Raw genomic sequence first — 114,490 nt, forward strand, 5'->3', positions numbered from 1 at the left:
AAGTCGCTCAAGGCGCTGGCCACGGAGCTTATCGAACGCAACGCAGGCATTTCGTGGTGGGGCAACATCCGCTTCGAAAAAACCTTCAGCCCCAAATTGTGCGAACTACTGGCCGACAGCGGCTGCATCGCCGTATCAGGCGGCTTGGAAGTCGCGTCCGACCGCTTGCTGAACCTGATGAAGAAAGGCGTGTCGGTCGATCAGGTGGCCCGCGTCACGCGCGCGTTTTCAGACGCCGGCATCCTGGTGCATGCGTATCTGATGTACGGCTTTCCGACGCAGACGGTGCAAGACACCGTGGACGCGCTGGAATACGTGCGCCAACTGTTTGCCAACGACTGCATCCAAAGCGGGTTCTTCCATCGCTTTGCCTGTACGGTGCATTCGCCGGTGGGCAAGAACCCCGAGGAATACGGGGTGACGCTGCAACCGCTGCCGCCCGTCACCTTCGCCAAGAACGACATCGGTTTTCATGACCCCACGGGCGTGGACCACGATGCGCTGGGCCGCGCACTGAAAAAAGCCATCTACAACTACATGCACGGCATTGGCCTGGACGAAGACGTGCGGACCTGGTTTCCGTTCAAGGTGCCGAAAACCACCGTGTCGAAAAACCGGATTGCGCGGGCGCTCAGCCAGCAGGGCTAAGGCGGGGGCCACCTCGATTTGCGCGAGGCCCCCACCGCGCTGTACCATACGATCCATATACAAACCATATATGGATCATTCTTTATGGGCCTCGTCAAAATCTCTGAGCAGATGCATGAGAATCTGCGCGTCGCCAGCGGCGCCCTCAGCCGCTCGATCAATTCCCAAGCCGAACACTGGATGCGCATCGGCATGCTGTCCGAGCTCTATCCCGAACTGCGCCACGCGGACATCTGCCAGTTGCTGATCCGCATTGAACAGGGCGAAGGCTTCACCATTGCCTCCCTGTCCCGGCGGCTGCCGGACGCGGCCCAGGAGGTCGCGTAAATGGCACGCAAGGTATCCATCAAGTCCGCCGCTGATATCGACATGGCCCGCAAGGCCGGCGCCATGGCGGCCGAAGTGCTGCACATGATCGGCGAACACGTGCGCCCCGGCGTTACCACCGACGAGCTTGACCGCATCTGCAACCAGTACATCGTCAACGTGCTGAAAGCCATTCCGGCCAACGTTGGGTATCACGGCTTTCCCAAGACCATCTGCGCGTCGGTCAACCATGTGATCTGCCACGGCATTCCGTCAGCCAAGGTGCTGAAAAACGGCGACATCCTGAACATCGACGTGGCCGTCATCAAGGACGGCTGGTTTGGCGACACCAGCCGCATGTACTACGTGGGCCAACCCAGCCCGTTGGCGCGCCGCCTGGTCAACATCACCTATGAAGCCACGCGCGCCGGCATCATGGCCGTGAAGCCCGGCGCCACGCTGGGCGACATCGGCCACGCCATCCAGACCGTGGCGCACCGCGAACACTTTTCCATCGTGCGCGAATACTGCGGCCACGGCATCGGCCAGATCTACCACGACGAACCGCAGGTGCTGCACTACGGCCGGCCCGGTGAAGGGCTGGTGTTGCAGCCCGGCATGATGTTCACCATCGAACCCATGATCAACGCGGGCAAGCCGGCCACCAAGCAGTTGCCCGACGGCTGGACCGTGGTCACCAAAGACCGTTCGCTGTCGGCGCAATGGGAACACATGGTGGTGGTGACCGACACCGGCTACGAGGTGCTGACGCCCTGGCCGGACGGCTACGGCGACTACCCGCCGATTCCCTGACGCGCCTTTCCTGAACCCAGCCTTTCTGAACCCCGCCTTTCCTGACCGCACCGGTCCATGGCAAGGACCGGAGTGCAAGCTGCCAAGGGCACGATCATGATCGTGCCCTTGCCGTTTTCGGCGCAGCATCTGTTCCCCCATGCCCACCCTGCCCCTTGCGTTTCGTCGCCTGGCCGCGTCCAACCTGGCCGCCCAATTTTCCGAACAGATGGCGCTGGCGGCCGCGCCGCTGGTCGCCGTGCTGGCGCTGGGCGCCACCGCCGCGCAGACCGGTACGCTGCAAGCCGCGCAAACCTTGCCCTTTCTGTTGCTGTCGATGCCGGCCGGCGTGCTGGCCGACCGCATGTCGCGCAAAGCACTGATGACGGCGGCCGAATGCGTGCGCGCCGCCAGCCTGCTGGGGCTGTTGGCCTTGCTATGGACGGGTGAACTGAACCTGGCCTGGCTGGCCGCGCTGGGCTTTCTGGGCGCGGTGGGCACCGTGGCTTACAACGTATCCGCGCCCGCATTGCTGCCCCGGCTGGTGCCCGCCAGCGAATTGGCCAGCGCCAACCGCTGGCTGGAACTGGCGCGCAGCAGCGCGTTCGCGGCGGGCCCGGCGGCGGGCGGCGCGCTGGTCGGCTGGATGGGCGCGCCCACCGCCTATGTGCTGGCCACCACCTTGTCTTTGCTGGCGGCGGCGCTGCTGGCGGGCTTGCCTCGGGATGGATCGGCGGGTAACGGGAACCTGGCCAACGCCCCGCGCCGCCATCCCTTGGCCGAACTGCGCGAAGGCGCCGCGTTCGTCGCCACGCACCCGCTGCTGCGTCCCGTGCTGATCACGGCGGTGTTCTTCAATACCGCCTGGTTTGTGCTGCAAGCGGTGTACGTGGTCTATGCCATTGAGCGCCTGGGCTTGAACGCCACGGGCGTGGGCATCACCTTGGGCGTGTACGGCGGCGGCATGCTGGCGGGCGCCTTGGCCGCGCCATGGCTGGCGCGTCGCCTGTCCTTCGGCGCGATGATCGCGGCCGGACCGCTATCGGCCTTGGCGGCAAGCGGCCTGTTGCTGCTTACCTTGGCGTATCCGTCGGGCGTGGTGGCCGCGGCGGGCTTTTTCCTGTTTGGGGCGGGCCCCATCCTGTGGACCATTACCACCACCACCTTGCGCCAGGCCGTCACGCCCAACGCGCTGCTGGGCCGCGTATCGGCCGTGATCCTGACAGCGACCTATGGCGCGCGACCCGTGGGCGCGCTGATGGGCGCGGCGCTGGCCGCCCGCATCGGGCTGGACGCCTGCCTCTGGGTGTCGACAGCGGGCTTTCTGGTGCAGTTCGTGGTGCTGTTCACGTCGCCCGTTGCGCGCTTGCAGAGCCAACCGCGCACCGTGGAAGCCTGAGGCGGGGGTCGAAGTCCGCCAGCAATCTGTTGTGCCCGCGCGCGCGTGGCTCTGTATCTGGCGGCCCTGGACGCCGGCCGCTAGACTTCCGGCGATATCCCTCTGATATGACTTCCTGCCGTCCCACCCACCGCCTAGTTGGCCACCGAAAAATGCTGAAAATCCTGGGTAAAGCCTCGTCCATCAATGTGCGCAAAGTGCTCTGGACCTGCGCGGAATTGAACCTGCCGTTTACCCGCGAAGACTGGGGCTCGGGCTTTCAGCCCACCAGCGACCCGCGCTTTCTGGCGCTGAACCCGAACGCCATGGTGCCCGTCATCCAGGACGGAGACTTCGTGCTGTGGGAGTCGAACAGCATCATCCGCTACCTGGCCGCGCAGTACGGCGGGCAGGCGCTCTATCCGGCTGAACCGACATTACGGGCGCGCGTGGATCAATGGATGGATTGGCAGGCCACCGACCTGAACCGGTCCTGGAGCTACGCCTTCATGGCGCTTGCCCGGCAATCGCCCGCGCACCAGGACGCGGCCAGTATCGCGGCGTCGTGCCAGGCTTGGGCCTTGTACATGGGCATTTTGGAACAACGGCTGGCGCAAACCGGCGCGTATGTGGCGGGCGACGCCTTCAGCTTGGCGGACATCCCCATCGGCCTATCGGTCAATCGTTGGTTCGCCACGCCCTTCGGCCCTGCCCATGAACAACCCGCCCTGCCCGCCGTCAGCGCCTACTACGACCGGCTTGCCGCCCGCGAGGGCTACCGGCTGTACGGGCGCAACGGCAGGGTTTGACGGGCGGGGTTGGCTGACGGGTCCGCTGACCGATCGGCCAGCCTGCCGTGTTACTTCACCACGCCGCAGATCAGGCGTCCGCCTCCACCGCCCAGCGGTTCGGGCTTGTCGCTGTAGTTGTCGCCGCCCACGTGCACCATCATTGCGTGCCCTTTCACGTCGGCCAGCTTCAGATGCGGGGCCACTACGGCTTTCTTGGCCGTGCCGTCGGCCGCCACCACGATAAGCGGCAGGTCGCCCTGGTGCCCATCCTTGGCCATCGGCCCCTTGTGGGCCTTGGTGCCCTTCGGGTCCAGATGCCCGCCCGCGGCGCCGCCAGGCGCCATCTTGCCGTTCACCATGCCCGGCATGCAGGAACCCTTTTCGTGGACGTGAAAGCCGTGCTCGCCCGGCTTCAAGTCAGTCAGGTTGGGCGTGATCTCCAGCCCACCCTTGGTGTCCTTCAGCGAAATCGTGCCGGCGCTCTTGCCCAGGCCGTCGGCGGTCAGGAATGACATCGAGACGTCTTCGGCCAGCACCGCGCCAGACGCGCCCGCCATCGTCAGCGCCGCGACAAGCATCGAGATTTTCTTCATGAAGTGCCTCCTGGAATCATGCACGCAAGGTGCGGATGCCCGGCCAGCGCGAACCTTGCCGCCTGGCCCAGGGCGCAGAAAACAATAGCACCGGGGCAAGTCGGCGCACCAGCATTCTTCCTTCCTGATACAAGCGATCAGGCTTCTTAACGATTCACCAGCAGCACCAGCGCGTGCAGCGCAACACCGATCAACCCGCCGACCAGCGTGCCGTTAAAGCGGATGTATTGCAGGTCGCGCCCCACGCTAAGTTCCAGTTCGTCGACCAGATGGCGTTCGTCCCAGTTCTTCACCGTGCGCGAAATGTGTTCGGTCACGCCGATGCGCAGCCGGCCCGTCAGGCGGCGCGCGCTGCCCATCACGTGGCTGTTGATGGCGTCGCGCAGGCTTGGGTCTTCGCCCAGCTTGCGGCCCAGCGCCAGCATGGCGCGTTCCAGATGGCCGGCCAGCGCCGAGTTTTCGTCAGACAGGTCGCGCCGCAAGGCGGCGTGGATGTCGTCCCACAGGCCTTGCACGTATTCCTGCACCTTGGGGTGGTCAATGGCGCGCTGCTTCAGGGCTTCAACCTGAGCCGACAAGGCCGGGTCGGTCTTCAGGCGTTCGATGTAATTCAGCACCCAGGCTTCGTAGTCGCGCCGCACGGGGTGGTCGGGTTCGGACAGCACGTCGCGCAGCTCGTCCATCAAGGCCATGGCCAGGCGGTCGGCCAGGTTGTCGGCAATGCCGTCCACCGACTTCACCACGTCCACCGCCGCGATGATGCGCGGCCATTCCTTGCGGGCAAACTTCACCAGCAGCGTGGACGCGCGCTCCTTCACATCGTCTTCGCCCAGGTAGCCGCCCAGGCGTTCCATGGCCGCATCCAGCAATTCCTGGTGGCGCCCGTCGCGCGTCAACAGGCCCAGCACTTCGCCGACGGTGCCCGCCGCGTCCCAGCCGCGCAGGTTCTTCACCACGAATTCCTGGATCACGCCGCGCACCGCGTGCTCGTCCAGCATGTCCAGCGTTTGCAGCGCCACGCGGCGCGCGCCGTCGCTCAAGGCATGCGCCTGCTTGGGCCGCACCAGCCAACGCGACAGCCGCGTGGCGGGGTCGAACACGCGCAGCTTTTCCATCAGCGTGTCCGGGTCCAGGAAGTGGTCGCGCACGAACACGGCCAGGTTGTCGCCGATGCGGTCTTTGTTGCTGGGGATGATGGCGGTGTGCGGAATCGGCAGCCCCATCGGACGGCGAAACAGCGCCACCACCGCGAACCAGTCCGCCAGCGCGCCCACCGTGGCCGCTTCGCAAAACGCCCGCACCCAGGCCCACGCCCCCTGCCCGCCCATGACGTGGCTGGTGATGAAGCCGCAGACCATGGCCACCAGCAGCGCCAGCGCGGCGATTTTCATACGCCGCAACTGCGTGCGGCGCGCGTCGGAGGCCAAGGTGGAATGCGTGGCGAACGCGGCGGTGGCCCGTCCGGGCTGGGGCGGCGAGTCGGGAGTCTTGGACGTGTAGGCGGGTTCGGGCTTATCAGGCATGGCGGTGTCGGCGTGGCAAGCGAGGCGTCAGCATAACAACTGCGCTACTCGCCCAGGAACTCCGACACGGCCTCCAGCCCTTCGATGTGGTCCGCCACCACCTTGGCGATAAACGCGATGGGCACGGACAGCAGCGTGCCCCAGATGCCCCACAGCCAGGTGAACAAGAGCAGCATCATGAACACCGCCACCGAGTTCATCTTGGCGATGCGGCCCGACATCCAGGTGGTGACCAGCACGCCGATCAGCAAGGCAATGGCCACGGAACTGCCGGCCACCTGTAGCGCCGGCCCGATTTCGCCGAATTGAATCAGCGCCGCGATCCCCGTGCCCACCGCCGTCATCAGCGGGCCGAAGTACGGAATGATGTGCAAGGCGCCTGCCACCACCGCCCAGGTGGCGGCGTTTTCCAGGCCCAACAGGCGAAACGCCCCCCACGACAGCACGCCCAGCGCCACGTTCGTGACCAGCATCATCGCCATGTACATGTGGATCGAATTGTTGATCTGGTCCAGCATGTGCACGCTGATTTTTTTCTGCGACAAGGTTGTGCCCGCCACCTTGACGAACTTGCGCTTGAACGCGTTGCCCGACAGCAGCAGGAAGAACACGAGGAATACGCTCATGGTCGCCTGGCCCAGAAAGGTGGCCAGCCCCTTGGAGCCCCACAGCAGGAATTCGCTGAAGCCCGCGTCCGACTTGGCCACCACCACCTGGCGACCGGGCTGCACGCCGCCGGTATCCTGCAGCACGCTGGCCGCGCCCTTGATGCGTTCAATGAAGGAACCATCGCCGCTGGCAAAGCCGTTCAGCGTGCGCGAGATCTTGCCGGAAATCTCGGGCAGCGCCTCGATGATGGAGCTGACCTGGCTTTGCGTGGCATACACCAGGCCCGCCAGCCCGAAGAAAATCACGGCCATCAGAATGATGATGCCGACCGGACGCGGCAGGCGCACCCGTTCCATCAGGGCCACGGCGGGGTCCAGCGCATACGCGACCACAATCGCCATGACTACGGGCACGATGAATTCCTGCGCCATCTTCAGGGAAAACAGCACGGCAAGCACGGTCAGCGTGGTCAGACAGGCGCCGCGCGCCCAGACGTGCGTGACGTTGGGCGCCGGCTCGGGAATGATGCCGGCGTCCTGCACGGTGGCTTTTTCATCCGAGGCGCGATCGTCCGGCCCGGACTTTTCCGCCGCTCGCTCTTCGGGTGACATGGTTTCCGGCGCCGCTTTTTCCGGCGTGATCTTTCCCGGCGTCACCTTCCCCGGCGTCGCGCTTTCCATCCCGTCCCCTCGCATTTCGTCTTGGTGAACGCGGACAGCAAGTATCGTGCCTGGGGACGTTCGGTTTGTTTTTCAGCGCCGTTTTTCAGCGCCGCTTTCCAGCGCGTTCAGCCCTTCACCGCCAGCAGGCCCGCCTGCCCTTCGTGATCGCGCTGTGCGCGCTCCAGGATGAATTCGATCAGCATGGAAATTGCGCGCGGATGGTGCCGGTTGGGCATGTACAGCATGTACATGCCACGCCCAAAAATGCTCAGCCGCCATTGCGTCAGCGCGGCCAGCAGCTCGCCGCGCGCGATGTCGTCGTGCACCACGTAGTCCGGCACCACGCCCACCCCCAAGCCAGCGCGGATGGCGTCGCGCAGAAAGGCGTAGTTGCGTGAAATGACCGTGGGTTCCAGTACGACGTGCTGGCGCGGCTGGCCGCCGTAATAGGCCGACAGCCGCAACGGCCGGCCAATGACTGCCGCGCTGATGACGGGCGCCTGGGCCAGGTCATCGGGCCGCTGCGGCAGGCCCCGGGCCTCGGCATAGGCTTTGGACGCGCACGCCACGTAACGCACCAGCCCCAGTTCGCGCGCCACCAGGTTCTGCGGCGGCTCGGACATGATGCGTACCGCGATATCGACCTCGTCGCGCAGCAGATCGTCGACGCTGTTCTCGAACAGCACGTCCAGGACGATATCCGGATACGCCAGCTTGAACTCCAGCAGCCAGGGCGTCATCACAAACTGCCCATAGCCGCTGGGCACGCTCAGCCGCACCTTGCCTTGCGGCGTCTTGCCCAGGGTGTCGACCGCCTCGCGCGCGGCGACCAGTTCGTCCTGGATGCTGCGGCCATGCTGATACAGCTTCAGCCCGATCTCGGTGGCTTCCACATGGCGCGTCGTGCGCCGCACCAGCTGCATGCCCACTGAACGCTCCAACTGATTCAGGTGGTAGCTGACGTTGGCGCGGGTCATCTTCAGCCGGCGCGCGGCTTCGCTCAAGTTGCCGGCGTCCAGGATATCGACCAGCAAGGTCAGGGATTTGGTGTCCATGGCGTCTCCTTGGGCCGGATTGTCAAATTTTTTTATCCGTCGTGTCAATTCCTGATGTCATTGTCAAGACATCTTTACTGGGAAAGAATAAAGAACTAAGCGATAGACGCAAAACAAGACAAGCCACGGGATGGGTCACAAGACCCGCCATCCTTCGGCTTGCCAGGCGCCGCAACGACGGCCGCCCCAACGGAGACAAGGACCCATGACGGACAGCAGCACTGCCGGCGCCGCCCACGCGCGCCGCGACGAAGACATCCTGGTCATTACCCTGGACCACCCTCCGGTCAACGCGCTAAGCGCGGACGTGCGGCGCGACTTGGCCGACGCCATCCAGGCCGCGCAAACCGACCCCAACGTACGCGCCATTCTGCTGGTGGGCGCGGGCAAGAACTTCATCGCCGGCGCCGACATCCGCGAATTCGGCAAGCCGCCCAAGCCCCCCGCCCTACCCGACGTCTGCAATCAGATTGAAGCCAGCACCAAGCCGGTGGTGGCCGCGCTGCATGGCGCGGCGCTGGGCGGCGGGCTGGAAGTGGCCTTGGCCGCGCACTATCGCGTAGCGCTTGCCAGCGCCAAGCTGGGCTTGCCCGAAGTAAACCTGGGCCTGCTGCCGGGCGCGGGCGGCACGCAACGCACGCCGCGTTTGATTGGCGCTGCCGCCGCGCTGGACCTGATGCTGTCGGGCAAGCACCTGTCGGCCGACGCCGCATTGCGCGCCGGGCTGGTAGACACGCTGGCTGAAGGCAACGACCCGCTGGCGGCGGGGCTGGCCTACACACGCCAACTCTTGGCGCAAGGCGCGGGCCCCCGCCGCAGCCGTGACGCCACCGCCGCGCTGGCCGACAAGGCCGCCGCCTTGGCCGAAGCCGCTGCGGCCGGCGAACGCATCGCCAAGACGCTGCGCGGGCTGTATTCGCCCGCGAAGATCGTTGAAGCCGTGCGTGCCGCCATCGAACAACCTTTTGACGAAGGCCTGCGCACCGAACGCGCGCTGTTCCTGCAATGCCTGGACAGCCCCCAGCGCGCCGGCCTGGTGCACGCCTTTTTTGCCGAGCGTGAAACCACCAAGGTCCCTGAACTGAAAGAAGGCAAGGCGCGCGCCCTGAACAAGATCGGCGTGGTGGGCGGCGGCACGATGGGCGCGGGCATCGCGGTGTCGGTGCTGGACGCCGGCTTGCCGGTGGTGATGGTTGAGCAGGACGACGCCGCGCTGGAACGTGGCCGCGCGCGCGTCGCGCAGGTGTACGACCTGCTGCTCAAGAAAGGCCGCATCACGCAAGAGGAACGCGACGCCCGCTTGGCGCGCCTGACGGGCGCCACCACCTACGACGCCCTGAATGACGCCGACCTGATCATCGAGGCCGTGTTCGAGGACATGGACGTGAAGCTGGCCGTGTTTGCCGAACTGGACCGCGTGGCCAAGCCCGGCGCGGTGCTGGCCACCAACACGTCTTACCTGGACGTAAACCGCGTCGCCACCGCCACGCGAAATCCCGGCAACGTGCTGGGCCTGCATTTCTTTTCACCCGCCAACATCATGAAGCTGCTGGAGATCGTGGTGGGCGAGCACACCGCGCCCGACACGGTGGCCACCGGCTTTGAACTGGCACGCAAACTGCGCAAGACGCCCGTGCGCGCGGGCGTGTGCGACGGCTTTATCGGCAACCGCATCCTGGCCGTGCACCGGCAGGCGGCGGACATGATGACGGAAGACGGCGCGTCCCCCTACGACATCGACGCCGCCGTGCGTGAGTTCGGCTACCCCATGGGCCCCTACCAGATGGCCGACCTGGCCGGTGGCGACATCGGCTGGGCCACCCGCAAGCGCCGCGCCGCTACCCGCGACCCCGCCTTGCGCTATGTGCAGATTCCCGACCGCCTGTGCGAACGCGGCTGGTTCGGCCAGAAGACGGGCCGTGGCTTTTACCTGTACCCCGATGGCGCGCGCGTGGGCACGCCGGATCCGGAAGTGCTGGCCATCATCGACGACGAACGCCGCCGCGCAGGCGTCACGCCGCGCCCGTTCACGCACGAAGACATCCAGCGCCGCTACCTGGCCGCCATGATCAACGAAGCCGCCAACGTGCTGGACCAGGGCATTGCGCTGCGCCCGTCCGACGTGGACGTGGTGTTCCTGTCCGGCTACGGCTTTCCGCGCCACCACGGCGGCCCGATGCACTACGCCGACAGCGTGGGCCTGGACCGCGTGCTGGCCGACATCCGCGCGTATGCGAAGGAAGACCCGGCGTTCTGGAAGCCGTCGCCGCTATTGGTGCGTTTGGCGGAATCCGGCCGCAACTTCGCCAGCCTGAATCAGGCTGCCTGAACGCAGGTTTTTTAGCCGCCCGCCGCCTGAACACCGCCCGCCTGAATACAGAACCCACTTTCGACTGGAACCCTTATGCGCGAAGCCGTCATCGTCTCTACCGCCCGCACCCCCATCACCAAGGCGGGGCGCGGTGAATTCAACCAGATCGCCGGCCCCACGCTGGCGGCGCACGCCGTGCGCGCCGCCGTTGACCGCGCGGGCATCGACCCCGCGCTGATCGAAGACGCCTTCATCGGCTGCGGCTACCCCGAAGGCGCCACGGGCCGCAACATCGGCCGGCAAGCCGTCATCCGCGCCGGCCTGCCGGTCAGCGTGGGCGGCGCCACCATCAACCGCTACTGCGCGTCGGGCCTGCAAGCCATTGCGTCGGCCGCCGGCCGCATCGTGATGGACGGCGCCCCGGCCGTGATCGCGGGTGGCGTGGAACTGGTGTCGCAGATCCGCACGCGCGACGACGGCGTCAGCGGCATGGACCCGTGGATACTGGCGAACAAGCCCGAACTCTATTTGCCCATGATCGAAACCGCCGACATCGTGGCCGCCCGCTACGGCATCAGCCGCGAAGCCCAGGACCGCTTCGCCGCGCAAAGCCAGGCGCGCACCGAAGCCGCCCAGGCCGCCGGCCGCTACCGCGAAGAGATCATCCCCGTCACCACCACCATGTCCGTCACCGACCGCGCCACGGGCGTCGTCAGCGAACGCGAAGTCACCATCGACAAAGACACCTGCAACCGCCCCGGCACCACCTATGAAGCGCTGGCTGGCCTTGCGCCCGTGCGCGGCGAAGGCCAGTTCGTCACGGCCGGCAATGCCTCGCAACTGTCCGACGGCGCGGCCGCCTTGGTGCTGATGGAAGCCGGCGACGCCGAGCGCGCGGGCATCCGCCCGCTGGGCGCGTTCCGGGGCTTGGCCATTGCCGGCTGCGAGCCCGACGAAATGGGCATCGGCCCCGTCTACGCCGTGCCCAAGTTGCTGGCGCGCCATGGCTTGAAGGTCGATGACATCGACCTTTGGGAACTGAACGAGGCGTTTGCGTCGCAAGCGCTGTATTGCCAGGAAAAGCTGGGCATCCCCATGGACCGCCTGAACGTGGACGGCGGCTCCATTGCGTTGGGCCACCCGTTTGGCGTGACCGGCGCGCGGCTGGCCGGCCATGTGCTGATCGAGGGCCGCCGTCGTGGCGCCCGCTATGCCGTCGTCACGATGTGCATCGGCGGCGGCATGGGCGCGGCCGGCCTGTTTGAAATCTATGCTTGAGATGCACTAAGGACCGACATGGACTTGGAATTCACCCCCGAAGAAAACGCCTTCCGCGACGACGTGCGCGCCTTCCTGGCGGCCAAGCTGCCCCGGCGCCTTTCCGACAAGGTTGGGCTGGGCAAGCTGCTTACCAAAGACGACATGGTCGAATGGCACGCCATCCTGAACCAGCAAGGCTGGCTGGCCAGCCACTGGCCCGTGGAATACGGCGGCACCGGCTGGAGCGCCACGCAAAAATTCATCTTCGATAACGAATGCGCGCTGGCCGCCGCGCCCCGCATCGTGCCCTTCGGCCTGAGCATGCTGGGGCCGGTGCTGATCAAGTACGGCAACGAAGCGCAGCGCCAGTACTGGCTGCCGCGCATTCTGGACGGCAGCGACTGGTGGTGCCAGGGCTATTCCGAACCCGGCGCGGGCTCCGACCTGGCTTCCGTCAAGACCACCGCCGTGCGCGACGGCGACCACTACATCGTCAACGGGCAAAAAACCTGGACCACGCTGGGCCAGTACGCCAACATGATTTTCTGCCTGGTGCGCACCTCGCAGGAAGGTCGGCGCCAGGAGGGCATCAGCTTCCTGCTCATCGACATGAACAGCCCGGGCATCGAAGTGCGCCCCATCATCACGCTGGACGGTGAACACGAAGTCAACGAAGTGTTCTTTTCCGACGTGCGCGTGCCCGTCGAGAACCTGGTGGGCGAAGAAAACCGGGGCTGGACCTGCGCCAAGTACCTGCTGACCTACGAGCGCACCAACATTGCCGGCGTGGGCCAATCCACCGCCGCGCTGGAACGTCTGAAGGCCGTGGCCGCCAAGCGGAAAAAGAACGGCCGCCCCCTGGCCGAAGACCCCGACTTTGCCGCCCGCCTGGCGCGCGTGGAAATCGAACTGGCCAATATGCGCACCACCAACCTGCGCGTGGTCGCGGCGGTGGCGGGCGGCGGCGCACCCGGCGCCGAAAGCTCGATGCTGAAGATACGCGGCACGCAGATCCGCCAGGAAATCACGGCCTTGAACCGCCGCGCCATGGGTCCGTACGCGCGCCCCTTCGTGCCCGAAGCGCTGCACGACGGCTACGACGCCGACCCTATCGGCCCCGAGGGCGCCGACAGCGCGGCGGCGCAGTACTTCAACAACCGCAAGCTGTCGATCTTCGGCGGCTCCAATGAAATTCAGAAAAACATCATCTCGAAGATGATCTTGGGACTGTAAGGGCCGGCCATGAACTTTGAACACACCGAAGACCGGCGCATGCTGTCCGACATGCTGCGCCGCTTTGTTAGCGAGCAGTACGACTTCGCCACCCGCGAACGCCACGCGCAATCGGCCCAGGGCTACAGCGTGGAATTCTGGCGCCGCTATGCGGAACTGGGCGCCATCGGCGCCTTGTTCTCCGAGGCCGATGGCGGCCTGGGCGGCGCGGGCTTTGATATCTCGGTCGTCTTCGAGGCGCTGGGACGCGGCCTGGTCGTGGAACCTTTTTTGGACGCCTTGATGGTGGGCAGCGCCATCGCCGCCGCCGGCACGCCCGCGCAACGCGAAGCCGTGGACGGCCTGATCGCGGGCACCATCACGGCCGCGCTGGCCCAGGGCGAGCCCGATTCCGGCTATGAGCTGGCGCGGGTCAGCACGCGCGCCGAACCGTCGGGCGACGGCTGGGTGCTCAACGGCGCCAAGGCCGTGGTCACGGCGGGCGAACACGCGGACCTGTTCCTGGTGTCGGCGCGCACTTCCGGTGCGGAAGATGACGAAGCCGGCATCAGCCTGTTCCTGGTCAGCGCCGGCACGCCGGGCCTGGCGGTGCGCGGCTACGGGCTGATCGACGGTGGACGCGCCGCCGAAGTCACGCTGACCGACGTCAAGCTGGGCCCCGAGGCCTTGCTGGGCGAGGCCGGTGCGGGCTACCCGCTGCTGGAACGCGCCACCGGGCGCGGCATTCTGGCGCTGTGCGCCGAAGCCGTGGGCGCGATGGACTGCGCCCGCGACGCCACGTTGGAATACCTGCGCACGCGCCGCCAGTTCGGCACCCCCATCGGCAGCTTCCAGGCCTTGCAGCACCGCATGGCGGATGTGCTGCTGGAAATTGAACAAGCGCGCTCGGCCGTCATCAACGCCGCCGCCGCGCTGGACAACCCCGACCGCGTCACCCGCGAACGCGCCCTGTCCGCCGCCAAGTTCACCATCGGCCGCATCGGCACGCTGGTGGCCGAGGAAAGCATCCAGTTGCACGGCGGCATCGGCATGACCTGGGAACTGCCGCTGGCGCACTACGCCAAGCGCCTGGTCATGATCGACCATCAATTGGGCGACGAAGACCATCACCTGCGCCGCTACATCGCGCTGGCGCAGGCGTGAACGGAGGCCAGCCCGACATGACGCAGGCCCACGCTGCTCTGCCACCGCTGTTGCCACCGATCTCGCCCCCGTTCTCGGCGCCGTTTCCCGTGCGCAGCGCCGCCGACGTGCAACGGCTGCAAGCGCGCCCGCTGGCGGAAACGTTGACGGTGCAGAGCACCTACGAGATCTTCCGCAACTCGGCCGCGGCCTTTGGCGACAAGACCGCGCTGACCTTCCTGCGCTCGGCGGACCCCGATGACGAGGCCATCCGCTGGAGCTATCGCGAGCTGCTGGCCGGCATCCACCAGACGGCCAACCTGCTGCACGACCTGGGCGTGCGCGCGGGCGACGCCGTGGCCGTGATGCTGCCCGGTTGCCTGGAATACCACCTGGCGCTGTGGGGCGGCGAGGCGGCCGGCATTGTCCAACCGCTGAACCCGCTGCTGACGGAAGACAAGCTGGCCTCGCTGATGACCACCGCGCGCGCCAAGGTGCTGATCGCCTACGGCGCGGATGCCGATTGCGAAATGTGGTCCAAGGCGCTGCGCCTGCGCGAGCGCGTGCCGACCCTGCAAACTTTGCTGCGCGTGGCGCCGCACACCGAGCCACTGTCAGACCGCCCCGCGCTGCCCGACTACGCGCTGGACTTCAACGCCAACCGCTCGGCGCAACCGGCCGACCGCCTGCTCAGCGAACGGGTCATCCGCGCCAGCGACGTGGCGGCCTACTTCCACACGGGCGGCACCACGGGCGCGCCCAAGCTGGCCATCCACACCCACGCCAACCAGGTCTTCACCGCCTGGGCGGCCGTGCAGTTGCAGAACGCGGGGCCGACGGATGTGGTCATCAACGGCTATCCGCTATTCCACGTGGCGGGCGTGTTGCCGGCCTCGCTGGCGGCCTTGTCGGCCGGCGTGGAAACCGTCATCCCCACCCCCATGCTGCTGCGCAACCGCGACGTGCTGCGCAACTACTGGCGCTTGGTGGAAAAGCATCGCGCGACCTCGCTGCAAGGCGTGCCGACCATACTCGCGGCCCTGGCCGACGTACCGCTGGCAGGCGCCGATATCTCGTCGTTACGCTACTGCCGCACCGGCGCCGCGCCGCTGCCGGCTGAACTGGCCGCGCGCTTCAAGCGGCTGTTCGGCCTGCAAGTGAACGAAAGCCTGGGCATGACGGAAATGGCCGGCATCTCGTCCATCACGCCCCCGGGCTCGGTGTTTCCCGTCAACTGCGTGGGCTACCCACTGCCCTATGTGCAGGTGCGCATCGTTGGCCTGGACATTCCCGCCGGGCAAGCCGCGCAGGACTTGCCCCCGGGCACGCCCGGCATGGTGCTGTTCAAGGCGCCCAACGTGATCCCCGGTTTTCTGGACCCCGCCGACACCGCCCGCGCCTTCACCGAAGACGGCTGGCTGATCAGTGGCGACGTGGGCTTCATGGATGCCGAAGGCCGGCTGCACCTGCAAGGCCGCGCCAAGGATTTGATTATCCGCAGCGGCCACAACATCGACCCCAAGACCATCGAAGACGCGCTGGCCACGCATCCCGCTGTGCATCTGTGCGCCGCCGTCGGCGCGCCGGACGCCTATGCCGGCGAACTGCCGGTGGCCTTCGTCACGCTGATGGAAGGCGCGCAGGCCACCGAAGCGGAACTCGTTGCCTACGCGGCCGCGCACGTGGATGAAGGCCCGGCGCGGCCCAAGCGCGTCATCGTGCTGGAGGCCATGCCCATGACCAACGTGGGCAAGATCTACAAACCTGATTTGCGCCACCTGGCCACTGCCGTATCGGTAGAGGCGGTGGTGGCGCGCACCCTGCAAAAAGCCGGGCTGGCGGAAGACAGCAAGATCTTCCGCGTGCTGGCCGATGCGCAACCGGATGTCGCTGTTGAAGCGGCACCCGGCGTATCCGCGCCGCTGAAGGAGCAGTTGCGCGAAGCGTTGGCGCGCTTGCCGGTCAAAGTCGTGTTGCGCGACTGAACCGGGGCGGTCCGACCAACACAACTCATCACCACACACCACACACCACAACAAACCACAACACACCACTGGAGACAACCCATGCTGAAGATGCCCATGCGCCGCGCCTGCCTGGCCGCCTTGTTGCTTGCCACCACCAGCGCCGCCTTGCCGCTGGCCGCCAGCGCGCAAACCGACTTTCCCACCAAGCCCATCACGCTGATCGTGCCCTTCCCGGCCGGCGGCTCCACCGACCGCCACCTGCGCATCGTGGCGCAGGACGCCTCCAAATACCTGGGTCAGCAGGTCATCGTGGAAAACCGGCCCGGCGCGGGCGGCACCCTGGGCACGGCCACCATGGCGCGCACCGCCAAGCCGGACGGCTACACGATCAGCCTGTACACGCTGGCCATGCTGCGCATGCCATACATGCAGAAAAGCAGCTGGGATCCCATCAACGACTTCAGCTTCATCATCGGGCTGTCGGGCTACACCTTCGGCTTCACCGTGCGCTCGGATTCGCCGTACAAGACCTTCAACGAATACATCGAGGCCGCGCGCAAGGCGCCGGGCACCATCGACTACGGCTCCACGGGCGTGGGCTCTTCGCCGCACCTGCTGATTGAAGAAATCGCCATCAACGCCAAGGTCAAGCTGAACCACGTGCCGTTCAAGGGCAACGCCGACATGCAGCAGGCGCTGCTGGGCGGCCACGTCATGGCGCAAAGCGACGCCACCGGCTGGGACCAGTTCGTGGACTCCGGCAAGATGCGGCTCTTGGTCACCTTCGGCGAAAAGCGCACCACGCGCTGGCCCGACGTGCCCACCGCGCAGGAGCTCGGCTACAAAGTCGTGTCGACCTCGCCGTACGGTCTGGCCGGCCCCAAGGGCATGGACCCGGCCGTCGTGAAAACGCTGCATGACGCCTTCAAGAAAGCGCTGTTCGACAAGGCCAGCATGGACGTCATGAAGCAACTGAACCAGGAACCCGCGTACCGCAACAGCGCGGATTACAAGGCCTGGGCCCAGGCGACGTATGTGAAGGAAAAGGACCTGATCGAATATCTGGGGTTGATGGCGAAGGATTGATCCGTGGGCTCAGGCGCCCGCTGCCTCCTGGATGACCTGGAAGCAGCGTTCCCGCGTGATGCGCGTGGCCGGGCTGATGCTGCGGCCACGCAAAGTCACAAACGCGAAGTGCGCCTGGATCTCGAAATCAGGCGGCGGCGGCAAGGCAATCAGCCGCCCCGATTCCACGAGCGGATGCGCCGACGCCAGCACCCCAAGAAATACCGCGTCCGACTGTTCGACGATGTCGAACAGAAAGGAAATGTCCTCGCATTCCATGTGCAGTTCAAAACCGCCCGACCCGGCGGCGCCCGCCAGCCGCCGCCGGGTTTCGGGGCTTAACCCTGTCGAAACGACGGGATAGCGCAAGACATCCGTCAACGCCACGGCCCGCATGCCCGCCAGCGCATGGCCCGGCCGGCAGACAAAACCTGACGCCAGCGCGGGCATCGGCGCGACATCCAGGTCTTCTTCGTTGTCGAGTGTGCGGATGTGCACGATCAGCGCATCCAGCACCCGTTCGCGCAAGCTGACCAGCAGCGAATCGCTTGGCCCGCGCGACAGCTTGACGCGCAGTTTCGGGTACTGAGCCAGCAGATGCTGCATCAACGGCACGCTCAACAAGGCGCTGGGCGCCGCCCCCAATCCCAGTCGGATGGCGCCGGTTTCGCCTTGCGCCAGCATTTCTGCTTCCCGGCGGATTTCCTCTACCTCGGCCAGTACGCGCCGCGCTCGCTGCCCGACCAAGCGGCCCAGCGGCGTCGGCTCGTTGCGCTTGCCGATGCGGTCCACGAGCGGACCGAGCTCCCCTTCCAGCAGTTGGATGCTGCGGCTGAATGCGGGCTGCGACAGGTGCAGCGCCTCGGCCGCCCGCGTGAACGAACCCGTCTCCAGAAGCGCCACCAGATGAGCAAGCTGAGCAAGGTTCATGTTCGCGGCCCCCTGGGTTCTAGGTGAATGGATGGCATGGCGGCCCTGTCTCCAACCATGCACAAAACGCATTGTAATCAGCCAATCAATCGATTGGACAGATGAAACACCGGCTTCTAGCATTCCATCCAGCACTTGGATCCATCACAAAGGGAATGCCATGAAAAAGAATCTGATGATCGCCACGGCCGTGTTGTTGACCGGAATGGGCCTCGGCGCCCACGCGCAGGCGCAGGACTATCCCGCCAGGCCCGTCTCGCTACTGGTGCCCTACCCGGCGGGCGCTGCCAGCGACATCACTGCCCGCGCCGTGCAGGGGCCGATGTCGCAGGCGCTGGGCATGCAGGTGGTGGTGGAAAACCTGGGCGGCGCCAATGGCGCGCTGGGCGCCAACCGCGTGCTGAATGCCAAGGCCGACGGCTACACCGTGTTCCAGGGCTCGCCCAACGAATTGATCCTGGCGGGGCTGACCAACAAATCCGTCACCTACAAGCCGGACGACTTCCAGTTCGTGGCGCCCGTGGCCACCTCGCCCTACGTGGTGGTGACGCGCGCGGGCCTGGGCGCGGCCAATGTCGACGAGCTGGTCGCCTTGGCACGCCGCAGCAGCGTGCCCTTGACCTACGGGTCGGGCGGCGCGGGGTCGATGATCCACCTGATCACCGCCGCGCTGGCGGCCCGCACCGGCGTCACGCTGACGCACATTCCGTATCGCGGCGGCGCGCCGTTGATTACCGACATGGCCGGCGGCCAGATCGATTTCGCCATCATGCCGTACCAGGCGAACTACGAAGACCTGCGCCGGGAGGGCCGGCTGAACATCATCGGCACCTTGAACCGGGAACGCCTGCCCGCATTGCCCGACGTGCCCAGCGTGCAGGAAAGCGCCACGCTGAAGGACTTCAACTACACCATCTGGACCGCCTATCTGGTGAAGAAAGGCACGCCGGCCGCCGTGGTCCAGAAGCTGCACGCCGCCGTCGAGGCCGCGTTGCGCGATCCTGCCACTCGCAAGACGCTGGAGGCGCAAGGCAAGATCCTGTTCGCTCCTCAGACGCTGGCGGCAAGCGACGCCTTCTACGCCGAACAGACGGCCGGCCTGGCCGACCTGGTGCAACGCAGCGGCTTTCATGGCGACTGACTGGCCCACTTGCCGCTCGCCCGCGCTGCCTTCCCTTTCTTCCGGACTATCCCATGACCCATTCCCTTGAACCCGTGCTGGACCATCTGGCATCCCGCCAGCCGCAGATCGAAGCGTGGCTAAATACCTTCCTGCGCATTCCCAGTGTCAGCGCCGATCCCGCCTACGCCGGTTCCATGGACGATGCCCGGCGCTTCCTGTGCGAACGGCTGCGGGCCGAGGGCTTGCAGCAGGTACAACTGCTGGACGGGGGAGGCGAACCTGCCGTGTATGGCGAATGGATGGGCGCGCCAGGCCGACCGACGCTGCTGATCTATGGCCATTACGACGTCCAGCCCGCCGACCCCGTCGAACTGTGGCGCACCCCGCCCTTCGAGCCTACGCAAGTCGGCGACCGCCTTTATGCGCGCGGCGCGTCCGACGTCAAGGGATCGACCACCGTCGCGCTTGAAGTCGTGTTTGCCTACCTGGCCACGCTGCGCGCCTGCCCGGTCAACATCAAGGTGTTAATTGAAGGCGAAGAGGAAACGGGCAGCCCGACCTTGCGCCCGCTGATCGAACGCTACCGCGACCTGCTGTCCGCGGACGCCGTGCTGTCGGCCGATGGAGGCCGCGCCAGCGCCACCACACCCACGATCAACACCGGGGCGCGCGGCCATGCCGCTTTGGAGGTCAAGCTACGCACCGCGTCCAAAGACCTGCACTCTGGGCGATATGGCGGCGGCGTCAGGAATGCCCTGCACGAGATGGCGGCCCTGCTGGCAACCCTGCACGGCGAAGACGGCGCTGTCACCGTAGCCGGTTTCCATACCGGCGCCGAGGCGCCGACACCGCGTCAGCGCCAGGACACCGCCGCTTTCCCCTACGACGAAGCCGCCTTCTTCACGGAGGTGGGCGGCGTGTCGCACGGTGAGCCGGGCTACACGCCCCGCGAACGGATCACCCTGCGCCCGGCGCTGGACGTGAACGGCATGTGGGGCGGCTACAGCGGCGCGGGCACGAAGACCATCATCCCCTGCGAAGCCCAGGCCAAGCTGACGGTGCGCATCGTGGAAGGCCAGGATCCCGCGCAGGTCATCCAGGCCGTGCTCGCGCATCTGCAAGCCCACTGTCCGCCCGGCTGCGGACTGGACGTCGTGGCAATGAACGCGGGGTCGCCCGCGGCGACGCTGGCGGCCGAACACCCCCTGGTCATGGCGGCGCAAGCCGTCTTGCAAACGCCCGCGGGCCCGACACCGATACATGTGCGGCTGGGCGCCAGCGTTCCCATCACGTCCGTCTTCAAAGAGACGCTTGGCATCGATACCTTGATGTTCGGCTTCAACCTGCCCGACGAAGATGTGCACGCGCCCAATGAGTTCTTCCGGCTGTCGTCGATCCGCCAAGGGGTTGCGGCCTGGACACGGATACTGGACGAATTGGGTCGCTTCGAGCCGGCCGCGTTCCACGCGCGCTGACCGCCCGAGAGCGCTGCCCGGACTTGCATGGCATTTTTGTATGCAAAAAATGTCTGCCTTTCCTGTCCGGCTTTTTGATAGACTGGCTGCCCGATTGTTTTCCCCTCCGGCCGCCGCAGCCGCGCCCCATGACTCAGGAAGTTCCGCTAGACCCCAGCGCCGACGATATTGCCAAGGAAGTGGCCGCCGCCATCGTGGCGCACAAGCTTCCCCCCGGCACCCGGCTGCGCGAAGAGGCGCTGGCGCGGGTCTACAAGGTCAGCCGCACCAAGATCCGCGCGGCGTTGCTGATGCTGTCCAAGGACAAGCTGATCAACATCGTTCCCGACAAGGGCGCGTTTGTCAGCAAGCCGGACGCCAACGAGGCGCGCGAAGTCTACGCCGTGCGCCGCATCCTGGAAGCCGCGCTGGCCAAGGAGTTCGTGGCGCGCGCCACCGCCGCCGACTACCGCCGTATTGACGCCCACCTGGCCGAGGAACGGCTGGCGCTGGAAGCCGGCGACGTGCAAAAGCGCAACCATCTGCTGGGACACTTCCACATTCTGCTGGCCGAAGCCGTAGGCAATTCGGTGCTGACGGGCATGCTGCGCGAACTGTCCGCGCGCAGCGCCGTGATCACCGTGCTGTACCAAAGCTCGCATGACGCCAGTTGCTCGTCGCAAGAGCACCACGCGTTCATCGAGGCCGCGCGCGCGGGGGACACCGAACGCGCCTGCGCGCTGATGGACGAACACCTGGAACACGTGCAGACCGCGCTGAATTTCACCGACGATAGCGCGGGCGGCGGGGACTTGGTCACGGCGCTGCTTAGCTGAGCTGGCTGAGCCAACGACCCGGCAGTGGCCAAGCGCCCCGGCCCGCGTTCGTCTTAGCCCGCGTTCGTCTTAGCCCGCATTCGCCTCACCCCCCTTCGTCCCCCCCAGCATTTGCTCCATGCGCTGCTGCAACCACAGCTCGGTCGCGCTTAACGACGCGCCTTGCAGCCACAACGTGCGCACCGACAACATGGGCAAGGACAGACCCGTGCACGGCACCCGCGTCAGCGTTCGGCGAAAACTCTCGTATTCGGCGATGTTCAGCGGCAGGATCGCCCAGCCCAGTTCGTCCGCCGCCATGCCGGCAATGCTGTAGAAGCTGTCCGTGCGCCACACCGTGGGGCTCAGCACCACCTCTTCCACGCCTTCCATCTGCATGACCAGTTGCCGGTAGCGCGCCAGGTCGCTGCGCGTGACGTCGGCCAGGGCCGCCAACGGATGCCCCGACGCCACGAACACCGCCTGCGCCACGTTGCCCAGGTAACGGTGCGCGAAGGCGCTGCCGGGGTCGCCCCGGTCAAAGTGGAACGCGATGCTGGCGCGACCCTGCTGCACGTAGTCGGCCACCTCGGTCGCGGTGCCGTTCAACTGCGTCAGTTCCAGGGCGGGAAAGCGATCGGCCACTTCCACCATCAAGGCGCCGAGCACCTGATACGGCAGCGCCTCGTCTAGCGCGATCGACAGCCGCGCGTCCTGCCCCGCCGCGAAAGACAGCGCCCGCTGGTCCAGCCCGCCGGCCTGGCGCAGCAGTTCACGCGCCTCTTGCAGCATCACTTCGCCGGCGGGCGTCAGCGTGGCGTTGCGCCGGGAACGGTCGAACAATTCCACACCCAGGTCGGCTTCCAGCAAGCCCACGGACGTGCTGACAGCGGACTGCGCACGGCCCAGCGCGCGTGCCGCGGCAGAAAACGAACCGGCATCCGCAGCCGCAACGAAATGCCGAAGTTGATCCAAGGTCCATTGCATGACGGCCTCCTTAATTCATCTATTTTATAGATGGAATCAAACTTTTTACGGCAAATAAATAGATTGATAATGCCGGCCTTGCACTCGAAGCGCCGCACAGCTTGCGCGGCCGGGTGTGGATTCAAACAGGAGTAGAACTATGCAGCGGACTCATTCGAACGCTGTCGCCACGGCCGACCCGCGCCGTTGGCTGGTGCTGGGCATTGTGTCCATCGCCTTGTTGTTGATCGTGGTGGACATGACGGTGCTGTACACCGCCCTGCCCCGGCTCACGCACGAGCTGGGCGTTACCGCATCTGAAAAATTGTGGATCGTGAACGTGTACGGCTTGGTCGTATCGGGCCTGTTGCTGGGCATGGGCACGCTGGGCGACCGGCTGGGCCACAAACGCCTGTTCATGATGGGGCTGGTCGTCTTCGGCGTGGCCTCGCTGGCCGCCGCCTATTCGCCGGGTGCGGCGTCCTTGATCGCGGCCCGTGTGCTGCTGGCGGTGGGCGCGGCCATGATGATGCCGGCCACCCTGTCCATCATCCGCCTGACGTTCGCCCAGGAACGCGAGCGTGCCGTGGCCATCGGCATCTGGGCGTCGGTGGCGTCCGGCGGCGCGGCGCTGGGGCCGGTGGTGGGCGGCGTGCTGCTGGAGCATTTCTGGTGGGGCTCGGTGTTCCTGATCAACGTGCCCATCGTGCTGCTTGCGCTGCCGCTGGCCTGGCATTGCATCCCCGCCAGCCGCCCCGCCGCCGCCCGCCCCGCCGCCGCCCGCCCCTGGGACCTGTTGGGCTCCCTGCAAGTCATGGCGGGTTTGATCCTGTGCGCCTATGCATTGAAAGAACTGGGCCGCGCCACCACCTCGTGGCTGCATGCCGCACTGGCTTGCACGGCCGGGGTCACCATCTTGGCCTTGTTCGTGCGCCGCCAGCGTCGCCGCCCGTATCCGCTGATCGACTTCGCCATCTTCCGCAACGCCACCTTCAGTTCGGGCGTAGCCGCCGCGCTGTTCGCGGGCGCCGCGCTGCTGGGGCTGGAACTGGTCTTCAGCCAGCGCCTGCAATTGGTGCTGGGCATGTCGCCGATCCAGGCAGCGCTCTTCATCCTGCCGCTGCCGCTTGCCGCCTTCGTGGCGGGGCCGCTGGCGGGCTGGCTCTTGGCCTATATGCGTGGGCCGCGCCTGATGTTCCTGGCCCTGGCCGTGTCGGCCGCGGGCATGGGCGCTTACCTGCTGTGCTATGACGGCGCCATCCTGCCGCAAATGGTCAGCCTGAGCGTGCTCGGCCTGGGCATCGGCGCGACCATGACGGCGGCGTCCAGCTCCATCATGCAAAGCGCCACGCCGGAACGCGCCGGCATGGCGGCGTCGATTGAAGAGGTGTCCTACGAATTGGGCGGCGCGCTGGGCGTGACCTTGATGGGGTCCATCCTGTCGGGCGTTTATGCCAACACGCTGGACGTGCCCCCTGCCCTGGCGGCGGCGCCCGCGCTGGGTGACAGCTTGCGTGACAGCCTGGACGAGGCGCTGATCGTGGCGGAAGGCCTGCCGACAGACCTCGCGGCCACCTTGACGCACTTGGCCAAGACCGCGTTCGACACCGGCTATGCCGCCGTGATCGCCACCGCCACCGTCATGCTGCTGGCCACCGCCGCGTTCGTGCTGCTGAACCGCACGCGCCGGCAGCCGGCCCCGGGCTGAGCGCAGGTCCCCGCCCGCGACTGTCAGCGAATCCGAAAGGCGTGGTCCATGTCGGCGATCAGGTCTTCTTCGTGCTCCAGCCCGATCGAAAGCCGGATCAGCCCTTCCGACACGCCCGCCGCCTCGCGTTCCTCGGCCGGTACGCCGGAATGCGTCGTGGACGCCGGGTGGCACACCAGCGATTCCGTGCCGCCCAGGCTGACCGCCGACTTGAACAGATGCAGCGCATTGATAAAGCGGAACGCCCGCTCGCGGCCCCCATCAAGCACGAAGGCGAAGGTTGAGCCGGGGCCGGTGCACTGGCGCTTGTAGACCTCTTGGTAGGCGCGGTCAGAGATCATTTCCGGATGAAAGATGGCGACCTTCTCGTAAGGATTGCCGGCCAGCCATTGCGCCACCTTGGTGGCCGTGCGCGCCGCCTGCTTCATGCGCAGCACCACCGTTTCCATCGAGCGCGTGATCATCCAGCACGAATGCGGGTCCAGTTGCGAGCCGAACGCGCTGCGGATGGCGCGCACCTTCTTGATCAGGTCCTTGCTGCCCGTGACGGCGCCCGCCACCAGGTCGCTGTGGCCGCCCACGTATTTCGTCAGCGAATACACGCACAGGTCCACGCCATGGTCGGCCGGCTTTTGAAAAATGGGCCCCAGCAGCGTGTTGTCGCACACCGACACCGGGCGATAGCCGTGGCGCGTTTCAAAGGCATCCAGCTCGTTCTTCATGCCTTCGAAGTCGATCAGCGCGTTGGTGGGGTTGGCCGGCGTTTCCACGTAGAGCACGCGCACGGGCCCCTTGGTCGCCGCTTCCTCCAGCGCCGCGCGCATGGCCTTGGGCGACAGGCCGTCGCGGATGGCATGCGAGCCGATGCCCCATTCCGGAAACACCTTGGCGATCAGCGTCTCGGTGCCACCGTACAAGGGCAGCGATTGCACCAACTGGTCGCCGGGGCGCAAGAACGCCATCAGCACGGCGCTGATGGCGGCCATGCCGCTGGCCGTGACCGCCGCCGCCTCGGACCCATCCAGCAAGGCCAGCCGGTCTTCCACGATTTCCAGGTTGGGATGATTGAAGCGGCTGTAGACCAGCCCGGCCGATTCGCCCTGTGGCAAGGGCTTGCGGCCCGAGACCACATCAAAGAAGGCCGCGCCGTCCTCGGCGGACCGGAACGCGAAGGTGGACGTCAGAAAGACGGGCGGCTTGACCGCGCCTTCGGACAGAAAGGGGTCATAGCCATAGGACATCATCTGCGTTTCCGCATGTAGCGGGCGTCCAAAAATATCCTTCTTGTGATAAGTCGAATACGTCATGGTGTGCCTCTTACTCTGGGATTCCAGCCGACCGGGCAGGCGCGTGTCGCATGTTGCGACGATAACGCCTATTCGTCCGCTTGCATCTGGCCGGGCACGACGCGATTGCGGCCGTTGCGCTTGGCCTGGTAGAGACCGCGGTCCGCCGTGAGGATCAGGTCGGTGCAGGGCTGGTCATTCGTGGGAATGGCCGTGGCCGTGCCGATGCTGACCGTCAGCCAGGGCCCTGACCCCGTATCCTTTTGCGGAATCTGCATGGCCTCGACCGCGCGGCGCAGTTTTTCGGCTGCCAGCCGCGCGCTGCCACCGGGCGTGCCGGGCAGCACCAGTGCAAACTCTTCCCCGCCAAAGCGGGCCGCCAGGTCGGTGGAGCGGTCGCAACTGGCGAAGATGGTGTTGGCCACGCGCTTGAGCGCTTCGTCGCCTGCTATGTGCCCATAGGTATCGTTGTAGGCCTTGAAGTGGTCCACATCGATCATCAACATGCTGATCTCGCGGCCATCGCGGCGGGCGCGCAGCCATTCGGCGTTGAGGTATTCGTCGAAATAGCGGCGGTTGCCCAGGCCCGTCAAGCCGTCGGAATTGGTCAGCCGGCGCAATTCCATATTGCTTTCCAGCAGTTGCTGCTGGCTTTGGCGCAGCGCCTGGTAGGCCTCGTCGCGCTGCACCAGCGCCAGGTACGAGCGCGAGTGGTAGCGGATGCGCGCCACCAGTTCGATGGAATCGGGCAGCTTCACCAGATAATCGTTGGCGCCCGAGGAAAACGCCGCGCTCTTGATGGCGGCGTCTTCCTTGGTGGACAGCACGATGATGGGAATGTCGCGCGTGACCGGGTGGTTGCGGTATTCCTTCACCAGGCTCAAGCCGTCCACGCCCGGCAACACCAGGTCTTGCAGGATGACCGTGGGCCGCGTCTGAATAGCCACCGTCAGCGCCTTGTAGGGGTCCGAGCAATAGTGGAAATCGATATTGCCCTCGACGACCAGCGCCCGCCGGATCGCTTCGGCCACCATGACCTGATCGTCAACCAGCAGCACCATGGCCGCGTGCGCGCTCAAATCCGCCGAGCCTGCGCTGTCTATGGGAGGGTGCATCGCTATTCCTTGATGTCTGGCAATGTTGGGCGCTCAGGCCAAGGCCTGGATCACGCGCGGCGCGATCTGGTCCAACGGTTTGATTTCCACCGCCGCCTGCAAGGCGGCCGCCGCCTTGGGCATGCCGTACACGGCACTGGTGGCCTGGTCTTGCGCAATGGTCAGGCAGCCGCGTTCACGCATGGCCTTCAGGCCGCGCGCGCCGTCCTGGCCCATGCCGGTGAGCAGAACGCCCACGGCGGTGCCGCGCCAGTGCTGCGCCACGCTATGAAAAAACACGTCGATGGACGGCCGGTACAGGCTTTCCTTGGGGTCCGGGGTGTAGCGCAGGGTGCCGTCGGCCAGCAGGTGCAGATGGTCGTCGGTGCCCGCCAGCAGGATCTGGCCCGGCAAGGGCCGTTCACCTTCGCGCACCAGCCGCACGGGCAACAGCACCTGGTCGTTCAACCAGTCGGCCATGCCCGCCGCAAACGACGCATCCACATGCTGCACCAGCACGATGCCGGCGGGGAAACTCAGCGGCAGATCGCGCAGCAGTTGGGCCAGCGTGGCCGGCCCACCCGCCGACGCGCCGATGACCAGCAGCCGTTGCGCATCCGCGCGCGCGGCCGCGTGGGGCACCGGGGTCAAGTTGGGCCGGCTGCCGTAGCGGCCGATCAACCAGCCGATGTTGCGGATCTTGCGCAGCAAAGGCGCAGCGGCGCTGCGCAGGTCGCCCCCGCCGACCACGGGCGTATCCACCGCGTCCAGCGCGCCGTGGCCCATGGCGTCGAACACGCGCGCGGTGTGGCGGGCCACGTCCACGGTGACCACCACAATGGCGCACGGCGACTCGGCCATGATGCGCCGCGTGGCCTCCACCCCGTCCATCACGGGCATGATCAGGTCCATCAGCACCACGTCGGGCCGGTCGCGCGCGCACTGCGCCACGGCCTCTTCGCCGTTGGACGCCACCCACGCCACTTCCAGCCCCGGTTCCAGCGCGATGGCGCGCCGCAGGGTTTCAACCGCTATTTGCAGATCGTTGACGATGCCGATTCTCACGTCAGTGCCTTCCCGATCAGGTCTTCGACGGCGTCCAGCAACGCGTCGTCATGGAAACTTCCCTTGGCCAGATAGTAGTCAGCGCCGGCATCCAGCCCGCGCCGCCGGTCTTCTTCGCGGTCTTTGTACGACACCACCATCACCGGCACGCCTTGCAGCCTGGCGTCGGCCTTGATGCGCGACACCAGTTCGATGCCGTCCATGCGCGGCATGTCCACATCGGTCACGACCAAATCAAAATCTTCGCTGCGCAGCATGTTCCAGCCATCCATGCCGTCGACCGCCACGGCCACGTCAAAGCCCCGGTTCACCAGCAGCTTGCGTTCCAGTTCGCGCACGGTCAGGGAATCGTCCACCACCAGCACGCGCTTGCGGCGGCGCGTCTGCGCGACCTGGCCCGCGCCGTCCACTCGCGTCAGGCGGCCGGCTTCGATCAGCTTTTGCACCGACAGCAGCATGTCTTCCACGTCCAGAATCAACAGCGGTGTGCCGTCGTCCATCAAGGCGCCCGCCATCACGTCCTGCACCTTGCCCAGCCGGGGGTCCAGCGGCTGCACCACCAGCGTACGCTCGCCCACGTAGCGGTCGACCGCAATGCCGTAGCGCTTGTCGTGATCGCCCACCACCACGACCGCTACGGATTCCGCCGCGGGCGCGGGCTCGCCGCCCCGCAGGATCTGCCGCGCAGACACCAAACCCACCTGCCGGTCCATGAACCGGAAGTGTTGATGGCCTTCCAACTGTTCGATGTCTTCCCTGCGCACCTGCAAGGCATGGCTGACGTAGGCCAGCGGAAACGCATAAATGGCGCCCTGTACCTCGACCAGCAGGCTGCGCACCACCGACAGCGACAAGGGCATTTCCAGCATGAAGCGCGTGCCCTGCCCGCTGGTCTGATGAATGCGCACCGCGCCGCGCAACTGGCGCACCATCGTCTGCACCACGTCCAGGCCCACGCCGCGCCCCGATATCTCGGTCACTTCGCCGCGCGTGCTGAAGCCGGACAAGAACAGGAATTCCAGCAGTTCGGCTTCGCTGAGGCGCGCCGCGGTGTCGGCCGTGGTGAGCTTACGCTGCACGACTTCCACGCGCAGCCGGTCCAACGAAATGCCCGCGCCGTCGTCGCTCAGTTCCACCACCAGCATGCCGGCCGAGTGCCGCGCCGACAGCTTGATCAGGCCTTCCGGCGGCTTGCCGGCGTCCAGGCGGTCCATCGGCATTTCAATGCCGTGATCCACCGCGTTGCGCAGCAAGTGCATCAACGGCGCGTCCAGCTTTTCAAGAATGTCGCGGTCCACCTGCGTGGTGTCGCCCTCGATCTCCAGCCGTACCTGTTTGCCCAGCGAGCGGCCCAGGTCGCGCACCATGCGCGGCATGCCACCCACGCCATCGCCAAAGGGCCGCATGCGGCAAGCCAGCGCGGTGTCGTACAGGCGTTGGGCCAGATGGCTCATGCGCCAGCCGAATTCATCGACTTCGTTGGTGCGCTGGGCCAGTTCCTGCTGGCATTGCTCAACGATGCGCTGGGCGTCGTCCAGCGCCGCCTGCGCGCGCGCGTCCACATGCTGGCCCGCCAGCGCGCCGCGCACGCCATCCAGTGCCTGCGCCGCACCCGCCTGCAAGCGCCGCAGGCGCAGCATAGAGGCGCCGAACGGGCCGACCCAGTGCGACTCCACCAGCGTCTCGCTGGACAGGCCCAGCAATTTGTTCAGCGTGTCGGCGGTGACGCGCAACACGCGCTCGCCTTCGAAAATGCCCTGATCGGAACTGCGGCGTGTCGCCGGCTGGGCGGGGGGCACTGTCGGCGGTGGCGGTGGCGGTGGCGTCACTGCCAAGCTCGGGCCCGGGGTCGGGCTGGCAGTCGGGAGTGCACTCGAGCCCCCAGTGGGCGCCGCGGTCGTTGTCGCAGTCCGGCCCGGTTGCTGGACACGGGCCGAGGCCGGCAGATCGTCGAAGCGCTGGATCGGCGGCAAAAAATCCGACGGCCTGGGCGCACGGGTCGGCGCGGGCGGGACAGCCGGCGCGTTGCTCAGGCGCACCACCAGCTCATCGATCTCGCCACCCAGTTCCGCGCCAGGCGTGGCCACCCGTTGCAGCAGGTCGGTGCCCAGCAGCAAGGCGTCGATATCATCCGCCTGCAAGCGCAGCCGCCCTTCCTGCGCGGCCACCAGGCAGTCTTCCATGGCGTGCGCAATCCGCACGGCGGGGTGCAGGTCCACGATGCGGGCGGCGCCCTTGAGCGAATGCGCCGCGCGCATGCAGGCTTCAAGCTGGGCCGCCGACGTCGGGTCGTGTTCCAGCGCCAGCAGGCCGTTGTTCAGTACCTGCACCTGGGTGCGGGTCTCTAGCTGGAACAGCTCAAGCAAGGAGGCGTCGCGCATCTCGTCCGGGTTCACGCCAGGCTCCGTTCCAAAGCTTGCATCAACAGGGCTTCATCCAGCACGCCCACGCTGCGGCCGCCGCACTGGGCCACGCCGCGCGAATACTTCAGGCTGGCGCCTTCCACGGTTGACGGCAGCGGTTCCAGTTGGTCCAGGTTGAGGGCATGGATGCCTTCAACCTCGTCCACCGGCAGCACCACGGCCCGGCCCGCGCCGCCGAATATCAGCATGCGGGCGGCGCCGGGACGCTCGCGCGTGTCATCGCCCGCCGCGTCCAGCCCCAACAGGCGCGCCAAGGACACGCACACGGTCAAGGTGCCGCGCACATTGGTCACGCCCAGCACCGCCGGGTCGCGGCGATGCGGCAGCGTCAGGATCTGGCGTGTGGCGGCCACCTCGTCCAAGGCCCGCGTCGGCAGCGACAGCCATTCCGCGCCCACGCGAAACACCAGCAACGAAGATAAGCGAACGTCTTGCCGTGGCGGCTCAATATCGCTGTCCGACGAATCGAGTTGTGGCGGCAGACGGTCCAGAATGCGTTTAGCGGCCGCCGCATAGACCGGGCAGTTGCGGCAATGCACATGCGTGGGCAACTGGTCGCAGCTTTTGTCGCCACGGATACCGATGCGGTTCCAGCAGTCGTCAATGTCGGACAGGCGCGCAAGGGACTCAATCACGTCGGGCCTCCTGTCGCGCCGCGCGCGCCTGCAAGCGGCGCGCGCCTTCGATGTCACCTGACGATGCGATCAAGGCGGCCAGGTGCAGCAGCGCTTCGCGGTGGGTCGGGTCCAGGTACAGCGCCTTGCGGTAAGCCGCCTGCGCCTGATGCGAGTCGCCCGCGGCGTCTTGCAGCAAGCCCAGCAGATGCAGCGCATCGGCGCTGACGCCGTGCAGGTCTATGTGCGCGCGGCATTGCGCCAGGGCGTCTTGCACGCGACCGCGATCCGCCATCTGCGCGATCTGGCGCAGCGATGCCGTGGCGCTGGTGTTGCCCATGGCCGTGCTGGTGTTGTCGTTTGCCGCGCTGAGGTCGCCATTGCCAGGCGCCGGGGCGATTGACGCATGCGCCAGGGGCAGGCGCGCGGCCGGCGCCTGCGCCACGGGCCGCCGGGGCGGCGCCCAGGCATGCACGATGGGGGTGACTGCGGTGGCACCCAATCCCCCCGCCGTGCCCATGGCCCGCGTCGCGGGCTCGGGCGGCGCGGGCAAGGCCTGCGCACGGAAGGCAAACGCCCGCGCCAACGGCAGCGCGGGCAGTCGGCGTTGCGTCAACAGGCTGGTTTCCGCCGGTCCGACAAAAATCACGCCGTCATTGCGCGTGAAGCGCCGCAGCACCTGCACGGCACGTTCCTGGGTCGGCCCGTCGAAGTAGATCAGCAAGTTGCGGCAGAACACGAAGTCATACGGGGCCACGCCCGCCAGCAGGTTGCCGTCGAACAGGTTGCCGTGTTGAAAGCGGACCCGCTCGCGGACCTGCGCATTCAGTTGATGGCCGTCGGCCGTTTCAACAAAGTGGCGGTCGCGATACGCCAGGTCGTCGCCACGGAATGCGTTGCGGCCATACATGGCGCGCTGCGCGAACTGCACCATGCGTTCGCTGATGTCCACGGCGTCCACCTGAAAGCGCGCGGCGGGCACGCCCGCATCCAGCAAGGCCATGGCAATGGAATACGGTTCTTCGCCGCTGGCGCACGGCACGCTTAATATCCGCAGCACCCGGCTTTCCGGCACGCCGACCGCGAACAAGCGTGCACGCGCCAGGCCGGCCATGGCGATTTGCGATTCCGGATACCGGAAGAACCAGGTCTCGGGCACGATCACGGCTTCGATCAGTTGCTGCATTTCGCCCGGAACCGTGTGCAGTTGGCGCAGAAACTCGTGTTCGTCCGCCACGCCCACCGCGTTCATGCGGTGGCGCACGGCGCGCTCGACCGCGGCCTTGCCGATGGAGCCGCTGTCCAGCCCCATCTTGCGCTTGAGCAAGGCGCTGAATTCGTCGACGAGCATCATTGCCGGGCCTCGCCATCGAGGTCGGGCGGGTACAGCATGGCGCGCACGGCAGGCGCCAGCAGGTCGTTCACCCGCACGGCCTGGACCATGCCGTGCGCATCACTCAGTACGGGGCCCAGGTAGCGGGCGTTGGGGTTGTCCAGGCCTGAAGGCTGGAACGCGGCCGGGTCGTAATGCAGTGTCTCGGTGGCGTGTTCCAGGATGAGTCCCAGCACATGCTCAGCCGCGCCGGGGTCAGACGCAGTTGCAGCCGCAGCGGCAGTGTCAGCAGCAGCAGCCGGCCGGTAATGCACCAGCGCCAGGCGAGTGCTCGTGACGCGGGCGGCGGTGCCCTTCCCCGCCAGCGCGCTCATGTCGATCACCGGTACCGGCGTGCCGCGCCTGTCCAGCATGCCCGCCACCCAGGATGGCGCGCCGGGCACCTGTTTCAGCGTACGCAAGCCCAGCACTTCGATCACCTCGCCCGCGTCCAGCGCATAGCGGTCGCCGCCGATGCGAAACAGCAGATACAGCCGCCGCGCGGCCGGACCCGCGGCGCCGGGCTGGATGGATGGAGCAAGTTCCGCCATGACGGGATTCAGATCTTGAAGCGCGACACGCCGCTGCGCAGGTCGTTGGCCACCACCGTCAGCTCTTCAATCGCCAGGCTGGACTGGCGCAGGGATTCCACGGTTTGCTGGGCGGCGTCGCTCAATTGCTGCAAGGCCTGGTTGATCTGCTCGGCGCCCGTTGCCTGCGCCTGCATGCCTTCGTTGACCATCTGCACGCGCGGCGCCAGCGTCTGCACCTGCTGGATGATCTGCGACAACTGGTCGCCCACCTGCTGCATGTCGGCCATGCCCCGGCGCACCTCCTCCGAGAACTTGTCCATGCCCATCACACCCGCCGACACCGACGACTGGATCTCGCGCACCATCTGTTCGATGTCGTAGGTGGCCACGGCGGTCTGATCGGCCAGGCGGCGGATCTCGGTCGCCACCACCACGAAGCCCCGGCCGTACTCGCCGGCCTTCTCGGCTTCGATGGCGGCGTTGAGCGACAAGAGGTTGGTCTGATCCGCTACTTTAGTGATTGTGGTAACCACCTGAGTGATATTACCGGCCTTCTCGTTCAGGATGGCCAGCTTGGCGTTCACCGAGCCCGCCGCGCCCACCACGTTGCGCATCGTGTCTTCCATGCGAGCCAGCCCGACCTGCCCGCTGCCGGCCAGCGACGCGGTCTGCTCGGCGGCGCTGGACACTTCGGTCATGGTGCGCACCAGCTCGCGGGATGTCGCGGAAATTTCACGCGAGGTGGCGCCGATTTCGGTGGTGGTGGCCGCCACCTCGGACGCGGTGGCTTGTTGTTGCTTGGACGTGGCCGCAATCTCGGTCACCGACGTCGCCACCTGCACGGCCGAACGCTGGGTCTTGCCGACCAACCCGGTCAGTTCGTCCACCATGCCGTTGAAGCCGGTTTCAATGGCGTTGAATTCGTCTTTGCGCGCCAACTCCAGGCGGCGCGTCAGGTCGCCGCTGCCGGTAGATTCCAGGGTCTTGACGATATCGCGCATGGGGTTGCCGATGGCGCGCATCAGCAGAAAGCCGCATACGATCGCCGCCGCGATTGCCAGGCACAGCGACAACAACATGCCGTATTCGGCGGCATCCACAGCCTTCTTGATGCTGACGGCGGCCTCGTCGGCCTGCTTCTTGTTTTCCACCACCATCTTCGCCAGGATGTCGCGCCCCTGGTAGAAGGCGGGCCGCAATTCGTTCTTGACGCGGTTCTTCGCCCCGACCGTGTCACCCGCCACCGCGCCCCCCAGGATATCGGCACGAATGCGCTTGTAGTCCTGCAAGGCCTTCTCGAAATCGGCGAACATCGCGCGATCGTCCTCGCGCGAAATCGTGCGGCGGTAGAAGTCGATGTGCTCTTCCAATTGCTGGTCGCTCTTGGGCAGCGCCTCCAGCACGGTGCGGCGCTCTGCATCGGAATCGCTGTTGAAAGCGTCCTGCACCACCACGAACCCGGCAAACCACGACGCGCGTATCGACGTGCTGTAGTAGATGCCCGGCACGGCGTCCGTGTTGATCATCACCACTTCGTCGTCAATGTGCAGCAGGCGTCGGTAATCAACCACCACCATCAACGTCATGATGGCCAGGATGACCATGAAGCTGGCCAGGATGCGTTGGCGCAGAGTCAGATTCTTCATTCAGGTAGACCTTTGGGGAGTTCAACACGACAGCGCCCGACCCACCCATTACCGGATGTGGGGAAATGCAGTGATTATTGCAAAGGCGGGTTCGGCGAGCCATGAAAAACTAGGGAAATCCCCGTAAATTTGGGGATACCCGTCAGAAAAACGCAAAGCCCGCTTACAGGATCTTGTGTTTTTCCGTGACAGTGCGTACCGCGAGCGCGCTCAGGCCGCTTGCCACAGCGACGCGGGCGGGTGCGCATCTACCCAGTCGCACGCCTGGTCATAGGCTTGCGCCAGCCGCAAAATATCCAGGTCGCCTTGCGGCGGGCCAATCAACTGCATGCCCATCGGCAGGCCCTGCGGGCTGAAGCCCACCGGCACGCTGATTACCGGGCAGCCTGCCAGCGTCCACGGCGTCACGGTCTCCATCCAGCGGTGATAGGTATCCATGGGGCGCCCGGCAATGTGCTTGGGCCAGTCCAGCGTGGCGTCAAAGGGAAACACCTGCGCCGACGGCACCGCCAGGAAATCAACGTCTTCAAACATGCCCAGCACCGTCTGGTACCAGGCGCTACGTTCCTGCGTGGCCTGATAGACGTCGTGCGCGGTCATGCCGTCCAGGCCTTCCACTTCCCAGATCAGCGCGGGCTTGAGCAGCTTGCGCGTTTGCGGGTCTTGAACCAGCGCATGGAATTGGCCGCCCACCATCAGGTGGCGATGCGTCAACCACATGCGCCACAGCCGGTCGCCCGCGAACGGCACCTGGTAATCAACGACGTCGCAGCCCACGGTATCCAGTGTGGCCAAGCCTTGGGCGCACACGTCCAGAATGCCCGGTTCCAAGGGCAGGTAACCGCCCCAGTCGCCCAGCCAGCCGATGCGCTTGCCGCGCGGGTCCGCGTCTGATGTGGCGTCCAATGCGGTGGCGAACTGCGCGGGGTCGTCGCGCAGCGACAAGGGCGAACGCTTGTCGTGCCCCGCCATCACCGACAGCAGCAGCGCCACGTCGCGCGGCGTGCGCCCCATCGGCCCTTCATACGACAGTTGCTTCAGGAACACTTCGGGCGACGGCCCGAACGGCACCCGCCCCGCCGACGGCCGCATGCCATACACGTTGCAGAACGCCGCCGGGTTGCGCAGCGAGCCGCCAAAATCGCTGCCGTCAGCCACGGGCAGCATGCGCGCGGCCAGCGCCGCCGCCGCGCCGCCGCTGCTGCCGCCCGCCGTCTTGGACGGATCGTAGGGGTTGCCCGTCGTGCCGTAGACCTGGTTGTAGGTATGCGAGCCCAAGCCGAATTCCGGCACGTTGGAGCGGCCGATGAAGATGGCGCCCGACGCCCGCATGCGCTCGACGATGATCGAATCATGCTGCGTGACCTGGTCCTTGTAGACCAGCGAGCCCCTCGACGTGACCATGCCGCGCACGGCCGTCAGGTCCTTGGGCGCCTGCGGCATGCCATGCATCCAGCCCAGCCATTGGCCCGCATCCAGTTGCGCGTCGCGCTCGGCGGCTTCGCGCAGCAGCGCGTCGGTATCGCGGCGGGCGACGATGGCGTTGATCTTCGGGTTGACATTGTCGATATGCGCCAGATACGCGCGCATGACCTCCACGCAGGACAGTTCGCGGCGCCGGATCGCATCCGACAAGGCATGCGCCGGCATGGCGACGATGGGGTTCAGGCTGGCGGCGTCGGTCGGCGTGGCGAGGGGCATGCGTAGGTCTCCGGTATGTCTTGGTCGTTGTCAGGCTGGCGCGCTGGCCAGTTCACCCAGACGACATACTACGCAAGCTGGGCGGCCCTCGGCCAGCATCGCGTGGCGCAACCGGCTTCGGCCGACGACACCAGGCGCCCGTCCGGCAAGCACCTGCCCTTAAGGAAACAAATGCTGCGCCAGGTGGTCGATGAACACGCGCAGCTTGGGCGACGCGTGACGGCTTGCGGGCCATAGCGCCCACATCGTGCCGCCGCCGCGCGTGCGGTCTTCCATGACCAGTTGCAATTGCCCCGCCGCCAGCTCGCGGCGGATGGTGAAGTCCGGCAGGCAGACAATGCCCTGCCCGCCCACGGCCAGCGCAATCCGCGTTTCCACGCTGTTGCACACCAGCGTCAAGGGCAGTTCGGGCGCCTGGGCGTCCGGCCCCAGCTTGAACGGCCATTTTTCCAAACGGCCCGTGGCGGGGTAACGGTAATGCAGGCAGGCATGGCGCATCAGGTCGGCCGCGCGCTTGGGCGTGCCGTGCTGGCGCAGATAGTCGGGCGACGCGGCCAGCACCCAGCGAAACGACCCCAGGCGGCGGCGCTTCAAGCCGGAGTCGTCCATGTCGCCCGTGCGGATCACGGCGTCATAGCCTTCGCCAATGACATCCACCATCCGGTCGGTGAAATCCAGGTCCAGTTCCACGGCGGGGTACTGCCGCATGAAGCTGGCGATGCTGGCGTCGTGCAAACCGCTATAGCGCGGCAGGCTCACGCGCAGCCTGCCCTGCGGCGCGTCGGACGCCGCCGACAATTCCAGTTCAGCCGCTTCGACCTCGCACAAGATGCGGCGGCAGCGATCCAGGAATTTTTCGCCTTCCGGCGTCAGCGCAAGCTGGCGCGTGCTGCGATGAAACAGCCGCACCTTCAAGCGCGCTTCCATCCGCGCAATGCTCTTGCCCACCGCCGACGGCGACACACCCAGCACGCGCCCCGCCTCGGCAAAGCTGCCCGCTTGTGCCACCAGCACAAACACCCCTATGCCGCTCAGGCTATCCATCCACCACGCTCCAATGCGGACATTGATGTCCGGAATGACAGGAATCCTAGCCTATTTTTCTTTTATTCCGGGGCTCATAAGCTGGCCATCCCTTTTGTATTCCCTGATGTGCGTCATGCCTACCCCCGACCTTTCCACCCCCTTTCCAGCCCCCTGCCACCGTTGGCTGCAACTGCTGTCGGCCTGCCTGACCGCGCTGTTGATCCCGCTGTGCTTCACCGGCCCCGCCGTGGTGCTGCCGTCCATCAGCCACGACCTGGGCGGCACGCCCGTGCAACTGAATTGGATCTTGAACGGCTACATCCTGGCCTACGGCAGCGTGATCATGGTGGCGGGCAGCCTGACCGATCTGGTGGGGCCTCGGCGGGTATGGCTGCTGGGCCTGGCGGTTTTTTGCGTCACGACCTTCGCCATTGCGTTCGTCCCCACGACCGGCTGGATCAACTTTATGCGCCTGATGCAGGGCGTGGGCGGCGCGGCCGCGTTTGCCGCGGCGATGTCGTCGCTGGCGCCGCTCTTTCACGGGGTGGCGCGCACCCGCGCGTTCAGCCTGTTGGGCACCACCTTCGGCATCGGCTTGTCGTTCGGGCCGCTGGCTTCCGGCTGGATGGTGCAGGTGGCCGGCTGGCAGTGGGTGTTTCTGTCCACGGGTGTAGTGGGCCTGCTGGGCGCCGTCATGGTGGCCATCAGCGTGCGCCCCACGGCAAGCGTGGCGCAAGGCCGGCTGGACTGGCCGGGCGCCTTCAGCTTTACCGGCGCGCTGGGGCTGTTCACCTACGGCATCTTGCTGGCTCCCGAGGCGGGCTGGGCGGACGCGCACGTCGTCGGCGCGCTGCTGGCATCCGTGCTGCTGGCCGTGGCCTTCGTGCGTATTGAACGCCGCGTCGCCCGCCCCATGCTGGACCTGAGCCTGTTTCGCAGCCCGCGCTTTGTGGGCGTGCAGGTCCTGGCGGCGTCGCCGGCGTTTCTGTTCATCGCGCTTATCGCCCTGCTGCCCGGCCGCTTCATCGGCATCGACGGCTACAGCGCACTCGAAGCCGGGCAACTGATGATCGGCCTGGCCGCGCCCTTGCTGGTGGTGCCGTTCCTGGCCGCGCTGCTGACGCGCTGGTTCCGCCCCGGCCTGCTGTCGGCCCTCGGCCTGATCGCGGTGGCGGCGGGCTTGATCTGGCTGGCGGACGTGATGGCCGCGGGCGCGGCGGGCCTGTGGATGCCCATGCTGTTGATCGGCTGCGGCATCGGCCTGCCCTGGGGCTTGATGGACGCCATGGCGGTCAGTGTGGTCGACGCGCGCAACGTCGGCATGGCGACCGGCATCTTCAACACGGTGCGCGTGTCGGCCGACGGCGTCGCCATCGCGGTGCTTAGCGCGCTGCTGGCCCTGCTGATCCAGACGCAGTTGTCGGCCACCCTGCCCGACGCGCAGTCCGGCACCCTGAACGCGCAAGCCCTGGTGATGGCCGCCAACCGCGCGGCGCTGGGCCAATTGGACGAAGCCGCGGCGCAGCTACCGCATGCCACGGCCCAGGCCATGCCGCTGTTGCATGACGCCTACGACACCGCCTTTCGTCATGTGCTGCATGCCCTGGCCGGCATCGCCGTGCTGACCGCGCTTTGCATCACCCTGCTGCTGGGTCGGCGCGAAACGGTCGCGGCGCGGCTCAGTCCACCCGCCACCAGCTAGGCAGCAACCCGCGCACCTTGGCGCGCCGGTAGCGGTCGTCAATCAAGTGCACCGTGCCCACATCGCTTTCGGTACGGATCACGCGGCCCGCCGCCTGCACCACCTTTTGCATGCCCGGGTACAGATAGGTGTAGTCATAGCCGTTTTCCTCGCCGTAGCGCAGCTCCATCGCGCGCTTCATGTTTTCGTTCACGGCATTCACCTGCGGCAGGCCCAGCGTGGCGATGAAGGCGCCGATCAGGCGCTTGCCGGGCAGGTCCACCCCTTCCGAGAACGCGCCGCCCAGCACCGCGAAGCCCACGCCCTGGCCGGCTTCGGTAAAGCGCGCCAGGAACGCCGCCCGGCCCGCTTCGTCCATACCGGGCGTTTGCAGCCAGATGGGCACGGCCGGATGGCGTGCGCGCATCAGGTCCGACACCTGCCGCAGGTAGTCAAAGCTGCTGAGAAAGCCCAGGTAATTGCCCGGGCGTTCCGCGTACTGCGTGGCGATCAGGTCAACAATGGGCGCCAGCGAACGCTCGCGGTCGCGATAGCGGGTGGACACATTGCCCACCACGCGCACCGCCAATTGCTCGGCCTGAAACGGCGCGGCCACGTCTATCCAAGGTGTTTCGTTGGGCAGCCCCAAGGTGTCGCGATAAAACTGCTGGGGGCTCAAGGTGCCCGAGAACAGCACGGTGGCGTGCGCCGCCGCATAGCGCGCCGCCAGGTACGACGCGGGGATCACATTGCGCACGCACAAGGTGGACGGCCGGGTCTTGGCGCTGGCCACGCCCACGTCCGACAGCGTCACATCAAACAAGGCATGCGAGCCGAACTGCTCGGCCAGGCGCATGAATTGCAGCGCCTGGAAGTAGAACGTCAGCACCGGGTCGTCTTGCGGCAAGGGAGATTCAGCCATGTACTCCATGATGGCGCCCACCGCTTTCTGCACGGCCGCCAACACACCCGGCGCCACCGCGTCATACGCTTGATAGCGTTCTGCCTGCTTCTTGTTCAGCGCATTCCAAGAGCGCTGCAAGCCGTCCAGCGGCTTCTTCAAGGCTTTCGGCGCGGCATAGCGCGCCGCCGACAACGAGGCCTGATCCAGTTCCCCCGTGTACATGCGGCGCGCGCGGTCAACCAGGTTGTGCGCCTCGTCCACCAGCACCGCCACCTTCCATTGGTAGGCCTGCGTCATGGCGTACAGCATGGCCGACGAGTCGTAGTAATAGTTGTAGTCGCCCACCACCACGTCGCTCCAGCGGATCAGCTCTTGCGACAGGTAGTACGGGCAGATGCTGTGTTCACGAGCCACGGCGCGCACCGTGGGCGCGTCCAGCCGTACATGCTGTACCGCTGCCTGACGCGCTTGGGGCAAGCGGTCGTAAAAGCCCTGCGCCAAGGGGCAGGAATCCCCGTGGCAGGCCAGGTCCGGATGCTCGCAGGTTTTGTCTCGCGCCTGCAAGTCCAGCACGCGCAAGCCGGGCGCGGCGGGCTGCGCGTTGACCGTGTCCAGCGCTTCAACCGCCAGCGCCCTGCCCGAGCCCTTGGCCGCCAGGAAGAAGATTTTGTCCAAACCCGTACCTGGGCTGGCCTTGAGCATGGGGAAGATCGTACCCAGCGTCTTGCCGATACCGGTGGGCGCCTGCGCCATCAGGCAGCGCCCATCACGCGCCGTGCGGTACACAGCCACGGCCAGATCGCGCTGCCCGGCACGGAATTCGCCATGCGGAAAGCCCAGCTTTTCCAGCGCCGCATCGCGCGTCTGGCGATGCGCGAGTTCGGTCTTGGCCCATGCCAGGAAGCGGTCGCACTGTTCCTGGAAGAACGTTTGCAGCGCCGCGGCCTCGTGCGTTTCCACAAGTACCGTTTCTTCCTCGGTGACCACGTTGAAATACACCAGCGCCACGCGCACCTGTTCCAGCCCGCGCGCCTGGCAAAGCAGATGGCCGTAGACCCGCGCCTGCGCCCAATGCACCACGCGATGGTTCTCTCGCACGCTGTCCAACTGGCCGCGATACGTCTTGATCTCTTCAAGCTGATTGGCCACGGGGTCATAGCCATCTGCACGCCCCCGCACCAGCAGGCCTTCATGCTGGCCGGACAAGGACACCTCGGTCTCGTAGTCAGGCCCGCGCCGCCCGGTCACGACCGCGTGCCCCGCCATGCCTTCGACTCCGCTGGGCGCGGGCGTGAAGCGCAAGTCCAGGTCGCCGGCCCGCGCCGTGAATTCGCACAGCGCGCGCACCGCCACGGCATAGCTCATGCCACGCCCTCCTGCCACGTAACGTGGCAAACGCGCACCGGCATGCCGTGCGCCACGCAGTACTGGAGCCATCGGATCTGGTTGTCTTGCAGCTTGTCGCCGGGACCTTTCACTTCGATGAGTTCATAGCGGCGCTCGGCCGGCCAGAAGCGGATCAGGTCCGGCAGCCCCGAACGATTGGTTTTCACGTCGCGCAGCAGGCGGGTAAAGAGCAGCTTCAAGTGCGCGGCGGGCAGGCAGTCCAGCGCCTGAATCAGCAAGGTTTCGGACAAGGCGCCCCAGAACACAAACGGCGACTGCACGCCCGCCTTGTCGGCGTAGCGTTGCAGGATCAGGTCGCGATAAGCCGGAGTGTCCAACTGCGCCAGGCAATCGGCGAACAGCGCCTGGCGTCGTTCGTGAAAATCCGGCGCGTCCAGGTCGGCCGGGCCACGCTGGAACGGGTGAAAGAACGCACCCGGCAAGGGCGCGAACACGGCCGGCCAGCACAGCAGGCCGAACAGGGAATTCAGCAGCGCGTTCTCCACGTAATGCACGGGCGCATCGTCTTGATGCAGGTGGTCGCGTGTGGCGAACTCAACAGAAGCCGGGGTGGCCGGTCGTGGCAGCGTGAGGTCGGTGCGCGGCAAGGCGTGGGCGGGCGCGCGGGCGGGCCGGCCCTGCCCCAGCGCGCGATACAAGCGCGGCAACATGCGGGCCACGCGCTGGCTTTCCTCTTCGCTTTCGGGCGCGTCGCGCGCTTGCAGCGCCAGGGCCAACGCCTCGTCATACCGCTCCATGCGCTCGTGCACGCGAATGCGACGATGGCGCGCGCCGGGGTAAGCACAGTGTTCATAGGCGGCTTGCGCCGCTGCCCAATCATGCGCGCGTTCACACGCCTGCCCGATCCGCAGCAGCACCTTGGCGCGGCGCTTTTCCAGCCAGGCGTTCCGGCTGACGCAGCCTTGCACCGTCGCCAGCAAGGCGGCAATGTCCGCGCCGTCATCCAGCGCCGTGCGGCACGCATGCAGCACCAGGTAGGCATCCACGTCCGCCCGCGTCTGGAAGGCGCGTGACGAGGTGTCGAATGGCACGGTCTCGTACTGGAACACACCCAGATCGGCCAACACGAATTCCGACCAGTCCTGATGCAGGTTGCCGAAGAACATCAGCCGGAAGCGTTCGCAAAGATCGCCGACCATGACGCGCCAGATGGGTTCTTGCGCACCCGGAAACCATTCGGCGTATGGCCGGGGGGTGTCGTGCGCGATGCGCAGCGCGTCCAGCAGGTCGGCTTTGCGGGCGGAGGGTTTAAGGGGCAGTTCCAACGGCAGGCCAGAATCCGAGCCAAATTGCGGGCGAGATTGCGGACCAGATTCGGGACCGGACGCCGCGCCAGCAAACAACCTGCAAAGCTCCGGCTTGGTATGCAGGCCGAACAGTTCGTCCAGCGACATCGGCGCCACCGCGTCCAGCCAACCCAGCGCCGCAAGCGGCGCGGCCGCATCCACTGCGCTGCCGATTTCCTCATAGACCAGCCGGCTGGCCCGAAACCACGGCCCCCGACGCATCAGCATGCGCACCATCAAGGCCTGCGAGGCTTGCGGCAAAGCCTGAAAGTCAGCCAGGAAACGGTGCTCAGCGGCGTCCAGCAGGTCGGCATAACGTTCGCCGACCCACGCCAAGGCGCGCTGGAAATTGTGCAAGTAGTAGTAGCGGTGCGGGGGAAACATCGGCCGGGCCGGATAGCTGGTTTTTTATCCAGTAATCATAGCAGGCGGCCCGGCGCTTCAGCGTGCGATTTTGCTCAGGGAACAACTCACGTACGCGACCACCACCACACCCCCCATGCCATCGCAGCCGGAAGGCCGAACAGCGCTATATGAATAGGCAGTTCCTCGGCCAGCGTGTAGCCGTGCGACATGCCGGTGCGCAGGTTCCACACGGATACGGCCAGCCAGGCGACGGTGAATACGCCCGCCGCCACGGTGCGATGCGCGGCGGGTGTCAGCCGAATCAGCAGCGCGGCCAATACCAGCCCCACCGCGATGAAGATCAAGGTACGCAAGATGGCCTCACTGGGTGGTGTGGCCGCCGTTGATGAGAAGGTCAGTTCGGCAAAGGGTCAGGGGCGGCGCTTGGACAGCAGATTACGCTTGGCGCGCGCCGTTATCAATCGCCGCCCCCGAAAACCCCGAACTACCGCGCCGGCTGCGCCGCCGCGCCCACGTCCTTGCGGACCTTGGCCACATCGGACGCGCTGACCGCCGCGGCCTTGTTGCCCCAGCTCGACCGCACGAAGGTCACCACATCGGCGACTTCCTTGTCGGTCATGCGCCAGTCAAAGCCAGGCATGGCGTAGGCGGTGGGGGCCGCCGTCGTGCCCGGCATCTGCGCACCCTTGAGCACGATGTGGATCAGCGACGTCGGGTCCGCCGAATTCACCGTCGAGCTCAGCGCCAACTGCGGGAACGTTTCCGTGTAGCCCTTGCCGGTGCTGCGATGGCAGGCCGCGCAGTTGTTCAGGAAGGCCATGGCGCCGTCGCCCTTGTCCTTGCCCGTACGCAGCGCCTGCGCCACGGTTTCGTCGTAGGCCAAGGGCTTGCTGGCGGCGTCCTTGTTCACCGGCGGCAAGCTCTTCAGATACACGGCGATGGCGTTCAGGTCGTCGTCCGTCAGATGCTGCGTGCTGTCTTGCACCACCTGTGCCATGCCGCCAAATGCGGCCGAATGACCGTTGCGGCCCGACTTCAGGAAGACGGCAATGTCTTCCTTGGTCCAGCTACCCAGGCCGTCCACGACGTCGCCGCGCAGGTTCTTGGCCAGCCAGCCTTCCACCACGCCACCCGACAGGAAGGCCGAGCCGTCCGCGTCGCTCAAGGCCTTTTCCTGCAAGGCGAAACCGCGCGGGGTGTGGCAGGTGCTGCAATGCCCCAGCCCTTCAACCAGGTATTGGCCACGCAGCAGCGCCGCGCGGTCCGCGCCCTTCAGGTCGCTGGCCGCGGGGCCGTTGACGACGTCGGGTGCGAACATCCAGCGCCACACGGTCAGCGGCCAGCGCATCGACATGGGCCACGAAATATCCGTGTCCTTGTTTTCCTGCTTGACCGGTTCGACACCGTGCATGAAGTAGGCGTACAGCGCCTTCACGTCTTCGGGCGTGACCTTGGCGTACGCGGTGTAAGGCATGGCCGGATACAGCGAATGGCCGTCCTTGGCCTTGCCGTGGCGCACGGCCTGGTCGAAGTCCTCGTACGTGTAGTTGCCGATGCCGGTTTCTTTATCGGGCGTGATGTTGGTCGAATAAATCGTGCCCAGCGGCGATTCGATGCCCAATCCACCGGCAAAGGGCTTGCCGCCCCCGGCCGTGTGGCAGGCAATGCAATCACCGGCGCGCGACAGGTATTCGCCCTGCTTGATCATCTGGGCGTCGTTCGACGCGGGCGTGCCGTCCGCCGCGAAAGCGGTGCTGGCGACCAGGGCCGAGAACGCCGCAACAATGGTTTGCTTCAACATTGTTCCGTCTCCTTACGCCTGGACCAGCGGGCCGGGGTTCTTCAGGTACTGATCGCGGATCGCCTGCGCGGCCCAATAGGCCAAGGCGCCCACCAACCCGGTCGGGTTGTAGCCCATGTTCTGCGGGAACACGCAGGCGCCCATCACGAACACGTTCGGCACGTCCCAGCTTTGCAGGTACTTGTTGACCACGCTTTCCTTGGGGTTCGAGCCCATGATCGCGCCGCCCGTGTTGTGCGTGCTTTGGTAGACGCGCGTGTCATAGCGCGCGCCCTTCTTGCGTACCCCGACGAAGTACTTTTCGGGGTTCATGGCCTTGGCCACGGTTTCCATGCGCTTGCCCATGTAGCCCAGCATGTCGAACTCGTTGTCGTGCCAGTCGAACGTCATGCGCAACAGCGGCTGGCCGAAGGCGTCCTTGTAGGTCGGGTCCAACGACAGGTAAGCGTCGCGGTACGACATCACCGAGCCCGAAATGCCGATCGTCATGTAGCGCTGGTAGGCGTCTTGCACACCGGCCTTCCAGGCCGTGCCCCACGACGGCGTGCCCGGCGGGGTCGGCGTCTGCTTGATCGGTCGACCGCCAGTGCGCACGTGGCGGATGCTGGCCCCGCCCACGAAACCCAAGGGGCCGTGGTCGAACTGGTCGCCATTCAAATCGTCCATGCCCACGCCGCCCGCGCCCGTGCCCATGAAGGGGTTCAGTTGCGTGCCCTTGGGCAACAGCACGTTGACGCCGCCGTTCATCTGGTAGGCGTAGTTCTTGCCGACCACGCCCTCGTTGGTCTTCGGGTCATACGGCTTGCCGATGCCCGACAGCAGCAGCAGGCGCACGTTGTGCATCTGATACGCCGACAGGATCACCAGGTCGGCCGGCTGGTCAATCTCTTGACCCTGGGCGTCGATGTACGTCACGCCGATGGCCTTCTTGCCGGTCGAATCCAGGTTGACCTTGATCACTTGCGCATGCGTGCGCAGTTCGAAGTTGGTCTTCTTCAGCAGCACCGGCAGAATCGTCGTCTGCGGCGAAGCCTTGGAATACATGTAGCAGCCGTAGTTTTCGCAGAAGCCGCAAAAATTACAGGGTCCCAGGCGCACGCCATAGGGGTTGGTGTACGGGCCGGACGCGTTGGCGGCGGGCGTCGGATAGGGGTTGAAGCCCACCTCGCGCGCGGCCTTTTCGAACAACTGCGCGCCATAGGTGGTGGCCAGCGGCGCCAGCGGGAATTCCTTGCTGCGCTTGCCTTCCAGCGGGTTGCCGCCTTCCACGATCTTGCCGTTCAGGTTGCCGGCCTTGCCCGACGTGCCGCACACGTATTCGAACTTGGAGAAGTACGGTTCCAGTTCGTCGTAGGTGACGCCGAAGTCCTGGATGGTCATGCCTTCCGGGATGAAGCTCTTGCCGTAGCGCGTTTCGTAGCGCGTGCGCAGTTCCAGTTCTTCGGGCAGCACGCGGTAATGCATGCCGTTCCAGTGAAAGCCCGCGCCGCCTACGCCCGTGCCCAGCAGGAACGAACCGTTCTGCCGATACGGCACGGCCACGTCATCCACGCCATGGCGGATGGTCACGGTTTCCTTGGACAGGTCCTGGAACAGCTTGCCGCGCACCGAATACGCCAGCTCGTCGATCACCTTGGGGTATTCGGCGTCCTTGGGGGTGTCTTGCATGCCGCCGCGTTCCAGCGCCAGCACGTGCAAGCCCGCTTCGGTCAGCTCTTGGCCCAGGATCGCGCCGGTCCAGCCGAACCCGACCAGTACCGCATCAACTTTGTCTTTCTTGATTGCCATGATTGATTAACCCTTTTCCCCAGAGATCGACACGGGGCCATAGGGGTACTTGACGTTGGGCTGATCGACCCAGTCCATGTAGTCGGCGCGCGCGCCCGGAAAGCCCACCATCTTCCAGCCCACCATGTTCTTGTTGCCGCCGTACATCGGGTCGGCAAAGAAGCCTTCTTTGGTGTTGGCCAGCAGGAAGCTGAAGAAGGTGGATGCCGGAACGGCTTCCAGCTTGATCTTGTTGCCTTGCAGGTCTTTCAAGATCTGTTCCTGCAAGGGCTTGTCCAGTTCGGCGTAGACCTTGCCGTGCGTTTTCACGCACCAGGCGTTGCAGGCTTCAATGCCGTGGCGATAGACCTCGCGCGGGTTTTGGTTCAGCTGATAACCCAGTTCAGGCACCTGGTCGGTGTGGAACGGGCCTTGCATGTACCAGAGCTTGCCATGGCCAAATGGCGTTTCCATCTGACGGTCGATGAATTCCGGCACACCCGCTTCGATCGCGCCCGGACCATATTGGTCGGCGGGGATCAGGTGATCCACTGCGGCAACGATGAAGTCCCATTCGGGCTTGGTGAAATAGGTGGGTTCGTAGGGCTTGGCGGCCGCTGCGGTCTTGTCGTCCGCGGCGTTGGTACAGCCAGTGGTCAGCGCGCCAACCGCCAATGTCGACGCGGGCACGATCGCCAGCGCCTGAAGAAACCGACGACGCGGCTTTGCATCATCTGTCATAGACATCTCCGTGAATATTCCAAGTTGTCCTAGCGCGCTACCGAACATGAACCCTGGAAACACGAACTGCCGAGCTAGTGACAACACGCTCTGTACTTCAGAAAAAGTTGAACCTGCTCTTCAATGGGGACGTAAGAGAAGGTGCTGGCATTATGCGCTTATTCATGCATCTGATCTGCTTGTGGGACCAGATCAGATTGAATTTATTGACATGGAAAAGTGTTTTGCTTTAAGGACAAAGTAAGAAGCCCGCAAAAGCGGGCTTTTCTGACAGTTGGGTGAATGAATTCTGTATATTTCGCGGATGGAACACCACGGATGGCAGGCATGAACGACAAGACGAAGATCTGGAAAAGTTCGACGACAACACGCAGTTGGAGTTCCACCACGAACTTGACGCCCGAGCAGCAAGAGAACATCGAAGAACTGCTGGGCGGGAAGCTGGGCAGCGTCAGCGTGCAAGAAAAATGGAGCTACGCCGGCACGGAAAACGGCGAAGCGTTCAAGGTCGATATCGACAACGGCGCGGTCACCGTCAACGGCCGCCACTACGACAGCCTGGACGACGTACCGCGCGCGGAACGCGAACGCATCGAGTCGCTGCGCGACGGCGAAGGCATGAAGGGCCTGTGGGACATGCTGAAAAACGCCGGCGTGCAGATCGAAGACCTGCCCGGTGATCACGTTGCGCGCACTGGCAAACCTGTGTTCACGATTGAGACGGACGGTGATGGCGCGGGTGCGATAGCGGCAACGTCTGCGCCGGTGGCTGACGCGCCGGACGCCGCTGAAGCCGGCAGGCCCCCAAGCACTGCCGCCGCGCAGGGCGCGAGCATCGATATGGACCCCGCCGCGTCCCCCGGCGCCGTGCCCAAAAGCGGCGGCCTGCGGCGCGCGCTTTTAATCGGCATAGCCGTGGGCTTGGCGCTTTGGGTGGCGCGGGCGTTGAATGTGTTTTAGGGCGATTGCCGTCGTGCGACACGACACGAGTGCTTTACGTCCGCCAATGCATCACGCACGAACTATTTGATCAGGCGCATGCCGGTGGCTTTTGCCGCCTTCACGTCAAACGTCGCCGTGTATTCACACAGCGCCTCGTGTCCGGTGCGCTCGATCAGACAATCGGCAAAATCCGCTGTGGAGGCTGCGTACAAACGCACTGCCTTCCATACCGTCTCGCCCGCCTCGACATGAATTTCCTTCGTGCGAAGCAGGGTTTCGATGACCTCCGCAATGGAAGAGCGCGGCGCATCGTAGGCCCGACCAAGCACCCATACCGTTTCGACCAGAGCCACCAAGGTGACGAAACCGGGTTGCTCGGCAGTCAAAGATTCGATCAGGGCATTTGCTTTCCGCGTCTGCATCGGATCATCCTGCGCGAAGTAGCGCACCAGCACATTGGTATCCAGGCCGATCATCGCGCTGACTTGCCCTGCTCGGCGATCGCGTCGTTCATCTCTTCAATCGTGACGGGTTTGCGTGGTTTCGCGATGATGCCTTTGAGCGCCGTAACCGAGTAGGTTGCGGGCACCATTTCGTAACGGCCGCTTGCCTCGTTTAGAACAAACTCGATTCGGTCGCCAGTCGACAAGCCCAGACGATTCCGTACATCGACCGGAATGGTGATCTGGCCCTTGGAAGTCACGGTGGCGGAAGTCATTGGCTAGCTCCTTGGAAGTGTGCCTTACCATAATGTAAGGAATGCGCTTGCGCAAGGCCGCGCCATCGATTGCAGCAACCCCACTGCGCCCCGTCACCCGCGCCGCGCGTAGCACCCCAAGAACATCTCCACCGCCGAATCCGCCACGCGCTTGCGCTCTGCTGCGCTCAATGGCGCTTGCCCCAGCGTGACCTGCGGCCAGAAGGCAAAGCTCTTGACCAGCCCCTGCAACTGGTGGCCGGCGAACTCAGGGTCCACATCCACCAGACGCCCGTCCTGGATGGCCGCGCGTATCCAGGCCGTTTCGCCGCCCTCTTTTTCGCCCATGCGGCACACGATGGCCTGGGCGCGTTCGGGGGAATGGATGATTTCGGCCATGGCCACGCGCGCCAGGTCGATGAAGTTGGAGTCCGCCAGCAGGTCCAGCTTTTGCATCAGCAACTGCCGCAACTGCTGATCCAGCGCCACGTCGGCCCGATACGACAGCGCAACGCTGGCCGCGCTGCTGGCCCATAGCTCTTCAAGAATCAACGAGAACAGCGTTTCCTTGCTGGGGAAATGGTTGTAGACCGTGCGCTTGGAGACCCCCGCCGCGGCGGCGATGCGGTCCATGCTGGTGGCCTCAAACCCGGCTGACCGAAACTCTTCCACCGCCGCGCGCACGATGGCCTGGCGTTTGCGGTCGGTCAGGCGGAGCGGGGGATTGGGCATGAAGCGGGCTCGTTGTCAGGTGGGTGGCGCACGCGGGCGAGGTGTGCGCGTCGATGTGCGCGGCTGAAGTATGTGGCTGAAGCATGTGGCTGAAACTCGCCCCATTGGCGACGCGAAATTTTACACCGGCCAGTGTACTTTTCAGAAAATCAAAACTACACTGCGCAGTGTAGTTTTTGCGCGGTGCATGTTGTATCAGCCGCAACGCCCTCGCCCCTTCCCCTGCCTGGAACCCTTACCGTGACCGCCCTCACCTCTTGCCCGTCCGCCCAACCCAGCTACCCGCAGTCGCCCCAACATCGTGAAGGCCGTTTCCACAACCCGCTGCCGCGCCCCTCGCTGGGCTTCTGGCAAGGCGTGAAGCTCATGTGGACCTTCTTCTTCGCCAAGCCCCGTGGCACGGTCCCCGCGCAAACGATTCCGGTGCGCCCCCTCACCTTGGCCGACCTGCAAGCCGCACCCGACCGCAGCCTGTACCGCCTGGGCCATTCGACCATCCTGATGAAACTGCGCGGCCGCTACTGGCTGACCGACCCGGTATTTTCCAAGCGCGCCTCGCCCGTGCAATGGGCCGGCCCCGCGCGCTTTCACGCGCCCCCCATTTCCATCGAAGACCTGCCGCCCATTGCCGGCGTGATCCTGTCGCACAACCACTACGACCACCTGGACCGCGCCGCCATCGACAAGCTGGCCGCCAAGACCGCCCGCTTCATCACCCCCTTGGGCGTGGGCGACCAGCTCATCGCCTGGGGCGTCGACCCCGCCCGCGTCGAACAACTGGACTGGTGGCAATCCACCGACGTCGACGGCCTGCGTCTGACCGCCACGCCGGCACAGCACTTCTCGGGACGCGGCCTGACCGACACGGACCGCAGCCTGTGGGCCTCGTGGGTCATCCAGGACGCCGACCTGCGCGTCTTCTTCAGCGGCGACAGCGGTTACTTCGACGGTTTCAAAGCCATCGGCGACGCCTACGGCCCCTTCGACCTGACGCTGATGGAAACCGGCGCCTACGACAAGCGCTGGGCCTTCGTGCACATGCAGCCCGAAGAAACCCTGCAAGCCCACCTGGACCTGCGCGGCCGCTGGCTGCTGCCAATTCATAACGGCACCTTCGATCTGGCGCTGCATGCGTGGGAAGACCCGTTTGAACGGATCGCGGCGCTGGCATCGTCCAAAGGGGTCGCGCTGACAACGCCTGTGATGGGGGAACGGGTGGGGATGGAAGCACCTGGGGCAGGTTCCCCGTGGTGGCGAATCGGCAACGCCGCCGCTTGAGCGCTCCAGTACAATCCCGCGTTTGGCGACGTTGTGATCGCCCACCCTCTGGACCGAAGCATGTTGCGACTGACCGAAATCAAGCTGCCGTTGAACCACACGCCCGAAGAATTGCCCGCCGCGATTCTTAAGAAACTGGGCATTCCAGCCAGCGACCTGCACGGCTTCACCATCTTTCTGCGCAGCTACGATGCGCGCAAAAAGCACAATATCCTGCTGACCTACACGCTGGATATCGACGTGGAAAACGAAGCGGCGCTGCTTGCCCGTTTTCATGACGACCGTCACGTGAAGCCCACGCCCGACACCGAATACAAGTTCGTCGCCCAGGCGCCCGCCACGTTGGCCAAGCGCCCCATCGTGATCGGCACCGGCCCCTGTGGCCTGTTCGCGGGCCTGGTGCTGGCGCAGATGGGCTTCAAGCCCATCATCCTGGAACGCGGCAAGGCCGTGCGTGAACGCACCAAGGACACCTGGGGCCTGTGGCGCAAGCGCATCCTGAACCCCGAGTCGAATGTGCAGTTTGGCGAAGGCGGCGCGGGCACGTTCTCGGACGGCAAGCTGTACAGCCAGATCAAAGACCCCAAGCACTATGGCGAAAAGGTCCTGAAGGAATTTGTGCTGGCCGGCGCGCCGGAAGAAATTCTGTACGTCAGCAAGCCGCACATCGGCACGTTCCGCCTGGTGGGCATGGTCGAAGTCATGCGCGACACCATCACCAAGCTGGGCGGCGAAGTGCGCTTTTCCAGCAAGGTGGAAACGCTGCAACGCGAAAACGGCCAGGTCACCGGCGTCACGCTGGCCAGTGGTGAACACATCGAAGCCGATCACGTGGTGCTGGCCATCGGCCACAGCGCGCGCGATACCTTCCAGATGCTGCATGAGCAGGGCGTGTTCATGGAAGCCAAGCCGTTTTCGATCGGCTTCCGGATCGAGCACCCGCAGTCGCTGATCGACAAGGCGCGCTTCGGCCCCAGTGCCGGACACCCCATCCTGGGCGCGGCCGACTACAAGCTGGTGCACCACGCCAGCAATGGGCGTTCGGTGTACAGCTTCTGCATGTGCCCGGGCGGCACCGTCGTGGCCGCCACGTCGGAACCCAACCGCGTCGTCACCAACGGCATGAGCCAGTATTCCCGCAACGAACGCAATGCCAACGCAGGCATTGTGGTGGGAATTTCGCCCGAGCAAGACTACCCGGAACACGTGCTGGCCGGCGTGGACTTCCAGCGCAAATGGGAATCGCAGGCCTTCGTGCTGGGCGGTGAAACGTACAGCGCGCCCGGCCAGTTGGTGGGCGACTTCATCGCGGGCAAGGCGTCGACGGAATTCGGTTCCGTGCTGCCGTCCTACACGCCGGGCGTGCACTTGACCGACCTGGCGACCGCGCTGCCCGACTTCGCCATCACCGCCATTCGCGAAGCGCTGCCCGCCTTCGACAAGACCATCAAGGGCTTCGGCATGCACGACGCCGTACTGACCGGCGTGGAAACGCGCACGTCGTCGCCGGTGCGAATCAAGCGCGATAACGACACGCTGCAAAGCATCAACACCCAAGGGCTGTTCCCGGCGGGCGAAGGCGCGGGGTACGCGGGCGGGATCCTGTCGGCGGGCGTGGATGGGATCAAGATTGCTGAAGCGGTGGCGTTGAGCATCATGGGCCGCCAGGGGTAAGCAACCCCCACCGGCGGCTAAGGGTCAAGCCGGCCAAGGCGGGCCGCTACGACTTGTCCGCCTTGGCCAGTTGCGCCCGGTATTCGGGCACAGTGACGCCGCCTACCCCCCAGTTCTCCAGCTCCACCTCGTCAATCACCACGAAGGTTGACGCATGCGGCTTGCCCAGCACCTCGAACAGCAGGTCACTGACGCCTTTGATCAGCGCCCGCTTTTGTTCGGGCGTCGTTGCCGCGGCACCGGGCGCTGTGCCCTCGCGGGTAACTTTGATATTCACGTAGGGCATGGTTGTTCTCCTTTGAACCAAACGTTGCCACGGATTGGGGGTTGGCCCTCAGGCGCCCGCCACCTGTCCACCATCAACATGCAGGATCTCGCCGGTCACAAAGCCGGCGTCCTCCAGATACAGTACCGCCTGCGCCACGTCGGCGACGTCACCCAAACGCTTCATGGGATGCAATCCCGCCAAAGCCTGATGCGTGTCGGGCGCATGCATGGGCGTCCTGATGATGCCCGGCGACACCGCGTTGACGCGAATATTCCGGGTGGCGTATTCAATGGCCAGGCTGCGCGTGGCGGCGGCCAGGCCACCCTTGGTCAAGGACGCCAGCACGGACGGCACGTTGGAATTCGCGTGGTCGACCAGCGTCGTGGTGATCTGCACGATGTGGCCCCCGCCCTGCTTCAGCATCGCCTCCACGGCATGTTGCGTCGTGTAGAAGAAGCCGGCCAGGTTCGTGGCAAGCATGTCGCGGTATTGCTGTTCGGTATAGGCGGTAAAGGCGTTGGCGATGAAAATGCCGGCGTTGTTCACCAGCGTGTCCACCCTGCCGAAGCGGTCCAAAGCCTGTTCCACGACAGCCTTGCCCGTGGCGGGGTCGCCGATATCCCCGGCGATGGTCAGGTAGTTGGGATCGTCCGACGGCTTGATTGACCGCGACGTTCCCACGACCCGATAGCCACGATCCAAAAATGCCTGGGCAATACCCGCGCCCAGCCCTTGCGATGCGCCCGTGACGATGGCGACTTTCCGTTCATTGCTCATGATGTTTCCTTCACAGATGGAGTTGATGTGAGAGGAACATTAGGCGTATTGGCGCTGATCGAAAATCCGCTATTCTTGCCCAATGGCTGATAAAAAACGCACAGAGCCCGACTGGCAGGACATCCGCGTGTTCCTCGCGCTAGGTCGCTACGGCAGTCTCTCGGCCGCCGCGCGGGCGCTATCAACCAACCATTCGACGATATCGCGGCGCCTTCAGTCGCTGGAAGCCACCCTGGGCGAGAAACTGGTCGAACGCCGGCCCGAAGGCTACGTCTTGACCCCCGCCGGCAGCCGCGCGCTGGCGGCGGCAAGCGACATGGAAGCCGCGGTTCACACCCTGGGACGCGCCGGTGCGGACAACGCGTTGCGCGGCCTGGTCCGGGTCAACGCGCCGCCCGCGCTATCGCAGGGGTTTCTTGTCAGCCGGCTAGCCAAGCTGGGGCTGCGGCATTCCGGCATCGATATTGAGCTGGCCACCGACTTGCGCTCGGTAAGCCTTGAACGGCATGTCACCGATATCGCGGTACGGCTGGGACGCCCCCAGGATGGTGACTTCATTGCGAAGCCGCTGGGGCACATCGCGTATGGCTTTTACGGCGATGCGGCGTGTTGCGAACGGATCGCAAGCGGCGCCGAACCGGTGTTTGTCGGCTTTGACGAGGCCAACGCCTATCTGCCCGAAGCCGCCTGGCTGGCACGGCATTTCCCTCGGGCACGTCTGGCTTTTCGGGCCAATAACCAGGCGGCGCAAGCCTTGGCGGCGCAGTCTGGCGTGGGCATTGCCCTGCTGCCGCACTACCTTGGACGCACGACGCCAGGGCTGCAAGCCTGCACGCTGGATGATGCGCCGCCACCGCGCGAAATCGTGTTGCTGACGCGCAGGCAAGGCCGTAAAGATCCGCCCATCCGCACGGTTGTTGATTATCTGGTTGAAGTCTTCGACAACGAGCGCGCCGTGTTCAACGCCTGACCCCGCCAACAAGGTGGCGCTGGCAATTCGCCCCTGAAATTGCGTCACTACAAATCAGCAATTTTCCCGTCTGCCTTGATTGAAGAAATCAATCAAACCCCACTCTTGAAACCTGCCAACCCGCTACCACTTTTGCGCTATGGCGAGGCAGCGCAGCACAGGTTTCCCCAGCCGCAATGCCCGACGCCGTCTGAACCAGACCTTATCGGGAGACGAACATGGCAACGTATCCATTTTTCGATAGCGGCATCAGTTCCGCCTTGGACACCCTGCAGCAACTGGACAAAATCCTGCGAGGCTCGACCGCGCCTTCCAATCTGCGGTCCACCGCGCGCGGGGATTTTCCGCCCGTGAACGTGGGCGTGTGCACCGATTCCATTGAAGTCGTGGCGTTCGTGCCGGGCGTGGACCCGGAAGCGCTTGAGGTCACCATGGAAAAAGGCCTGCTGAGCATTTCGGGCGAACGGCGCGAGGAAGAACCATCCGGGCAAACCACCTTGTACGCGCGTGAACGCGCGCGCGGCCGGTTCAGCCGGGTGGTGGAACTGCCCAGCGACGCCGACCCGGAAAACATCCAGGCGCGCTACACCGACGGCTGCCTTTGCATCTCGATCGGCAAACGCGAATCCGCCAAGCCGCGCCTGATCTCCATCCAATGAACGCACGCTGACGACACAGGAGGACCATCATGGAAGCACGCAACCAACTGGCCGCCACGCGCGGCTCGGAATCCTTGGCCAAGGTCTCGAACGACACCAGCCGCCCCGCCACCCTGCCCGCCGTGGACATCTACGAGAACGCCACCGGCATCACGCTCCTGGCCGACCTGCCCGGCGTGTCCAAGGACAGGCTGTCGATCAAGGTGCAGTCCAATGAATTGTTGATCGAAGGCGAAGCCGCGGTGCAGGTGCCGGCCGAAGTGCGGCTGGTACACAACGAACTGCGCGAACCGCTGTTCCGCCGCAGCTTCACCCTGGGCCACGACCTGGACAAGGACAACATCACCGCCAACTTGAAGCACGGGGTGCTGACGTTGCAGATTCCGCGCCTGCGCGAAGCGCAGCCGCGCAAAATCTCGGTCAACGTGACGTGATTCCCTGGCGTGACACCTTGCGCCCGGCGCAAGCCGGGCGCGTCGCGACGTATCAAGACGGTTGATAACGCGCTGCCGCGCTGGCCATCTTGATATCGCCCAGCAGCGCCTGGCGCGCTCCGTCCAACGCATCCCAACGCGACGCCTCATGCAGCGGCGGAATCGTCACCGTCTCGCGACGGTCAAAACCCACCAACGCCGCATCCACCAGTTCGCCCACTTCCATCACTTCCGGCAGCACGTTGATATCGATACCCGCGCGTTGCCAGATCTCGGTGCGCGTGGCGGCGGGCAGCACGGCTTGCACATAGACGCCGGCGGGCGACAGTTCTTCGTGCAAGGCTTGCGACAGGAACAACATATAGGCCTTGGTTGCGCCGTAGACCGCCATGCCGAACTGCGGCATGAAACTCACGACCGAACCGACGTTCACGATAGCGCCTGTGCCGGCTTGCACCAGGCGCGGCGCAATCGTGCTGGCAAGTCGCGTTGGGGCGGTGGTGTTGAGCGCCACCAGTTGCGCAACCGCGCTGGGCGTCTGCGCAACAAAGTTGCCCGTCTGCGCGGCGCCTGCGTTGTTGATCAGAATCTGGATGCGGGCATCATCCCGCAGCCTCGCCTCGACTTGTTCGATGTCGTCTTCGCGCGTCAGGTCCGCGGCCAACGCGTCGACGGCAACGCCATGGTCTTGCCGCAAGCGCGCGGCAAGGTCTGCAAGACGGGCAATGTCACGCGCGACCAGAACCAGATCATGGCCACGCCGCGCAAAGCGTTCGGCGTACGTGGCACCAATGCCGGAGGATGCGCCGGTAATCAAAACAGTGGGGGAAGTCATCTTGCGATTCTCTTTGTAGATAGAAACGGAACCCGCCGCGATACGCAGCCGATCAACGGGCGTCAGCCAACGCCGGGTAATCGATGTAGCCTTGCGCGCCGCCGCCATACAGCGTGGCCGGGTCCAACTGCGCCAGCGGCGCGCCCGTCTTCAGGCGCTGCACCAGATCCGGGTTGGCGATGAACGGACGCCCAAACGCAAACAGATCGGCACGGCCTTGCGCAAGCTGGGTGGCGGCCAGGTCCAGGCCATAGCCGTTGTTCGCGATATAGGTGTTCGTAAAGCGCCGGCGCAGCGAACCGTAGTCAAACGGCGCCACGTCGCGCGGGCCGCCCGTGGCGCCTTCCACCACATGCAGATAGACCACGCCCAGCGCATTCAGTTGGTCGGCAATGTAGTCGTACTGCGCCTGCGGGTCGCTGCACGAGATGCCATTGGCGGGCGATACCGGCGAGATCCGCACGCCTGTGCGGTCAGCGCCAACCTCTGCGGCCACCGCCTGGACGACTTCAAGCAACAGCCGGGCACGGTTCTGCACCGAGCCGCCGTAAGCATCGTCGCGGTGGTTGGCGCCGTCCTTGGCGAACTGTTCAAGCAGATAGCCGTTGGCGCCGTGAACTTCCACGCCGTCAAAGCCCGCCGCGATGGCGTTGGCCGCCGCCTGGCGAAAATCGTTGATGATGCCGGGCAGCTCGTCCAACGCCAGCGCGCGCGGGGCGGACACCGGTTCAAAGCCATTGTTCACAAACGTCTTGGTCTCGGCGCGGATGGCGGACGGCGCCACGGGCTCGGCTCCGTTCTCTTGCAAGTCCACGTGCGACACGCGGCCCACATGCCACAACTGCAGAAAGATCTTGCCGCCCTTGGCGTGGACAGCCTGCGTCACCTGGCGCCAGCCCTCAATCTGCGCAGGCGTGTAGATCCCCGGCGTGTCCTGGTAGCCCTGCCCCTGCCGGGAGATCTGCGTTGCCTCGGCAATCAACAACCCTGCCGACGCACGCTGGCTGTAGTAGGTCGCGGCAAACTGGCTGGGTACGAAGCCCGCTTCCGCGCGGTTGCGCGTCAGCGGCGCCATCACGATGCGGTTGGAAAGCGTCAGAGGGCCCAGTTGATAGGGCTGGAACAAAGCGTTGTCGGTCATGTTGAGGTCCGTCGAAGAGGGTTGGGCGCCGGGGCCGAAGGCAGGTTCTGGTGCCGACGGCGCCAGCGCTGGATGCGCCAATGCCAGCAATGATGATGATCAACATCTAAATCGTCAAGCACTTTAATGATGATCGACATCAATGTATATTCAGCACCTGCACACAGCATTAACTAGCGGCACGCGATGACGGCCACGATATGAAGGACAGCAAATGAGAGTCACCAAGGCGCAGGCGCAGGCCAACCGGGCGCATATCGTCGAGACCGCATCGGCCCTGTTCCGAGAGCACGGCTACGACGGCGTGGGTGTGGCTGAATTAATGGCGGCCGCCGGTTTCACCCACGGCGGCTTCTACAAACACTTCCGGTCCAAGGCCGACCTGATGGCGGAGACCGCCGCGTCGGGGCTGTCGCAATCCCTGGCCATGACGGGCGACATGGACCTGGCCAAGTTCATCAGCGTCTACGTATCACGCGCGCACCGCGACGGGCGCAGCGCGGGCTGCACCATGGCCGCCCTGTGCGGCGACGCCGCGCGCCAATCAGACGACGTCAAGGCCACCTTTGCGGCGGGCATCGAAGACATGCTGGCCGTGCTGGGCCGGGACGACGCCACGCCGCAGGACGCTGACCCGAAGCTCGCCCGCGCCAAACGCATCGACTTGCTTGCCCATGTGATTGGAGCCGTCGCCTTGTCGCGCGCCTGCCCTGACGATTCCCCGCTGGCCGACGAAATCCTGGAGGCCTGCCGCAGTGAATTGATTGCATCCCTGGCGCCGAAAGCCGGCGCTCATAGCGCAACCAGATCCAATTCACGTCCAGAAACGCCGCCAGCTTGCGCAGCTTTTCATAGTCGATTTCTCCGCCCTTCGTCCATTTATGCACGCCCGGGCGCGAAACATTGAGCGCGGTCGCCACAGCCTGCAGCGACAGCTTCTTGTGCTCAAGCAGCTCTTTCAGTCGGAACGCGAAGCTGTCTTCCTTCATGAACCACCCCCCACGCCATCGCAGGTGTGACAAAAACCAGTCGTTACAAACGCGCCGCTTTCCGATCGATGCTTGTGCATGGGCAGAGTTCTACCTAAAGTTCCGGTCATTTACTTGTTAAGTAATAGTTAATGTAAACCGTTGGTTTACAGACAACAAGCTACCGTGCGCAACGACGCATCGGAGGAGACAACGTGAAAACATCCGCGCCACGCCGCGACGGGTTCCTGACCCTTTGCACGCTTACCGCCGTGCTGCTTACCGTCATCGCCATGGTTCTGTGGCCCGCCGAAGCGGCAGCCACCGCCACCGTACTGTTCGACTGGACCACACGCTCGTTCGGTTCCCTGATCCAGATATTCGTCTTCGGCTGTGTCATCGCCTGCATCGGGCTGGCGTTCAGCAAGTACGGCAACGTGCGCTTGGGTGAAGGCGAACCCGAATACTCAACGCTGTCGTGGATCTTCATGTTCATCTGCGCCGGCATGGGGTCGTCAACCCTGTATTGGGGCGTGATGGAATGGGCCTACTACTACCAGTCGCCGGGCCTGAACGTGGCCGCCGGCTCGCGCGAGGCGCTGGAATACAGCATCAGCTATTCCTTCTTCCACTGGGGCCTGAGCGCCTGGGCGGTGTACGCCCTGCCCTCGCTGGCCATGGCCTACCACTTCCATGTACGCAAGAACACGGGCTTGAACCTGGCGTCCATCATCCAGGCCATTACGGGGTTTCGCGCAACGGGTCCCGTCGGCCGCGCGGTGGACCTGATCTTCCTGCTGACGATGTTCGGCGCGCTGACGGTGTCCATCGCACTGACCGCATCGACCTTCACGCGCGGCCTGTCCAGCCTGCTTGGCACACCCGATACCTTCAGCATGCAGGTCATCGTGATCGTCGGCGTGTCGGCCCTGTTCTCGGCCAGCGCCTACATCGGCATCGCCAGCGGCATGAAACGGCTTAGCCATATGGTCTGCTGGGGCGCGCTGCTGCTGGCCGCCGCTGTGTTGCTGGTGGGGCCAACCCAGTTTTCCGGCAACAACATCGTCAACGGCCTGGGCTTGATGCTGCAGAACTACATCCGCATGAGCCTCTTCACCGACCCCGCTGGCGATGGCGCCTTCAACCGTGGCTGGACGGTGTTCTATTGGCTGTGGTGGGTGTCGTATTCGCCGGGCGTGGCGATGTTCGTGGCCCGCGTATCCAAGGGCCGCAAAATCAAGGAAGTGATCTACGCGCTCTTGCTGGGCGGCAGCGCCGGATGCTGGTTCTTTTTCGGCGCGCTGGAAAGCTATTCCATGCACCAGTTCATGTCGGGCGCTATCGACGTGCCCCGCATCCTGAAGGAGCACGGTGGCGAAACCGCGGTGGAAATGCTGTTGAGCGCGCTGCCGGCCGGCTGGCTATTCCTGGCCCTGTACCTGGCAATCATGATCGTCTTCCTGGCGGCCCACGTGGATGCCGTGGCCTACGCCGTGGCCGCCACCACCACCCGCAACCTGTCCGAAGGCGAAGACCCCACGCCCACCAGCCGCGTCTTCTGGTGCATTGCGCTGACGCTGGTGCCGCTAGCGATGCTGTTCACCAAGGCATCGCTGGAAACCATGAAGACCGCCGTGGTGCTGACGGCCATCCCCTTCCTGTTCATCCTTGCCATCAAGCTGTTCGGCCTGTTCCGCTGGCTGATACAGGACTACGGCGACACCCCCGCGCACCTGATCGAATCGCCCAGCCAAGCTGTTTTTATTCCCAGGAGATCATCATGAACCTCATCGCCAAGCTTCCCGCCAACTTCTGCGCCGACGAAGAAAACGCCTGGACCTTGCCCGCCTCGTACTACACGAAGGACGCCGTCTTCGACTACGAAAAGGAAAAAGTATTCGCCAACGCCTGGATCTGCGTGGCCCACCGTAGTGAACTGGCCGCGCCCAACGACTACGTAACGCGCGAAATCATCGGCGAAAGCATCATCGTGCTGCGCGACCGCGAAGGCATCCTGCGGGCGTTCTACAACGTCTGCCCGCACCGGGGCCACCAACTGATGCAAGGCAGCGGCCGCGCCAAGAACGTCATCACCTGTCCGTATCACGCCTGGACCTTCAAGCTGGATGGCGAGCTGGCCCTGGCCCGCAACTGCGACAACGTGCCCAACTTCAACCCCGACAAGGCCAGCCTGGTCCCCGTGCGGGTCGAGGAAGCCGCCGGCTTCATCTTCATCAACATGAACCCCGACGCCGGCACTGTCGAAGAGCAACTCCCCGGGCTCGAAGCCCGCCTGCGCGCCGCCTGCCCGGTAGTGGACGACCTGCACCTGGCCGCGCGCTTCGTCACCAACACGCCCGCCAACTGGAAGTCCATCGTCGACAACTACCTGGAGTGCTACCACTGCGGCCCCGTGCACCCCAGCTTCGCGGACTCCGTCCAGGTCGACAAATACCAGCACACGATGCACGGCAACTGGACGCTGCAATTCGGCCTGGCCAAGTCGTCGGAAAAATCCTTCAAGGTGGATCCCTCGGTAAAGGACCCCAGCTTTGCCGGTTTCTGGGCTTGGCCATGCACCATGTTCAACGTGCCGCCGGGCGCCGACTTCATGACCGTCATCTACGAATTCCCCGCCAGCGCGGGCGTCACGCTCCAGCACTACGAGATCTACTTTCTGAACAAGGATCTGACTGAAGAACAGCAGAAGCTGGTTGAGTGGTACCGCGACGTGTTCCGCCCCGAAGACCTGCGCCTGGTGGAAAGCGTGCAAAAGGGATTGCGGTCCAGGGGCTACCGTGGGCAGGGCCGCATCATGGTCGACCGCCAGCGCAGCGGCATCAGCGAACACGGCATCGTGCATTTTCATCGCAAGCTGGCCACGGAATACGAGGGAACCTCATCTGCCAACACTTCCCTGCCCTTGTTCCAGCGCACCCCCGCCTGAGCATGAGCACCCAATCGACCTTGCGGGTGCGGGTTGCGCGCATCGAGCACGTGACCCCGCTGATCAAGCGCTACACCCTGGAAGCCCTGGATGGCGGCGCGTTGCCGCCCTTCACGGGCGGCAGCCACATCATCGTGCAACTGCGCGACGGTAGTCGTCATTACAACAACGCCTACTCACTGATGAGCTCGCCCAACGCGCTGGGCAACTACCAGATCGGCGTGCGCCGCGAAACGCCGTCCAAGGGCGGGTCTGCCCTCCTGCATGACAAGGTGGCCGAGGGTGATGCACTCAGCATCACCCCCCCGAACAACTTGTTCGCTTTGGACCAAGCCGCCCGCCACCACGTCCTGATCGCGGGCGGCATCGGCATCACGCCCTTCATGTCGCAATTGCATGACTTGCACCAACGCGGCAGCTCGTACGAACTGCACTACGCCTTCCGCGCTGACAAACACGGCGCCTTTCGGGATGAGCTGGCCGGGCTTTGCGGGGATCGCGTCCGTTTCTATGTCGACAGCAAAGGCCAGCGGCTGAACTTGGCGGGCCTGTTGGGCGGCATGGAACGCGGCGCACACGCCTACGTATGCGGCCCCGGACCACTGATCGATGCCGTGCGCGGTGCCGCGCAAGCCGTCGGCGTCGAGTCGGCGCGCGTGCACGTCGAGCAGTTCGCCGCGCCCAAGCAAACAGGCGGCGCTTTCACCGTGGTGCTGGCGAAATCCGGCAAGACGGTAGAAGTGGCCGCCGGCGAATCGATCCTGAACGCCATCGAACGCGACAGCACCGTGCCGGTGGAATGCCTGTGCCGCGAAGGCGTATGCGGCACTTGCGAGACCCGCATACTGGAAGGCGAAGCCGAACACGCTGATCAGTATCTCAGCCATGCCGAAAAGGCGGCGCAGAAGACGATGCTGATTTGTGTGTCACGAGCCAAAGGCGGAAGGATTGTGCTTGATTTGTAAGGCAGCGCTGCCACGACGACCAGCCACCGGGCAGCACCTTTCCTTCGTCGCGATGCTGCGAAGGCTGGATGCCCCTGCCCTTTACCTCCGCAAAGAATCCCAAGCGATTACGGATTTGTTTCTTAATGGAGCGAGAAAAAGGTAAGAACGTAAGACCGACGAAGCCCTAGGGGGATCTGGACCCTGGGGGCTTAGTCGGCGGCCTGCGGGATGCTCAGCTCCCCGATAAAACTGCGATATGCAGTATTGGTCGACAACAAAACTTCGTGCGTGCCCGAATGCACAGCGCTTACCGAAGCCAAAAAGAAAACGCGCGAAGAAGGCTTGATCAAAGACACGTCATGAGTGACGAAGACGCATGAGCAATGTGCCGTGACTGTTTCGATAGCGGCTAGCACACGTTCACGATTCACTCTATCCAATGCTGCGGTCGGCTCATCCAGCAGTAACAGGCCAGGCCTCCTCAACAAAGCACGCGCTACCGAAATGCGCTGTCTTTCACCTCCGGACAACCTGCCCCCACGCTCGCCCACCGTCGGTTCTCCCTCGGCACGGTGACGGTCTATTACCTCATCCAATCCGAGAGCCGAAATGACTCTTGTCACTTCTGAGCTCTGCCCGTCAAAGCCAAACGCAATATTCTCAAAAATTGTCCAGTCAAAAAGCAGGCAATCCTGCTGAACAACTGCAACGCCCTCCCTAATCGTTTGCAAATTGCTCGCAGACACTCTTTCACCGTTAATCAAGTAATCCCCGCTCGCGGGCAGCACCATGCAGGAGAGAAGATTGATTAGAGTCGATTTACCGACACCAGACGGTCCGACTATGAAAACCGTCTCTCCCGGTCTAATTTCGATATTCAGCCGAGAAAGCACCGACCTCCCATTGATCTCAACCTGAACATCAGATAGCTGAACCGTGTAAGGAACGACCTTTTCCTTGGGGATATCCGCCTTGATCGCTGGCGTTTCTATCGCAAATAGATCGGCTAGTAAGCGTGCCTCTCCCAATGAAGCATGAACATCGCGATAAACGCGGGCGAACGTTTCGACCGGCTGCAGCAATCGAATAATATAAGCATTGAGCAAAACTAGTTCACCAATGCTCAGCCCCCCTTCTCCAGCACTGACGGCTCCTCTCCAAAGCACACCTAGTACGACCGCGCCGAACACCAGTGCTTGCATGCACCCGTAGTAAACACGCTGCCTGAACGTGATCGCCCATGCTTTGTCATTGGTTTTCAACTTGTCGTTAAGCACACGTGAGAAAGCCGAGTGCATATTGGATTGCTGGACAAGTGCCGCATTTGAGACGCTATCCAGCGCAAAACTCCACGCCTCCACGCCACGTTCCATAGCTTCTTCTGTCGTGGCACGTATCTTTTCGGCGGATATATTCGCTATAGCCCCGTAAAAAATGAGAGCAAAGAACAAAATCACAGCAATCCAAAAGTCAATCATGAACGCTATCACTGAAGCAGCGATCACTAGTTCACAAAGCGTCGGAATCAGAAAAAAAGTCAGGTTCGAAGTGATGTCTCGGACGGTGTCCAAGCCGCGTTCGACAACTCTTCCGATCTCGTAGGTCGAATGGTCTTTGAGACGATAAAAAGGTAGCGAAACTGCATGTTCAAAAACCTGGGTGGTTAGCTGTCGCTGCAATCTCAAGTTCAAAGGGCCGAATGTCAGCCATTGGATTTGCTCCAAGATTCCGACGACCATGAAGCCCAGACCGAAAGCAATAACGTAGTTCACTCCCTTTCCGATGCTTTCTCCGCTTGCAATCTCGTCAACGCCTTTAGCAAAAAATATAGGGAAAATTGCAGACCCGATGGCAGTCGCAGCGACGGACAAGAGCACTAGGATCAGTAGATAGCGCTGCTTTCGGCTCCTTATCATGATTGATAGGATGGATTTATTGATTTTGGAAAAGCCCATCACCTCTCCTTTCTTGCGCTAGAGAGCGTTGAAACCTACCACACTTGGCGCCCGAACCGCCCAAACAAAAACCTCGCCTCAAAATTTCTTAATAGTTCGACCTAAATTTCGTGATTTTTAGGATATTGATTTATTAAAAATAAGCATAGGTTTCAGGTACTGAAATTTGGTGCACTCGTTTATTTTCTTCGTCCAATAGACTGACTTCCTTGCCACTCTCTGGGGTCATTTGAGATACGCTTGCAGGTCGCTTCCCCCCTAGCTCACCATGACCGACACCCTTCAAGACCTTAGCCAGCAACAACGCGAATTTGCCCGAGCCCGCCATTGGGAGCAGTTCCATTCGCCCAAGAACCTGGCGTCCGCGCTGATCGTGGAAGCGGGCGAACTGCTTGAACACTTCCAGTGGCTGACCGAAGAGCAAAGCCGCGCGCTGCCCCCAGAGAAACTCGAAGCCGTGGGCAGCGAGATCGCGGATGTGCTGCTTTACCTGATCCAACTCAGCAACGTGCTTGGCATCGACCCCGTGAAAGCCGCGCAGGCAAAGATTCCGCTGAACGCGCAGAAGTACCCCGCCGACCGCGCGCGGGGTAGCAGCAAGAAATACGATGAGCTTTAATCCTTCACGAGTGTGACGCCTGACTTGTGCCCCCCTCAGCGCATCCCTCCCGCCCCCAGGATTACCTCGCCCGTCACCCACCCCGCCTCGTCGGACGCCAGGAACGCGACGATCGACGCAATATCCTCAACCTTTCCGACGCGGCCCAGCGGCGTCTGGCCTACATTCCACGATTCAAAGTCCGAGCCCATCACGCCAGCTGCATGAGTACCTTCGGTTTCGATCAGGCCGGGGTTGACCGCGTTGACGCGGATGCCTCGGGGGCCGAGTTCGCGTGCGAGCACGCCGGTAATGGCGTCAATGGCTCCCTTGGTGCCGGTGTAGATGGCGCTCTCGGCGGGCAGCACGCTCGTCACGTTGGAACTGATGTTGATGATGCTGCCGCCCTGGCCCAGATGCCGCGCGGCGGCGCCGGCAACCAGCAGCGTACCCAGCACGTTGATATCGAACTGCTGTCGGTACAGGGCTTCGGTGGTGTCTTCGATCTTGGCGAACTGGTAGATGCCCGCGTTGTTCACCACGATGTCCAGCCGCCCGAAGTGCTCGATGGCCGACCCGACCAGCGCCTCGACGTCCGCCTGCTTGGTGACATCCGCTGCCACCGCCACCGCCGTCCCGCCAGCGGCTTCGATGTCGGCCACCACCTTGTCGGCACCGCTTCGGCTTGAAGCGTAATTGACGATGACCTCCGCGCCATCGGCCGCGAGCCGACGCGCGATGCCCGCGCCAATGCCCTTCGATGCGCCCGTTATCAGGGCGACTTTGTCTTTCAACTTGCTCATGTCTTGCGATTCCAGAATCGGCTGGGCCGGGATGGTCCAGCTCGGCGAAGCCGTCATGGTGATCGGAATAGAATTGTTTGCGAACTGCCATTTCTGTATATTTGCCGTTCAGTTTTGAACGGGAATCACAGCATGGAATGGAGCGACGTCCGGATCTTCCTGGCGGTGGCCCGTGGCCAATCCTTTGGCGAAGCCGCACGGCGCCTGGGCGTGAGCCATCCCACCGTGGGCCGCCGTATCAAGGCGCTGGAAGACGAAGCCGAACAACCCCTCTTTCGCAGAACGAAAGACGGGCTGGTGCTGACGGACGCGGGGGACGCCGTGATGGCGTTGGCGGAATCCATGGAGAATTCCGCGCTGTCTATGGAAAGACGGCTGGCGGGCAACCACGAACGCCTGGAAGGCATTTTGCGGATATCGTCGGCCGAGTGGTTTGCGGGCTATGTGCTGGCGCCTGTCCTGGCCGAACTGACCCGCCGCCATCCCGCCGTCGTGGCCGAGGTGATCGCCAGCTACCGGTTGCTTGATCTATCACGCCGAGAAGCCGACGTGGCCTTTCGTATCGTGCCCTTTACCGAACCAGACATCGTTCAACGCCGCCTGATGACGGTTTCGTACGGGCTATATGGTTCGGCAGACACCGCATCCGCCATGCAGCACGATCCGTCTTCAGTGGGACTGATTCTGATGAACACGGCACAGTCCCACTTTCCGGATGTCGCATGGCTGCTGGATAGGTTTCCGCAGTCTTCCCGCGTTTTCACCAGCACAAGCCGGGCTGTTCAAGCGCAAATGTGCGCACGCGGCATGGGTATCGCCGTGCTGCCCAGACCGCTTGGCGATGCCGTGCCTGGCTTGCAGCGCATCGACATGCCGGACAAGCCGCCAAGCAGGGATATATGGGTGGGCTACCACCACGATCTGCGGCATATGGATCGCTTGCGAGCGATGCTGGATATCGCGGATGCGCTGCTGTCGGATGCCGCAACTGACGTACAACGCGCGCAGCCTTAACAGAACGCTATCTTTCGGACCCAGACGTTCGACCGCGACCTGACCTCTGACAAGGAGCCGCACTTCCATCGCGGCAACTTCTGCAGCGTGATCCGTTGCTCACACTGGCACGGTTGAGCGAATTTACGTCGTTCTTCCGTTTGATCAACGGGCCGGGCTGGCATCGTCAAGCAAAGCCAGCGCGGGCCGAACCAAACCGCGCAGCAACTCCGGTTCCGGTCGCGAACGCGCCAGCACGCGCAGGCCCATCAGCAAGCCGAGCAGCATGCGCGCAAGATCCTCTGCCGGCTGCGTGGCGTTGATGGTGCCGGCCGCTTGCCCCGCCTGCACGCAGCGCAGGAAGAAGGCTTCCATATCCCGCAGCACAAGGGCCAGCGCCTGCTGGAACTCGGCATCGTGCGGAGACAGCTCCAGCGCCGAATTCACGATCATGCAACCCTTGCGCTGTTCGTCCGCCAGCGATAGTTCAATGATCTCGTCAAAGAACGCGCCGATGGCCTCGCGAGGCGTCAATTGCGACTCAAAGCGCCTGACCCGTTCGCAAAAGCCACGCTCGACGTAATGCGCAAGCGCCCGCTGGTACAAGCTGCGCTTGTCTCCAAAGGTGTTGTACAGGCTGGGGCCAACGATCCCCATCGCAGCGGTCAGGTCGCGAACCGACGTGGCTTCATAGCCGCGCGACCAGAAGCATTCGATGGCGGCGTCAAGCGCCGCCGCTTCGTCAAACTGCCTGGGGCGCGCCATGTGGGCTCCTAAGCGACTGCGTGGCGCAGCCAGCCGGTGAACGCAACGCCATCATAGTGCGCGGTGGTCCTTGACTGCGTCTTCCAGCGCCGGCTTGAGCGTCAGAAACCGCGCATCAACGGCGGCGGGATCCTGCCGGTTCAGCGCGATCATCTGCGCGCGTGTCTCGCCGCCTCGGATGACCTCGAAAGCGTCCGTCTCGATTCCCTGGACGATGGCCTCGGCCACCGCGGAAGCAGGCTCCCGCGAAAACCCCAGTTCCGGGCCGGCGCGGTTGGATTGCATCATGGGCGTATCGGTCCCGCCCGGATAGGCCGTCAACACATGGATGCCTTCGCCTTTAAGCTCGCGCCGAAGCGACTCGCCGAAATGCGCCAAGCCCGCTTTCACGGCTGCGTAGGTCGTGTAGAACGGCGCCCCCACCAGCGCGATGCCAGAGGTCACGTTCACCACCATGGCATCACCGCTGGCCCGCAAGGCCGGGATCGCGGCGCGGGTCAGCAAGATCGGCGCAAGCAGGTCCACGGTCACCATCTGCTCGATGTCGGCCTCTGCCGTACTTTCCAAACGGCCAGCGCGCACGCCGCCCGCGTTGTTGATCAGGATGTCGAGCCCGCCCAAGGCCGCAACGGCCTTGTCGAGCGTAGCGATGCGTCCTTCGGTTGTTCCTACGTCGGCGCAAACCCCCGTGGCTGAATCCAGACCGCGCAGCGCATCATCCAGCACGCTTTGCCGCCGCCCCGTGATGACCACCCTGGCGCCGCGCGCCGTCAGCGCATGGGCCAGCGCAAGGCCGATGCCGCTTGATCCGCCTGTGATCAGAGCCCGTTTGTTCTTCAGATCCATCTCAGGCTCCTTGTGACGACGCCGGGGGAAAGTTCGACGGGAACAACGCCCGCTTGGTTTCGTCGTCGTTGACCGTTTTCCACTGGTGGCTTTTGCTAAGCGCCCGGGCGGGCGCAACGGCTGGGCGCGCATCCACACTGGCGAACCAGCGCTTCAGTTCCGGAAACGGTGCCAGCGGGTCTTCGGCGCCCTTAAAGACACGGGAGGCCCGGTCCAGCCAGCCCCACGCCGAAATATCCGCGATGGTGAAGCTGTTGCCCACGATGAACTCGCGCCCCTTCATGTGCTCGTCCAGCACCTGGTAGTGCCGCTCGGCCTCGCGGCGGTAACGGTTGACGGCATAGTCCAGGCCATCGGGCGCTGCGAACTGAAAGTGCACCGCCTGGCCAGAGAACGGGCCCAGGCCCGATGCAATGAACAACAGCCATGACAGCAACTCCGGCCGATCCTCCGGCGTGCCTGTCAGTTTGCCGGTCTTGTCGGCCAGATAGATCAGGATGGCCGTCGAGTCGAACACGCGCGCTTCCTTGCCGCCAGGGCCGTCGGTATCAACGATGGCCGGCACCTTGCCGTTCGGATTGATGGCCCGAAAGTCTGGCGTGTGCTGCTGGCCTTTGCTGGTGTCGACCGGCACGGCTTCGTACTCCAGCCCGGTCTCTTCCAGGAAAAGCGCGATCTTTGCGGGGTTAGGCGTCGGATGAAAGTAAAAACGGATCATGGCGGGTTCCTCGCTACGGTGGTGGTCGATGGGACTGCGGCTTTGCGCTTGGGACGGGCGGCCAGAAGCACGCCGCCGACCACGGCAAGAAGGGCAACGCCCTCTTCCCACGACGGCAGCTCACCCAGGACGGGAATGGCGGTCAGCGCGGCAACCGCCGGGATCAAGGCGATGATGGCAGTGGCGGCCGACGGCCCCAGCAGCGCAACGGATCTGTTGAAGGACACGATGGCCACGCCGCTCATCAAGACGCCCTGATAGAACGCCTGCAAACCGATTTCGCCGGGCGACGCCAAGGCAAGGCGGCTGAGCCCGGCAAACAGGTAGACCGGCAGGAACAGCACGGCCGACCAGAAGCAAATCAACGCCGCTGCCTGCACCGGCGTCAACGCGCTGCGCCGAAACAGCAGCGTATAAACGGCCCACATCGCGGCGGCAGTGATCAGCGCCAAGATACCCACCGGGTTCGCAACACCGTGCGCAGAGGCTCCGCCCACGATCATGCAGATCAGCCCGATAACGATGGCCAGATAGCCGAGCGACCGCCCCCTGCCTGGTTTTTCTTTCAGGAAGACCCACGCAAACAGGCCAACGAAAACCGGCATCAATGTCGGCGCCACTGCCGCTGCCCGCCCGGCGGACGTGAGCTGCAAGCCCAGAGCGACCGCCAGCACGAAGGGCATGCCCCACAGGCAGGCATACAGCAGTCCTTCACTCCATTGCTTGGCAGACATGCGCCTGGAACCCCGCAGCAATACGGGAAAGAGAATGAGGGCGCCGATACCGAATCGCAGCGCGGTGACATCCCACAAGCGCAATTCGCGCGTCACGCTAAAGCGCGTCACGACGAACCAGCCGGCGAAGATCAGAACGCTAAGGGCCGCCCAGCAGAGACCTTGGAGGGTTTTGCGAGAGGGTTGCTGGGGGTGGGACGTGGCAGCGGGTCCGATGGCGGCATCCTGGATGGGGTCGGCAAGTTGCGTCATGCGGTGGCCTCCCCCGGGTGCAGGCTGGTTGACGAAGCACTTGCGTTGCAGGTGCCGTGCAATGTCTGGCGATTTTATATCGACTGCTATAAAATATGCCAGCATTGATTTTCCCAGCGCGCCGATGAACGGCTAATGCGATGCTGCCCCATCAACAAAAGCAGACAGATCACGATTGAAGCGCTGCGTCTCTTCGATAAAGGGCGAGTGCCCCGCTTCTGGGTAGAACTTGCCGATGGCATCGGCGTTCAAAGCCTTGGCCCGATTGAAGGACGGTTCGGCTTGAACCAACGCATCACGCGCACCGTAAATCAACAACAGCGGCTTGTGCATGGCCCCCAAGCCCTTCGGCGCATTCAGCGACATACCATGCACGGCGTTCTGCATGTTCTGTGACGCCATGGCCGCATTCGCCAGCAAACGCTGGAACGTCTGCGCGTCCGGCTGCGTGGCAAAGCACAGCGCCACGAACTCACGCTCGGCATCAAGATGCGTCTTGAGATCCGGCGATGCCATTCCGTTGTAAACCTGCGGATGCGACACGATTTGTTCCGATTTCAGCTCAATGACACCGCCCACGTACACAGCGCCTGCGATTTTCTCGTCACCATAGGCAGCGAGATAGTTCGTGGCCACAGCAGCGCCCAGCGACCATCCCACCAAGACAGGCTGCCGGGCTCCTGACCCAGCAATCACCGCTGCCAGATCATCCGCCCAACGCCCGCCATCACGGTAGGCATCGGCGCGCTCCGGTTGACCGGACATACCATGCCCGCGCATATCAAAGGTAATCAGCCGATAGCGCTGCAACTCAGGGCTGTTGATCTGCTTGTCCCAGCTCAGGTGGCTGCCAAGCAAGCCGTGAATGAAGATGATGGGCTGCCCGTTCGGGTCACCGGCTTCTTGCACCGCGATGCGCACCCCATCAGGCGCCGTCACGGTGTACGGTTCCACGGCAGCCTGCGCTAGCGCGGATGCAGCCATCAAGGCCACGGCGGCCAAGCCCTTGCGCCATGTGCTGAAGAGGTTGAAAGACATCATGTTGAAGCTCCTTCGAATGGAAAGAGCCCAGGCTAAAGCCTGACATTAGTGTCACAGTCAAGCGCGGATGATAAGGTTCGATCCATGAACGAGACTGAGTCCACCACCCTGCTGAGGATCGGCGCCTTGGCGCAAGCAACCGGCGTCAGCGTACGTTCGATTCGTCACTACGATCAGCACGGTCTGCTTGCATCAACGCGGGCTGAGAATGGCTACCGTGCCTTCGAGGCGGTGGCCGTCACACAGGTCAAACAGATCCAGCGTTTGATCGCCACCGGCTTCAGCTTGGAAGAAATCCGCAGCTTTCCGGATTGCATGTTGCTGATCGAAGGGGCGAAGGCATGCGCGGATATGACGGATGCGAAGCGTAAGCGGCTAGCGATACTGGAGAAACAGATTGAGGCGCTGGAAAAGCAGCGCCAGCAATTAAGGTCGATGTTGATTGAAGGCGGCGGGAAGGATTGAACCGCCGCGGATTTTGCGGAGGCCTGCACCTACCCAGTTCTTTCAGCTATTGCCTGGAACAATAAGCACGCCCAACCGCCCCGCAAGATCCAACAACGCGTCGTACGCCCCGACATCGTCCACCAAGCTGCGCGACTCACCATCCGGGCGCAGTGTTCCGTCGGCGATTCGATCCCCGAACAGGACCACGGCCCGAGCGGAGTCATCTTGTCGAGAAATCCAAGATAAGCCCTGCACCCGTGGATGCTTCTCATGAAGCTTTTTCCCCCATTGGCGGGTGGCCGGGTACTGGTCTTTTTCCGTATCGATAAGCTGCCTACGGTGCTGTCGAGGTGACCTTCCACCGACATCGACACCAAATCAGCAGGACGGCTACGGCGGTTAGCCATGTGCGACCTCCTGCACCTCATCGCGAGCGGCCTCGATCACCTGATCCGGCAAAGCAGCCAGCAAGTCCTGCGGCCGCTTACCTGATAGGAAGCTATTGGCGGACAGGAACCAATAGGCCATGCCCCAAGCATCCTTGTGCCCGTCAAATTCCTTAATGATCCCGGCCAGCGCTTTCAACGGACGGAAGCTGGCCTCCCGATCCAGACCATAGGCTGGGAAGTAGTCAACGCCGTTGTGATGAATGGCAAATATCTGCCCCTGCTTCTTCCACTTGTTTGGCTGCGCGCTAGGGTTGACGGTGCTCAGGCCTGCCAACTGGGCCACTTCGGCTGCTGTGAGCCAGTCTCCACTTTCAAGAACTGCCATGCGAGCCCGAGCCAGCATCATCGCTTCCTTGAGAAGCTGGGGCGACGCGGGCTTGCGGGGCACCAGGGCATCAACCAAGCGCTCGACAAGCTCCCGATCCTGCCGCTTAAGGAAAAGCTCAAGCATCGATTCCGCGACGCTGGACATGTTCTGGGCAACAGTCGAAAGCGAGGCGTTATCGACATGTTCGAATGCAAGCACCACCACCTGATTGGCGTGGGATTTTCGGAGGTAGTCCTGTGCTTGCTTCGGGGTACCCACAAGGGTGGAGACCCCAGGATGGTCTTGTACGACGCTCATGGCTGAGCTCCGTCAGAGTTATAACAATTACGCCACCATAACATATCTTCTATAACTTAAATGGCGAAGAAAACCTTCAGTTTCTGGCTGTCATAGTCGTATGAGAGAAAATCAAGGACACCGCTGCAGGGCACGCCAAACCGCTTGGCAAGCGGTTTGCATACCCCGGTGAAGTTCATTCATCGGCGTCTTGCGCGATGGCGGTCGGCGCATCGGCGCCCGGATGGCGGGCCAGTTCGATGAAGGCCCGCACGTAGTCAATGGCGCTGTCCGCCTCGCGCGCGCCAAGAAAGATCTGCTTGGCGATGCCGCGCGCGCCCAGCCGCACCGGCACCACGTCCATCCGGGCCGCGTATTCCTCGACCAGCCAGCGCGGCAGAGCGGCCACACCGCGTCCGCTAGCCACCATCTGCACCATGATGTCGGTGGTTTCGATGGCTTTATGGCGCTTGGGCGTGACGCCGGCCGGCAGCAGGAACTGGTTGTAGATGTCCAGCCGCTCGATGTCCACGGGGTAGCTGATCAACACTTCCTGCGTCAGCTGCTGCGGCTTCACGTACGCAGCCGTTGCCAGGGGGTGGCCCTTGGGCACGACCAGCACCTGCTCGTAGTCGAACACGGGCTCGAACTTCAGGCCTGGCTTGAACAGCGGGTCGGGCGTCACCAGCAGGTCGATCTCGTAGCCGAACAGCGCGCCGATCCCGCCGAACTGGAACTTCTGCTTGACGTCCACATCCACGTCGGGCCAGGCCGCCAGATACGGTGAAACCACCTTCAGCAACCACTGATAGCAAGGGTGGCATTCCATGCCGATGCGCAGCGCGCCGCGTTCGCCCTGCGCGAATTGGCCCAGGCGCTCTTCGGCCAGGTCTAGTTGCGGCAGCACGCGGTTCGCCACCGCCAGCAGGTATTGGCCGGCCTGCGTCAAGCGCAGGCTTCGACCTTCGCGCAGCCAGACGTCGGTGCCCAACTGCGCCTCCAGCTTCTTCATGCTGTGGCTCAAGGCCGACTGGGTCAGGTTCAACACGCCCGCGGCGGCCGTCAACGACCCTTGCTTTTCGACCTGCTGGACGATGCTGAGGTGGATGCGCTCAAGCATTCAGATGATTCCTGCTCATGGATTAGTGAATTAAAACCATTTTACTTCATCGGTACCCTCCTCTAGCATGCGGTTCCAGCTTGATGCTGCAACTGCACAAAGACAGATGCGGCGCCGGGTAGATCCATTCATGTGAAGCAAAGATGACACGTCCACTCCGTCTAGTCGCAGTTTCCGGCGGACTGCAACGCCCCTCCAAGTCAGCGGCCCTGGCAGAACACCTGCTGGATCTGATCGCCGACCATATTCCGTGCGAACAGCACCTGGTTGAACTGGGTGAGCTGGCCCCGCAACTGGCCGGCGCCGTCTGGCGCTCGCAATTGCCCGACACGGTGGAGCGCGAGCTTGGCGCGGTCGAACAAGCGGACATCCTGGTGGTGACAACCCCGGTCTATCGAGGCTCGTACACCGGGCTGTTCAAGCACTTCTTCGACTTCATTCATCAGGACGCCCTGATCGACAAGCCCGTCTTGTTGGCGGCCACCGGCGGCAGCGAACGCCATGCCCTGATGATCGACCACCAGTTGCGGCCGCTGTTCAGCTTCTTCCAGGCACGCACCTTGCCGCTGGGCGTCTACGCCACCGACAAGGATTTTGCCGACTACCGCGTGCAGGACATGGCCTTGATCGAACGGGCCCGACTGGCGGTACAGCGCGCGTTGCCCTTGATCGAATTGATGCGCCATCCACGCACCGCCGCCGTAGAAGAAGCGGTAGCAGCCTGACGCAAAGCCAATTCAACCGCCGCCCGCAGCGGCGATAACGTCCGTCGCCATGCAGCCGCCGGACTCCGTATTTCTTTCGCCAAAATCAGCACACGCCAACACCATGAGCAACGCCTTCACATTCAACATCAAGAGCATTCCTTTTGATGAAAATTACCAGCCCTCCGACAGCACGCGCATCACGACCAACTTCGCCAATCTGGCACGGGGCGCGAGTCGCCAGCAGAATCTGCGCAACACGCTGAAGATGATCGACCGGCGTTTCAATAGCCTGGCGCATTGGGACAACCCCAGGGGGGATCGCTACACGGTCGAACTCGACATCATCTCCGTTGAAATGAACATCGCCGCCAACGGCGGCAGTGATGCGTTTCCGCTGATTGAAATCTTGAAGACCAATATCGTTGACCGCCACAACAACGAACGCATCCAAGGGATCGTCGGGAACAACTTCTCTTCGTACGTGCGCGACTACGACTTCAGCGTGCTTTTGCAAGAGCACAACAAGAACAAATCCAGCTTTAGCTCGCCTGACGGTTTCGGCGACTTGCACGGCAAGCTGTTCAAGCACTTTGTCAGTTCCAGCGCTTACAAAGAGCAGTTCAGCAAGCCGCCTGTCATCTGCATCAGCGCCTCAAGCAGCAAGACGTACCTGCGCACGGAAAATCAGCACCCCATTCTGGGCATTGAATATCAGCAAAACGAATTCTCGCCGACGGACCAGTACTTCGAAAAAATGGGCTTGCAGGTCCGCTACTTCATGCCCCCGGGCAGCGCTGCACCGCTGGCCTTTTACTTTCAGGGCGACCTGCTTGGCCACTACACGAACCTTGAGCTGATCAGCATCATCAGCACGATGGAAACGTTCCAGAAAATCTACCGTCCCGAGATCTACAACGCCAATTCCGCCGCGGGGAAGGTCTATCAACCGAGCCTGAAGAATCAGGATTACTCGCTGACGCAGATTGTCTATGACCGCGATGAGCGCAGCCAGCTTGCCGTGAAGCAGGGAAAGTTCACGGAAGAGCACTTCATCAAACCCTACAAGCACGTGCTGGAAAGCTGGGCCGCCAACTACGCGCACTAATCATTCAAAAAACAGACGAGACCCTGATCATGAAAAAACTACTGCCCACCTCCACCGCCGGCAGCCTGCCCAAGCCTTCGTGGCTTGCACAGCCTGAAAAACTCTGGTCGCCCTGGAAACTGCAAGACGACGAGCTGATCGAGGGCAAACAAGACGCCTTGCGCCTGGCGCTGCAAGAACAACAGCACGCGGGCATTGATATCGTCAGCGACGGCGAGCAAACCCGTCAGCACTTTGTCACGACGTTCATCGAGCATCTGGACGGCGTCGATTTCGAAAAGCGCGAGACCGTCCGGATTCGTGATCGCTATGACGCGAGCGTGCCGACCGTCGTGGGCGCCGTCAGCCGTCAAAAGCCGGTGTTCGTTGAAGACGCCAAGTTCCTGCGTCAGCAAACCAAGCAACCCATCAAGTGGGCGCTGCCAGGCCCCATGACGATGATCGACACCCTGTACGACGCCCACTACAAGAGCCGCGAAAAGCTGGCATGGGAATTCGCCAAGATCCTGAACCAGGAAGCCCGCGAATTGGAAGCCGCAGGCGTGGACATCATCCAATTCGATGAGCCGGCATTCAACGTGTTCTTCGACGAAGTAAACGACTGGGGCATTGCCACCCTGGAGCGCGCCATCGAAGGCCTGAAGTGCGAAACCGCCGTGCACATCTGCTACGGCTACGGCATCAAGGCCAATACCGACTGGAAGAAGACGCTGGGGTCCGAGTGGCGTCAGTACGAGGAATCGTTCCCCAAGCTGCAGAAGTCCAATATCGACATCATCTCGCTGGAATGCCACAACTCGCACGTGCCGATCGATCTGCTCGAACTGGTTCGCGGCAAGAAGGTGATGGTCGGCGCCATTGACGTGGCAAGCGACAAGGTTGAAACGCCCGAAGAAGTGGCCAATACGCTGAGAAAGGCGCTGAAGTTTGTGGATGCCGACAAGCTGTATCCGTGCACGAACTGCGGCATGGCGCCGTTGTCGCGGGCTATTGCGAAGGGCAAGCTGCTAGCTTTGAGCGAAGGCGCGGAAATCGTTCGCAAGGAACTGTTGGGCTGATGCACCATGGAGTCAGACTGCAATTTTTCACCATGGAGTCAGACTGCATTTTTGCGCTGGCATCGGCGAAATTGCAGTCTGACTCCTTATTTCCGGACTCCTTATTTATCTACTGTTCCTTCAGCCCCAACGACTTGATCAAGGGGGCGAACAGTTTCTTCTCGTCCTGCACGCGCGCGGTGTAGTCGGCCACGCTCAGCGGTAGCGCCTCGGCGCCGGCGTCCAGGAACCGCGCCTTGATCTCCGGCCGTGCCAGCACCTTATTGATTTCGCCGTTCATGCGATTGACCACATCATCCCGGGTGCTGGCGGCGGCATATACGCCGAACAGGCTGTCCGCGAAAACGCCGTCAATGCCGGCCTCAGAAAAGGTTCGGATGTCGGGCGCTACAGCAGCCCGTTGCCGGCTCGCCACCGCCAGCACCTTCAGCTTGCCCGCTTGCACCATGGGAAAGACCGTGGCCGGTCCAAACGCAAAGTCGATCTGGCCCGCGGCCAGGTCTTGTATCGCCGGCGCCACGCCGCGATATGGCGCATGGGTGGCCTGCATGCCGGTAGCCTGCTTGAGCAGCTCGCCAGCCAGATGCGGCGTCGTGCCATTGCCGGCCGAACCGTAGTTGAGCGGATTGGGCTGCTTGCGCGCGTATTCGACGAACGCTTCAAGCGTATCGACGCCCAGCGAGGACCGGACGAACAAGAACAACTGGCTGTTGGCCAACAAGGCGACCGGCCGCAAGTCCCGCTGCGGATCGAACGGCATGCTGGTGAACATCAGCGGGTTGACCGATTCGGTCGTCGATGGATTGAGCAAGAAGGTATGGTTGTCTCCGCCATTGCGCGCGACTTCGGCGCCCGCAACGTTGCCGCCCGCGCCGCCCCGATTCTCCACGATAACGGTCTGCTTCAAGGCCTCGGCCAAATGCGGCTGCACCGTGCGCGTCAGCACGTCGACCAGCCCGCCAGGGGCCAACCCCACGACCAGACGCACCGGCTTGGTGGGCCAGGCCTGAGGCGCCGTTTGCGCCAGGCTGCCCGTCGCCCAGCCAGTCAGCGCCAGCATCATCACGGCCAGGCAATGTCTACGCAACAGCATCCGATTCTCCTTCTGGGCCGCCACCGCGCGATCCTGCGTACGGTGCGTCAGGTGCCGCACCCCGGTGAACCGCCTTGATGCCTCATCACGGCGCTGCCCTGCATCTGGCGCTTATTCTTCACAAAAGTTTAAGCATAAAGAATCCCGGATAACCCTAGTTTGCTGGGGAGGAGCGAGTGCTGCTTGGCCAGATTGCTTTGGTTCGGACAAAAAAAAGAGGCAATGCATCCCGCCTCAATCTACTAAAGAACTGGTGTTCGACGTCGATACATAAGATGTGCCCCCCCGTTTCCACTCACCAACGGCGCACTACCTTGCTTTTTTATATATATTCTGGGCCACGAGACAATTAAATCTTCCCCATCTTAGGAGAGACTGTGACATTGATCCCTGCAAGCGAATCCAAAGACCTGCACGAAGTCGCCAAGGAGTTAGTTCAACAATTGATCTCGAAGGAAAGGAAGCTTGCTGAGACTATCGAGTCGCTAGATCGCGATATTGATCACGTTAAATCCTTGACCCGCCTGAGCGAAGATCAGGAACGCTCGAAAGCACTTGCGAAGCACCTTGCTCAACTTACGCGCACAGAACAGCTGCGGACCGAAGTTCGCGAATCGGGCGGATTACTACGCAGACCATTCAAAACTATAAAATACTGGCAGGCGCACAAAGACGCCCGATCCGCCTACGCCAGCGCAGAGGCAGACTTTGATACACCGAACAAAAAGGCGGCGCGAGACGCACGTATTGCCGAACACAATCGTCAAGTTGAAGCCGAACAGAACCGAGCACAGGGATTGAAGCAACAAAGAGCACTGCGAGATGCAGCGCATTTGGCCATCGCGCAGTTCCGCACCACGGCGGCAGACGCGATGCGCGCCGCAGGCGGTAGAGGTTGGCTAGCCAAGGACTTTCCGCAGCAGTTCCGACAATTGGGCAGCTTCGTAGAGGGCAACGATATTGCTGGGGCGAACGAGTGTCTGGCGTCTCTGAAATTTCAACGCCGTCCGGTCGATTCTCTCTATGAAAATTGGAAACGCGAGGCCGAGACAGTGCGAATCAGGGCGTACGAACAGTACGCAGGCATGGCGGCCACGGGCTCCTACACCGAGATCGCTCGGCATTCCATTGAACTCGCTGCGCCTCTACTACGAAAGCAGGCACGTGACACTCTGAGCCGTTTCGAACACCCCGCAGATCAATGGCAGGCAATTTCTTCACTTCTTGCAGATCCCCGACGGTTTAAGACCGATGCCCTTTGGGCAATCTATTGGGCCATGTACCAGTGTGGCCAGTGGGTTGCCCAAGCGGCGTCCGAGTCCGACCCTCACGAGGATGTGTTCACCGGAAAAATGACGGCTCAAATAGATCGGTGGCTTGCGGGTTGGGCCACTAAGCGAATCCGAGAGTTCGGGTATCCGGAAGTTCGGTCATACCTAGGCACACTCGAGATCGCGAGCACTGTCGAGGAAACACGGCTCGGCGCGGACATCGGGCTAATTGTGGACTTGAATATCGGAGATGTCGCGTGTCGAAAAATCGCCTTATTGCAGGCTAAAAAGAGTCAAGACGGAGTATCAAACATAGGTAGCGACCGGAGACAGCTTTCGAAATTGTCTTGTCGGCAAAATGCAGGCTTCTACTTGTTCTATCACCAGTCGACTCATCCCGTGATGGCCCCGGCTCCTTCTGTATGCACTGCGCACGAATTGGCGGAGGAGGTGACGCAACTCGGGAAAGACATCGATGCCACCTACCTGCGTATGAACGTGCGTTCCATGGGCTGGGACTGGGCCAGCTTCATCAGTTTTGGGCTGTGCAATCCGAATTCGCACATAGGGCAATCATTCGATACAGTCGAAGAGGCATTCACTGCATTGGGCAATGGTGACGCCCGACATTTGCCTAAATACCTTCACGTCATCGCAATCACCGACGAACCTCGCGTTAAGGAATTGCGGACGAAACTTCATGAGCACTATATCGAGAGCGCCAAAGCCATGGCACACGCCAAGGAGAAGGAGCGCCATTTATCACGGGATAGCGATGGGCCGAGCCATAGCATGTGATCAGACGTAGTATCTACTTGCTCCACACTGACGGATCGAGGGCCCAGCCCTACAAACAAAAAGAGCGCCGAAGCGCTCTTTTCTCTTACCTCAACCCTTAAGCAGGATCACTCCCACTCAATCGTCGCAGGCGGCTTGCTCGACACGTCATAAACCACGCGATTAATCCCGCGCACTTCATTAATAATCCGCGAAGAAACCCGAGCCAGCAGCGGGTGCGGCAGCGGCGCCCAATCCGCGGTCATGAAGTCAAACGTCTGGACCGCACGCAAGGCAACCACGTACTCATAAGTCCGCCCGTCGCCCATCACGCCCACCGACTTCACCGGCAGGAACACGGCAAACGCTTGGGACGTCAGCTCATACCAGGTCAAGCCACTAGCCTCATCCTTGGTATTCCGCAATTCCTCAATAAAAATCGCATCCGCACGGCGCAGCAGTTCAGCATATTCATGCTTCACTTCGCCCAGAATCCGAACGCCCAGACCCGGACCGGGGAACGGGTGGCGATACACCATCTGCGGCGGCAAACCCAACGCAACGCCCAGTTCGCGGACTTCGTCCTTGAACAGTTCGCGCAGGGGCTCCAGCAGTTGCAGGTTCAGCGTGTCCGGCAGGCCGCCCACGTTGTGGTGCGACTTGATGGAGGTGGCCTTGCCCGTCTTGGCGCCGGCGGATTCGATGACGTCGGGGTAGATCGTGCCCTGGGCCAGCCACTTGGCGCTTTGCTGCTTGCCGGCTTGTTCCTGGAACACTTCGACGAATTCGCGGCCGATGATCTTGCGCTTGGCTTCGGGGTCGGCAACGCCAGACAGCTTGCCCATGAATTGGGCGGTGGCGTCGACGTGAATGATCTTCACGCCCATGTTTTCAGCGAAGGTCTGCATGACCTGCTTGCCTTCGTCCAGGCGCAACAGGCCGTGGTCGACGAACACGCAGGTGAGCTGGTCGCCGATGGCCTTGTGGATCAGCGCGGCGGCTACCGAGGAGTCCACTCCGCCGGACAGGCCCAGGATGACTTCGTCCGTGCCGACTTGCTCGCGGATGCGGGCAACGGCTTCGGCGACGTAGTCGGGCATGTTCCAGTCGCCCTGGCACTCACAGATCTCGTTCACGAAGCGGGCCAGCATGGCCTTGCCTTGGACGGTGTGCGTGACTTCGGGGTGGAATTGAACGGCGTAGAAACGGCGGTCTTCGTCGGCCATGCCGGCGATGGGGCACGACGGCGTGGAGGCCATCAGCTTGAAGCCCGGGGGCAGTTCGGTGACCTTGTCGCCGTGGCTCATCCAGACCTTCAGCATGCCGTGGCCTTCGGGCGTGGTGAAGTCGTCCAGGCCTTCCAGCAGCTTGGTGTGGCCATGGGCGCGCACTTCGGCGTAGCCGAATTCGCGGTGGTCGGAAAAGCTGACCACGCCGCCCAGTTGCTGCGCCATGGACTGCATGCCGTAGCAGATGCCCAGCACCGGCACGCCCAGTTCGAACACGGCGTGCGGCACGCGCATCGAGCCTTCTTCGTAGGCCGAGGCGTGGCTGCCGGACAGGATGATGCCTTTCAAGCCTTGCGCCATCTGCTCGCGCACGAAGGCGTCGTCGACGTCGCCGGGGTGCACTTCGGAATAGACGCCGGCTTCGCGAACGCGGCGGGCGATCAGTTGGGTGACTTGCGAACCGTAGTCAAGAATGAGGATGCGCTGGTGCATTGAGCTCTACCGATTAAATAAAACCGCACCGGCAGAACCGCGATTGTTAATGCGATTCTGCCGGTGCGTGATGCATGACATTGTAGTTGACTGTACGGATCAGTCGGCGCGGTAGTTGGGCGCTTCCTTGGTGATCTGCACGTCGTGTACGTGGGACTCGCGCACGCCGGCGGAGGTGATCTCCACGAATTCGGCCTTGGTGCGCATGTCGTCAATGGTGGCGGCGCCGCAGTAGCCCATCGAGGCGCGGATGCCACCCACCAATTGGTAAATGATGGCCAGCACGCTGCCCTTGTAGGGGACGCGGCCTTCGATGCCTTCGGGGACCAGCTTGTCGGCGTTGTTGGACGGGTCCTGGAAGTAGCGGTCGGCCGAGCCGTCCGTCATGGCGCCCAGGCTGCCCATGCCGCGGTACGACTTGTACGAACGGCCTTGGAACAACACGACTTCGCCCGGGGCTTCTTCCGTGCCGGCGAACATGCCACCCATCATGCACGAGAACGCGCCGGCGGCCAGCGCCTTGGCGACGTCGCCCGAGTAGCGGATGCCGCCGTCGGCAATCAGCGGAACGCCCGTGCCTTCCAGCGCCTTGGCGACTTCGGAAATGGCATGGATTTGCGGCACGCCCACACCGGCGACGATACGCGTGGTGCAGATGGAGCCGGGGCCGATACCGACCTTCACGCCGTCGGCACCGTGTTCGACCAGCGCGCGCGCGGCGGCGGCGGTGGCGATGTTGCCGCCGATGACTTCAACCTTGGGGTAGTTCTGCTTGACCCAGCGCACGCCTTCCAGCACGCCCTTGGAGTGGCCGTGCGCGGTGTCGACGATCAGGACGTCAACGCCGGCGGCAACCAGCTTTTCCACGCGCTCTTCGGTGCCTGCACCCACGCCAACCGCTGCGCCAACGCGCAACTGGCCTTGGCCGTCTTTGCTGGCCATCGGGTGTTCGGTGTTCTTGACGATGTCTTTGACGGTGGCCAGGCCACGCAGCTCAAAGCCGTCGTTCACGATCAGCACGCGCTCAAGGCGGTGCTTGTGCATCAGGGATTGCGCTTCGTCCAGCGTGGCGCCTTCCTTCATGGTGACCAGGCGTTCCTGCGGCGTCATGATGTTGCGCAGGGGCTGATCCAGGTTTTCTTCAAAACGCAGATCGCGGTTGGTCACGATGCCGACCAGCTTGCGGCCTTCAACCACCGGCAGGCCCGAAATGCCATGCTGGCGCTGCAACGCAATGGCGTCGCGCACTTTCATTTGGGGGGTGACGGTGACCGGATCGATCACGATGCCGAATTCGTGGCGCTTTACGCGAGCCACTTCACGGGCTTGGGCATCGGCGGACAAATTCTTGTGAATGATCCCGATGCCACCTTCTTGGGCCATGGCGATTGCCAGGCGAGCTTCGGTGACGGTGTCCATGGCGGCGGACACAAGCGGAATATTCAGGCTGATATTGCGGGTCAGGCGGGTGGCCAGGGAGGTGTCGCGCGGCAACACCTCGGAATACGCAGGCACCAACAACACATCGTCGAAGGTGAGCGCTTTTTGAACGAGACGCATGGGTAACTCCGGGCGCAAAGCAAGATTATACGCCGCCAGCAAGTTTTTTCTAGGGTCTACCCTAGGGTTGTACGGAAATTTTGCGAAGGCGGCGCCGCTCAACCGGCACCCACGGACGCCGGCAATCCGAGCCCGGCTTATAGCCCTGTTGCCGCCATTCAACAAGCTGGATATTTTTACCCGGATTATATTGACAGGCTATTTTTACCCGGATCATAATCCGCCTTGTGATTGATTTGAGATCAGACGAATCGGAACCGGACATCATGACGACCCACCCCACCCCGCGCTATACCGCCTTTGACGGCCACCGCATTCTTGCCGCCGGACCGCTTGCCGACGTGGCGCTGGCGGTGAAACGCGCCATGTCCACGAGCAGCAGCCAACCCCTGGTGTTCAACGACAACACCGGCCAGCAGACCGACCTGGACCTGCGCGGCGACGATGCCGCCATCATCGCGCGCCACGCGCCCCCAGTAGAAGCAGAAGCCGAAGCAAGCGAACCACCAGACGCGCAGCCGCGCGGACGTGGCCGTCCCAAGCTGGGCGTGGTGCCGCGCGAAGTGACGCTGTTGCCTCGGCATTGGGATTGGTTGGCCGCGCAGCCGGGCGGCGCATCGGTGGCACTGCGCAAGCTGGTGGAGCAAGCACGCCGCGACAACGACGCGCAAGACCTGCAACGCCAGCGCCAGGAAGCCACGTACCGCTTCATGTCCGCCATGGCGGGCAACCTGCCAGGCTTTGAAGAAGCGACCCGCGCGCTGTACGCGAATGACCGCGAGCGCTTTGCGCAATGCATCGTCGTCTGGCCTGAAGACGTGCGCGGCTACGCAATACGCCTGGCCGGGGACACGGAACCGGCGACGGCGCCGCAACCCTAGCGCATCGCCGATCCAGGAGCGCTTGTGCCTTTGCCAAGGACAGGCGCAAAGACAAGCCCGCGTTAAAGAACCATCAAGTTTCTGTACGATTCGGTTTAGCCCTTCTTGAACTGGATCACAGGCATGCCACAACTTGTACTGCTTCTGTTGGGAGTCCCCTATCTGCGCAAACGATGGAAGGGCCTGTTCGCGGCCGGGTTGTTTTTTCTGGTCGCGGGCGTCTTCGTTTTTATCGATGCGCTGGACAACGCGCTGTACTTCCCGCTGAACGCCTTCGCCGTCCTCTTCATCATTGAAGGGCTGGCCACGCTGATGATCGCGACGACCGGCGTGGGCGGGCAGCGTGTGCTGCGCTATGTGAAGGGGCTGTTCGTGCTGCTGGCCGGCAGCCTGATCCTGGCGGGCCACCATCACGGGCACTTTGCCTTGTCGATGATCTTCGGCGCCTTGTTCCTGACCGACGGCGTGTTGCAATGCCTGGCGGCGTACGTGGTGCGCTACGAGCGGTGGCGCTACGCCTTTGCCGGTGGCATCACTGAAATCATGCTGGCCATTTTCTTTTTCCAGCCCTACCCCACCAACTACGTCGGCACCGTGCCGTATTGCGTGGGGCTGTTCCTGGGCATCGCGGGTGTGAAGCTGCTGTGGTTGGCGCGTCGCGTCAAACACCTGGCGTCGAACCCGGCGTTTGCATCCAATGCGTCGCCGGACTTCTTGCCGTCGGAACCTGCATCCGCCTCCGCGCCCGCTTCCAATGCAAACGCTGCGCTGGCGCCCCGCCCCCCTGGCCCGACCGTATGGGACGGCCCGCCCGCCGACTCCGAGCCCGCGCTGACGGTGCATGTGTGGACCCCATCCGGCTCGGCCAAGGCCCAAACGCGCAACCTTCCCTTGGTGGACCGCTACATCGCCGCCGTGGACATCAACGGCGTAATCTCCACCGGACACGCCGCACTGGAATCACCCGAAGGCATCTACATCAGCCTTTACCCCCGCGACGAAATCGACCGGTCGCCCGATGAATTCGGCAACCTGCTGCGCGCCACCGCCGAAAACGACATCCCTGGCGTCTATCAACCCGACTACCCCACGGAATCCAAGGCATGGTGCCCGTCGACCGTGCGCGTGCGTTTCCGCAACTATGACGCGCAGAAGCTGGCCGACTTCTGGCAGGACTATCGGCAAAACAGCACCTACAACCTGACCCACCGCAACTGCTCCAGCTCGGTGGCGCGGGCGCTGGATGCCGCGTTGGACGGCGTGGTGGGCCGGCTGCATGGCAGCCAGGCCGGTGGTCGCGTGTTGCTGCGCCTGCTGTTGACGCCGGAATTGTGGGTAGCCTCGCAGATCCGCAAACGCGCCCTCACGATGGCCTGGACGCCCGGCCTGACGCTGGACTACGCCCGCGCCATGAGCATGCTGGCCGACCCGCGGCCCTTTGGCTGGTGGAAGATGTCGCAATTGGCGCTGCGTCGCATCGCCGCATTGCGTGCCAACTGGCGCCAGCAAGACCGCGACGCGCCGCTGCGCAGGCCACCCGTCTAAGCTCCGCTTGCGCCACCATCCAGAATTCAAGCTGTCGATGCGGGCCCCTGGGCACGCACCTTGCTACCCGCATCGTCACGCACGACATGCCGCCGCCGTTGCGCTTTAATGGACCCGTGCATGTCAACCAAGGACCATCATGTCCACGCCCAAGAACTTCCTGCTCTACGACGGAGACTGCCCCTTCTGCTCGAACTACGTGCGGATGCTGCAATTGCAAAAAGCAGTGGGCCGGATCGAACTGCTCAATATGCGCGACCATCCCGACCTGGCCGTGGCCTACAAGGCGCAGGGCTATGACCTGAACCAAGGCATGTTGCTGCATCTGGATGGCCAGGATTACTGGGGCGCCGACTGCATCAACCGGCTGGCGATGCTCAGCACCGGTAACGACCTGTTCAACAGCCTGAACGCCGCCGTGTTTCGCAACCGCTGCCTGTCGACGGCGCTGTACCCCTTCATGCGCACGGGCCGCAGCCTGGCGCTGACCCTGCTGGGCAAGCGGAAGATGCAGTTGTAGGCGTGGGAACGTGGCCGGCTAGCTGCGGCCCGCCGCCCCGTCCACGTCCGCCACCCGTTGCAAGAACGCGTCCAGCGCGGGGTTGTCGTGCTGGGCGTGCCAGGCAAGGTACATGTCGGCGTACAGATTACGTTGGCCGATCGGCCGGAATTCCACCCCTTCAAAGCGCAGTTCCCGCGCGGAATCCGGCACGATGCCCACGCCCAGCCCCGCGCGCACCAGCGCCAGCAGCGTATGGGTTTGCCCCGCGCGCTGCACGTAGTCGGGCTGCACATCGGCCAGCCCGAACGCCCCCACGATACGGTCATAGAAGTACTTGCCTTCGCGTGGCGAATACAGCACGAACGGCTGGCCCTGCAACAGACGCAGCGGCACGGTGTCGTGTTCGCACAGGGGCGAGCCGGCGGGCAGCGCCAGCACCAGGGGTTCGCGCTCGATCAGGCGGGACTCAATGCCGGCTTGCTGCGGCACGCTGCGCGCCAGGATGACGTCCAACTCGCGCGCCAACAGCAGCCGGTCCAGATCGGTGCTGACCGTCTCGCGCAGTTGGATTTCAACGCCCGCCAGCAGCTTGCGCGCCCGCATGATCATCGACGGCATCAGCCGGTAGGACGCCACCGCCGTAAAGCCCAGGGTGATGTGCCCGGCATCGCCCCCTGACGTGCGCCGCGCCGTGGCGGCCGCGCGCGCTGAAAACTCCAGCAGATGGCGCGCATCGCGCAGAAAACGCCGGCCCGCCGCGCTTAGCAGCACCTGACGGCTGTTGCGCTCGAAAAGCGTCACGCCCAGATCCTGTTCCAGCAGTTGAATCTGGCGCGACAGCGGCGGCTGCGTCATGCATAGCCGTTCAGCGGCGCGGCCGAAGTGCAGCTCTTCGGCCACCGCAATGAAACACTCCAACTGACGGAATTCCATCGATTCAATCCTTGAATTGATCAATGCTATTTATAGCTCGAACGGCTATCCATCGAAAGCCGTTTCTATACTCCGAAAAAATGGCCGCGCACCGGCCCGCAGGACCCAAAGGAGCATCACCGCAGCACGTTGATTTTTCGCGGCGCAAGCCGCTTGCCAACGCAAATTCACCCTAAAAAAGAGAAGAGACATGGAGACAACCCCCATCGCCCGCCCCCGCGTCCGGCTCATCGCCGCGGCGCTGGCCCTGGCCGCCACCGCCGCATTGCCTTTCAGCACGCAGGCCGCCGGGTACCCCGAGCGCCCCATCAACCTGATCGTGCCGTTTTCGCCGGGCGGGGGCACCGACATCTCGGCGCGCCTGTTGGCCGTAGCGCTCACCGAGAAGCTGGCGGCGTCGGTGGTGGTGGACAACCGCCCCGGCGCGGGCGGGCAGATAGCCGCGGATCTGGTGGCGCGCTCGCCGGCCGACGGCTACACGCTGCTGTTCGCCAATTCCGGCATGCTGGCGATCAACCCGTGGATCTACAAGCTGCATTCGGACCCGGCCACCGCGTTCGCGCCCGTGTCGCTGTTTTCGGATCTGCCCTTCGTACTGGTCGTGCCCACCACCCTGCCGGCCAAGAACGTGGCGGACCTGGTGACGCTGGCCAAAGCCGAACCGGGCAAGCACACCTTTGCCAGTTCCGGCACGGGCGGCGCGCCGCATTTGTCGGGTGAAATCTTCCAGCAGGCAACCGGCGTCGACCTGATGCATGTGCCCTACAAAGGCGGCGGCCCCGCCATGACCGACCTGATGGCCGGCCGGGTCGACATGCTGTTCGCGTCCGTGCTGGAAACCATGCCCTACGTCACCGCGGGCAAGCTGCGCGCGCTGGCGGTCACGGGCGACAGCCGCTCGCCCGCCATGCCCGATGTGCCCACGATTGATGAAGCCGGCGTGAAGAACGCGCAATCCGGCTCGTGGACCGCCGTGCTGGCGCCGGCCGGCACGCCTCCCGCCGTGATCGACAAGCTGTCACAAGCCATACGCGATGTTGCCAACGACCCGGCCATCAAGACCAAGCTGGAATCGCAAGGTGCCGTGGCCCACGGCTCGACCCCGCAGCAGTTGCAAGAGTTGGCCGCCAGCGAACGCGCGCGCTACGGGCAGATCATCAAGACTCGCAATATCCAAACCAATTGATAGCCACCCGGCCCGGCTTCCTCCGGGCCATTTCGATGAACCATCCCCATAAGCCGCACCCATGACCGATTCCCTGCCCTCCTCCGCCCCGCACCTGTTGATGGTCGGCCCTTTGCTGCCTGACCTGGTTGCGGACCTTGAATCGCGCTATCACGTGCATCGCTTGTGGGAAGCCGCCGACGCCGACGCGCTGCTGCGCGAACACGGAGCGAACATTCGCGGCATCGCTACCAGCGGGCGCTTTGGCGCCACGGCCGAGCTGATCAACGCGCTGCCGGCGCTGGAAGGCATTTTCAGTTTTGGCGTGGGCTACGACACCATCGACCTGACTGCCGCGAAGGCGCGCGGCGTGGTCGTCACCAACACGCCCGGCGTGCTGGACGCCTGCGTGGCCGACACCGCGCTGGCCTTGATGCTGGCCGCGCCGCGCCGTATCGCCCAAGCCGACCGCTTCGTGCGCGCCGGCCGCTGGCCCAATGAAGGCTTTCCGCTGGGCACCCGCATGAGCGGCAAGCGCTGCGGCATCGTGGGCCTGGGCAATATCGGCTTGCAGATCGCCCGCCGCGCCGCCGCCTTCGATATGGAAATCCTGTACACCAATCGCAAGCCGCGCGCCGATGCGCCGGCTGAATACCGCTACGTGGCGGACATCGAAACGCTGGCCGCGCAGTGCGACTTCCTGGTGCTGGCCGTGCCGGGCGGCGGCGCCACGCAGCACATGGTGAACGCGCGGGTGCTGGACGCGCTGGGTCCGCAGGGCTGGCTGATCAACATTGCGCGCGGCACGGTGGTTGACGAAGCCGCGCTGGTCAGCGCTTTGGAAAACAAGCGCATCGCGGGCGCGGGGCTGGATGTGTTCGAACACGAACCCGAGACCCCGGCCGCGCTGCACGCGATGGACAACGTGGTGCTGCTGCCGCACATCGCCAGCGGCACGCACGAAACCCGCCGCGCCATGGCCGATTTGATGGTGGCGAACCTGGACGGCTGGTTTCGGGATGAGAAAGTGCTGACGCGGGTGGTTTAAGGCGATGGTACGAAAGCGCCGGCGTCGCGGCGCTTGGGCCAAAGCGATAGGGCACAGCGCTTGGACTTGCCCTTACTCGCTGACCCACTGCAAGTCGGGTGACGGCGCGCCTTCCTGTTGGAAATGCAGCAGAGCCGCCTTCGCCATGTCCCGGTCCACGCATTGATACTGCTGGTAGCTGCCCGCCTGGCCCCCCACCACCACTTCCTGATCGTGGTCTTCCGAGCGCGAGGGGTCGATCAGCGTATAGATGCGCGCGTCGTCATCCAGTGTGATCGACACGACGAACGCGCCATCGCCGCCACCGATCGCCATGACGGTTTCGTCTTCCGTCACGAAGGCGATGGAACTGAATTGCGCGCCGTCCAGTTGGTCCAGCGCGGCCAAGTTATCGGCGTGACTTGGGTCGTCGCGCTCGCTGACCGCGACGCGTTCGCCCAGACGGCGTTCTTCAATAAGTTTTTTTATTTTCACAGCGTTCCAGCCCCCTTGATCATGGACGCGTGGCCACCCGCGTGACCAGCGCCGCTCTATTGCTGCCCCGTAAAAGACAAGGCGCTAAAAGAAGCAGTCTACCGGGATCGGGGCAAGCGGGTACGGGCTTCGGTTTATGCCAGAATTGCGCCATGAAATTGATCATTACCGCCGCCGTTCTGCTATTGGCCACCGTGGCATCCATCGTTTATCGGGTGAAGCAGCGCAGCCCCGACGACACCGGCCACCGTATCCGCAGCGATCTCGTCGCGGGCGGCTTGATGTTTGCGTTTATTGCGCCGGCCATTGGCGGCATCGCGGTCACGCTGGTGCTCAGCGCCGTTTCGCAGACCCCTAGAAACCTGATGATCATGGTTTTCGGCCTGCCCTGGTTTTATTTATTTGGCGTAATCCCCGCACTGCTGTGCGGCGTCGTGGCCGGCGCGCTGAGGCCCGTGCGGTCCACCTGGGCGGCGCTGGGCAAGATTGCGCTGGTCGGGCTGGTCTTTGGAATGGGTTCTTTCCTGCCGTTCTCCGGCCGCGATGCCGAAGTGCGCGACGTCCTCTTCCCGTTCTTCGTGGGTGGCCTGCCCGGGATGCTCAGCGGCTTTCTCTGCGCCTACTGGTTCTACGGCAAACCCGGCAGCGTGCGTCCGACAAGCGCAGACGCGTCCCAAGTGGCATGACGTGAAACGAAGCGCCCCGGCGTGGTCAACTGCAAGCCGCGCCTGAGCGTCAACCGCTATCAGCGCTCTTCCTGCCGTTCCTTCTCTTCGGCCGCCGCCACATCCTCCAGCTTCACCGTCTGCGTACAGCCATTGGCTGCCGCACATTGGCCGGGCTGTTGCGAGCTTTTCACGCACTCGGCAAAGGCCAGCGCGGCGTCCACCGTCGCGAAGTGGTACGAATGTCCATCCGTGAAAGCGACCTTTCCTTCGACTGAGCAATCCATGCCTGACTCCGTTAGCGACGCAATTCTTCGTCGGCATAGCCAAACGGCCAGCGGCGCTTGTTCGGTTCAGGGGTCGGCTTTTCGTTATTCATGATGGACTCCAATATTCGAATATAAGAATCCTATCTGCGTAGTTGTAACAGCGACGTAAGGGTTCGCAAACAAGCCCTTCATTGCTACGGTGTGCGCGCATGTCATGAATAAGTGATAGCACACGGCATTCGCCCACAAGGGCGATATTCCCATGACCGCATCCAGTGCTATCAATAAAGCGCCAAGGGTGAAACCGCCGTCCGTCGGCATAACAACATCCGGCCCGATACGGATTGGCAATCTGAGGGAGGGCTTTGTCATGGCCTCAGGCTCGCGACTGTCTGACGTAATTGTCAAACTGCCGGACCGGTCGACTGTGCGCATCGAACGTCGCCTGGTCATTATTCGAAGCGCCGACGCGGCGCCAGAACATCGTTATGTCTGCACGTTGGAATCAGGCGAGCAAGTAACCTGGCTGGGCGATGGCAAGTACCGGTTACCAGACGGCGCCGTCGCGGTGGCTGTGGCACACAAGCGTCCGTAGTTACGACGCGCGCCGCACCCTTGCGCTGCAATTCAATGATTTTCCTTTGCATGATTGACCGTGTACTTGGGGATGTCGACCGTCAGGTCCTGTTCGCCGACGATGGCCTGACAACTTAAGCGCGACTGCGGCTCGACGCCCCACGCGCGGTCCAGCAGGTCTTCTTCGCCCTCTTCCACGTCGTTAAGCGCATCAAAACCGCTGCGCACGATGCAGTGGCAGGTTGTGCAGGCACGGCTTTTTTCGCACGCATGTTCAATTTCTATGCCGTGATGCAGCAACGCATCACAGAGGGAAGTTCCCGCGGACACGTCCAGCACCGCGCCGGCGGGTGCAAGATCGGGATGGGGAAGAACGGTGATTTTTGGCATATCGGGCCCGCCTTATGTGTCGGTCTTGGAATATTCAAACCCAGACCCCGAGCCTAAAGATGTCCATGCTGGCAAGGTCAAGCGCCCGTCACCAAAAACAATTGTCAAGTCCACACCAGTTACCGCGTCAAAACACTGTTATCGCCCCACAATCAGTGCGCACGAATTCTCTGGACATCGTGTCCTTCAGGAGACCCTCATGTGCGATTGTGCTGCTTGCGTGACCCCCTCCCCCGACTCCACCCCACGCCGTCGCCTGCTGTTGGGCGCGGCAGGTCTTGCCGCGTTCGGCGCGACCGGCTGGGCGGAAACCGCCAATGCCGAAGTCCCGTCCAACGATATTGGCGGTGACGCCGCCTTGAAACGACTGCTGGCGGGCAATACCCGGTATGCGGCCAACAAACCCAACATGCGGGACTTTTCAGCGGGCCGGGCGGCTCGCGTCAAAACACAAAAGCCGATCGCCGCGATACTCAGTTGCTCTGATTCCCGGGTAGCGCCGGAATTGGCCTTCGACCAAAGCCCGGGCGATGTCTTCATCGTTCGGGTTGCGGGAAACTTCGTCAACGAAGATGGCCTGGCCAGCTTCGAATACGCCGCCAAGATTCTGAACGTGCCGTTGATCCTGGTGCTGGGCCACAACAACTGTGGCGCGGTGGACGCCACGATCAAAGTACTGAAAGAAAATGCCGAACTGCCCGGCCATCTGCCCGAGCTGGTCAATGCCATCAAGCCCGCCGTGGAACGTGCCGTCAAGGGCGAACCGAAAAACCTGCTGACAGCCGCCATCGCTGAAAACGTCCGCCAGGCCGTCCAGCGCTTGCAGACAGCTCAGCCGGTATTGCAAGGCATGGTGCAGGAAAAGAAGTTGATGGTGGCGGGCGGCGTGTACGACCTGGCCACGGGGAAGGTGACGTTGGTTTGATTGCGCAGGCTTGATCGCGCGATTTGATCCGTGCTGACACGGTCGCGGCCTTTCCTGGTGGAAGACCGCGACCGGATAGCGAAAGCGCGTGACCCCGCCTTCGCTCAGGCTTTGCCTGGTTGCTTACTGCTTTACCGCCAAGGGATGCTCAAAGAAGAACCGCAGCATTTCTCGCGTGGCATCCGGCCCGCTCAGGTCCGTGTACGACCCCTTGGGCGACCCGCCAGCCCAGGCGTGGCCCGCGCCGTGCACCTCCCAATATTCCGCAACCACCTTGCCCTGCGCGTCCGTGTACACCCGCTTGGTACTGTCACGCCCTTGGTTCGCCCCTGATACGCGCTGGCTTTGCACGCGCGCATCCGTCCCGGCGCTGGCGGCGACAACCGCGCCGGCATTGGCCGGGTGCACGGTGTTATCGCGGTCACCATGAAAAACAATGGTCGGCACCGGCGTGCTGGACGCCGCCCCCGGCCGTACCCCAATACCCTTCATGGCAGACAATGCCGACGGCAGATCCTTGGCCGCGCCCGCCGCCAGGCCGGAATGCACACCCGCCGCCGCATACAACTGCGGATAGGTATCGGCCAGAATCGCGGCCATCGCGCCGCCCGCGGACAGCCCCGCCACATAGACGCGCCGTGTATCGATGCCGTATTCGGCGATGACGTGGCGCGTCATGTCGGCCAAGATCGACGGCTCGCCTTTGCCGGCCTGCTGATGGTTGTGCTTGAACCAGTTCCAGCACTTTTGCGGGTTGGTTTCGCGCGGCTGCACCGGATACAGCACATAGAAACCCTGTTTTTGCGCGGCGTCGTTCATGGCGGTGCCCGCCGCGAAGTCGTCAGCGTCCTGCGTGCAACCGTGCAGCATGACGACCAGTGGCCTCGCTTGCCCGTTCACGCCTGGCGGCACATACAGCTTGTAGACGCGCTGACCGGCGCTATTGCGAAACGAACCCGCCGTGAAGAAATCACCCTTCGTGGCGGAGGACTCGCCGGGCGCACGATGGGTGGGTTGGGATGTCGGAGCGGCGTCCTCGTCCCGTGCCGGGGACGGCGCGGCGGCGGCGGCGGATGAGGCGCTTTGGGACGACGACGCGGAAGCATTGCGGGCCGAGTCCGCAGCTTTCGGCGACGACGCGGGCACCTCGCGCGCCTCGACGTCAATCACATCGGCCTCGTCATAGCGCGGCGCGGCGGATGCCGCCGTGGGCTGCACGCCCATCAAAGCGGCTTGAATGGCGGCGGTGGCCGCGGCCAGGTTGCCGGAACGGGTAAGCCGCGTGGCTTGGCTCATCAGTTGCTGAAATTCTGGGTGCATGGGGTGACCTTTGAAGCGGCAATAACGTGTCAGCGGATGCGCTGACTCAGGGCAGCCTTGACGGCGGGGCTGGCGTGCAAGGCCCCCAATACCGTCACGGATTCAATCGTGGCCAACGCCAACTCGGGCGTCACGTCCGGCGCAATGGTCGCCAGCCCCAGGATCCGGATCTGCAACATTTCACCGGCCGCTTGAACCGCGAGCAGATCGTCGACCGTGTAGTGCTGAATACCCAACACCAGTGTTTTCCGGCTGACCGCCTGCCGCACGGCATCGCCATGGGCGGCAAGCTGGTTGCGGATGGCGGTGCGGATCAGGTCGGTCCGGTTGGCGTAGAAGCCCTCTTGAACCAGAAGATCAATCTGGCCCAGGTCGACATAACCCAGGTTGATCGTGATCTTTTCGTCTGAGGGCTTGGGAGCGGAAGCGAGGCGTGGGGGACGTGGAGGCATGGAACAAAGCATAAAACCATCCAAGTGGATGGCCTATGGATGTTTCAACTTGATAGACCTTCGAACGCCAATCTGGGCGACGCGGATCTGTCCCTAAGTCCTTGAAATAACGAGAAGTTATGAAACCGCATAAGGAAATGCCCACATAGGGAATTTACTTATGCCTTTTAACTATTTGCAGCGCGCATACTTGCCGGGTCAGAATTCGCGCTGAGCATAAAGCACCCCAGATGGAACTTCGCCAACTCGAGGCCTTCGCGGCCGTCATGTCTACAGGTAGCGTCACCGCTGCCGGGCGCCTGCTTGGGCGTTCGCAGCCGGCCATCAGCCGCCTGTTGCAAGAGCTTGAAGCGGAAATCGGCTATGCCCTGTTCAACCGCAGCGGGCCGCGTGTGACCCCCACCGAACAAGGCTTTCTGCTGTATGACGACGTGGAACGCGCGCTGGCCGGCTTGCAACAGATTCGCAGCCGCGCCGAAGAAATCGCGCGCGGCCAGGCCAAGCCGCTGCTGCTGGCGGCAACGTCCGCGCTGGCTGCCGGCCTGGTGCCCGACGCCCTCAAACGCATCGAATCCCAAACCGGCGCCATGCGGGTGCAAGTGCGCAGCGCCTCGCCCGAACGGGTCGTGCACGCGGTGCTGACCGGCGCCGCGCAACTGGGCGCCACCAGCTTGCCACTGGAACATCGCGGCCTGACGGTGCATTGGATTGCGCAAGCGCCCTGCGTAGTGGCCTTACAGGACGACGATCCACTGGCCGCGCACGACGTGGTGCCGGTGGCCCTTCTGGCCGGCCGCCGCCTGATCACCATGGCCAACCCCTACCGCCTGCGTCGCCGCCTGGACGCCGCGCTTGCCCCCGACGGCAATGCGCCCGGCACCATCGAAACCAATTCGTCCGTCAACGCCCTGGCCGCCGTGCGCGCCGGCTTGGGTGTGTCGGTGCTGGAACCGATTACCGCTTACGGCGTCCCGATGCCGGGCGTGGCGATCCGGCCTATCGACCTGGACATCCCTTTCTTCTTTGGGGTCATCACCCCGCAGCCGCAACCGCAACCTCAACCGTTGACGCCCGCCTGCCAGGCTATGGCCGACGCACTGGCCGAAGCCGCCGCCGCGCTGCTGCCCGGCTTTGTGCTGCACGACGCCAGCGAGCATGCCGCGCTGCTGCACTCTGTCTACGGTGATGACGCCCCTGTTTTGGACTCCCCCACACTATGAATTTGCCCGTTGCCACCCCGCCGCAAGGCTTGGATGCGCTGGAAGCGCGTCTGCGGCAAGACCTGTCCTGGCTGGAAATTCCCGCCAAGAACTGGGTTGCGCCCCGTCTGGTTGACGGCCAACAGGTACTGGACGTTGTCGTCATCGGCGGCGGCATGGCCGGCTTGGCCGCCGCCGCGTCGTTGACGCATCTGGGCATCACCGCGCCCATCTTCGATCAAGCGCCCGAAGGCTACGAAGGCCCGTGGGCCACCACCGCCCGCATGGAAACGCTGCGGTCGCCCAAGCAACTGACCGGCCCTGCCCTGGGCTTGCCGGCGCTGACCTTCCGCGCCTGGTTCGAAGCGCAATTCGGCACGGCCGAATGGGACGCGCTGGACAAGATTCCGCGTTTGCAATGGATGGACTACCTGCGCTGGTATCGCCGCGTGCTGAACCTGGACGTGCGCAACAACCACCGCGTGCTGTCCGTGCAACCGCGCGCCGACCGCCTGGTGCAACTGGACATCGAATCCCCCGCCGGCCGCAGCACCGTGCTGGCCCGCCGCGTGGTGCTGGCCACCGGCCGCGACGGCCTGGGCGGCGCCTATGTGCCTGACTTTGCCAAGAAACTGCCGCGTGACCGTTGGGCGCATTCGTCCGACGTGATGGACTACGCCACGCTGGCCGGCAAGCGCGTCGGCGTCGTGGGCGCGGGCGCGTCCGCCATGGACAGCGCCGGCACCGCGCTGGAAGCCGGCGCCGCCAGCGTCGACCTGCTGATCCGCCGCAACGACATCCCGCGCGTGAACAAAGGCAAAGGCGCGGGCAACCCCGGCCTGACCCACGGCCACCTGACCCTGCCCGACGAATGGAAGTGGAAGATCCGCCACTACATCAACGCCGCCCAAGTGCCGCCCCCGCGCGGCAGCACCTTGCGCGTGTCGCGCTTCCCCAACGCCCGCTTCAACCTGGGCTGTGGCGTGGAAGACCTGGCCTTGGTCGGCGACGACATCCACGTCACCACGCCCAAGGGCGTGTTCGTGCTGGACTTCCTGATCTTCTCCACGGGCTTTCGTATCGACTGGACCGTGCGCCCGGAATTCGCCCCGCTGGCGCCTCACGTGCGCAACTGGGGCGACCGGTTCACCCCGCCCCCCGGCGAAGAAGACCAGGAACTGCATGACTCGCCCGACCTGGGCGCCGTCTTTGAATTGCAAGAAAAAGTGCCCGGCGCCTGCCCGGGTCTGGACCGCGTGCACTGCTTTTCGTACCCCGCCGCGTTGACCCAAGGCACGATCTCGGGCGACATCCCGGCCGTCAGCGACGGCGCCAAGCGCCTGGCGCAAGGCATCGCCGGCCTGTTCTACCGCGAAGACGTGGAAACGTACTACGCGAATATGGAAGCGTTTGCGGAACCGGAAGTGTTCGGCGATGAATGGACGCCGGCCCCGCCGCCCGCCCAGGCTGCGGCCTCGCAAGCGGAGACCGCGCAATGACTGGTTGGTTGATACGCCGTGTCGCGCAAGCGGCGGTGGTGGTGTTGCTGATGACGCTGATCGTCTTCGTGGGCCTGCACGCCATCGGCAACCCCGTGGACATCCTCATCGGCCAGGACGTAGACCAGGTCGACCGCGCCCGCATCATCGCGGAACTGGGCCTGGACAAACCGCTGTGGCAGCAATACCTGGCGTTCCTGAACGGCGCGCTGCACGGCAACCTGGGCAACAGCTTCGTCTACAACATTCCCGCGATTGAACTCGTCATCCAGCGCCTGCCCGCCACGCTGGAACTGGCGATCAGCGCCCTGGGCCTGGCCGTCATCATCGGCCTGCCGCTGGGCTTGATTGCCGGCCTGTACCCCGACAGCCGTTTTTCCAAAATGATCATGGCCGGCAGCATCGTCGGCTTCTCGCTGCCCACGTTCTGGGTCGCGCTGATGCTGATCATGACGTTCAGCGTGTCGCTGGGCTGGCTGCCCGCCAGCGGCCGCGGGCAGACGGTGGAATTCCTGGGTTTTCAGTGGTCGTGGCTCACCGCCGACGGCTGGCGCCATTTGATCTTGCCCGCGCTGAACCTGTCGCTGTTCAAGATTTCGCTTGTCATCCGCCTGACCCGCGCCGGCGTGCGCGACGTGATGCCGCTGGACTTTGTGAAGTTCGCGCGCGCCAAAGGCTTGTCGCCGTTTCGCGTGGTCTGTGTGCACGTGCTGCGCAACACGATGATCCCGCTGGTGACCGTGCTGGGCCTGGAGCTGGGTTCGACGATTGCGTTCGCCGTGATCACGGAAAGCATTTTCTCGTGGCCCGGCGCCGGCAAGCTGATCCTGGACAGCCTGAACGCGCTGGACCGCCCCGTGATCGTCGCCTACCTGATCGTGGTCGTGTGCCTGTTCGTCACCCTGAACCTGATCGTCGACATTCTTTATAAAGTGCTGGACCCCCGGGTACGGCTGGAGGGCTCGGCATGAGCACCACTGCAACCCCTGACAAGGTTCCCGCCCTGCGCCGCGAATCGCCCTGGCGCCGCAACCTGACCGAATTCCTGTCGTCCAAAACGGCGGTGTTCGGCCTGGCGGTGGCCACCCTGCTGATTCTGGCCGCCATCTTCGCGCCGTGGATCTCGCCGCAAAACCCGTATGACCTGCTGCAAATCGACGTGCTGGATTCCCGCATGCCGCCGGGGTCCATGAACGGCCTGGACACCTTCCACTACTGGCTGGGCACCGACGGCCAAGGCCGCGACTTGCTGTCCGGCATTCTGTACGGCCTGCGCATCAGCTTGATGGTGGGCGTGGGCTCGGCCGTTATCGCCGGCATCGTCGGCACGCTGCTGGGCCTGCTTGCCGCCTACGCGGGCGGCAAGGTTGATGCCTTCATCATGCGTTTGGTCGACTTGATCCTGTCGTTCCCGTCCATCCTGGTTGCCATGATGATCCTGGCCTTTCTGGGCAAGGGCGTGGGCAACGTGGTGCTGACGCTGGTGATTCTGGAATGGGCCTATTACGCCCGTACCGCGCGCGGCCAGGCCCTGGTGGAACGCCGCCGTGAATACGTGGAAGCCGCCCGCTGCCTGGACATTCCCAACTGGCGGATCATGTTGAAGCACATCCTGCCCAACTGCCTGCCGCCGCTGATTGTGATTGGCACCTTGCAGATTGCGCGCGCCATCACGCTGGAGGCCACCTTGAGCTTTCTGGGCCTGGGCGTGCCGGTGACCGAACCGTCGCTGGGCCTGCTGATTTCCAACGGCTTTCAATACATGCTGTCCGGCGAATACTGGATCAGCTTCTACCCCGGCATCGCGCTGCTGATCACCATCGTCGCCATCAACCTGGTGGGCGACCGCCTGCGCGACGTGCTGAACCCAAGGACTCACAAATGACCGACCGCACCGCTACCGGCGCGCCGGCCACGCTTGAAGTGCGCAACCTGCGCACGCACTTTCATACCCGCGCGGGCGTGCTGCCCGCCGTGGACGACGTGTCGTTCACGCTGGAGCGCGGCAAGATCCTGGGCCTGGTCGGAGAATCCGGCTCGGGCAAATCCGTGACGGGCTTCTCCATCATGGGCTTGGTTGACGCCCCCGGCCGCATCGTCGGCGGAGAAATCCTGTTCCAGGGCCGCGACCTGACCAAGCTGGCTCCGCGTGAACTGCGCAAGTTGCAAGGCAACCGCATCGCCATGATCTTCCAAGATCCGATGATGACGCTGAACCCCGTCTTGCGGGTGGACGTTCAGATGATCGAAACCGTGCGCGCGCATAACAAGATGAGCAAGGCACAAGCCCGCACGCTGGCCCGCGACACGCTGGGCATGATGGGCATTCCCAGCCCGGAAGAACGGCTGCTGGCCTATCCGCACCAACTGTCTGGCGGCATGCGCCAGCGCGTGGCCATTGCCATCGCGATGCTGCACCGCCCCGACCTGATCATTGCCGACGAACCCACCACCGCGCTGGACGTCACCATCCAGGCGCAGATTCTGTCTGAAGTGCAAAAGCTCGCGCAGCAGCACGGCACCAGCCTGATCTGGATTACGCATGATCTGTCGGTCGTGGCAGGCTTGGCCGATGACGTGGCCGTGATGTACGCCGGCCGCATCGTCGAACACGGCAAGGTCGACGACGTGCTTGACCGCCCGCAGCACCCCTACACCGTTGGCCTGATCGACAGCCTGCCCAGCAACAACCTGCGGGGCCAGCGCCTGCGCCAGATTCCCGGCATGACGCCCAACCTGCTGCACCTGCCCGCCGGCTGTGCGTTTTCCGCGCGCTGCTCGCGCGCCACCGCCGCCTGTGGCCAGCAACCCGGCATCACTCAAGCCCTGCCCGAACACGACGTGCGCTGCTTCCATCCGACTATCCAGATCCACAACGAGGTGACGGCATGACTGTATCCGCCGCCCCCACTCCGCTGATTGACCTTTCTCAAGTCAGCAAGCGCTTTGGCGAAAGAAAGGTCGGCGCAGCCGGCCGCGCCATGCAGCGCATGGGCCTGTCCAAGCCGCCCGCCATCACGCGCGCGGTCGACAACGTGGACCTGATCGTGAACCCCGGCGAAGTGGTCGGCCTGGTGGGCGAATCCGGCTGCGGTAAGTCCACGCTGGGCCGCATCGCCGCAGGCTTGTTGACGCCATCGGGCGGTGAAGTGCGCATCAACGGCGTGCGCCCGTCGGACATGACGTCGGCCGAAGCCCACGCCGCGCGCCTGACCGTGCAGATGATTTTCCAGGACCCCTACGCCAGCCTTAATCCGCGCCTGCGCGTGGACGAGATCGTGGGCGAAGCGGCCCGCATCCATGGCCTGGTCGGCAATGGCGACTTTGACGACTACGTCAGCGCCCAACTGGAACGCGCGGGGCTCGACCCTGCCCTGCGCCAACGCTATCCGCACCAATTCAGCGGCGGCCAGCGCCAGCGCATCGGCATCGCCCGCGCGCTAGCCGTGCAGCCGTCCATGCTGGTGTGCGACGAAGCCGTGGCCGCACTGGACGTGTCCATTCAAGCGCAAATCCTGAACCTGTTCATGGACCTGCGCGAAGAACTGAACCTGACGTATCTGTTCATCAGCCATGACCTGGGCGTGGTGGAACACCTGTCTGACCGCGTCGTCATCATGTACCTGGGCCGCGTCGTGGAAACGGCCACCGTGGACGAAGTGTTCCAGCGCCCCAACCACCCGTACACGCAAGCGCTGCTGGCGGAAATTCCCAGCCTGAAGTCGCGCCACAAGATCTTTACCGCGATCAAAGGCGAGATTCCCAGCCCGCTTAACCCGCCCGGCGGCTGCCATTTTCATCCGCGATGTCCGCATGCGATGCCGCGCTGCAAGACCGAAGTTCCCACGTTGAAGGGAATCGCCATCAACCATTTAAGCGCCTGTCATTTGAACGACATGGCCTGAACCTAATTGGCCGCGTTGTCCTTGATGCCTTTATTGGCCTGAATGACAACGCAGCCTTCGGAACACTTAATTCGTTCCCCCCCTACCAAGGACCCCGAACATGAAACGCTTGATTCTTTCGACCCTGACCGCCGCCATCCTCGGCGCCTCTGCCGTCGCGTCCGCCGACAACCTGACGATCGGCTTCGCCGACCCGCTGTCGTCCCTGGACCCGCAGTTGAACAACCACGCCGGCGACCGCTCGGTGGCCCTGCACTTCTGGGACTTGCTGATCGAGAACAAGTGGAACAAGCTTCAACCCGGCCTGGCCGTTAGCTGGAAACCGCTGGACCCCACCACCTGGGAATTCAAGCTGCGTGAAGGCGTCAAGTGGCAAGACGGCACGCCCTTCACCGCCGACGACCTGATCTATTCCTACACCCGCGCGCGCGCCGTTCCGGGCAGCGTGGCAACGTACGCCGGCTACCTGCGCACCATCGACACGATGACCGCCAAGGACCCGCTGACCCTTATCGTCAAGACCAAAGCGCCCAACCCCGACCTGCCGCTGAACCTGGCATCCGTGCACGTCGTCAGCAAGCACGTCGGTGAAAAGTCCACCACCGAAGACTACAACTCGGGCAAGGCCATGGTTGGCACCGGCCCGTACAAGTTCGTGTCCTACACCCCCGGCGACCGCGTCATCATGGAACGCAACGACGGCTACTGGGGCGACAAGGCCACCTGGGACAAGGTCAACTACCGCTACATCAACAACGCCGCCTCGCGCACCGCCGCGCTCTTGGCCGGTGACGTGGACGTGATCGACAAGGTGTCGGTGTCGGACCTGGCCAAGCTGCAAAAGGCCGCCAACATCTCGGTGTACCCGTACGACGGCCTGCGCGTCATGCTGCTGCAACCCAGCTTCAACCCCGCGCCCAACCAGTACATCACCGACAACAACGGCAAGCCGCTGGACAAGAACCCGCTGCTGGACCTGCGCGTGCGTCAAGCGCTGAACCTGGCCATCAACCGCAAGGCCATCGCCGACCGCATCCTGCAAGGCGCCGCCACCGAAGCCAACCAGTGGATGCCCAAGGGCACCTTCGGCTACAACCCCGACGTGAAAGACATCCCCAACGATGTCGCACAAGCCAAGAAGCTGCTGGCCGAAGCGGGCTTTCCCGACGGCTTCAAGCTGACCATGCACGTGCCCAACGACCGCTACCCGCAAGGCCCGGAAACCGCCCAAGCCGTGGCGCAGTTCTGGACCCGCGTCGGCGTCAAGACCCAAGTGGAAGTGGTGCCATGGGCCGTGTACTCGGGCCGCGCCAACAAGAACGAATTCGCCGTCAGCATGCTGGCGTGGGGTAACGGCACGGGTGAAGGCAGCTACGCGCTGGTCAACATCCTGGCGTCGGTCGACCCCAAGAAGGGCCTGGGCGCCTCCAACTGGGGCCACTACTCCAACCCCAAGGTGGACGCCGCGCTGGAACAGTCCACGTCGGAATTCGATGTGGCCAAGCGTGAAGCCATCCTGCACGACTCGGTCAAGCTGGTGTCGGACGACGTCGGCATCTTCCCGCTGTTCCACTACAAGAACATCTGGGCCACCAAGAAGGGCTTGAAGGTTACGCCGATGACCAGCGACCGCACGGCCGCCATGATGGTCACCAAAGAACCCGCCGCCGCGGCCGGTAAATAAGCCATGGCGCCGACCCTGACCATCACCCCCGCGGACGCCTTGATCGACGTGCCGCGCCAGATCCGGGTGGAACACGTTGCCCCCGGCCAAACGGTGCATATCACCGCGCGCACCCGCCGCAACGGCGTGCTGTGGCAAGCCCAGGCCGCCTACACGGCGGGCGAAGACGGCGCCGTCGACCTGACCCGCGACGCGCCTGTCTCGGGCGACTACACCGGTTTGTCGCCGATGGGCTTGATCTGGTCGCAAGCCCCCGTGGATTCGCCCAGCCGCGAACACTTCAACCACCCGGTGACCGATGCCTTGGTTACCGACGTGGTTGCGCGTGTGGCTGGGGTTGAAGCCGGCATGCAGGCACAAGCCACGTTCACGCAACGCTTGGCGCTGGACGGCGTCACCCGCCACGAGGTCCGCGAAGAAGGTCTGGTCGGCACGCTGTACCTGCCGGCCGGCAGCAAGCCCGGTTCGCACCCCGCCGTCATGATCCTGAACGGCTCGGGCGGCGGCATCAACGAACCGCGCGCGGCGCTGTACGCATCGCGCGGCTACGCCGCCTTTGCGCTGGCGTACTTCAAGGCACCCGGCCTGTCCGACTACATCTCGAACACCCCGCTGGAATACTTCCAGACCGGCCTGCGCTGGCTGCGCAAAAAGGTTCAACCCAAGCACGACTTTGTCGCCATCAGCGGCCAGTCGCGCGGCGGTGAACTGGTGCTGCTGCTGGGCGCAACCTTCCCCAAGGAAGTGTCCGCCGTCGTCGCCTACGTACCCGGCGCCGTCGTCCACAGCGGCCAGAACGCCTGCGACCCCAAGATCGGCCGCGAAGGCCCCACCTGGTTGCTGGGCGGCAAGCCCATCCCCCACGTCTGGGAGAACAACCGCACCGCCACCTGGGCCCCGTTTGACGAAGGCCCATCGCCGCATCGTCACGAGAAAGCCATCCTGACCGCACTGCAAGACCCCGACGCCGTCGCCCGCGCCCGCATTCGCGTGGAAGACATCGAAGGCCCGGTCATGTTGCTGTCCGGCACCGACGATGGATCATGGCCGTCCAGCCTGTATTCGAAGATGGTGCAGGACAAACTGGTCGAGGTGAAACACCCCTACCCCGTCGAATGGCTCGACTACGAAAACGGCGGCCACTCGATCCTGTTCCCGTACGTGCCCACCACCCAGCTCGTCTACGCTCACCCCGTGTCGGGCAAGATCAGCACCAGCGGCGGGAATCCAAAAGACAACGCACGCGCCGACCAGGAATCGTGGGAAGGCGTGAAGAAGTTTTTGGACGCGGCGGTGAAAGCGCGGGCGGCTTCGGCTGCCGCCCATTCCGCAAGCACTTCCGGCAACGCCGGCTGATCAGACACCAAGGAGAACATCCCCATGGCACAACAACCCATCGTCTATGACGCCGTCAATGATCTGGTCGACAAGCTCGTCGGCCTGACGCCCGGCAGCAAAACTTTTGAGGTCCGCCACCAACGCGAAAAAGTCGCCGCCGCCACGCAAGGCAGCTACGACGCCCTGTTCGACCCGGCACTGCCCGGCCTGTCGCTGGCCGAACGCCTGCTGGTCGCGCTGTACGCCACCCGCATCAGCCTGTCGCCGCTGCTGGCCTCGCACTACCGCGCCCGCCTGGCGGAAACGGACGCAGCCCCCGCCGACATCGCCGTCGCAGAATCCGGCAAGCCGTCAGACGCCTCCACCCCGCGCCTGGCTGCCGTGCTGGAATTCACGCGCAAGCTGATCGAAAACCCCGTCGAAGGCGACGAAGCCGCACTGAAGACCCTGCCCGCAGCCGGCGTCACCACGCCTGCGGTGGTCACCCTGTCGCAACTGATCGCCTTCCTGTCGTACCAGACCCGTCTGGTCGCAGGCTTGATCGCGATGAAAGACCTGGAAGGCCAAGCCCCCCGGGCCGCCGCCGTCCCGCCCGCGCCCTTCGAGCCCAACACCGCCGCCACCGAACCCGGCGCCGTCATCAAGGCCCACGGCTTCACCAACGAAGTGCTGGAGTGGAAGGCATGGCTCGACGTCGTCAACGTCGACACCGCCACCCCGGAACAAGTCGCCGTCCTGGAAGAAAGCCACCCCAAGGCCAAGGTCTCGGACTACTACCTGTTCCTGGTCCACCAACCGGAAATTCTGCGCCAGCGCTCCACCGCCTTCAACGCCATCATGTACGCCCCAGGCGGCCTGTCGCGCGCCGAACGCGAGCTGGGCTCCACGGTCGTCTCGCGTGTGAACGGCTGCGTGTACTGCGCATCCGTCCACGCGCAGCGCTTCGAACAACTGGCCAAGCGTAATGAAGTGATTGCGCAAGTGTTCGAAGACCCCTACACCGCCGGCACCACGGCGCGAGAACTGGCGATTGCCCAGTTCTCGATCCAGATCACCGAAGCCCAGGCCGACGTCAACGCCAACAGCATCCAGGCATTGAAGGATGCAGGCTTGAGCGAAGGCGAAGTGCTGGACCTGCTGCACTCGGACGCGATCTTCGCCTGGGCAAATCGTTTGATGCTGAACCTGGGCGAACCGGTTTTGGCCACCGTAGGCTAAGACCCGCTTTACCGCCGCCCTGTGGGCGCGCCAGCGTTTTCGTTAAACTGACGCTTTCCGCGCCACTACGCGCCCCGCCACTAGCGGGGCGCTTTGCCTTCCCCCATGTCAGAAAAAACCCACGACATCCGCCCCGGCCAGTCCGTCGAACTGCTAAAAGCCCTGCACATCCTGACCCGCGACGGCAAGATGAACCAGGACAGCCGCCGTAAATTGAAGCAGGTCTATCACCTGTTTCAGTTCATCGAGCCGTTGCTAAAGGACGTCCAACAAGAACGCGGCGCCGTCACGCTCGCGGATCACGGGGCTGGCAAGTCGTATCTGGGGTTCATTCTGTATGACTTGTTTTTCAAGGAACAGAAGGATGCCGTCGGGAATGGGTCCCATATTTATGGGATTGAGACTCGTGAGGAATTGGTGAAGTCGTCAGAAGAACTGGCGAAGCGGCTCGGGTTTGGCGGGATGTCGTTCTTGAATCTCTCTGTGGCGGAGTCGATCACGTCGGATAAGTTGCCGGCGACGATTGATGTGGTGACTGCGTTGCACGCTTGTAATACCGCGACCGATGACGCGATTCACTTTGCGTTGGAGAAGAAGGCGAAGTACATCGTGGTTGTGCCTTGCTGCCAGGCGGAGGTGGCGTCGGTGCTAAGGAAGAATAAAGGCAAGGCGCTGGCTGATCCGCTGGCAGAGATTTGGCGGCATCCGCTGCATACGCGGGAATTTGGAAGCCAGATTACGAATGTGCTGCGGTGCTTGCAGCTGGAAGCGCATGGGTATCAGGTTAGCGTGACGGAGCTGGTCGGATGGGAGCATTCGATGAAGAATGAGCTGATCGTGGCGCAGTATAAGAATCTGCCGACCCGGAAGCCTGCGGAGAGGTTGACTGAGATGTTGGAAAGGATTGGGTTGCAGGAGTTGAAGGATCGGTTTTTTGTGCCGGTGGCTGGGGCAGCCGTCGCTGAGTAGGTATTTGCTTGGCTGCTTTTGCATGAGCCAGAGATAAATTTAGCTGGTGGCGGGCCGCCGCTGGTCCTTCCCTGATCAGTAGTCTGCGATTGCGCTTGCCTTAGAGAAAGCGTGATCAATTTGGCACGGAACCGCATCGCGTCCGTCGCCTATCGGGGCATAGTCGCCCCGTGGTCCAAAGGATCGCCCGGGTTGACAGCCGGAAAGACAGAACACGTGGCCGCTGCAATGGCGGCCTCCTTTCTTTCATCGCGTCAATAACACCGGAGCGCCGATATGAGCGACCACCCTTTTACTTATGACCGTTGGGCCACCCCGGATGATCCGGAGTTTGGTGTTGTGCGGGTTGATGATTTGCGGAAGATTGAGCGGGCTTGCTTGGGGATTTGGGCTATTGCAAGGATTGTGGGGAATAGTGCGAATGAGCCTGAGGCTACTGGGGCAAGGCCGTTGGATGCTTGGGTGGTGTCGAATTTGATGGGGGGTGTGGAGAGTCTATGCGATCAGATTGCTGATGAAGTGGCACACATGATGGATGGAGAGCCGTTGGATCCTTTATTTGCAAAAGAAACGACTGCAACTCACTAGCATAGCCATCCGTGCAAGCGCCGGAGCCACTGCCGATAAGTCCGCCCAAGAATAAGGGTGCCCGAAACTTGCGCTTATCAAAGACGCCTGCAATCTTGATCCTCTAGATGGCCGCGGGATCGAGTTTTGTGAGCTCTGCAAGGAGTGAAAGCGGCCATGGAATTGCCGGTTCACTTACAACAACGATGAATGAAAGCGTGCGGCTGAATGCGAAACGCGAACGAGGGGATTACGTTCCGCGCCAGCCACGCTGGCAAAACACTTGCCTACCGGTCGCTCGCCCGCTCTTGGTATTTGGATAACTATCACCAGCGCTCTAAATTTCGCTGGGAACTTGCCGATAACAAGAATGTTGACGCACGGACGATTCCATAAGAACCGAATAGAAGTGCTTTCGACGACCCCAATCCGCAAATGACGAGGAAATTCTATGGATGCACAGCGCCTTATAAACGCGCTCAAGCGAAAACTGGCCGCTCAAAACACCCAGGAACTCGGAAAGCTATTGGGACTCAGTCAGGCAAACTTCCGCGACTGGGAGTCAAATGGGCTCACCGAGGAAAAATTGGCGCGTGCGATCGTAAAATCGATGCGTTTCAGCGAGCAGAGCGAGCGGATCAAGATAGCGGGAGAGGCAATTGCCAGTCTTCGAGGAAAACTTGATGTCGGTACGAATGGGCGATTCAGTCAAGAATTGGGAATTTCGGTTGGGACGGTAAACAACTGGCTAAAGTATGGGCTGACAGGCAGGAAACTTGCGGATGGACTTCTGAAGTCAAGACAGCGCGCGGTGAAGTCGGCGCATGAATGCGCAATTATGCCGGTCGTCGAGTATTTTCAACTATCCGCCCATCGAAGATCATCTAACGGAGTTGCCGAGCTGTTTCCAACGCGTGCTCCGGACAGCACTAAGGCGTTGCTTGGTCTCAAAAGCGTTCTCGAAAATAGTCATGGAATCTACGTGTTCTACGATTCCAGGGGGCGGGCGTTATATGTGGGCAAGGCGCAACGCCAGAGCCTGTGGAAGGAAATGAACCTAGCCTTTAACCGGGATCGTGACACGACCCAACGCGTATACCGTGTCCAGCATCCGGAACGCGGGGATTTCAAGACATCAGATGAATATGCTCGACAGGTTAAGCTTACGAGACGCCATTTGAGCCACCTCGCCACCTACTTTTCTGCCTACAAGGTGGACGATGCACTAATCAACGAATTAGAGGCCTTGCTCGTCCGTAGCTTCGCAAACGACCTTCTCAACGTTAAGATGGAACGCTTCGGGAAGTGAAAGGACGCCTTACTCCGCATGAAGACGCGGCGCTTCGATCAAATGAACGTTCATACTTAAGCAGAAAACGGAAGGCCATGGTCAGGACACGAGCAAACAAGATGGATGAGCCCAACCAAAGTGACGTACCAACTGGACTTTGCGTGCATTGGAGGTGGAGAGTGAAGGTGGAACTCACCGAGTTCAAGTGCTGAAACAAGAGACCAAAAAAACAACGGTCAGCAGGTTTGGGAAACATGCGGCAATGCCCTGGTACTCATGAAGCTTGATGGAAGGCTCGATTTTAGATCAACAGATAGAGATCCGAGTGCTGTGGGCTTAATTTTCCCCGCACGGGGACCGCAGCGTTCTGAGAATATTATGCAATTCTCCCCAATCCAAAAATTTTAAGGCTCCCGAGATAGGCCTTCGAAATCTAAGTATCAGCCTGCAATTTCCAGCTCACGATCGTATATTGGAGCCAGCCTTCTATTTGCGGTCACTCACCGCAAAATTAACGTTTTGACTATTTTAATAACCACTAGCACAGAACTGGTAGCGGCGAACCCGGCCCTCACATCATCAGGATCGCCACCAAAAAAAAGCACCTTCAGCCATAATAGATAAATTAATAAAATAAATATACTAATGACGAGCCATAAAGCAGGGAGTTACGAATGCGTATAGAGAGTTTTGAGATAGCGGGCTTCAAATCCGCAGGCCGCAATGCCAGAGTACTATTCTCCCCGGAGAGCGTTACTGTTATATACGGAGATAATGGCTGCGGAAAAACGACTTTTCTTAAAGCAATAAATTCGTTCTTAGCACAAGATGAAGCCGGACTAGCAAGTTTGGAAATTGATTCGATTATTTGCGTGGTCAGTGAAAATGACAACCGGCACACTGTTACAGTGGAGAAGCAAGATAACGGCTATGGGTGGAACGGCTTCGAATCGAGTCCGCTGGCATCTTCAACGTCTCTCTCGCTAGGAGTCGAGCGTGGTGTCAGCACCCAAGTAATGAAGATAGAACCAGAAGTGCTGGCCGATTTTTTTGCTCATTTCAAGTACGCCTCTTTGTTCACTGAGGAGAAACAGCTATCGGCTCACTCACACAGACGACGCTTGTTTGAAATGGCAACGGAACTTTCGCTATTTTTGCGACGCAGACAAGCAACCAGGCATCGAAATAGACGTCCAGAAATAGATGTCGATAAGGCCCATCTATATTTACAAAGTATAAAGATAGAAAATATTGAAGAACTATTGCTGCGACGCTACCGAGTAGCAAGATTTACGGCAACAAAGAAGATTCAAAGCGCACTATTCGACACTTTGGCGATCGCAGTTGACATTGAGAACAAACCTAGCCAACGCGGTAGTGAATCTAAGGAAGACTTTTCTTCTCGACTCCTAGAAAGTCGAGAGAGAATTAAAGAGGCTCTCGATGACGGCGAAGACAACAATTTCAAAAATAGCATTATTAGCATTCTTAATTCGATCGAACGCCAAGAAGAACTAAACAAAGTCCTTGAGCACTCCTTGCTCAGCCAGCTATTTAGGAACATGATCGACGAATTGGAAGTGGAAAAGCTGGTACTCAGCTCCATAAATATTCTCGTGGAGAGGTTTAACAAATATCTAATCGAGGACAAGAAACTCGTCGTTAACGGCACAGAAGTCTATATTGAGATTGACGGGAACAAACATTCATTAGACGACCTCTCAAGCGGAGAGCGACACATCCTGACTTTTCTTGTCCTAGTGCTATTTGAAGGCCAAAACCGACATTTCCTTATCATCGACGAGCCGGAAATATCTCTTAATATAAAATGGCAGCGGGAACTAATGTCTATTTTTTCCGAACTTTTGCCGAACACACAAATCATCGCGGCTTCACATTCACCCGCTTTAGCCAAGCGCAATCCCCAGTTCTTGTCGCAGTTGGCCGTGTGGAGGGCCAAATGACGGGCATGTTCTATGAAGTAGATGAAATACTTAACGAGTCAATTATGACCGGCGTGCCTTCCGTAATAGTCGAAGGCATAGACGACATTAACATCTACATAGATTTAGCGACACACTTGCCGTTTAACCTTGAAGTGTATGCAGTGGAGCACATTGAAGGGTTCGGCCAGGGCTGTGATCAAGTAATCAATGCGATTAATGCGTTAGAAGCTCTTCCAGAGACTGCCCTGGGAGTTCACGCGCATGTATTGGGCATCGTCGATAAAGATGTGCGCGATTTCAGAGGAGAGATTCCAGCATCCTCTTCATTATTAGTATTGAAATACTATTCGATCGAAAGTCACTTCATCTCAAAGTCGGTCATTGAGAACCTGCTCCGCCTATGTACCAAAGCATCTCGACCAATGATCACCGACGAGATCGTAGCTCAAATTATGTCGGAAATCGACCTTAAGCTTCTCGATCTTTACTACCACTCCCTGGAAGCACTTCGCAATGCTATTCAAAAAAATTATCCGGCTGCATTCGCATATTCCTATACACCGGGAAGACTCAAGGATCCGATAGCAAAAGAAATGATTAATAGCAAGAAGCATGAACTTGACCAATTTGCGAATAGCTTGAATCTGGGTCGAACCATCGACGCTGTAAAATCTATAGCGCGCGGAAAATGGCTGATCGATGTTTTTTCCGAAGAGCTAGTTGGCTGTATAAAACGGCTACAAGGTCTTTGCAAGGAAGAACGTATACGCAGTTGCTCATCGTGTGTAACCACGGCTTACGAAAAATGTCTTTATCGAATAAAAGAAGGGATTCAACCAAACACCGTCAGAAGCCTAGCATTAACACACGCGATTGGAGAAGAGTTTGATTACATAATCGAACGGATGTCGCAACTTCAACCCTCCCCCCCTTGTTAACTGTCATCGCTTTGGCGGAGTGCGCGCTGGAACACTGACAAAGAACCGACTGCGACGGAATTCAAACACGAGCCATATCGGATCGCATATTCATATACGAAATGTGGCCCGATAGTTCTGTTTTAGAAGCGTAAGGCTACAAACAAATAAACCGCTCATTATAAAATCGCAGTCTAAACCTATTTTTTTCAGCGGCCAAGGTGTTCAGAGCAGTTGGTATTAAGTAGATGTTCTCATGTAGCTAATACATTTAGACGATCGGAGGCCCTATCGCTCTAGTGATAAAATGCCGATCCATCTCAGTAAGGCTAAGCAGAGTGTTTGCTCGCACAGAAAGATATTCGATTGCGCTGTCTAAATTGGCATCGGCAGGAAGAGGGAAGTTGTCATGCAGCTTTTGGAGAGTTTGGATAGGAATCCCCATTTCCTCCAGACCAGCCCATGCCGCACCAAGATGGTAGTTCTCAAATAGGCTACGGACGTGGGCATAAGACACGGCACTTCCATCACTCCTGCGCTCAGCGACCTCAGTAGTAAGATCCTCTAGTAAGCTAAGCGCCTTGGGGACAGTGTAACTAAAAAGTCGATTTACTATTTTCAGCTCGTCGTTAATTTTAACTGACAACTGCTCGTCGCCTTCACATGAAACTACCGCTCGGTCAATCTGTTTCCTGAAATATTCTTCAAAACTGTTTGCGAAGAGATATGCCACGATCTTGGCATGCACGACATCTTTACTGCTCAAAAGGCCCAGATGCCGCAGCGTAGTCGACGAAACTTCATACAGAAAATTCGTGAAGACTACAGAGAATCCTGAGTTTGGAATAGAATTAAAAAGAAGAGAATTGAATTCGTTCACCGATAGCTGCGAAACGAAGTCAAATGCGTCTTTTATCATAGAAAATGAGAATGACGCATTTTTTCTAATCAAGTCTTCATCCACTGGTGAAGAAGATGTCTCTTCATCGAATCGGGCCTGAGAATAATCTGTCAAATGTTCGGGTTGCAACGCGGCCAACAGGCTAATCGGGGTATTTTCATCTTGGGTCCCGAGAGGAATTTCCACTTCGAACGGTTCATCACCCTTTGGAATTTCCTCCATACAGTAGACGTTACCAACATAGTGAACGCCCATGCGCCCCGCTCGCCCTCTGATGTTTCCATGCGTAAAGCGGTCCACTCCGAAGTTGCCTTGGCGGTTGTCGTAGATAATGACATTCTTCGCCACCGTGTTGACACCTTCAATTATTGTCGAAGTGCATATCAAGTATGGCAATTGTCCGTCATTGAACCTATCGATTGTGTATTGCTGTATCGCTCGCGGTAGCCCCCCAAAGTGTAATCCGATGCCGTTCACATACGCTTGAACGTAGTCCCATGCGGAGTGGTAGCAGCTCTTTAGCCAGTCTGAATATTGGTCACTCAGCCTTAAACCAATGCCGCGGCTGATCAGCAGCTTCGAAAGCTTTCCCGCCGCAGAAGCTGATCTGCAGTAAATAATGGTTGGTCCGGAAATCGATTGCAGTAGAGTGAGAAGCCTCTCGTTCTTTTTGTCAATATCGTTCGCCCTGATATTGAAGTGCTGAACGTTAAGCGCAACTGTATTATAGTCAGTCGGAACGAACGTGTAATTAATATTGACGCTAGACAGTCCAGTGATTCCACTGATGAACGGCCCGGTCATAAAGAACTGGCTTGATCCCTTTAGCAGCTTGCTTAACGCTGAGTTCAAAGCGTTTACTCTCTCGTCCTCGGCACTTAGTGAACCATCCTTTCGCTTAGTAAAAGCAAGCTTGTAAAACTCATCCAGGACAAAAAGATCTATGCCCTGCATGTCGTCGCGATCGTTCACCCGCTCCTGGGTCAGGACGTAAATTGCATGATCGGAAACCAGGGGTTGCGACCCGTGGTGAATGATTTGGAAGGCATGTCCAAAGCGTTCTCTGAGGCGACGGCGTGTCTCATCGACCAGTGCCACTGTGGGCAACACGATCACAACTTTTTTAAAGCGGTCAGACGCAAGCAGCGAATCAACAATCGCGCTCTTTCCCATGCTTGTAGGCGCACTAAGAATTACGTTTCGGCCGTGAATCAAAAGCTCATATATTTTGAACTGCATTGAGTGAAAAATGTACTCCTGCGAAAAGGGCGTTTGATACGCCTGCAGCAATAGCTCCTCACTCAGTGAGTGGTCTGTAAATTCTTTCCTCAGATAGGGATATAGACCCGCTTTTCGGACCAAATGGCGCAACAGTGGCAAGACAAGATTAAACTTCTCTTTTTGATCTAACGCTCTGATTACAAGCTCACGGCCATGACTTTTGGATTTAGGATTTGAGAGCAGCGAATCTGCCCATTTCAGGTATTGAAACGGTGAAAAATCGACTTTCCGAAGCATTAAGAGCGCAAGTTCGTAGATCTCACGCACAGTACTTCTCCAATTCGTCCTGCACCGAACTCAGTAGCGTATTGAGATTAGGAACCGGATAGAAGTAAACGTCGATATTTATCTGATCAAAATTGGTTTTATCTAGGTCTGCGGCGAAATGGGAAAGCAATTGGTTTGTCTGATCTATGAGAGCGCCTTCATGGCCACGGGTTTCCGGCTCTGTGAGGAGCGTGGAGTTGTAGCCGAAGAACAGGAGAAACCGGTAGCGTTTTGAATACTGGTCAAACGCCTTGGTGGTATCTAGAATCTCGTCGATATCATGTTTAAGAAGATACGAATCTTCTTTGATTTCAAGAATCCTGTCTCGCGTGGGATCAATATTTCCCGCAACATCTCGGTACAACATTTCGCGGAGATCTTCGAGACATGTTGAAAGATCGGTTCCGGCATACACATGGCTGAAGCCAATCCAAAGCTCGTTTTCCTTAGTGCCGCGCTGAACAATATGAACGTTATTTAGGATTCGCACACCGACTGGATGGTCAACATATAGCGCCGCCGGGATCGGCTGACTCAGGTGATTCGAACGGATAGCTGCGTGTAGAAGAAGGTTCCCGACGAACTCTTCCAACCCCTTCAGCGACGTTGATAGTCGCTCTTTAAGTCGTTGAAACTTCTGCTTAGTAGAGAGATTTGCTATATCGGCAATTTCCTGCGGGAGGAGAAGTACTTCCTCCACCCAGGTGCATAGACTTTCAGCAATGTACTTGTACCGGTAAGATTTAAGGCTGTAACTTTGATATAGGAGCTTTCCGCTGCGACACGTTCTTCCGGTCGGAAGCGTTATATGGCTTAACACTTCCAAAACGGGTCGCGTCTTCTTGACAGCATAGATCTTTGAATGTGCGTATGACTTCTTTTCGTAGAATAAAATCTCTTCTCTAAACCAGGCCAGGAGATTTTCTCGGTGATATGTTTTATCGTCTTCACAATAAATTCGACGAGAAAGCGCACTCTTTCTAGTCAGCGTGATCAAAATACTTCCCAGAATTGCTTCCGCTATCCGATCCGACGTCAATGGTACGCCTACTATCTCAAGCGCAGCATTACGAAGATTCTTCAAGGCCAGCAACTCGGCCTCTCGCAGCGACGGGATTACTTCCCACCACACTAGATCAACCCATTGGGCGACCGAATTGCCTTTCGGGGCAACGTAGTCTTTCAACTTGGCATTAAGGGCTTTAACCAGCGCATCCCGCCCTTCTTTTGAAGAACGGCTTGACCTATCAGTTCTCAGGTAGTCCAACGCTTTCGTGGGATTTTCCGCGGAGATAATTCTAAACCTATGTTCGCCAGTAACCTTCCCAACTTGTTTCATCTGTTTGTGAACGAGCGAGGTTTTCGCCCCATCAGTGTTGGCGCTGATAGCAGAGATAGTCCAACTCCTGTCTTCGGCGCCTTTGACTTGCACAAACTCGATAACGTCATTCCA

103 protein-coding genes and 3 pseudogenes (2 of these 106 cut by a window edge) are annotated in these 114,490 nt (G+C 62.6%); 55 read left to right on the forward strand and 51 right to left on the reverse strand.

The window, feature by feature from the left end; translation table 11 throughout:
* The 5 genes from CVS48_RS20555 to CVS48_RS20575 all read left to right on the forward strand — a co-directional run.
* A protein-coding gene (locus tag CVS48_RS20555) for a B12-binding domain-containing radical SAM protein (RefSeq protein WP_172616226.1) crosses the window boundary here: on the forward strand, positions 1-648 show its 3' portion. The gene continues 1,266 nt to the left of window position 1, outside the view; only the last 648 of its 1,914 coding nucleotides appear in the window; the start codon falls outside the window, past its left edge; the stop codon is at positions 646-648.
* A gap of 84 nt (positions 649-732) precedes the next feature.
* A complete protein-coding gene (locus tag CVS48_RS20560; RefSeq protein WP_050446659.1) occupies positions 733-975 on the forward strand; it encodes a ParD-like family protein in 243 nt (80 codons plus the stop codon).
* Positions 976-1,767: a type I methionyl aminopeptidase gene (gene map / locus CVS48_RS20565; RefSeq protein ID WP_100856054.1), complete on the forward strand. Its 792-nt coding sequence runs from the start codon at positions 976-978 to the stop codon at positions 1,765-1,767.
* 139 nt (positions 1,768-1,906) lie between these two features.
* Positions 1,907-3,145, forward strand: coding sequence for an MFS transporter (locus tag CVS48_RS20570; RefSeq protein WP_100856055.1), 1,239 nt, complete (start codon positions 1,907-1,909; stop codon positions 3,143-3,145).
* A gap of 152 nt (positions 3,146-3,297) precedes the next feature.
* Positions 3,298-3,933 carry a glutathione S-transferase family protein gene (locus tag CVS48_RS20575; RefSeq protein WP_100856056.1) on the forward strand — a complete coding sequence of 212 codons (636 nt, stop codon included), beginning with the start codon at positions 3,298-3,300 and terminating at the stop codon, positions 3,931-3,933.
* A gap of 50 nt (positions 3,934-3,983) precedes the next feature.
* On the opposite strand, the gene sodC is transcribed toward CVS48_RS20575, so the two are convergent.
* The 4 genes from sodC to CVS48_RS20595 all read right to left on the reverse strand — a co-directional run bounded on the left by sodC (position 3,984) and on the right by CVS48_RS20595 (position 8,357).
* Positions 3,984-4,508, reverse strand: coding sequence for a superoxide dismutase family protein (gene sodC, locus CVS48_RS20580; RefSeq protein ID WP_100856057.1), 525 nt, complete (start codon positions 4,506-4,508; stop codon positions 3,984-3,986).
* Positions 4,509-4,654: 146 nt separating this feature from the next.
* Positions 4,655-5,899: a DUF445 domain-containing protein gene (locus tag CVS48_RS20585; RefSeq protein WP_100857777.1), complete on the reverse strand. Its 1,245-nt coding sequence runs from the start codon at positions 5,897-5,899 to the stop codon at positions 4,655-4,657.
* 176 nt (positions 5,900-6,075) lie between these two features.
* Positions 6,076-7,320, reverse strand: a complete 1,245-nt coding sequence (locus tag CVS48_RS20590; protein WP_242001205.1) for an AI-2E family transporter — start codon at positions 7,318-7,320, stop codon at positions 6,076-6,078.
* Positions 7,321-7,427: 107 nt separating this feature from the next.
* Entirely contained in the window at positions 7,428-8,357 is a 930-nt protein-coding gene (locus tag CVS48_RS20595) for a LysR family transcriptional regulator (RefSeq protein WP_100856058.1), read from the reverse strand.
* A gap of 205 nt (positions 8,358-8,562) precedes the next feature.
* Between CVS48_RS20595 and CVS48_RS20600 the strand changes: the two genes are divergently transcribed.
* The 6 genes from CVS48_RS20600 (at position 8,563) to CVS48_RS20625 (ending at position 17,336) form a co-directional block, all read left to right on the forward strand.
* Entirely contained in the window at positions 8,563-10,686 is a 2,124-nt protein-coding gene (locus CVS48_RS20600) for a 3-hydroxyacyl-CoA dehydrogenase NAD-binding domain-containing protein (RefSeq protein WP_100856059.1), read from the forward strand.
* Between the two features lie 75 nt (positions 10,687-10,761).
* Positions 10,762-11,946 carry an acetyl-CoA C-acyltransferase gene (locus CVS48_RS20605; protein WP_100856060.1) on the forward strand — a complete coding sequence of 395 codons (1,185 nt, stop codon included), beginning with the start codon at positions 10,762-10,764 and terminating at the stop codon, positions 11,944-11,946.
* Between the two features lie 18 nt (positions 11,947-11,964).
* Positions 11,965-13,161 carry an acyl-CoA dehydrogenase family protein gene (locus tag CVS48_RS20610; RefSeq protein ID WP_100856061.1) on the forward strand — a complete coding sequence of 399 codons (1,197 nt, stop codon included), beginning with the start codon at positions 11,965-11,967 and terminating at the stop codon, positions 13,159-13,161.
* A 9-nt stretch (positions 13,162-13,170) separates the two neighbouring features.
* The gene (locus tag CVS48_RS20615) at positions 13,171-14,304 is read left to right on the forward strand and encodes an acyl-CoA dehydrogenase family protein (protein ID WP_100856062.1); all 1,134 of its coding nucleotides are present in this window, start codon (positions 13,171-13,173) and stop codon (positions 14,302-14,304) included.
* A gap of 17 nt (positions 14,305-14,321) precedes the next feature.
* The gene (locus tag CVS48_RS20620; protein WP_100856063.1) at positions 14,322-16,268 is read left to right on the forward strand and encodes an acyl-CoA synthetase; all 1,947 of its coding nucleotides are present in this window, start codon (positions 14,322-14,324) and stop codon (positions 16,266-16,268) included.
* An 81-nt stretch (positions 16,269-16,349) separates the two neighbouring features.
* Complete coding sequence (locus tag CVS48_RS20625) at positions 16,350-17,336, forward strand: tripartite tricarboxylate transporter substrate binding protein (RefSeq protein ID WP_100856064.1); 987 nt, start codon at positions 16,350-16,352, stop codon at positions 17,334-17,336.
* 9 nt (positions 17,337-17,345) lie between these two features.
* Here CVS48_RS20625 and CVS48_RS20630 read toward each other — a convergent pair whose 3' ends face one another.
* On the reverse strand, positions 17,346-18,245 hold the full coding sequence (locus CVS48_RS20630; protein WP_100856065.1) for a LysR family transcriptional regulator: 900 nt from the start codon (positions 18,243-18,245) through the stop codon (positions 17,346-17,348).
* 160 nt (positions 18,246-18,405) lie between these two features.
* Between CVS48_RS20630 and CVS48_RS20635 the strand changes: the two genes are divergently transcribed.
* The 3 genes from CVS48_RS20635 (at position 18,406) to CVS48_RS20645 (ending at position 21,658) form a co-directional block, all read left to right on the forward strand.
* Positions 18,406-19,386, forward strand: a complete 981-nt coding sequence (locus CVS48_RS20635; protein ID WP_100856066.1) for a Bug family tripartite tricarboxylate transporter substrate binding protein — start codon at positions 18,406-18,408, stop codon at positions 19,384-19,386.
* 53 nt (positions 19,387-19,439) lie between these two features.
* Positions 19,440-20,843 (forward strand): dipeptidase, encoded by a 1,404-nt coding sequence (locus CVS48_RS20640; RefSeq protein ID WP_100856067.1) that lies wholly within the window; start codon positions 19,440-19,442, stop codon positions 20,841-20,843.
* A gap of 128 nt (positions 20,844-20,971) precedes the next feature.
* Entirely contained in the window at positions 20,972-21,658 is a 687-nt protein-coding gene (locus CVS48_RS20645) for a GntR family transcriptional regulator (protein ID WP_100856068.1), read from the forward strand.
* A 69-nt stretch (positions 21,659-21,727) separates the two neighbouring features.
* Here CVS48_RS20645 and CVS48_RS20650 read toward each other — a convergent pair whose 3' ends face one another.
* Entirely contained in the window at positions 21,728-22,624 is an 897-nt protein-coding gene (locus CVS48_RS20650) for a LysR family transcriptional regulator (protein WP_100856069.1), read from the reverse strand.
* A 139-nt stretch (positions 22,625-22,763) separates the two neighbouring features.
* Here CVS48_RS20650 and CVS48_RS20655 point away from each other — a divergent pair, with 139 nt between their 5' ends.
* A complete protein-coding gene (locus tag CVS48_RS20655) occupies positions 22,764-24,311 on the forward strand; it encodes an MFS transporter (protein ID WP_100856070.1) in 1,548 nt (515 codons plus the stop codon).
* A gap of 23 nt (positions 24,312-24,334) precedes the next feature.
* Here CVS48_RS20655 and CVS48_RS20660 read toward each other — a convergent pair whose 3' ends face one another.
* The 10 genes from CVS48_RS20660 to CVS48_RS20705 all read right to left on the reverse strand — a co-directional run bounded on the left by CVS48_RS20660 (position 24,335) and on the right by CVS48_RS20705 (position 37,089).
* Positions 24,335-25,618, reverse strand: a complete 1,284-nt coding sequence (locus CVS48_RS20660) for a cystathionine gamma-synthase family protein (RefSeq protein ID WP_100856071.1) — start codon at positions 25,616-25,618, stop codon at positions 24,335-24,337.
* Between the two features lie 68 nt (positions 25,619-25,686).
* Positions 25,687-26,712, reverse strand: a complete 1,026-nt coding sequence (locus CVS48_RS20665) for a response regulator (RefSeq protein WP_100856072.1) — start codon at positions 26,710-26,712, stop codon at positions 25,687-25,689.
* Between the two features lie 33 nt (positions 26,713-26,745).
* On the reverse strand, positions 26,746-27,756 hold the full coding sequence (gene cheB, locus CVS48_RS20670) for a chemotaxis response regulator protein-glutamate methylesterase (RefSeq protein WP_100856073.1): 1,011 nt from the start codon (positions 27,754-27,756) through the stop codon (positions 26,746-26,748).
* Positions 27,753-30,152, reverse strand: a complete 2,400-nt coding sequence (locus CVS48_RS20675; protein WP_100856074.1) for a hybrid sensor histidine kinase/response regulator — start codon at positions 30,150-30,152, stop codon at positions 27,753-27,755. Before CVS48_RS20675 ends, cheB begins: the two co-directional genes overlap by 4 nt.
* Positions 30,149-30,814 (reverse strand): chemotaxis protein CheW, encoded by a 666-nt coding sequence (locus CVS48_RS20680; protein WP_100856075.1) that lies wholly within the window; start codon positions 30,812-30,814, stop codon positions 30,149-30,151. The genes CVS48_RS20675 and CVS48_RS20680 overlap by 4 nt, the downstream gene beginning before the upstream one ends.
* Positions 30,807-32,147 (reverse strand): CheR family methyltransferase, encoded by a 1,341-nt coding sequence (locus tag CVS48_RS20685; RefSeq protein WP_100856076.1) that lies wholly within the window; start codon positions 32,145-32,147, stop codon positions 30,807-30,809. Before CVS48_RS20685 ends, CVS48_RS20680 begins: the two co-directional genes overlap by 8 nt.
* Entirely contained in the window at positions 32,144-32,716 is a 573-nt protein-coding gene (locus CVS48_RS20690) for a chemotaxis protein CheW (protein ID WP_100856077.1), read from the reverse strand. The genes CVS48_RS20685 and CVS48_RS20690 overlap by 4 nt, the downstream gene beginning before the upstream one ends.
* 8 nt (positions 32,717-32,724) lie before the next feature.
* The gene (locus CVS48_RS20695; RefSeq protein WP_100856078.1) at positions 32,725-34,344 is read right to left on the reverse strand and encodes a methyl-accepting chemotaxis protein; all 1,620 of its coding nucleotides are present in this window, start codon (positions 34,342-34,344) and stop codon (positions 32,725-32,727) included.
* A 210-nt stretch (positions 34,345-34,554) separates the two neighbouring features.
* A complete protein-coding gene (locus CVS48_RS20700) occupies positions 34,555-36,045 on the reverse strand; it encodes an amidase (protein WP_100856079.1) in 1,491 nt (496 codons plus the stop codon).
* A 159-nt stretch (positions 36,046-36,204) separates the two neighbouring features.
* Positions 36,205-37,089 carry a LysR family transcriptional regulator gene (locus tag CVS48_RS20705; RefSeq protein WP_100856080.1) on the reverse strand — a complete coding sequence of 295 codons (885 nt, stop codon included), beginning with the start codon at positions 37,087-37,089 and terminating at the stop codon, positions 36,205-36,207.
* A 115-nt stretch (positions 37,090-37,204) separates the two neighbouring features.
* Between CVS48_RS20705 and CVS48_RS20710 the strand changes: the two genes are divergently transcribed.
* Entirely contained in the window at positions 37,205-38,773 is a 1,569-nt protein-coding gene (locus tag CVS48_RS20710; protein ID WP_100857779.1) for an MFS transporter, read from the forward strand.
* Here CVS48_RS20710 and CVS48_RS20715 read toward each other — a convergent pair.
* The 6 genes from CVS48_RS20715 to CVS48_RS20740 form a co-directional block, all read right to left on the reverse strand.
* Positions 38,751-41,021, reverse strand: a complete 2,271-nt coding sequence (locus CVS48_RS20715; protein WP_100856081.1) for an ATP-dependent DNA helicase — start codon at positions 41,019-41,021, stop codon at positions 38,751-38,753. The genes CVS48_RS20710 and CVS48_RS20715 overlap by 23 nt on opposite strands.
* On the reverse strand, positions 41,018-42,733 hold the full coding sequence (locus CVS48_RS20720) for a VRR-NUC domain-containing protein (RefSeq protein WP_100856082.1): 1,716 nt from the start codon (positions 42,731-42,733) through the stop codon (positions 41,018-41,020). Before CVS48_RS20720 ends, CVS48_RS20715 begins: the two co-directional genes overlap by 4 nt.
* An 86-nt stretch (positions 42,734-42,819) precedes the next feature.
* The gene (locus CVS48_RS20725; protein WP_100856083.1) at positions 42,820-43,068 is read right to left on the reverse strand and encodes a hypothetical protein; all 249 of its coding nucleotides are present in this window, start codon (positions 43,066-43,068) and stop codon (positions 42,820-42,822) included.
* Positions 43,069-43,199: 131 nt separating this feature from the next.
* On the reverse strand, positions 43,200-44,516 hold the full coding sequence (locus CVS48_RS20730) for a c-type cytochrome (protein WP_100856084.1): 1,317 nt from the start codon (positions 44,514-44,516) through the stop codon (positions 43,200-43,202).
* Positions 44,517-44,528: 12 nt separating this feature from the next.
* On the reverse strand, positions 44,529-46,304 hold the full coding sequence (locus CVS48_RS20735; RefSeq protein WP_100856085.1) for a GMC family oxidoreductase: 1,776 nt from the start codon (positions 46,302-46,304) through the stop codon (positions 44,529-44,531).
* A gap of 6 nt (positions 46,305-46,310) precedes the next feature.
* The gene (locus CVS48_RS20740) at positions 46,311-47,024 is read right to left on the reverse strand and encodes a gluconate 2-dehydrogenase subunit 3 family protein (RefSeq protein WP_100856086.1); all 714 of its coding nucleotides are present in this window, start codon (positions 47,022-47,024) and stop codon (positions 46,311-46,313) included.
* A 327-nt stretch (positions 47,025-47,351) separates the two neighbouring features.
* Here CVS48_RS20740 and CVS48_RS20745 point away from each other — a divergent pair, with 327 nt between their 5' ends.
* On the forward strand, positions 47,352-47,984 hold the full coding sequence (locus tag CVS48_RS20745; protein WP_167401031.1) for a hypothetical protein: 633 nt from the start codon (positions 47,352-47,354) through the stop codon (positions 47,982-47,984).
* 62 nt (positions 47,985-48,046) lie between these two features.
* Here CVS48_RS20745 and CVS48_RS20750 read toward each other — a convergent pair whose 3' ends face one another.
* The 3 genes from CVS48_RS20750 to CVS48_RS20760 all read right to left on the reverse strand — a co-directional run bounded on the left by CVS48_RS20750 (position 48,047) and on the right by CVS48_RS20760 (position 49,395).
* On the reverse strand, positions 48,047-48,442 hold the full coding sequence (locus CVS48_RS20750; RefSeq protein ID WP_100856088.1) for a PIN domain-containing protein: 396 nt from the start codon (positions 48,440-48,442) through the stop codon (positions 48,047-48,049).
* Entirely contained in the window at positions 48,439-48,684 is a 246-nt protein-coding gene (locus CVS48_RS20755; protein WP_050446692.1) for an AbrB/MazE/SpoVT family DNA-binding domain-containing protein, read from the reverse strand. The genes CVS48_RS20750 and CVS48_RS20755 overlap by 4 nt, the downstream gene beginning before the upstream one ends.
* Positions 48,685-48,777: 93 nt before the next feature.
* Positions 48,778-49,395: a TetR/AcrR family transcriptional regulator gene (locus tag CVS48_RS20760; RefSeq protein WP_100856089.1), complete on the reverse strand. Its 618-nt coding sequence runs from the start codon at positions 49,393-49,395 to the stop codon at positions 48,778-48,780.
* A 240-nt stretch (positions 49,396-49,635) separates the two neighbouring features.
* On the opposite strand from CVS48_RS20760, the gene CVS48_RS20765 reads away from it, so the two are divergent.
* On the forward strand, positions 49,636-50,673 hold the full coding sequence (locus CVS48_RS20765; RefSeq protein WP_100856090.1) for an MBL fold metallo-hydrolase: 1,038 nt from the start codon (positions 49,636-49,638) through the stop codon (positions 50,671-50,673).
* A 60-nt stretch (positions 50,674-50,733) separates the two neighbouring features.
* On the forward strand, positions 50,734-52,347 hold the full coding sequence (locus CVS48_RS20770; protein WP_100856091.1) for an NAD(P)/FAD-dependent oxidoreductase: 1,614 nt from the start codon (positions 50,734-50,736) through the stop codon (positions 52,345-52,347).
* A 46-nt stretch (positions 52,348-52,393) separates the two neighbouring features.
* On the opposite strand, the gene CVS48_RS20775 is transcribed toward CVS48_RS20770, so the two are convergent.
* Entirely contained in the window at positions 52,394-52,633 is a 240-nt protein-coding gene (locus CVS48_RS20775; protein ID WP_100856092.1) for a tautomerase family protein, read from the reverse strand.
* Between the two features lie 48 nt (positions 52,634-52,681).
* Complete coding sequence (locus CVS48_RS20780; RefSeq protein ID WP_100856093.1) at positions 52,682-53,392, reverse strand: SDR family NAD(P)-dependent oxidoreductase; 711 nt, start codon at positions 53,390-53,392, stop codon at positions 52,682-52,684.
* 127 nt (positions 53,393-53,519) lie between these two features.
* Here CVS48_RS20780 and CVS48_RS20785 point away from each other — a divergent pair, with 127 nt between their 5' ends.
* From CVS48_RS20785 to CVS48_RS20795, 3 genes are all read left to right on the forward strand, one after another.
* Positions 53,520-54,362, forward strand: coding sequence for a LysR family transcriptional regulator (locus CVS48_RS20785; RefSeq protein WP_419191433.1), 843 nt, complete (start codon positions 53,520-53,522; stop codon positions 54,360-54,362).
* Between the two features lie 218 nt (positions 54,363-54,580).
* On the forward strand, positions 54,581-55,021 hold the full coding sequence (locus CVS48_RS20790; RefSeq protein ID WP_100856095.1) for an Hsp20/alpha crystallin family protein: 441 nt from the start codon (positions 54,581-54,583) through the stop codon (positions 55,019-55,021).
* Positions 55,022-55,050: 29 nt separating this feature from the next.
* Entirely contained in the window at positions 55,051-55,455 is a 405-nt protein-coding gene (locus CVS48_RS20795; RefSeq protein WP_100856096.1) for an Hsp20/alpha crystallin family protein, read from the forward strand.
* Positions 55,456-55,507: 52 nt separating this feature from the next.
* On the opposite strand, the gene CVS48_RS20800 is transcribed toward CVS48_RS20795, so the two are convergent.
* Together CVS48_RS20800 and CVS48_RS20805 are read right to left on the reverse strand one after the other, a co-directional pair.
* Positions 55,508-56,290 carry an SDR family NAD(P)-dependent oxidoreductase gene (locus tag CVS48_RS20800; RefSeq protein ID WP_100857780.1) on the reverse strand — a complete coding sequence of 261 codons (783 nt, stop codon included), beginning with the start codon at positions 56,288-56,290 and terminating at the stop codon, positions 55,508-55,510.
* 52 nt (positions 56,291-56,342) lie between these two features.
* Positions 56,343-57,431 (reverse strand): alkene reductase, encoded by a 1,089-nt coding sequence (locus tag CVS48_RS20805; RefSeq protein ID WP_100857781.1) that lies wholly within the window; start codon positions 57,429-57,431, stop codon positions 56,343-56,345.
* Positions 57,432-57,645: 214 nt separating this feature from the next.
* Between CVS48_RS20805 and CVS48_RS29890 the strand changes: the two are divergent.
* Positions 57,646-57,813, forward strand: a pseudogene (locus tag CVS48_RS29890) (TetR family transcriptional regulator); the annotation flags it as partial.
* Positions 57,814-58,225: 412 nt separating this feature from the next.
* On the opposite strand, the pseudogene CVS48_RS29710 reads toward CVS48_RS29890, so the two are convergent.
* Positions 58,226-58,420 (reverse strand): annotated as a pseudogene (locus tag CVS48_RS29710) (helix-turn-helix domain-containing protein); the annotation flags it as partial.
* A 194-nt stretch (positions 58,421-58,614) separates the two neighbouring features.
* On the opposite strand from CVS48_RS29710, the gene CVS48_RS20820 reads away from it, so the two are divergent.
* Genes CVS48_RS20820 through CVS48_RS20830 form a run of 3 tightly spaced genes read left to right on the forward strand, consistent with a single transcriptional unit; the run spans position 58,615 to position 62,311 of the window.
* Positions 58,615-60,183 (forward strand): BCCT family transporter, encoded by a 1,569-nt coding sequence (locus tag CVS48_RS20820; protein WP_100856098.1) that lies wholly within the window; start codon positions 58,615-58,617, stop codon positions 60,181-60,183.
* Complete coding sequence (locus CVS48_RS20825) at positions 60,180-61,346, forward strand: aromatic ring-hydroxylating oxygenase subunit alpha (protein ID WP_100856099.1); 1,167 nt, start codon at positions 60,180-60,182, stop codon at positions 61,344-61,346. The genes CVS48_RS20820 and CVS48_RS20825 overlap by 4 nt, the downstream gene beginning before the upstream one ends.
* Positions 61,347-61,348: 2 nt before the next feature.
* Positions 61,349-62,311 carry a PDR/VanB family oxidoreductase gene (locus CVS48_RS20830; RefSeq protein ID WP_100856100.1) on the forward strand — a complete coding sequence of 321 codons (963 nt, stop codon included), beginning with the start codon at positions 61,349-61,351 and terminating at the stop codon, positions 62,309-62,311.
* A gap of 191 nt (positions 62,312-62,502) precedes the next feature.
* Here the strand turns inward: CVS48_RS20830 and CVS48_RS20835 are convergent, their stop codons facing one another.
* A complete protein-coding gene (locus CVS48_RS20835; RefSeq protein ID WP_197723144.1) occupies positions 62,503-64,248 on the reverse strand; it encodes an ATP-binding cassette domain-containing protein in 1,746 nt (581 codons plus the stop codon).
* 268 nt (positions 64,249-64,516) lie between these two features.
* Between CVS48_RS20835 and CVS48_RS20840 the strand changes: the two genes are divergently transcribed.
* Positions 64,517-64,867 carry a nucleotide pyrophosphohydrolase gene (locus tag CVS48_RS20840; RefSeq protein WP_100856102.1) on the forward strand — a complete coding sequence of 117 codons (351 nt, stop codon included), beginning with the start codon at positions 64,517-64,519 and terminating at the stop codon, positions 64,865-64,867.
* 35 nt (positions 64,868-64,902) lie between these two features.
* Here the strand turns inward: CVS48_RS20840 and CVS48_RS20845 are convergent, their stop codons facing one another.
* Entirely contained in the window at positions 64,903-65,649 is a 747-nt protein-coding gene (locus tag CVS48_RS20845; protein ID WP_100857782.1) for a glucose 1-dehydrogenase, read from the reverse strand.
* 132 nt (positions 65,650-65,781) lie between these two features.
* Here CVS48_RS20845 and CVS48_RS20850 point away from each other — a divergent pair, with 132 nt between their 5' ends.
* Positions 65,782-66,663, forward strand: coding sequence for a LysR family transcriptional regulator (locus tag CVS48_RS20850; protein ID WP_100856103.1), 882 nt, complete (start codon positions 65,782-65,784; stop codon positions 66,661-66,663).
* Between the two features lie 144 nt (positions 66,664-66,807).
* Here the strand turns inward: CVS48_RS20850 and CVS48_RS20860 are convergent, their stop codons facing one another.
* The 5 genes from CVS48_RS20860 to CVS48_RS20880 form a co-directional block, all read right to left on the reverse strand.
* Positions 66,808-67,407, reverse strand: a complete 600-nt coding sequence (locus tag CVS48_RS20860) for a TetR/AcrR family transcriptional regulator (protein ID WP_100856104.1) — start codon at positions 67,405-67,407, stop codon at positions 66,808-66,810.
* A gap of 51 nt (positions 67,408-67,458) precedes the next feature.
* Complete coding sequence (locus tag CVS48_RS20865) at positions 67,459-68,253, reverse strand: SDR family NAD(P)-dependent oxidoreductase (RefSeq protein ID WP_100856105.1); 795 nt, start codon at positions 68,251-68,253, stop codon at positions 67,459-67,461.
* 1 nt (position 68,254) lies between these two features.
* The gene (locus CVS48_RS20870) at positions 68,255-68,971 is read right to left on the reverse strand and encodes a glutathione S-transferase family protein (protein ID WP_100856106.1); all 717 of its coding nucleotides are present in this window, start codon (positions 68,969-68,971) and stop codon (positions 68,255-68,257) included.
* Positions 68,968-69,957 carry a DMT family transporter gene (locus CVS48_RS20875; RefSeq protein ID WP_100856107.1) on the reverse strand — a complete coding sequence of 330 codons (990 nt, stop codon included), beginning with the start codon at positions 69,955-69,957 and terminating at the stop codon, positions 68,968-68,970. The genes CVS48_RS20870 and CVS48_RS20875 overlap by 4 nt, the downstream gene beginning before the upstream one ends.
* 132 nt (positions 69,958-70,089) lie before the next feature.
* Positions 70,090-70,995, reverse strand: coding sequence for an alpha/beta fold hydrolase (locus CVS48_RS20880; RefSeq protein WP_100857783.1), 906 nt, complete (start codon positions 70,993-70,995; stop codon positions 70,090-70,092).
* A gap of 87 nt (positions 70,996-71,082) precedes the next feature.
* Between CVS48_RS20880 and CVS48_RS20885 the strand changes: the two genes are divergently transcribed.
* Entirely contained in the window at positions 71,083-71,463 is a 381-nt protein-coding gene (locus CVS48_RS20885) for a MerR family transcriptional regulator (RefSeq protein ID WP_100856108.1), read from the forward strand.
* 42 nt (positions 71,464-71,505) lie between these two features.
* On the opposite strand, the pseudogene CVS48_RS20890 reads toward CVS48_RS20885, so the two are convergent.
* The 3 genes and pseudogenes from CVS48_RS20890 to CVS48_RS20900 form a co-directional block, all read right to left on the reverse strand.
* Positions 71,506-71,784 (reverse strand): annotated as a pseudogene (locus CVS48_RS20890) (RES domain-containing protein); the annotation flags it as partial.
* 60 nt (positions 71,785-71,844) lie between these two features.
* Entirely contained in the window at positions 71,845-72,519 is a 675-nt protein-coding gene (locus CVS48_RS20895) for a hypothetical protein (protein WP_100856110.1), read from the reverse strand.
* Positions 72,520-72,694: 175 nt separating this feature from the next.
* Positions 72,695-73,618, reverse strand: coding sequence for a LysR family transcriptional regulator (locus tag CVS48_RS20900; RefSeq protein WP_100856111.1), 924 nt, complete (start codon positions 73,616-73,618; stop codon positions 72,695-72,697).
* A 143-nt stretch (positions 73,619-73,761) separates the two neighbouring features.
* Here CVS48_RS20900 and msuE point away from each other — a divergent pair, with 143 nt between their 5' ends.
* The 3 genes from msuE (at position 73,762) to CVS48_RS20915 (ending at position 76,488) form a co-directional block, all read left to right on the forward strand.
* Positions 73,762-74,343, forward strand: coding sequence for an FMN reductase (gene msuE, locus CVS48_RS20905; protein WP_100856112.1), 582 nt, complete (start codon positions 73,762-73,764; stop codon positions 74,341-74,343).
* A 103-nt stretch (positions 74,344-74,446) separates the two neighbouring features.
* Entirely contained in the window at positions 74,447-75,430 is a 984-nt protein-coding gene (locus tag CVS48_RS20910) for a DUF1852 domain-containing protein (RefSeq protein ID WP_100856113.1), read from the forward strand.
* A 29-nt stretch (positions 75,431-75,459) separates the two neighbouring features.
* The gene (locus tag CVS48_RS20915; protein ID WP_100856114.1) at positions 75,460-76,488 is read left to right on the forward strand and encodes a methionine synthase; all 1,029 of its coding nucleotides are present in this window, start codon (positions 75,460-75,462) and stop codon (positions 76,486-76,488) included.
* 109 nt (positions 76,489-76,597) lie between these two features.
* On the opposite strand, the gene CVS48_RS20920 is transcribed toward CVS48_RS20915, so the two are convergent.
* A complete protein-coding gene (locus tag CVS48_RS20920; RefSeq protein ID WP_100856115.1) occupies positions 76,598-77,581 on the reverse strand; it encodes a Bug family tripartite tricarboxylate transporter substrate binding protein in 984 nt (327 codons plus the stop codon).
* Between the two features lie 377 nt (positions 77,582-77,958).
* On the opposite strand from CVS48_RS20920, the gene CVS48_RS20925 reads away from it, so the two are divergent.
* Positions 77,959-79,650 (forward strand): hypothetical protein, encoded by a 1,692-nt coding sequence (locus CVS48_RS20925; protein ID WP_100856116.1) that lies wholly within the window; start codon positions 77,959-77,961, stop codon positions 79,648-79,650.
* 107 nt (positions 79,651-79,757) lie between these two features.
* Here CVS48_RS20925 and guaA read toward each other — a convergent pair whose 3' ends face one another.
* Positions 79,758-81,350: a glutamine-hydrolyzing GMP synthase gene (gene guaA / locus CVS48_RS20930; protein ID WP_050449706.1), complete on the reverse strand. Its 1,593-nt coding sequence runs from the start codon at positions 81,348-81,350 to the stop codon at positions 79,758-79,760.
* A gap of 99 nt (positions 81,351-81,449) precedes the next feature.
* The gene (guaB, locus tag CVS48_RS20935) at positions 81,450-82,910 is read right to left on the reverse strand and encodes an IMP dehydrogenase (protein ID WP_100856117.1); all 1,461 of its coding nucleotides are present in this window, start codon (positions 82,908-82,910) and stop codon (positions 81,450-81,452) included.
* A 266-nt stretch (positions 82,911-83,176) separates the two neighbouring features.
* Here guaB and CVS48_RS20940 point away from each other — a divergent pair, with 266 nt between their 5' ends.
* The 3 genes from CVS48_RS20940 (at position 83,177) to CVS48_RS20950 (ending at position 85,856) form a co-directional block, all read left to right on the forward strand.
* Positions 83,177-83,791 (forward strand): DUF2239 family protein, encoded by a 615-nt coding sequence (locus tag CVS48_RS20940; protein WP_100856118.1) that lies wholly within the window; start codon positions 83,177-83,179, stop codon positions 83,789-83,791.
* 123 nt (positions 83,792-83,914) lie between these two features.
* Positions 83,915-85,336, forward strand: a complete 1,422-nt coding sequence (locus CVS48_RS20945; protein ID WP_100856119.1) for an HdeD family acid-resistance protein — start codon at positions 83,915-83,917, stop codon at positions 85,334-85,336.
* Between the two features lie 139 nt (positions 85,337-85,475).
* Positions 85,476-85,856: a DCC1-like thiol-disulfide oxidoreductase family protein gene (locus tag CVS48_RS20950; protein WP_100856120.1), complete on the forward strand. Its 381-nt coding sequence runs from the start codon at positions 85,476-85,478 to the stop codon at positions 85,854-85,856.
* Positions 85,857-85,874: 18 nt separating this feature from the next.
* Here the strand turns inward: CVS48_RS20950 and CVS48_RS20955 are convergent, their stop codons facing one another.
* On the reverse strand, positions 85,875-86,771 hold the full coding sequence (locus CVS48_RS20955; RefSeq protein WP_100856121.1) for a LysR family transcriptional regulator: 897 nt from the start codon (positions 86,769-86,771) through the stop codon (positions 85,875-85,877).
* Between the two features lie 190 nt (positions 86,772-86,961).
* Between CVS48_RS20955 and CVS48_RS20960 the strand changes: the two genes are divergently transcribed.
* A complete protein-coding gene (locus tag CVS48_RS20960) occupies positions 86,962-87,957 on the forward strand; it encodes a Bug family tripartite tricarboxylate transporter substrate binding protein (protein ID WP_100856122.1) in 996 nt (331 codons plus the stop codon).
* Between the two features lie 61 nt (positions 87,958-88,018).
* The gene (locus CVS48_RS20965; protein ID WP_100856123.1) at positions 88,019-88,984 is read left to right on the forward strand and encodes a 2-hydroxyacid dehydrogenase; all 966 of its coding nucleotides are present in this window, start codon (positions 88,019-88,021) and stop codon (positions 88,982-88,984) included.
* 72 nt (positions 88,985-89,056) lie between these two features.
* Here CVS48_RS20965 and CVS48_RS20970 read toward each other — a convergent pair whose 3' ends face one another.
* On the reverse strand, positions 89,057-89,458 hold the full coding sequence (locus CVS48_RS20970) for an Imm1 family immunity protein (RefSeq protein WP_100856124.1): 402 nt from the start codon (positions 89,456-89,458) through the stop codon (positions 89,057-89,059).
* Positions 89,459-89,610: 152 nt separating this feature from the next.
* Between CVS48_RS20970 and CVS48_RS20975 the strand changes: the two genes are divergently transcribed.
* Positions 89,611-90,144, forward strand: coding sequence for a hypothetical protein (locus CVS48_RS20975; RefSeq protein WP_100856125.1), 534 nt, complete (start codon positions 89,611-89,613; stop codon positions 90,142-90,144).
* Positions 90,145-90,203: 59 nt separating this feature from the next.
* Here the strand turns inward: CVS48_RS20975 and CVS48_RS20980 are convergent, their stop codons facing one another.
* Entirely contained in the window at positions 90,204-90,410 is a 207-nt protein-coding gene (locus CVS48_RS20980; RefSeq protein ID WP_050449696.1) for a hypothetical protein, read from the reverse strand.
* A 244-nt stretch (positions 90,411-90,654) separates the two neighbouring features.
* Here CVS48_RS20980 and CVS48_RS29265 point away from each other — a divergent pair, with 244 nt between their 5' ends.
* Complete coding sequence (locus tag CVS48_RS29265; protein ID WP_126376316.1) at positions 90,655-90,987, forward strand: hypothetical protein; 333 nt, start codon at positions 90,655-90,657, stop codon at positions 90,985-90,987.
* A gap of 32 nt (positions 90,988-91,019) precedes the next feature.
* On the opposite strand, the gene fdx is transcribed toward CVS48_RS29265, so the two are convergent.
* Entirely contained in the window at positions 91,020-91,358 is a 339-nt protein-coding gene (gene fdx, locus CVS48_RS20985) for an ISC system 2Fe-2S type ferredoxin (protein ID WP_100856126.1), read from the reverse strand.
* A 25-nt stretch (positions 91,359-91,383) separates the two neighbouring features.
* Here fdx and CVS48_RS20990 point away from each other — a divergent pair, with 25 nt between their 5' ends.
* On the forward strand, positions 91,384-92,283 hold the full coding sequence (locus CVS48_RS20990) for a carbonic anhydrase (RefSeq protein ID WP_242001204.1): 900 nt from the start codon (positions 91,384-91,386) through the stop codon (positions 92,281-92,283).
* Between the two features lie 123 nt (positions 92,284-92,406).
* Here the strand turns inward: CVS48_RS20990 and CVS48_RS20995 are convergent, their stop codons facing one another.
* Positions 92,407-93,603 carry an extracellular catalytic domain type 1 short-chain-length polyhydroxyalkanoate depolymerase gene (locus tag CVS48_RS20995; RefSeq protein WP_100856128.1) on the reverse strand — a complete coding sequence of 399 codons (1,197 nt, stop codon included), beginning with the start codon at positions 93,601-93,603 and terminating at the stop codon, positions 92,407-92,409.
* A gap of 29 nt (positions 93,604-93,632) precedes the next feature.
* The gene (locus tag CVS48_RS21000) at positions 93,633-94,055 is read right to left on the reverse strand and encodes a CopG family transcriptional regulator (protein WP_100857784.1); all 423 of its coding nucleotides are present in this window, start codon (positions 94,053-94,055) and stop codon (positions 93,633-93,635) included.
* 230 nt (positions 94,056-94,285) lie between these two features.
* On the opposite strand from CVS48_RS21000, the gene CVS48_RS21005 reads away from it, so the two are divergent.
* The 14 genes from CVS48_RS21005 (at position 94,286) to CVS48_RS21070 (ending at position 110,609) form a co-directional block, all read left to right on the forward strand.
* On the forward strand, positions 94,286-95,275 hold the full coding sequence (locus tag CVS48_RS21005) for a LysR family transcriptional regulator (protein ID WP_100856129.1): 990 nt from the start codon (positions 94,286-94,288) through the stop codon (positions 95,273-95,275).
* Positions 95,272-96,753 carry a flavin-containing monooxygenase gene (locus tag CVS48_RS21010; RefSeq protein ID WP_100856130.1) on the forward strand — a complete coding sequence of 494 codons (1,482 nt, stop codon included), beginning with the start codon at positions 95,272-95,274 and terminating at the stop codon, positions 96,751-96,753. Before CVS48_RS21005 ends, CVS48_RS21010 begins: the two co-directional genes overlap by 4 nt.
* Positions 96,750-97,724 carry an ABC transporter permease gene (locus CVS48_RS21015; RefSeq protein WP_100856131.1) on the forward strand — a complete coding sequence of 325 codons (975 nt, stop codon included), beginning with the start codon at positions 96,750-96,752 and terminating at the stop codon, positions 97,722-97,724. The genes CVS48_RS21010 and CVS48_RS21015 overlap by 4 nt, the downstream gene beginning before the upstream one ends.
* On the forward strand, positions 97,721-98,638 hold the full coding sequence (locus CVS48_RS21020; RefSeq protein WP_100856132.1) for an ABC transporter permease: 918 nt from the start codon (positions 97,721-97,723) through the stop codon (positions 98,636-98,638). Before CVS48_RS21015 ends, CVS48_RS21020 begins: the two co-directional genes overlap by 4 nt.
* The gene (locus CVS48_RS21025; RefSeq protein WP_100856133.1) at positions 98,635-99,645 is read left to right on the forward strand and encodes an ABC transporter ATP-binding protein; all 1,011 of its coding nucleotides are present in this window, start codon (positions 98,635-98,637) and stop codon (positions 99,643-99,645) included. The genes CVS48_RS21020 and CVS48_RS21025 overlap by 4 nt, the downstream gene beginning before the upstream one ends.
* The gene (locus tag CVS48_RS21030; RefSeq protein WP_100856134.1) at positions 99,642-100,658 is read left to right on the forward strand and encodes an ABC transporter ATP-binding protein; all 1,017 of its coding nucleotides are present in this window, start codon (positions 99,642-99,644) and stop codon (positions 100,656-100,658) included. Before CVS48_RS21025 ends, CVS48_RS21030 begins: the two co-directional genes overlap by 4 nt.
* Before the next feature lie 100 nt (positions 100,659-100,758).
* Positions 100,759-102,342, forward strand: a complete 1,584-nt coding sequence (locus CVS48_RS21035; RefSeq protein ID WP_100856135.1) for an ABC transporter substrate-binding protein — start codon at positions 100,759-100,761, stop codon at positions 102,340-102,342.
* Positions 102,343-102,345: 3 nt separating this feature from the next.
* Positions 102,346-103,698 carry an acyl-CoA thioesterase/bile acid-CoA:amino acid N-acyltransferase family protein gene (locus tag CVS48_RS21040; RefSeq protein WP_100856136.1) on the forward strand — a complete coding sequence of 451 codons (1,353 nt, stop codon included), beginning with the start codon at positions 102,346-102,348 and terminating at the stop codon, positions 103,696-103,698.
* A 24-nt stretch (positions 103,699-103,722) separates the two neighbouring features.
* On the forward strand, positions 103,723-104,898 hold the full coding sequence (locus CVS48_RS21045; protein WP_100856137.1) for a CMD domain protein: 1,176 nt from the start codon (positions 103,723-103,725) through the stop codon (positions 104,896-104,898).
* Positions 104,899-105,003: 105 nt separating this feature from the next.
* Positions 105,004-105,867 (forward strand): class I SAM-dependent methyltransferase, encoded by an 864-nt coding sequence (locus CVS48_RS21050; RefSeq protein ID WP_100856138.1) that lies wholly within the window; start codon positions 105,004-105,006, stop codon positions 105,865-105,867.
* A gap of 276 nt (positions 105,868-106,143) precedes the next feature.
* Positions 106,144-106,455, forward strand: coding sequence for a hypothetical protein (locus CVS48_RS21055; RefSeq protein ID WP_100856139.1), 312 nt, complete (start codon positions 106,144-106,146; stop codon positions 106,453-106,455).
* A gap of 430 nt (positions 106,456-106,885) precedes the next feature.
* Positions 106,886-107,743 carry a GIY-YIG nuclease family protein gene (locus tag CVS48_RS21060; protein ID WP_100856140.1) on the forward strand — a complete coding sequence of 286 codons (858 nt, stop codon included), beginning with the start codon at positions 106,886-106,888 and terminating at the stop codon, positions 107,741-107,743.
* Positions 107,744-108,399: 656 nt separating this feature from the next.
* Entirely contained in the window at positions 108,400-109,689 is a 1,290-nt protein-coding gene (locus CVS48_RS21065) for an AAA family ATPase (RefSeq protein WP_100856141.1), read from the forward strand.
* On the forward strand, positions 109,686-110,609 hold the full coding sequence (locus CVS48_RS21070; protein WP_157814472.1) for a DUF4435 domain-containing protein: 924 nt from the start codon (positions 109,686-109,688) through the stop codon (positions 110,607-110,609). Before CVS48_RS21065 ends, CVS48_RS21070 begins: the two co-directional genes overlap by 4 nt.
* A gap of 250 nt (positions 110,610-110,859) precedes the next feature.
* Here the strand turns inward: CVS48_RS21070 and CVS48_RS21075 are convergent, their stop codons facing one another.
* Both CVS48_RS21075 and CVS48_RS21080 read right to left on the reverse strand, forming a co-directional pair.
* On the reverse strand, positions 110,860-113,037 hold the full coding sequence (locus CVS48_RS21075; protein ID WP_100856143.1) for a DEAD/DEAH box helicase: 2,178 nt from the start codon (positions 113,035-113,037) through the stop codon (positions 110,860-110,862).
* Positions 113,030-114,490, reverse strand: partial view of a dsDNA nuclease domain-containing protein gene (locus tag CVS48_RS21080; protein ID WP_100856144.1) — the 3' portion only. 147 nt of this gene lie beyond the right edge of the window; the window shows 1,461 of its 1,608 coding nt (coding positions 148-1,608); its start codon lies off the right edge, out of view; the stop codon is at positions 113,030-113,032. The genes CVS48_RS21075 and CVS48_RS21080 overlap by 8 nt, the downstream gene beginning before the upstream one ends.

It is taken from the genome of Achromobacter spanius (assembly GCF_002812705.1).
Taxonomy (GTDB): Bacteria; Pseudomonadota; Gammaproteobacteria; order Burkholderiales; family Burkholderiaceae_B; genus Achromobacter; species Achromobacter spanius.

Bases quoted from the DNA above. Each gene is read 5' to 3' on its own strand.
- CVS48_RS20690 (WP_100856077.1), bottom strand. From the start codon at position 32,716: ATGGCGGAACTTGCTCCATCCATCCAGCCCGGCGCCGCGGGTCCGGCC.
- CVS48_RS20570 (WP_100856055.1), top strand. From the start codon at position 1,907: ATGCCCACCCTGCCCCTTGCGTTTCGTCGCCTGGCCGCGTCCAACCTG.
- CVS48_RS20775 (WP_100856092.1), bottom strand. From the start codon at position 52,633: ATGCCCTACGTGAATATCAAAGTTACCCGCGAGGGCACAGCGCCCGGT.
- CVS48_RS20865 (WP_100856105.1), bottom strand. From the start codon at position 68,253: ATGGATCTGAAGAACAAACGGGCTCTGATCACAGGCGGATCAAGCGGC.
- CVS48_RS21045 (WP_100856137.1), top strand. From the start codon at position 103,723: ATGGCACAACAACCCATCGTCTATGACGCCGTCAATGATCTGGTCGAC.
- CVS48_RS21025 (WP_100856133.1), top strand. From the start codon at position 98,635: ATGACCGACCGCACCGCTACCGGCGCGCCGGCCACGCTTGAAGTGCGC.
- CVS48_RS20740 (WP_100856086.1), bottom strand. From the start codon at position 47,024: ATGACAGATGATGCAAAGCCGCGTCGTCGGTTTCTTCAGGCGCTGGCG.
- CVS48_RS21070 (WP_157814472.1), top strand. From the start codon at position 109,686: ATGACGGGCATGTTCTATGAAGTAGATGAAATACTTAACGAGTCAATT.
- map (WP_100856054.1), top strand. From the start codon at position 976: ATGGCACGCAAGGTATCCATCAAGTCCGCCGCTGATATCGACATGGCC.
- CVS48_RS21005 (WP_100856129.1), top strand. From the start codon at position 94,286: ATGGAACTTCGCCAACTCGAGGCCTTCGCGGCCGTCATGTCTACAGGT.
- CVS48_RS20710 (WP_100857779.1), top strand. From the start codon at position 37,205: ATGCCTACCCCCGACCTTTCCACCCCCTTTCCAGCCCCCTGCCACCGT.
- CVS48_RS21000 (WP_100857784.1), bottom strand. From the start codon at position 94,055: ATGCCTCCACGTCCCCCACGCCTCGCTTCCGCTCCCAAGCCCTCAGAC.
- CVS48_RS20735 (WP_100856085.1), bottom strand. From the start codon at position 46,304: ATGGCAATCAAGAAAGACAAAGTTGATGCGGTACTGGTCGGGTTCGGC.
- CVS48_RS21065 (WP_100856141.1), top strand. From the start codon at position 108,400: ATGCGTATAGAGAGTTTTGAGATAGCGGGCTTCAAATCCGCAGGCCGC.
- CVS48_RS20940 (WP_100856118.1), top strand. From the start codon at position 83,177: ATGACGACCCACCCCACCCCGCGCTATACCGCCTTTGACGGCCACCGC.
- CVS48_RS20630 (WP_100856065.1), bottom strand. From the start codon at position 18,245: ATGAACCTTGCTCAGCTTGCTCATCTGGTGGCGCTTCTGGAGACGGGT.
- CVS48_RS20915 (WP_100856114.1), top strand. From the start codon at position 75,460: ATGAAAAAACTACTGCCCACCTCCACCGCCGGCAGCCTGCCCAAGCCT.
- CVS48_RS20730 (WP_100856084.1), bottom strand. From the start codon at position 44,516: ATGTTGAAGCAAACCATTGTTGCGGCGTTCTCGGCCCTGGTCGCCAGC.
- CVS48_RS20605 (WP_100856060.1), top strand. From the start codon at position 10,762: ATGCGCGAAGCCGTCATCGTCTCTACCGCCCGCACCCCCATCACCAAG.
- msuE (WP_100856112.1), top strand. From the start codon at position 73,762: ATGACACGTCCACTCCGTCTAGTCGCAGTTTCCGGCGGACTGCAACGC.
- CVS48_RS20870 (WP_100856106.1), bottom strand. From the start codon at position 68,971: ATGATCCGTTTTTACTTTCATCCGACGCCTAACCCCGCAAAGATCGCG.
- CVS48_RS20655 (WP_100856070.1), top strand. From the start codon at position 22,764: ATGCAGCGGACTCATTCGAACGCTGTCGCCACGGCCGACCCGCGCCGT.
- CVS48_RS20590 (WP_242001205.1), bottom strand. From the start codon at position 7,320: ATGGAAAGCGCGACGCCGGGGAAGGTGACGCCGGGAAAGATCACGCCG.
- CVS48_RS20685 (WP_100856076.1), bottom strand. From the start codon at position 32,147: ATGATGCTCGTCGACGAATTCAGCGCCTTGCTCAAGCGCAAGATGGGG.
- CVS48_RS20850 (WP_100856103.1), top strand. From the start codon at position 65,782: ATGGAATGGAGCGACGTCCGGATCTTCCTGGCGGTGGCCCGTGGCCAA.
- CVS48_RS21030 (WP_100856134.1), top strand. From the start codon at position 99,642: ATGACTGTATCCGCCGCCCCCACTCCGCTGATTGACCTTTCTCAAGTC.
- CVS48_RS20805 (WP_100857781.1), bottom strand. From the start codon at position 57,431: ATGACCGACAACGCTTTGTTCCAGCCCTATCAACTGGGCCCTCTGACG.
- CVS48_RS21035 (WP_100856135.1), top strand. From the start codon at position 100,759: ATGAAACGCTTGATTCTTTCGACCCTGACCGCCGCCATCCTCGGCGCC.
- CVS48_RS20715 (WP_100856081.1), bottom strand. From the start codon at position 41,021: ATGAGCTATGCCGTGGCGGTGCGCGCGCTGTGCGAATTCACGGCGCGG.
- CVS48_RS20975 (WP_100856125.1), top strand. From the start codon at position 89,611: ATGAAATTGATCATTACCGCCGCCGTTCTGCTATTGGCCACCGTGGCA.
- CVS48_RS20830 (WP_100856100.1), top strand. From the start codon at position 61,349: ATGAGCACCCAATCGACCTTGCGGGTGCGGGTTGCGCGCATCGAGCAC.
- CVS48_RS20880 (WP_100857783.1), bottom strand. From the start codon at position 70,995: ATGTCTTTCAACCTCTTCAGCACATGGCGCAAGGGCTTGGCCGCCGTG.
- CVS48_RS20705 (WP_100856080.1), bottom strand. From the start codon at position 37,089: ATGGATAGCCTGAGCGGCATAGGGGTGTTTGTGCTGGTGGCACAAGCG.
- CVS48_RS20695 (WP_100856078.1), bottom strand. From the start codon at position 34,344: ATGAAGAATCTGACTCTGCGCCAACGCATCCTGGCCAGCTTCATGGTC.
- CVS48_RS20845 (WP_100857782.1), bottom strand. From the start codon at position 65,649: ATGAGCAAGTTGAAAGACAAAGTCGCCCTGATAACGGGCGCATCGAAG.
- CVS48_RS20885 (WP_100856108.1), top strand. From the start codon at position 71,083: ATGAACGAGACTGAGTCCACCACCCTGCTGAGGATCGGCGCCTTGGCG.
- CVS48_RS20965 (WP_100856123.1), top strand. From the start codon at position 88,019: ATGACCGATTCCCTGCCCTCCTCCGCCCCGCACCTGTTGATGGTCGGC.
- CVS48_RS21055 (WP_100856139.1), top strand. From the start codon at position 106,144: ATGAGCGACCACCCTTTTACTTATGACCGTTGGGCCACCCCGGATGAT.
- CVS48_RS21015 (WP_100856131.1), top strand. From the start codon at position 96,750: ATGACTGGTTGGTTGATACGCCGTGTCGCGCAAGCGGCGGTGGTGGTG.
- CVS48_RS20650 (WP_100856069.1), bottom strand. From the start codon at position 22,624: ATGCAATGGACCTTGGATCAACTTCGGCATTTCGTTGCGGCTGCGGAT.
- CVS48_RS20615 (WP_100856062.1), top strand. From the start codon at position 13,171: ATGAACTTTGAACACACCGAAGACCGGCGCATGCTGTCCGACATGCTG.
- CVS48_RS20900 (WP_100856111.1), bottom strand. From the start codon at position 73,618: ATGCTTGAGCGCATCCACCTCAGCATCGTCCAGCAGGTCGAAAAGCAA.
- CVS48_RS20950 (WP_100856120.1), top strand. From the start codon at position 85,476: ATGTCCACGCCCAAGAACTTCCTGCTCTACGACGGAGACTGCCCCTTC.
- CVS48_RS20625 (WP_100856064.1), top strand. From the start codon at position 16,350: ATGCTGAAGATGCCCATGCGCCGCGCCTGCCTGGCCGCCTTGTTGCTT.
- CVS48_RS20610 (WP_100856061.1), top strand. From the start codon at position 11,965: ATGGACTTGGAATTCACCCCCGAAGAAAACGCCTTCCGCGACGACGTG.
- CVS48_RS21010 (WP_100856130.1), top strand. From the start codon at position 95,272: ATGAATTTGCCCGTTGCCACCCCGCCGCAAGGCTTGGATGCGCTGGAA.
- sodC (WP_100856057.1), bottom strand. From the start codon at position 4,508: ATGAAGAAAATCTCGATGCTTGTCGCGGCGCTGACGATGGCGGGCGCG.
- CVS48_RS20980 (WP_050449696.1), bottom strand. From the start codon at position 90,410: ATGGATTGCTCAGTCGAAGGAAAGGTCGCTTTCACGGATGGACATTCG.
- CVS48_RS20910 (WP_100856113.1), top strand. From the start codon at position 74,447: ATGAGCAACGCCTTCACATTCAACATCAAGAGCATTCCTTTTGATGAA.
- CVS48_RS20760 (WP_100856089.1), bottom strand. From the start codon at position 49,395: ATGCCCAATCCCCCGCTCCGCCTGACCGACCGCAAACGCCAGGCCATC.
- CVS48_RS20955 (WP_100856121.1), bottom strand. From the start codon at position 86,771: ATGGAATTCCGTCAGTTGGAGTGTTTCATTGCGGTGGCCGAAGAGCTG.
- CVS48_RS20560 (WP_050446659.1), top strand. From the start codon at position 733: ATGGGCCTCGTCAAAATCTCTGAGCAGATGCATGAGAATCTGCGCGTC.
- CVS48_RS20860 (WP_100856104.1), bottom strand. From the start codon at position 67,407: ATGGCGCGCCCCAGGCAGTTTGACGAAGCGGCGGCGCTTGACGCCGCC.
- CVS48_RS20770 (WP_100856091.1), top strand. From the start codon at position 50,734: ATGTTGCGACTGACCGAAATCAAGCTGCCGTTGAACCACACGCCCGAA.
- CVS48_RS20895 (WP_100856110.1), bottom strand. From the start codon at position 72,519: ATGAGCGTCGTACAAGACCATCCTGGGGTCTCCACCCTTGTGGGTACC.
- CVS48_RS20640 (WP_100856067.1), top strand. From the start codon at position 19,440: ATGACCCATTCCCTTGAACCCGTGCTGGACCATCTGGCATCCCGCCAG.
- CVS48_RS20645 (WP_100856068.1), top strand. From the start codon at position 20,972: ATGACTCAGGAAGTTCCGCTAGACCCCAGCGCCGACGATATTGCCAAG.
- CVS48_RS20720 (WP_100856082.1), bottom strand. From the start codon at position 42,733: ATGTTTCCCCCGCACCGCTACTACTACTTGCACAATTTCCAGCGCGCC.
- fdx (WP_100856126.1), bottom strand. From the start codon at position 91,358: ATGCCAAAAATCACCGTTCTTCCCCATCCCGATCTTGCACCCGCCGGC.
- CVS48_RS20795 (WP_100856096.1), top strand. From the start codon at position 55,051: ATGGAAGCACGCAACCAACTGGCCGCCACGCGCGGCTCGGAATCCTTG.
- CVS48_RS20620 (WP_100856063.1), top strand. From the start codon at position 14,322: ATGACGCAGGCCCACGCTGCTCTGCCACCGCTGTTGCCACCGATCTCG.
- CVS48_RS20825 (WP_100856099.1), top strand. From the start codon at position 60,180: ATGAACCTCATCGCCAAGCTTCCCGCCAACTTCTGCGCCGACGAAGAA.
- CVS48_RS20585 (WP_100857777.1), bottom strand. From the start codon at position 5,899: ATGAAAATCGCCGCGCTGGCGCTGCTGGTGGCCATGGTCTGCGGCTTC.
- CVS48_RS29265 (WP_126376316.1), top strand. From the start codon at position 90,655: ATGACCGCATCCAGTGCTATCAATAAAGCGCCAAGGGTGAAACCGCCG.
- CVS48_RS20840 (WP_100856102.1), top strand. From the start codon at position 64,517: ATGACCGACACCCTTCAAGACCTTAGCCAGCAACAACGCGAATTTGCC.
- CVS48_RS20780 (WP_100856093.1), bottom strand. From the start codon at position 53,392: ATGAGCAATGAACGGAAAGTCGCCATCGTCACGGGCGCATCGCAAGGG.
- CVS48_RS20875 (WP_100856107.1), bottom strand. From the start codon at position 69,957: ATGACGCAACTTGCCGACCCCATCCAGGATGCCGCCATCGGACCCGCT.
- CVS48_RS21060 (WP_100856140.1), top strand. From the start codon at position 106,886: ATGGATGCACAGCGCCTTATAAACGCGCTCAAGCGAAAACTGGCCGCT.
- CVS48_RS21050 (WP_100856138.1), top strand. From the start codon at position 105,004: ATGTCAGAAAAAACCCACGACATCCGCCCCGGCCAGTCCGTCGAACTG.
- guaB (WP_100856117.1), bottom strand. From the start codon at position 82,910: ATGCGTCTCGTTCAAAAAGCGCTCACCTTCGACGATGTGTTGTTGGTG.
- CVS48_RS20790 (WP_100856095.1), top strand. From the start codon at position 54,581: ATGGCAACGTATCCATTTTTCGATAGCGGCATCAGTTCCGCCTTGGAC.
- CVS48_RS20800 (WP_100857780.1), bottom strand. From the start codon at position 56,290: ATGACTTCCCCCACTGTTTTGATTACCGGCGCATCCTCCGGCATTGGT.
- CVS48_RS20600 (WP_100856059.1), top strand. From the start codon at position 8,563: ATGACGGACAGCAGCACTGCCGGCGCCGCCCACGCGCGCCGCGACGAA.
- CVS48_RS20660 (WP_100856071.1), bottom strand. From the start codon at position 25,618: ATGACGTATTCGACTTATCACAAGAAGGATATTTTTGGACGCCCGCTA.
- CVS48_RS20945 (WP_100856119.1), top strand. From the start codon at position 83,915: ATGCCACAACTTGTACTGCTTCTGTTGGGAGTCCCCTATCTGCGCAAA.
- CVS48_RS20960 (WP_100856122.1), top strand. From the start codon at position 86,962: ATGGAGACAACCCCCATCGCCCGCCCCCGCGTCCGGCTCATCGCCGCG.
- CVS48_RS20700 (WP_100856079.1), bottom strand. From the start codon at position 36,045: ATGCCCCTCGCCACGCCGACCGACGCCGCCAGCCTGAACCCCATCGTC.
- CVS48_RS20835 (WP_197723144.1), bottom strand. From the start codon at position 64,248: ATGGGCTTTTCCAAAATCAATAAATCCATCCTATCAATCATGATAAGG.
- CVS48_RS20595 (WP_100856058.1), bottom strand. From the start codon at position 8,357: ATGGACACCAAATCCCTGACCTTGCTGGTCGATATCCTGGACGCCGGC.
- CVS48_RS21040 (WP_100856136.1), top strand. From the start codon at position 102,346: ATGGCGCCGACCCTGACCATCACCCCCGCGGACGCCTTGATCGACGTG.
- CVS48_RS20665 (WP_100856072.1), bottom strand. From the start codon at position 26,712: ATGCACCCTCCCATAGACAGCGCAGGCTCGGCGGATTTGAGCGCGCAC.
- CVS48_RS20750 (WP_100856088.1), bottom strand. From the start codon at position 48,442: ATGATCGGCCTGGATACCAATGTGCTGGTGCGCTACTTCGCGCAGGAT.
- CVS48_RS20575 (WP_100856056.1), top strand. From the start codon at position 3,298: ATGCTGAAAATCCTGGGTAAAGCCTCGTCCATCAATGTGCGCAAAGTG.
- CVS48_RS20745 (WP_167401031.1), top strand. From the start codon at position 47,352: ATGAACGACAAGACGAAGATCTGGAAAAGTTCGACGACAACACGCAGT.
- CVS48_RS20995 (WP_100856128.1), bottom strand. From the start codon at position 93,603: ATGCACCCAGAATTTCAGCAACTGATGAGCCAAGCCACGCGGCTTACC.
- CVS48_RS21020 (WP_100856132.1), top strand. From the start codon at position 97,721: ATGAGCACCACTGCAACCCCTGACAAGGTTCCCGCCCTGCGCCGCGAA.
- CVS48_RS20920 (WP_100856115.1), bottom strand. From the start codon at position 77,581: ATGCTGTTGCGTAGACATTGCCTGGCCGTGATGATGCTGGCGCTGACT.
- CVS48_RS20635 (WP_100856066.1), top strand. From the start codon at position 18,406: ATGAAAAAGAATCTGATGATCGCCACGGCCGTGTTGTTGACCGGAATG.
- CVS48_RS20755 (WP_050446692.1), bottom strand. From the start codon at position 48,684: ATGACTTCCGCCACCGTGACTTCCAAGGGCCAGATCACCATTCCGGTC.
- guaA (WP_050449706.1), bottom strand. From the start codon at position 81,350: ATGCACCAGCGCATCCTCATTCTTGACTACGGTTCGCAAGTCACCCAA.